Genomic DNA, 115,343 nt, shown 5'->3' on the forward strand with positions numbered 1-115,343 from the left:
CGTCCGGGCCTCCGGGCGCGGCAGCCGGCGGCGATCCCGCCCCGATTCCTGTTGCGGCCTATTTCAGCGGCAACGGACAATCACGGAAATGTCGGCCGCCTGGGTCACAATACGGCTTTCTCCGTCAGTGCCGGAACCGTATCCCATGTCCGATAGCCGTCCCGTTTCGTCGCCTTCCCGCTGGACCCGCCGCAGAATCATCGGGTTGGCGGTGCTTTTGCTGGTGGTCGCCGGCATCGCCTGGCTGGCGCTGCGGCCGGCCGCCAAGCCGGGAGGCGCGGGCGGCGGGCGTCCGGGCGCGGCCGGACGGCCCAACATGGCCGCGGCCATGGCCAACCTGGCCGTGCCGGTGCGGGTGGCCAGCGCCGTCACGCAGGACATCGACATCTTCCTCAAGTCCCTGGGCACCGTCACGGCCTACAACACTGTCACCGTGCGCAGCCGCGTCAGCGGCGAGCTGGTCGACGTGCCGTTCAAGGAAGGCCAGCAGGTCAAGGCCGGCGACCTGCTGGCGCAGGTCGACCCGCGCGCCTTCCAGGTGGCCCTGGACCAGGCCCGCGGCACCCAGATGCAGAACCTGGCGCTGCTGGAGAACGCGCGCCGCGACCTGCAGCGCTATCAGGCCCTGTTCAAGCAGGACTCCATCGCCAAGCAGCAGGTCGACACCCAGGCGGCGCTGGTGCGGCAATACGAAGGCACCATCAAGAGCGACCAGGCGAATGTCGACAATGCCCGCCTGCAGCTGGACTACGCCCGCATCACGGCGCCGATCAGCGGCCGCCTCGGCCTGCGCCAGGTCGACCGGGGCAACCTGGTGTCCAGCTCGGACACCAATGGCCTGGTGGTGATCACGCAGACCCAGCCGATCTCGGTGGTGTTCACGCTGCCCGAGACGCAATTGCCGGAAGTGCGCGCCGAACTGGCCCAGGGCCGCACCCTGGCGGTGGAGGCCTATGACCGCGCCGACACCCGCCGCATCGCGTCCGGCACGCTGGAGACGCTGGACAACCAGATCGACGTCACCACCGGCACCCTCAAGCTCAAGGCCAGGTTCGACAACCAGGACGACGCGCTGTTTCCCAACCAGTTCGTCAACGTGCGCCTGCACGTGCTGACGCGCAAGGGCGTGACCGCGATTCCAACGGCGGCGGTGCAGCAGGGCTCGGCCGGCGCCTTCGTGTTCCTGGTGCAGCCGGACAATACCGTGCAGGTCAGGCAGGTCAAGCTGGGCGCTATCAACAATGGCATGGTGGCCGTGAACGAGGGCCTGCAGCCGGGCGACCGCGTCGTCACCGAGGGCACCGACCGCCTGCGCGCCGGCGCCAAGGTCGAGGTGGTGGGCGGCGACGAGGTGATCCCCGCCGCCAAGGACAAGTCGCTGGGCGGGGGCGCGCCGGCGGGCACCACGCCCGCCACGCGCTGATCGGGGGGCCGCGCCGTGAGCCCGTCGCGCCTGTTCATCCTGCGGCCCGTGGCCACCACGCTGTCGATGGTGGCCATCCTGATCGCCGGCTTCATCGCCTACCGCCTGCTGCCGGTCTCGGCGCTGCCCGAAGTCGACTACCCCACCATCCAGGTGACCACGCTGTACCCGGGCGCCAGCCCGGACGTGATGACCTCGCTGGTGACCTCGCCGCTGGAGCGGCAGTTTGGCCAGATGCCGGGCCTGAACCAGATGTCGTCGACCAGTTCGGGCGGCGCCTCGGTCATCACCATGCAGTTCAACCTGACGCTGCCGCTGGACGTGGCCGAGCAGCAGGTGCAGGCCGCCATCAACGCGGCGTCGAACCTGCTGCCCAGCGACCTGCCGGTGCCGCCGACCTACAACAAGGTCAACCCGGCCGACGCGGCGGTGCTGACGCTGGCCATCACCTCGCCCACCATGCCCTTGCCGCAGGTGCGCGACCTGGTCGATACGCGGGTGGCGCAGAAGCTGTCGCAGATTCCGGGCGTGGGCCTGGTGAGCGTGGCGGGCGGGCAGCGCCCGGCCGTGCGGGTGCAGGTCAATCCGCAGGCGCTGGCGGCCAACGGCCTGGGGCTGACCGACCTGCGCACCGCGGTGGTGGGCGCCAACGTCAATCAGCCCAAGGGCAACCTGGACGGGCCGCTGCGCTCGACCACCATCAACGCCAATGACCAGCTCAAGTCGCCCACCGACTACAACGACCTGATCATCGCCTACAAGAACAACGCGCCGCTGCGCCTGTCGGACGTGGCGCGCGCGGTCGAGGGCGCCGAGGATACGCGCCAGGCCGCCTGGGCCGGCGACAAGCCGGCCATCCTGCTGAACATCCAGCGCCAGCCCGGCGCCAACGTCATCGACGTGGTCAACCGCATCCAGGCGCTGCTGCCGCAATTGCGCGCCGCGCTGCCGGCCACGCTGGACGTGGCGGTGGTGTCGGACCGCACCCAGACCATCCGCGATTCGGTGGCCGACGTGCAGTTCGAGATGCTGCTGGCGGTGGCGCTGGTGGTGATGGTGACCTTCGTGTTCCTGCGCAGCCTCACCGCGACGCTGATTCCCAGCGTGGTGGTGCCGCTGTCGCTGGTGGGCACCTTCGGCATCATGTACCTGGCCGGCTTCTCCATCAACAACCTGACGCTGATGGCGCTGACCATCGCCACCGGCTTCGTGGTGGACGACGCCATCGTCATGATCGAGAACATCGCCCGCCACATCGAAGAGGGCGAGACGCCGCTGCAGGCCGCGCTCAAGGGCGCGCAGCAGATCGGTTTCACGCTGATCTCGCTGACCTTCTCGCTGATCGCGGTGCTGATTCCGCTGCTGTTCATGACCGAGGTGGTGGGGCGGCTGTTCCGCGAGTTCGCCATCACGCTGGCGGTGTCGATCCTGATTTCGCTGGTGGTGTCGCTGACGCTGACGCCGATGATGTGCGCGCGACTGCTGCGCGCCGAGTCCGAGCAGAAGCACGGGCGCTTTCACCAGGTCACCGGCGCCTTTATCGACCGCACCATCGCCGCCTACGACCGCATGCTGCAGAAGGTGCTGCGGCACCAGCCGTTGACGCTGCTGGTGGCCCTGGCCACCTTCGCGCTGACGGTGCTGCTGTACATCCTGGTTCCCAAGGGCTTTTTCCCGCAGCAGGACACCGGACTGATCCAGGCCATCACACAGGCGCCGCAGTCCATTTCGTTCACCGCCATGGCCGAGCGCCAGCAGGCGGCGGCGCGGCTGGCGCTGGAGGATCCGGACGTGCAGGCGGTGTCGTCATTCATTGGCGTGGACGGCAGCAACGCCACCCTCAGCGCCGGGCGCATGCAGATCGCGCTCAAGCCGCAGGCCGAGCGCAACGGCGACCTGCGCACGGTCATGGCGCGGCTGCAGGAAGCCTTTGGCAAGCAGGACGGCCTGACCGTCTACATGCAGCCGGTGCAGGACCTGACCATCGAGGACCGCGTCAGCCGCACGCAGTACCAGATGACCCTGTCCAATCCGGACCTGAAGGTGCTGAGCGAATGGACGCCCAAGCTGATCGACCGGCTGCGCCAGGTGCCGGGCCTGAAGGACGTGACCGATGATCTGCAGGACGACGGCCTGCAGACCTGGGTCGAGATCGACCGCGACGCGGCCTCGCGCCTGGGCATCACGGCGGCGGTGGTGGACGAGGCGCTGTACGACGCTTTCGGCCAGCGCCTGATCTCGACCATCTTCACCCAGTCCAACCAGTACCGCGTGGTGCTGGAGGTGCAGCCGCAGTTCCAGATGAACCCGGCCTCGCTCGGCCAGATCCACGTGCCGACCTCGACCGGCGCGCAGGTGCCGCTGTCGTCGATTGCCCGCATCACCGAGGGCAAGACGGTGCTGGCGGTGAACCGGCTGGACCAGTTCCCGATGGTCACGGTGTCGTTCAATCTGGCGCCGGGCGCATCGCTGTCGGCCGCGGTCGAGGCAATCACCGCGGCCGAGGCCGAGATCGGCATGCCGGCCAGCGTCGAGACGCGCTTCCAGGGCGCGGCGCTGGCGTTCCAGAATTCGCTATCGAGCACGCTATGGCTGATCCTGGCGGCCATCGTCACCATGTACATTGTGCTGGGCGTGCTGTACGAAAGCTACATCCACCCGATCACCATTCTGTCGACGCTGCCGTCGGCCGGCGTGGGGGCGCTGCTGGCGCTGCTGATCAGCGGCACCGAGCTCGACATGATCGGCATCATCGGCATCATTCTGCTGATCGGCATCGTCAAGAAGAACGCCATCATGATGATCGACTTCGCGCTCGACGCCGAGCGCAAGCGCGGTCTGTCGCCGCGCGCGGCGATCCATGAGGCGGCGCTGCTGCGTTTCCGGCCGATCCTGATGACCACGCTGGCGGCGTTGTTCGGCGCGCTGCCGCTGATGCTGTCCACGGGCACGGGCGCCGAGGTGCGCCAGCCGCTGGGCCTGGTGATGGTGGGCGGCCTGCTGCTGAGCCAGGTGCTGACGCTGTTCACCACGCCGGTGATCTACCTGATGTTCGACCGCATGTCGCGGCGCTGGCGCGGCATGCGCGAGGCGCGCGCCGGGAGCGCGCCGTGATCCTGTCGGCGCCCTTCATCGTCCGGCCGGTGGCTACCACGCTGCTGTCGCTGGCGGTCGTGCTGGCGGGCATGCTGTCGTTCTTCCTGTTGCCGGTGGCGCCGCTGCCGCAGATGGACATTCCCACCATCTCGGTGTCGGCCAGCCTGCCCGGCGCCAGCCCGGAGACCATGGCGTCCAGTGTCGCCACGCCGCTGGAGCGCTCGCTGGGCAGCATCGCCGGCGTGACGGAGATGACTTCCAGCAGCACGCAGGGCTCGACGCGGGTGACCTTGCAGTTCGACCTGTCGCGCGACATCAACGGCGCCGCGCGCGACGTGCAGGCGGCCATCAACGCCGCCCGCTCGCTGCTGCCGACCAGCCTGCGCAGCAACCCCACGTACCACAAGTCCAATCCCTCGGACGCGCCCATCATGACGCTGGCGATGACGTCCGACACCCTGAGCCAGGGCCAGATGTACGACCTGGCCTCGACCATCGTGGCGCAGAAGCTGTCGCAGGTCGATGGCGTGGGCGAGGTCACGGTGGGCGGCAGTTCGCTGCCGGCGGTGCGCGTGACGGTGCTGCCGGGCGCGCTGGCCAATCGCGGGGTGTCGCTGGACGAAGTGCGCACGGCGCTGGCCAATGCCAACGCCAACCGGCCCAAGGGCGTGCTGGAAAACGACCAGTACCACTGGCAGATCATGGTCAACGATCAGCTCAGCCGCGCCGAACAGTACCGGCCGCTGATCGTGGCCTGGCGCGACGGCGCGCCGGTGCGGGTGTCGGACGTGGCCAGGGTCGAGGATTCGGTCGAGGACCTGTACCAGACCGGCTTCTACAACCAGCGCAACGCGATCCTGATGATCGTGCGGCGCCAGGCCGACGCCAACATCATCGAAACCGTGGACGCGGTGCGCGCGCAACTGCCGACGCTGCTGGCGCTGATGCCGGCCGACGTGCAGCTGACCGTGGCGCAGGACCGCACCCCCAGCATCCGCGCCTCGCTGCACGAGGCCGAGCTGACGCTGATCATCGCGGTGGGCCTGGTGGTGCTGGTGGTGCTGCTGTTCCTGCGGCGCTGGCGCGCGGCCATCATTCCCAGCGTCGCGGTGCCGGTGTCGCTGATCGGCACCTTCTGCGTCATGTATCTGTGCGGCTTCACGCTCAACACCATCTCGCTGATGGCGTTGATCGTGGCCACCGGCTTCGTGGTGGACGATGCCATCGTGGTGCTGGAGAACATCATGCGCCACGTCGAGAACGGCATGTCGCCGATGCGGGCGGCGCTGCGCGGCTCGCGCGAGGTGGGCTTCACGGTGCTGTCGATGAGCCTGTCGCTGGTGGCGGTGTTCATCCCGATCCTGCTGATGGGCGGGGTGGCGGGGCGCCTGTTCCGGGAGTTCGCGGTGACGCTGTCGGCCTCCATCATGGTGTCGCTGGTGGTGTCGCTGACGCTGACGCCGATGATGTGCGCGCGCCTGCTCAAGGCCGAGCCCAAGGAACCGAAGCCGCCCGGCCGGCTGGCGCGCTGGGCCGAGGACGGCTTTGCCTGGATGCAGGACGGCTACCGCCGCAGCCTGGCGTGGGCGCTGGCTCATAGCCGCCTGATGATGCTGGTCCTGGCGGCGGCGGTGGGCCTGAACGTGTACCTGTACACCGTCGTGCCCAAGGGCTTCTTCCCGCAGCAGGACACCGGCCAGTTGCTGGGCTTTTTCCGGGTGGACCAGGGCACGTCGTTCCAGGCCACGGTGCCCAAGCTGGAGGCCTTGCGCAAGGTGGTGCTGGCCGATCCGGCGGTGCAGAGCATGACCGGCTACGCCGGCGGGCGCGGCGGCAGCAACAGCAGCTTCATGCAGATCCAGCTCAAGCCGCTGGGCGAGCGCAATGTCTCGGCCGAGCAGGTCATCAACCGCCTGCGGGCGCGGCTGCAGAACATGCCGGGCGCGCGCATGTTCCTGGTGGCGCAGCAGGACATCCGCGTCGGCGGCCGCCAGAGCCAGGGTTCCTATGACTACACGCTGATGTCCGGCGACCTGCAATTGCTGCGTTCGTGGATGCCCAAGGTGCAGCAGGCCATGGCCAAGGTTCCGGAGATCACCGATGTCGATACCGACGTCGAGGACAAGGGCCGCGAAATCAACCTGGTGATCGACCGCGACGCCGCCACCCGGCTGGGCGTGAGCATGGCGACGATCTCGACCGTGCTGAACAACTCCTTCAGCCAGCGCCAGGTGTCGGTGATGTACGGGCCGCTGAACCAGTACCACGTGGTGCTGGGGGTGGACCCGAAGTTCGCGCAGGACATCGAGTCGCTCAAGCAGGTCGAGGTCATCACCGCCAGCGGGGCGCGGGTGCCGATGGCGGCCTTCGCCCGCTTCGAGAACGCCAATGCCCCGCTGAGCGTGCAGCACCAGGGCCTGTTCGTGGCCGATACGGTGTCGTTCAGCCTGGCGCCGGGCGTGTCGCTGGGCCAGGCCACCGCCGCCATCGATGCGGCGGTGGCGCGCATCGGCCTGCCGTCGGACCAGATACAGGCCGGTTTCCAGGGCACGGCGGCGGTGCTGCAGCAGACGCTGGCGCAGCAGCCCTGGCTGATCCTGGCGGCGCTGGTCACCATGTATATCGTGCTGGGCATCCTGTACGAGAGCTTCGTGCATCCGCTGACGATCCTGTCGACGCTGCCGTCGGCCGGGCTGGGCGCGTTGCTGGCGCTGCTGCTGGTGCGCACCGACTTCACGTTGATCGCGCTGATCGGGGTGTTCCTGCTGATCGGCATCGTCAAGAAGAACGCCATCATGATGGTGGATTTCGCGCTCGAGGCCGAGCGCAATCAGGGCATGGCGCCCAAGGAAGCCATCTTCCAGGCCTGCCTGACGCGCTTCCGGCCGATCATGATGACCACCATGGCCGCCATCTTCGGCGCGTTGCCGCTGGTGGTGGCCACGGGCGCCGGCGTCGAGATGCGCCAGCCGCTGGGCATTACCATCGTGGGCGGACTGGTGCTGAGCCAGGTCCTGACGCTGTACACCACGCCGGTGGTCTATCTCTACCTTGACCGTTTCCGCCTCTGGGCCGCGCGCGGGCGCGCCCGGCGTGGCGGGGCCGCTTCGATAGAACAACTATGATCCGCAACGCCAAGCCTTTTCCTTCCGCCTTCCTGCCGCGCGCCGGCATCACCCTGGCGCTATGCGCGGCACTGGCCGCCTGCGCCGTCGGTCCCGACTACCAGCGGCCGGCGCTGGACGTGGGCGCGGCCTACAAGGAAGGCCAGGACGAGGTGCCGGGCTGGAAGCGCGCCGAGCCGCGCGACGACGCCGACCGCGGCCAGTGGTGGCGCGTCTATGACGACGCCACGCTCAATGGCCTGGTGGACAACCTCAATGCCTCCAACCAGACCATTGCCCAGGCCGAGGCCAATTACCGCCAGGCGCTGGGCCTGGTGCGCGGCGCCCGCGCCGGCTTCTTCCCCACGGTGGGGGCGGGCGCCGGCCTGACCCGTTCGGGCAGTGGCGGCGGCAGCGGCGGTTCGTCGTCCGCCTCGTCGGGCGGCGGCGGCAACGTGTCCAACCAGTATTCGCTGACCGGCAGCGTCAGTTGGGAGCTGGATGTGTGGGGCCGGGTGCGCCGCAGCGTCGAGTCGTCCGAGGCCAGCGCCGCGGCCAGCCTGGCCGACCTGGCCGCGACCCGCCTGAGCGCGCAGGCCGCGCTGGTGCAGGCCTATCTGCAACTGCGCGTGCTGGACGAACAGAAGCGCCTGCTGGACGCCACCGTGGCGGCCTACGAGAAATCGCTGCAGTTGACGCAGAACCGCTACAACGTGGGCGTGGCGGGGCAGTCGGACGTGGCGGTGGCGCGCACCCAGGTCGAAAGCACGCGCGCGCAGTCGATCGACCTGGACTGGCAGCGCGGCCAGTACGAACATGCCATCGCGGTGCTGATGGGCCAGGCGCCGTCGCGCTTCAGCCTGCCGCCGGCGCCGTTCTCGCTGCAGTTGCCGCGGATTCCGGTGGGCCTGCCGTCCGAGCTGCTGGAGCGCCGTCCCGACGTGGCCGCCGCCGAGCGCCGCGCGGCCGCCGCCAATGCGCAGATCGGCGTGGCGCAGGCGGCCTGGTTCCCCAGCCTGACCCTGTCGGCCGACGGCGGCTTTCGCAACGGCCAGTTCGCCGAACTGCTGACCGCGCCGGCGCGCTTCTGGTCGCTGGGCCCGGCGTTGGCGTTGACGATTTTCGATGGCGGCGCGCGCCAGGCGCAGGTCGAGCAGGCGCGCGCCTCCTACGATGCGCAGGCGGCGGCCTACCGCCAGGCGGCGCTGACCGGGCTGCGCGAGGTCGAGGACTACCTGATCCAGCTGCGCGTGATGGAGAACGAACAGACCGTGCAGCGCCGCGCGCTGGAATCGGCGCGCGAATCGCTGCGGCTGATCCAGAACCAGTACAAGGCCGGACTGGTCGATTACCTGAGCGTAGCGGTGGTGGACGCCACCGCGCTCAGCAACGAACGCAGCGCGCTCAGCCTGTATGGCAACCGGCTGGTGGCCAGCGTCAACCTGATCGTCGCGCTGGGCGGCGGCTGGGATGGCCTGGCGCCGGCGCAAGGCGGCGCGGCGGCCAACGGCCAGGCCGGTGGCGGCCAGCCGGGCGCGGGTCAGGCCGTGGCGCCGGCCGGCGCGCAACCGGTCAACCAACCTTAGGGATAACGCCCGATTCCTCCTTCTCCCGATTGACAAGCCGGGGCCCCGGGTTCTTAATGCGGAAAAAGTGACCGTATGGTCACGTCGGGCGCCAGCCCGCGACGCGATGTCCTGCCCATGGCAAGGGCGCCCGTGTCGAACCGCGAAGTACCGATGCACCCGATTCCGTTTGATCAATCGAACACTTCACACGAAGGGGAAAGAGGATGGGCAGGTTGTTTCGTGCAGGGACAGGCGCCGCCGCGGTCTGCGTCGGCGTGGCCGCGATGGCGGGCGCAATGGCCGCGCCGGCGGCCGCGGCCACGTGGCCGGAACGGCCCATCACCCTGATCGTGCCGTTCCCGCCCGGGGGCACCACCGATATCTTCGCGCGCACCATCGCCGAGCACATGCGGCCGGCGCTGGGCCAGTCCATCGTGGTCGAGAACAAGCCCGGCGCCGCCGGCAACCTGGGCGTGGCCGCCGCCACGCGCGCCCAGCCGGACGGCTACACCATCGTGCTGGGTTCGGTCGGCACGCAGAGCGTCAATCAGTTCCTGTACGGCAACATCGGCTTCAATCCCGCCACCGACCTGGTGCCGCTGGGCATGATCGCGTCCACGCCCAATGTGATGGCGGTGGCGGCTGGCTCGCCATGGCGCACGTTGCAGGATGTCATGGCCGCGGTGAAGAAAGACCCGGGCAAGTATTCCTACGCCTCGCCGGGTATCGGCTCGTCGGTGCACCTGACGGGCGCCTACTTCGAATCGATGGCGGGTCTGCAGATGCTGCACGTGCCGTTCAAGGGCTCGTCGGCGGCGATCCCCGCGGTGATCGGCGGCCAGGTCGACATCCTGATGGACAACCTGCCCAGTTCGATGGCCGCGCTCAAGGCCGGTGACCGTCTGCGCGGCATCGCGGTCACGTCGGCCGAGCGCAGCCCCGCCGCGCCCGATCTGCCCACCATGGCCGAGGCCGGCCTGCCGGGCTTCGAAGTCACCGCGTGGTCGGGCCTGTATGCGCCGCGCGGCACGCCGGCGCCGGTGGTCGACAAGCTGATCGCCGCCATGAAGCAGGCGCTGCAATCGCCGGCCCTGAAACAGTCGCTGGCGCAAGGCGGCGCGACCCCGGGCAACCTGTTTGGCGCCGACCTGGCGGCCTTCGAGGTGAAGGAACGCGACAAGTGGGGCAAGCTGATCCAGAGCCGCGGCATCAAGGCGGATTGAGGCGGCGTGGGCGGCCGGGGGCCTGCCCGGCCGCGATCCTCCCGCCGGCGCCGGCCTGAAGCGCCGGCGGCGCGGGACCGGGCCGAGCCGTCAGGCGGCCAGCGCGAATGCCGCCGGGTCGACGGCGGGGCGGCGCCCGCGCATCAGGTCCACCAGCATCCGGGCGCTGCCCGCCGCCAGCGTGAAACCCAGGCCGCCGTGCCCGGCGTTCAACCACAGGTTGCGCCACGGCGTGGCGCCGATCAGCGGCTTGCCATCGGGACGCGCCGGACGCAAACCGGCCCAGGGCTGCGGCGCGCCGGCGGGGTTCAGGCGCGGGAAGAAGCGCGCCACATCCGCCGCCAGGCTGTCCGTGCGCAGCGGGTCGATGGCCGCATCGGCGGCGCCGATATCGACCATGCCCGCGACCCGCAGGCGCTGCCCCAGGCGCGCATAGACGACCTTGCGGCCGATGTCGCTGATGCTCGACACCGGCGCCACGCTGTCCGCTGTCAGGGTGTAGGTGAGGCTGTAGCCCTTGAGCGGATAGATGCGCAGGTCCAGCCCGAGACGGCGCGCCAGGGCCTGGGCGCCGATGCCGCCCGCCAGCACGTACTGGTCGGCTTGCAGTTCGCCTTGCGGCGTGGCCAGCGCCACGATGCGGCCGCCTTCGCCGCGCAGGGCCGTGACCGGGGTGTCGAAGTGAAAATCCACCGCGCCGGGCGCGGCGCGCAACAGGCGTTCGAGTTCGGTGCACAGCCGCTGGCAGTCGCCGGCGTCCTCGGTCGGCGTGTAGATGGCGCCGGCGATACTGGCGCCGATGTCGGCCAGCGCCGGTTCCAGGTCGAGGCAGGCCTGGCGGTCCAGGGCGCGCTGCGCGCAGCCGAGCGTCGCCTGATAATCCATCTGCGCCAGCGCGCGGCCATAGGCGGCGGCGTCCTGGTACACCAGCAGCTTGCCGCGCGAACTGAAATCGAAGTCGGGCCGTTCGCGCCCCACCAGTTCGTGCACGCACTGGCGGCTGTAGAGTCCCAGCGCCAGCAGTTCGCGGGTGGTGGCGCGGCTGCGGCCGCGGGTGCAGGCGCGCAGGAAATCCAGGCACCAGCGCCATTGCGCCGGATCCAGCCGCGGCCGCCAGCGCAGCGGCGTGTCGCGGCCCAGCAGCCAGGCAGGCAGCTTGGGCAGCACGGCGGGGTCGGCCAGCGGCGCGACGAAGCTGTAGCTGAGCTGGGCGCCGTTGGCCCGGCTGGTGGCCAGGCCCGGTCCCGGGCCGGCGTCGACCACGCTGACCCGATGGCCCTCGCGATGCAGGTAGTAGGCGGTGGCCATGCCGACCACGCCGGCGCCGATGACGACTGTGTGCATGATGCTCCGAAGGTGGGGCGTCGTGCGCCGACGACGCCGGATGGCGGGATTCAGGCGGCCCAGGCGGGCGTCTCGAAGCCGGGCGCGGCGCGGTCCGCGCCGCGCAGCAGGCGGCCGGGGCGGGCGCCGGTGGCGGCGCCGCGCTCCTCCACCAGCTGGCCGTTGACCAGCACCGCCTGGATGCCGGCGGACGGTTGCAGCGGCTCGGCGAAGGTGGCCAGGTCGGCCACCACGGCGGGGTCGAACACCACCACGTCGGCGTAGCAACCGGCGCGCAGCACGCCGCGGTCGCGCAGGCCGAACTGGGCCGCCGTCAGGCTGGTCATGCGGCGGATCGCCTCTTCCATGCCCAGCACGCGCATCTCGCGCACGTATCGCCCCAGCACCCGCGAAAACGCGCCCCACAGGCGCGGGTGCGGCCGCTGGTCGTGCGGCAGGCCGTCGGAACCGATCATCACGCTGCCGTGGCCGATGACGCGCTTGACGTCGTCCTCGTCCATCGAGAAATAGATGGCGCCGCCGGGCGACAGTTCCTCGGCCAGCCGCTGCGGATCCTTGCCCTCGCGCGCCGCCAGTTCGCGCAGGTCCACGCCCTGGATCTCGGGCCGCGTCTGCGACCACGTGACGATGATCTTCTCGCCGGCCGGCACGCGACGCGGTTCCAGGATGGTGGACGAGGCGGCGTAGGGATAGACGTCCATGCCCAGCGGCTGGTCGGCGCGGGCGCGGTCGAACAGCGCCAGCGTTTCGGCGGTGCGGCCGTGGTTGTGCTTGCCGGTGACCTTGTGGTGCGACAGGATCGCCGGCACGTCGGCGGCGCGGCCGATCAGGAAGGCTTCTTCCATGGCGTCGCAGACGTGGTCGGCCTCGTCGCGCAGATGGGTGGTGTACAGGCCCTGCCACGACGCCAGCGGTTCGGCCACGCCGATCACCTCCTCGGTGCTGGCGTGCATGGCGGTGGGGTAATACAGGCCGGTGGACAGGCCCGCCGCGCCGGCGGCCATGGCCTGGTCCAGCGCTTGCCGCATGGCGGCGATCTCGCGCTTGTCGGCGGGCCGGTCCAGGCGTTCCATGGCCGACACTCGCAGGCTGGAATGCCCCACCAGCGCCAGGCTGTTGACCGCGGCCGGGCTGGCGTCGAGGGCGGCGGCGTAGTCCTGCATGCGGGCGTACAGTTCGCCGGTGTGCTGCGCCAGCAGATTAAGGGGCGGCGGCACGGTGTCGCCGGGCGCGTGCACCGGCGCCAGGCTGATGCCGCAGTTGCCGGTGACCACGGTGGTGACCCCCTGGCTGACCTTGGGCCGCATCAGCGGCGAACCGAGCAGGGCGCGGTCGTCGTGGGTGTGGCAGTCGATGAAGCCCGGCGCCACCACCTGGCCGCTCGCGTCGATGCGGCGCCGCGCCCGCCAGCCCGAGCCGTCGCCGATGGCGGCGATGCGTTCGCCGTTGATCGCCACGTCGGCGCGGCGAGCCGGGCCGCCCAGGCCGTCGGCGACCAGGCCGCCGCTGATGATGAGGTCGTATTCCTGCGGGTCGGGTTGCGCGGGCATGGCGGGCGTCAGGTCTCGGTGTCGGCGGGCGGCCGCGGCTTCTTGCGGCGCGCCTCCAGGTTGGCCAGGGATTCGTGGTTGAGCGCGTCGGGAAAGCCGCGCTTGACCAGGTGTTCGAGCGCGCCGTTGATCCGGTCCCAGCCTTCCTGGGTGCGCAGCGGCACGCCCAGGAAGTGGCTCTCGGTCTTGGCGCGCAGCATCAGGTACAGCACGCCCGCCAGCATCACGCTGACCACGGCGGGCGCGTCCATGTCGTCGGTCAGGCCGTCGACGCGGTCGATGAAGCCGCGCGCGGCGCGTTCGCGGCGCTCGGCCAGCGGCGCGGACACCTCGTTGCGTTCGATCAGCTCCCAGCGGCGCACTTCGCGCAGCGTCTCGTTGCCGGCCAGCGCGTCCAGTTGCGCGCGCAGCATCGACAGCACCAGTTCGCCGGGGCTGCGCTGGCTGGATTCGTCGGCCGCCAGCAGGCCGGGGTTGCGGGTCCAGAAGTCCTGTTCCTGCATCCAGGCCAGCATCAGGCCGGGCATACCGTCGAAGTAGCGGTAGATCAGTTCCTTGCTGACGCCGGCGCGCTTGGCGATGGCGTTGATGCCCACGCCGCCCATGCCGGTTTCCTTGATCTGGTCTTCCAGGGCCTGCAGTATCTGGCGCTCGGTATTCTCACGTCGGGACATTGGCCGGTTCCTTCATGATGATGAGGGAGCGGGCGGGGTCCGGCAGACCGAACACCCGGCCGTCGGCCATGTCCACAACCAGTTCGCTGACGGTATGGCCGATATGCCTGCCATCTTGCCAGACTTCGCTGCCCAGGTAGATGGCGCTGGCGCGTCGCCGGGTGGTCGGCAGCGACGGATCGGCCTGCTCGATGCCGGTGACGCGCAGGCGGTCGTCCACCCGCACGCGGTCGCGCGGGCCGGCGCTGATGGCCACGGGCGCGCGCAGGCTCAGGGCGCGGTAGGCCCCGACGCCGCCGGTCAGCGCGTGCCAGGCCAGGTCGGCCATGGCCTCGGCCAGGGGCGGGCAGGGGAATATCGAGTTGTGCAGGATCGCCAGATGGCAGGCGCCGTTGTCGCGCCAGGCCTGGCCCTGGTCGGGCCGGCGCGCCACGCGGTCGCTGTTGCCCCAGGCTAGTTGGCCCGACGCGGACAGCGCGATCAGGCCGGCGTCGACTTCCGGATGGGCCTGCAGCACCTCGGCCACGGCGTCGGCGGGGGCCTGGCCGGCGGCCAGGCGCCGCAGCACCGCCTGGTTTATCGGCACGCCATCGACGCCGGGGCGGTTGGGCAGGCGGTGGCCGGTCACCAGGCCGACGCCGTCGGCGCCGGGCAGGAACTGCGCCAGCGGCTCGGGGCGGTCGGGGCCGCTTTCGATCAGGGCGGCATGGCGCGTCCGCAGCCAATCCGGCGGCAGGTCCAGCGCGGTCACGCCGCCGCGCTGGACGGTCGCGTGGCGGGCGCGGCCCTGTTCGTCCAGCACCGCGAACACGGCAAAGCCGCCGATGGCGCCGTGCCCCAGCAGTTCGGCGCCCAGGGCGGCGGCGCGTACCGCCGCGCCGGCGTTGGGTCCGTAAGCCGCGATGCCGATGGTCATGCGTGCTTCTTCCTAGTCCGTGTTGCTCGTCACGGGATCGACGATGTTCAGGTTGGTGATGAAGCGCTGGAACAGCATGGCCAGCGCCAGCGGCGGCAGGGCGGCGAGCATGCTGGCCGCGGCGAACAGCCCCAGGTCGGCGCGAAAGCCGGGCATCAGCGGCGACAGGCCCAGCAGCGCCGCCGACAGCGTCTGCGCCGAGGTGCCGCCGGTCAGCACGATGGCGAACAGCAGGTCGTTCCAGCCCACCAGGAAGGCGATGATGAAAGCCGCAGCGATGCCGGGCAACGCCATCGGCAGGGTCACGTGGCGCAGCATCTGCCAGCGGGTGCAGCCGTCCATGCGCGCGGCGCGCTCGATTTCGACCGGCAGCGAGGCGAAATAGCCCATCAGTACCCACGACAGCAGCGGGATCACCGCCGTCAGGTAGACGATCCACAGGCCGAACAGGCTGCCGGCCAGGCCGATGGCGGCGAAGAACACGTAATACGGGATCAGCAGCGCGATCGGCGGCAGGGTGCGCGAGGCCAGCAGCACGTACAGCAGCGGTCCCTTGAACGGGAACTCGAAGCGCCCCAGCACGTAGCCGGCCAGCGTCGCGATGGCCGTGCCGGCGGCGGCGGCCGGCAGCGCCACCAGCGCGCTGTTGACGAAGCCGGCCATGATGGCGCGGGTCTGGCCGCCGAAGATGGAATCGGAACTGGACAGGCCCAGCACCCGCAGGTAGTTCTCGAAGGTGTAGCCCCCGGCATGGTGCGCCACGCCCATGATGATGGCCGACTCGTCCATGAACGAGGCCTTCAGCGTCCAGTACAGCGGGAACAGGCACCAGAACGCCACCAGGGCCACGCCCGCGCCCACCAGCCAGGGGCGCCAGCCTTCGCCGGCCACGCGGGCCGCGTCATTGCGCATGGTTGACTCCTTGCGGGCGCTTCTTGCGGATCAGCATGAAGTAGGCAGTGGCCAGCAGCAGCGACAGCACCGTCAGCAGGAACGCGGCGGCCGAGGCCAGGCCATACTTCGAGAACTCGAAGTTGTAGCGGAAGATCAGCAGCGGCAGGATCTGCGTGGACGTGCCGGGCCCGCCGCGGGTCAGCGAGAACAGCAGGTCGAACTGGCGCACGGCTTCCACCGTCATCACCACCAGCACGATCAGCGTGGTGTGCTTCAGGTGCGGCAGCGTGATGTGCCGCAAGCGCGCCAGCGGGCCGGCGCCGTCGACCCGCGCGGCCCGGTACAGGTCACGCGGAATGGTCTGCAGCGCCGCCAGGTAGAAGAAGCTGCCCAGCGGCGCGACGTGCCAGACGAAGGCCAGCGCCACCCAGAACAGGGCCCAGTCGCTGCTCAGCCACACCGTGCCCGGCCCTGCCAGCCCGAGCGGCGCCAGCAGTCCCGTGAGCGCGCCGAAGCTGGGATTGAGCAGGAACGAGAACACGGTTGCCGTCACCACCTGCGACATGGCCCATGGCAGCAATGCCAGGCCGCGCACCAGGCCGCGCAGCGGCATCTCCTCGTTCAGCACCAGGGCAATGCCCAGCGCCGCCACGAACGAGCCGGCCACGCACATCGCCACGAAGCCCAGGCTGCGCCAGATGGCATCGGTGACGGCGCTGTCGGACAGCACTTCGCCATACAGGTCGGCGCCCACGAACTCCTGGGTCCGCAGGATCGCGTTGGTGTCGTGCAGGCTGAGCCAGAACGAATAGCCCAGCGGGACGCCGATGATGAGGGTGTTGAGCGCGTAGACCGCGATGATCACCGTCATCGCGAAACCCAAGTCCGACATCTCCTTGCCGCCGCGCGCGGGCAACGGCAGGGACGCGCGTGGCAGGCTGGCGGCGCTCATGCGCGCGGCTCCTCGCCGCCATGGACCCGCAGGCCGGCGGCGTCGAACAGGTACAGGCGGGCGGCCGGCAGCGCCAGCGCGATCGGCGCGCCGACTTCGTAGCGCCGTTCCGGCGACAGCCTGGCGCGCAGGCGCGGGCCGTCCTCGCCGGCGGTGATGACGTCGACGAACTGGTCCGATCCGACCGGTTCCACCGCCCACACCTGGCCTTGCAGCAGCAGGCCGTCGCCGGCCAGCGGCGCCGGCGCCATGGCTTCGGGGCGGATGCCGATCGCCGCCTCGCTGCCCGCCGGCAGCCCGCGCGCGGCGGCCGCCAGCGCGGCGGGCAGCGGATAGGCGCCACCCGCGGTGCGCAGCGCCGGTGCGCCGTCGTGCGTCTCCAGCGTGCCGCGCAGGAAGTTCATGCCGGGGTTGCCGATGAAGTCCGCCACTTCCATGGTCGCGGGGCGACGGTAGATGGTGTCCGGGTCGGCGAATTGCAGCAGGTTGCCGCCCGACATGACGGCGATGCGGTCCGCCAGCGTCATGGCCTCGACCTGGTCGTGGGTGACGTAGATGAAGGTCGCGTTCAGGCTGCGATGCAGGCGCTTGAGCTCGACCCGCATGTCGGTGCGCAGCTTGGCGTCCAGGCTGGACAGCGGCTCGTCGAACAGGAACAGGTCGGGGTCGCGCACCACCGCGCGGCCGATCGCCACGCGCTGGCGCTGGCCGCCGGACAGCTGGTAGGGCTTGCGGTCCAGCATCGATTCGACCCGCAGCAGCGCGGCCGCGCGCTCGACCTTGCCGCGCACTTCGGCGGCGGGCAGCTTCTGCATCCGCAGCGGAAAGCCGATGTTCTCGCGCACCGTCATGTGCGGATACAGCGCGATGCTCTGGAACACCATGGCCACGTTACGCCGGTGCGGCGGCACCTGGTCCACGCGCCGGTCGTCGATGCGGATCTGGCCGCCGGTGGGCGTGTCCAGGCCGGCGATCATGTTCAGCGTGGTGGTCTTGCCGCAGCCCGACGGCCCCAGCAGCACCACGAATTCGCCGTCGCGGATGTCCAGGTCGAGCGAGCGCACCGCCTGGAAGTGGGTGTATGACTTCTCGATGCCTTGCAGGGAGACGCTGGCCATGTCATCAGCTCCGCTTGAGGATCTTGGCGTACTTCTTGTACAGGCCGTCCCAGCGCGCGCGCAGCTCGGTGGCCACCTGCGCGGGCGTGCGGGTGCCCTTGATCAGCATGTCCTGGGCGATCATCTCGTGCATGCCGGTGTCCCATTCCTGGTACCACGGCGCCTTCAGGATGTTGGCGGCCACGGCCTTCTCGCGCCCCTCGAACAGCCATTGGTAGACCTGTTCCCGATGGGCCGGGTACATCCACTTCATGATGGCGGCGCGGCTGTCGGGATCGCGGTACAGCTCGGGGAAGGGCACTTCCAGGTTGGCCTTGGCGATCCAGTTCTTGTGCGTGGTCAGCTGGCCGGCGCGGTCGCGGTAGCCGAAATACTTGACCAGCTCCCACAGCGCGGCCTGCTCGGCGTCGCTGCGCTTGCGCGTCGACATGCACAGCAGCGCGTGCCCCACCAGCACGGTGTCGTGGGTGGCGCCGGGCACCACCGGGTTATAGCTGGAGTATTCGGCGATCTGGCTCTTGGCGGGATCGTTGTAGTTGAAGCTGTAGTAATCGATGTTCAGGTGGAAGGCGTGCTGGCCTTTCATCCACGAGCTGGAGGTCTCGGTGCCCGACCACGTCAGCACGGCGCGCTGCACCAGTTCATCGTCCCACCAGCGCTTCCAGTCGCTCAGCACCTTGGTCAGCGGCGTGTCGGGTCCGAAGGTGGCGCGCAGCTCGCCGTCGACGAAGCGCTCGCCCTCGGCGAAGCATTGCGCGATCAGGGCCCATGGCAGGCCGGTCCAGGCGTTGTACCAGGGCATCAGCATCGGATGCTGCGTCAACCCCTTCTTCTTGATCTCGCGCGCCTGTTTTTCGACCGTGGCCCAGTCCCGCGGGTAGTCGGCGGCGTTGGCAGTGCCGCCGTAGCCCGCTTCGCCCAGGATTTTCTCGTTGCGGAACAGCGCGTAGGGACCGCCGTTGTAATAGGTCAGGCCGAGGTAGCGGCCGTCGGTGGCCTTGGCGTCCTCGACGATGCCGGGGAACATCTGCTTCTGGATGTCGGCCAGGCCGGGCATGTCGTCGATCGGGCGGATCCAGCCGGCCGCGTACCAGCGCGAGGCCTGGCCGCGCTGGGCGTAGAACATGTCCAGCGGCGCCTTGGCGGCCAGTTGCGTTTCCAGCACGGCGGCGTAGTCGCCGGGGATCGGCGACAGGTTCACCGGCACGCCGCTTTCCTGCGTGAAGCGGGCCGCGCCCTGTTGCACGATCTCGCTGCCCCAGGGCCAGAAGGCGAAGGTCAGCGGCGAGGCGGCCTGTGCCAGCGCCCGCAGGGGCCAGCCGCCTGCCGCCAGCCCGGCCGCGGCGGCCAGGCCCGCGGCGCCGCGCAGGATGAAGTCGCGACGCTGGGCGTCGGCCGGGAACGGGCCGGGTCGGCCATCGGGATGCAGGGACAGGGGCATGCTGGACTTCCTTGTTGTGGGAACGACGACAAAGAAACGGTGCAGCAAAAGCGGTGTGGCGGGACGGCGGCGCGATGGCGCCCGCGAGCGGGCGCCGGCGTGTGGAACGCGTTGCGTGGCCGCGTGTCCGTCGCGCCGACAACCAGAAGTGACCATACGGTCACATCAAGAGCGAAGATAGGACCTGGCCACCTTGCGCGGCAAGGGGGGAGTTTCCCTAGGACAAAAAAAACCGGCGCGGCGCGCCGATCGGGAGGGCGGGTGTCGGGCCGGCGATCCTGCCCCGACCCGCTCGCGTCAGATCAGGCCGCGGATGCCGGCGATGCCGTGCGCGCCGTGGCGCAGGGCCTGCGAGACGGTCTGGGTGGATTGCCCGCCGAGCGCGAAGACCGGGATGCCGGCGTCGCGGTTGCCTTCGACGAAGCCGTCCCAGCCCAGCGTCGGCGCGCCGGGGTGGCTGGGCGTGTCCAGCACCGGGCCCAGCACGGCGAAGTCCGCGCCCAGCTCGCGCGCGTGCACCACCTGGGCGTTGTCGTGCGCCGAGACGCCAACCAGCGCGCCGGCCGGCAGGTCGGGCCGGGCGCTCAGACGCGCGGCGTCGGCGCCGCGCAGGTGCACGCCGTCGGCCTCGCGCCACCAGGCGGCCGGATGGGCGCTGTTGACCAGCACTTTCGCGCCAGCGGCGTGGCAGCGCTTGACGATCTGCTGCAGCGCTTCATGCAGCGAGGTCGAGGCCGGGCCGTCGGGCCACTGCGGTTCACGCAGTTGCACCAGCCTGATGCCGCGCGCCAGCGCCGCGTCCAGCCGGCCCAGGAACGCCGACAGGCCGGCGCGCGAGCCGATCGAACTGATGCCATAGGCGGTCGGCAGCTGCAGCCAGCGCAGCGGCGGCAGGGTGGCGGGCAGCAAGTCGCCGACGGACGCGGCGTTGGCCGGGTCGACCCATTCCAGGCGCTGGTTCTCCAGGCTGCGCGGTTCGCCTTCCCAGCCGGTGACGTGGCAGAACGCCAGGCGCACCGTGGTGTGGGGGTAGGCGTGCACGTAGGTCACCCACGGCCGCGACTGCGTCACGCGGATGCCGATCTCTTCCTGCAGTTCGCGCGCCAGCGCCTGCAGCACGGTCTCGCCGGGTTCGAGCTTGCCGCCGGGCAGCTCCCACCAGCCCGACCAGGGCTTGCCTTCGGGGCGTTGCCCCAGCAACAGCATGCCGTCCGGACGCAGGATCAGGCCGGCGGCGACATCGATGATTTTGTCAGACATGGCGGGCAGCCCAGTCACGGGCGAATTGGTAGGCGACGCGGCCCGAGCGCGAACCGCGCTCGATGGTCCATTGCAGCGCCTCGGTGCGGGACGGTTCGATCTGGTCTTCCGGGCAGCCCAGCTCGCGCAGCCAGTGGTAGACGATGTCGAGGTAGTCGTCCTGCTTGAAGGGATAGAACGACAGCCACAGGCCGAAGCGCTCGGACAGCGAGATCTTTTCCTCGACGGTTTCGCCGGGGTGGATCTCGCCGTCGGGCTGGTGCTTGGCCTGCAGGTTCTCGCTCATGTATTCCGGCATCAGGTGGCGCCGGTTGGAGGTGGCGTAGATCAGCACGTTGTCGCCCGAGGCGGCCACCGAGCCGTCCAGCACGGACTTGAGCGCCTTGTAGCCAGCCTCGCCTTCCTCGAACGACAGGTCGTCGCAGAACACGATGAAGCGCTCGGGGCGCGCGGCCACCAGTTCGACGATGTCGGCCAGGTCGCCCAGGTCGGATTTGTCGACTTCGATCAGGCGCAGCCCGCGGTCGCCGTAGGCGGCCAGCATGGCCTTGACCAGCGAGCTCTTGCCGGTGCCGCGGGCGCCGGTCATGAGCACGTTGTTGGCGGGCTTCTTCTCGATGAACTGCACGGTGTTGCGGTCGATGATGCCTTTCTGGCGCTCGATGTGCTGCAGGTCTTCGAGGTCGATGCGGGCCACGTGGCGCACGGCGTCGAGCCAGCCGCGCGAGCCGCGTTTGCGCCAGCGGAACGCGTGGGCGTTCCAGTCGATATCGGGGGGCGCGGGGGGCAGCCAGGCTTCGAGCTGGGCCAGGACGCGCTCGGCGCGCTGGATGAGGGTGGTGAATTCGTTCGCGGTCACGGTGTGATCCTGGAAGAGCGAACGGGCGGGCCCGGCACCGGGCCCGCGTCGCGTTCGCGGGCATCGTCGGAAGAAGAGGGCGCGTGTCCCGCCGCAAAGGCGTCGTGGGGACGCGCGCCGCTCAACGGCTGTCACCTGCCGGGGACCGCGGTGATGCCACGGATTCCCCGGGGGGCAGTGACCGGCGATGGGTAAGGCGCAGCCACTGGATTTCATTGCTGCCGCCATCCCGCGAGGCCCGGCGCGCAACAGAACGCCGTCGCTTCGCGCCCGGGGTCAGCCGGGCGGATGGCGGGTCTTGATCAGGAACGGTAATCGGCGTTGATCGACACGTACTCGTGCGAGAAATCGCAGGTGTAGACGGTGTCGCTGACCTGGCCGCGGCCCAGCGCGATGCGCACGGCGATCTCGGCCTGCTTCATCACGCGCTGGCCATCGGTTTCCTGGTAGGCCGGGTTGCGGCCGCCGTCCTTGGCCACCAGCACGTCGTCGAGCCACAGGCGGATCTTCGACACGTCCAGGTCATCGATGCCGGCATAGCCGACGGCGGCCAGGATGCGGCCCAGGTTGGGGTCCGAGGCGAAGAAGGCGGTCTTTACCAGCGGCGAGTGGGCCACGGCGTAGGCCACCTTGAGGGCTTCCTCGGTGGTGCCGGCTTCCTCGACGCGGATGGTCATGAACTTGGTGGCGCCTTCGGCGTCGCGCACGATCTTCTGCGCCAGCTCCAGCGCGGCGGCGGTCAGGGCCTCGCGCACGGCGGCGTAGGCGGCGTCCGATTCGGCGTTGACCTCGACGCCCGACTTGCCGGTGGCGACGATGATGAACGAGTCATTGGTGGAGGTGTCGCCGTCCACGGTGATGCGGTTGAACGAGGCGTCGGCGATCTCGACCGCCAGCTTGCGCAAGAGCGGCTGGGCGATGCCGGCGTCGGTGGCCAGGAAGCTCAGCATGGTCGCCATGTTGGGGCGGATCATGCCGGCGCCCTTGCTGATGCCGGTGAAGGTGACGGTCTTGCCGCCGATCTGGACGCGGCGCGACGAGATCTTGGGCAGCGTGTCGGTGGTCATGATGCCGTGCGCGGCGCTGGACCAATGGTCGGCGCCCAGGTTGGCGATGGCGCCCGGCAGGCCGGCGAACAGACGGTCCAGCGGCAACGGCTCCAGGATCACGCCGGTCGAGAACGGCAGCACCTGGGCGGCGGGCACGCCGAGCAGGCGGCCGAGTTCGGCGCAGGTGTCCTGGGCTTTCTTCAGGCCTTCGGCGCCGGTGCCGGCGTTGGCGTTGCCAGTGTTGATGACCAGCGCGCGGATCGGGCCGCCGTCGGCCAGATGGGCCTGGCACACCTGCACGGGCGCGGCGCAGAAGCGGTTGCGGGTGAACACGCCGGCCACGCTGCTGCCTTCGGCCAGGCGGAATACCGTCAGGTCGCGTCGGTTGGCTTTGCGGATGCCGGCCTCGGTGACGCCGATTTCAACGCCGGCAACAGGGAAAATTTCGGACTCGGAGGGGATCTGCAGGTTAACGGCCATGACTTCGTCTCATGAATGAGCAGGACGGAAATCGCCGCCAGGGCAAGGCGGCGCGCGGGGGAAAGCTTCGTATTATCCCACTGCTTTGCGACAGCCGGCGGCGGTGGCCTGAAAGCCGGCTGTCAGGGGGCGGTGCGCATGGCGGCCACGTCCAGCACGCCGGCTTCGCGGTTGGACAGGATGGCGCGCACATTGCCGTCCGGCGCCTGCAACACCGACATGCCGGCCGCGATTTCCTTGCCGTCGGCCTGGCGCGCCGAGCGGCCGCGCGAGGGCGAGAACAGCAGGTCGCCGGGTTGCACGCCGGGCACCCGCGGGCCGGCGGTCAGCAGGCGGGTGCCGGTGGGATAGGTGATGCCGCCCAGCGTGCTTTCACGGCCCAGCAGGCCCTCGAACGCCAGCAGGCGGCGCTGGGCGTCCAGCGTCATGTCCACTTTCAGCAGCGGCATGCCGGCCACGGTCAGGGGCTCGCTGCCTTCGGCGCGCAGCAGCCAGCGGGGCGCCGGGCTGGCCGGGTCGGGCGCGCTGGCGCGGGCCGCGTCGTCGACCTTGAGCCAGGCGCCAGGGGGGATGGGCTGCTGGTTCAGGGTGTTGCCGATGGCCAGGTGGCAGCTGGCAAAGCGGGGCTGGCCGCCCAGCAGGACGAATTCGACCCGGTGGCCGTGGGCGCAGAGCCAGCCGTCCTGGGCCTGGTCGCGGGCGATCTCGGCCGACAGTGTTTCGGGCTGCCGGCTGGTGGCCGGATAGTGGAACAGGCGCGTGGCGCTGATGCCCTGCACGGTGGCTGGATGGCCGTCCGGGAAGGTGGCGCGGTCGAACGAGGCCGGGTCGCCGGCGGTGGCCAGGCGCAGCACCGTGCCGGCCGGCATGTCGACCCCGGCCAGCCGCGTGGGCTGGTCCAGCACCCGGTCAAGGCTGGCGCCCAGGCGCGCGTCGCGCTGGGCTTCCAGCCATTGGCTCAGTTGCTGGTAGGGAAAGATGCCGCCGACCAGGGCCAGCAGCGCCATCAGGATCGTGCCGCGGCGGCGATGGTCGACCAGCCACAGCCGGGCGCCGCGGCTGGTGGCCAGGACGGCCAGCCAGGTCAGCAGCGTGGAGAGGCAGGCCAGCGACACTGCCATCAACACATAGTAATTACCGCCAGGAAGGGATACCGGAATCATGGCGGCAATTATGCGCCAAACCGCCGTCGTTTTTGGTGGCGCCCGATCGGCTTCGGACGGGTGCCGGCACGCTGGGGCGCGCCATCGGCGCAAGCGGCGGGCCGGCGCCGCGGCCGCCTCAGTCCTTGGCGCCGGCCGAGCGGGTGGCCACCACCTGCAGCTTCAGTTCGCCCAGGGCCTGGAACAGCGCGTTGCGGCTGCCTTCGGGCAGTTCGCCGAACATCGACTTGACCCACGACTCGTGCGCCCGCGCCATCCTGGCGAAGCTCTTCCTGCCCTGCGGGGTCAGCTTGATGAGCGAACTGCGGCGGTCGGACTCGACCTTGGTGCGCACCACCAGGCCTTCTTTTTCGAGTTGGTCGGTGATACCGGTAATATTGCCGTTGGTCACCATCATGTGGCGCGACAATTCACCCATCTTCATGCCCTTGGGGGCGCGCTGCAATTGCGCCATCAGGTCGAAACGGGGCAGGGTGGTGTCGAATTCGTTGCGCAGCCGGCTGCGGATCTCGCCTTCGATGAGATTGGCGCAGGTCAGCATGCGCAGCCACAGACGCAGCGCATGGTGATCATCGGGGGCGGCGCGGGATTCCAGGTCGGGGGCGTCTGTCATGGTCGGCAGGTTACCGGGAATGCGTGGATCGGTCTGTATTCATGAGTCACTGGTAAAAACCCTAGACTTGTTTTGCCGGATACTTTAAACCTAAACTATGAACCACGCCAGTTCTCCCCTTGCCGCACCACGGGATCGGCTGCTGCGGGCGCCGGTCTGACGCGCCGCCTGAACGGGTCGGCAGGCCGGGCATAGAAGTCCTTCGAATCGCAATCCCAGAAAAACACCCTCTGCGCGGCTCGCGCACGGAGCACACCACCATGCGTTTCATCACTTCCCTCGTTGCCGCCGCCGCGTTGGTTCCGGCACTGGCGCACGCCGATCCGGTCAAGGTCGGCATCGCGAATGACATTTCCGGCCCGTTCTCGGCCCTGGGCGCCGAGGCCCGCGACGGCTTCAACCTGGCCATCAAGCAACTGGGCAGCAAGCTGGGCGGCCAGCCCGCCGAGTTCCTGCAGACCGACATGGGCGGCAACCCCGATCAGGCGCGCCAGCTGGTGACGCGCTACATCCAGCGCGACAAGGTCGATTTCTTCACCGGCCCGATCGGCTCGAACGTGGCGCTGGCCGTCGGCCCCGCGCTGTTCGCCGCCAAGGTGCCGTACCTGTCGAACAACCCGGGCCCCAGCCAGTTCGCCGGCGCCCAATGCAATAACTACTGGTTCGGTTCGTCCTACCAGAACGACGCCTTCCACGAAGCCGCCGGCAAGGTCGCGGCCGACCGCGGCTTCAAGAAGATGTTCATCATGGCCCCGGACTACCCGGCCGGCAAGGATGCGCTGGCCGGCTTCAAGCGCGGCTACAAGACCGCCCCGGGCGACGAGGTCTACACCAAGCTGGGCCAGATCGACTACGCCGCCGAAATCGCCCAGATCCGCGCCGCCAAGCCGGACGCGGTCTATATCTTCCTGCCGGGCGGCATGGGCATCAACTTCGTCAAGCAGTTCGTGTCGGCCGGCCTGTCGCAGAGCGTCAAGCTGATCGGCCCGGGCTTCTCGGCCGACGAGGACGTGATCCAGGCCGTGGGAGAGCCGATGCTGGGCATGTACAACACGGCGCAGTGGGCGCATGACCTGGACGTGCCGCAGAACAAGGCCTTCGTCGAGGCCTTCCGCAAGGAATACAACGGCCGCTACCCGTCGGTGTATGCCGCCCAGGCCTACGACGTCATCATGGCCATGGACGCCGCCGTCAAGCAGGCCGGCGGCAAGGCCTCCGACCGCGAGGCCATCGTCCAGGCGCTGGCCAAGGCCGACTATCCCTCGGTGCGCGGCAGCTACACCTACGGCAAGAACCACTACCCGATCCAGGCCTACTACCTGCGCGTGGTCGACAAGGACGCCAGCGGCCGCATCACCAACAAGCTGGTGGGCAAGGTGTTCGACAAGTACCAGGACGTCTACGTCGGCGACTGCAAACTATAAAAGGCGGCGGGACGCGTAAAGCGTCGCGGCTACACAATGTAGCCTGGCCCCGCGGGGTCGCGCGGATCCGGCTTCGCCGGTCCGTCGCGACGCCCCCTTGAGGGGGAAGCGCGCAGCGCTCCGGGGGTGGGCCCACCAGGGGATTTATTCATGACGTTCACGCTCATCGTCGAGCAATTGCTGAACGGTCTGCAGTTTGGGTTGATGTTGTTTCTGATCGCGGCCGGGCTGACCCTGGTGTTCGGCATCATGGACATCATGAATCTGGCGCACGGCTCGCTCTATATGGCAGGCGCCTATGTCGCCGCCGAAACCATGCAGCGCACGGGTTCCTTCACCGCCGCCGTGCTGGTGGCCGCCGTCGCCACCGGCCTGGTCGGGGTGGCGCTGGAACTGACGCTGATCCGCCGCCTGGCGCTGCGCGACCATCTGGCACAGGTGCTGGGCACCTACGCCGTCATCCTCATCGCCAATGACCTGGTCAAGATGATCTGGGGGCCGGCCCCGGTCATGCTGAACATGCCGGCGCTGCTGTCCGGGCCGGTGCGCCTGCTGCCCGACCTGCTGTATCCGGCCTACCGCCTGATGATCATCGTCTTCGGCGTGGCCTCGGCCGTCGGGCTGTACTGGTTCGTGACGCGCACCCGCGCCGGCGTGCTGGTGCGGGCCGGCGCCTCGAACCGGCAGATGGCCACCCTGATGGGCGTGCGCGTGCCGCTGCTGTTCCTGGGCGTGTTCGTGCTGGGCGCCATGCTGGCGGCCGTGGCCGGCGCGCTGCTGGGCCCGATCACCTCGGTGCAGGTCGGCATGGGCGAGGAAATCCTGATCCTGGTGCTGGTGTGCATCGTCATCGGCGGCATCGGCTCGATCCGCGGCGCCTTCGTCGGCGCGCTGCTGGTGGGCATGGTCGATACCGCCGGGCGGGCCTTCCTGCCGATGCTGCTGCGCCAGGTGTTCTCGCCGGCCGTTGCGTCCAGCGTCGGCCCGACGCTGGCGGCCATTGCCATCTACGTACTGATGGCGGCGGTCCTGGTGTTCCGGCCTTCCGGCCTGTTTCCGGCGCGAGGCTGATGATGCGGACCTCTTCGATGCTCTGGACCCTGGCCCTTTTGGCCGCGCTGGCGGCGTTCCCGCTGGTGGCGCCCGCGCTGGGCCTGGATTTCTATATCTCCTTCGTGCGGCGCGTGCTGATCTACGCGCTGGCCGCCACCAGCCTGAACCTGATCCTGGGCTACGGCGGCATGGTGGCGCTGGGCCACGCGGCTTTCTTCGGCGCCGGCGCTTACGCGGTCGGCATCCTGGCGATGTCGGGCGTGAGTTCGGCGCTGGTGTCGTGGCCGGTGGCGATGCTGCTGGCGGCGCTGCTGGCCTTCATCACCGGCGCGATCTCGCTGCGCACGCGCGGCGTGTACTTCATCATGATCACGCTGGCGTTCGCGCAGATGCTGTTCTACATCTTCATCTCGCTGCGCCAGTACGGCGGCGAGGACGGCCTGAACCTGCCGGGCTACTCCACGCTGCCGGGCATCGACCTGGCCAACGACGTGGCGTTCTATTATCTGGTGCTGGCCATCTTCGCCGTGATGATGTGGCTGTTCGGGCGGGTGACGCTGTCGCGCTTCGGCACCGCGCTGCAGGGCATCCGCGAAAACGAGTCGCGCATGGAATCCATGGGCTACCCGGTCTACCGCATCAAGCTCACCGCCTTCACGCTGAGCGGCGCGGCGGCGGGGCTGGCCGGCGCGCTGCTGGCCAACCATAACCTGTTCATCTCGCCCAGCCTGATGCACTGGACCCAGTCGGCCAACCTGCTGATCATGGTGCTGGTGGGCGGCATCGGCCTGCGCTATGGCGGCGTGGCCGGCGCGGTGGTGATGCTGGTGCTGGAAGAAGTGCTGCGCCAGTGGACCGAATACTGGCACCTGCCCCTGGGCGTGCTGCTGCTGGGCGTGGTGTTCGGCGCGCCGCGCGGCCTGGTGGGCCTGTTCGGCCCGCTGTTCGGCGGCCGTGCCGCGCAAAGCGGCAAGGCGGGATCATGAACCAGACCCATACCCCCACGCAGGCCCCCGCGCTGCAGGCCAGCAACCTGGTGCGCCGCTTTGGCGCGCTGGTGGCCACCGACAATGTCTCGATCTCGCTGAACCCGGGCGAGATCCACGCCTTGATCGGCCCCAACGGCGCCGGCAAATCCACCCTGATCCACCTGCTGTCCGGCACGCTGGCGGCCGATTCCGGTTCGCTGGCCGTGGATGGCCGCGACGTCACCGCCATGAACGCGCACCAGCGCGTGGCGGCGGGCCTGTCGCGTTCGTACCAGATCACCAACATCTTCAAGCAGTCCAGCGTGCTGGACAACCTGGTGCTGGCGGTGCAGGCCCACGCCGGCAGCAGCTTCCGCTTCTGGCGGCCGCGCGCCGCCGAGTCGGCCCTGTACGAGCAGGCCCGCGAGCTGGCGCGCGAATGCGCCATCGACGCCAGCCTGCTGGACCGCGCCGCGGGCACCTTGCCGCACGGCGAACAGCGCAAGGTGGAGTTCGCGCTGGCCCTGGCCGCGCGGCCGCGCGTGCTGCTGCTGGACGAACCCATGGCCGGCATGGGGCCCGACGAGACCCTGCGCCTGACCGACCTGATCGAATCCCTGCGCGGCCGCGCCGCCATGCTGCTGGTCGAGCACGACATGCAGGCGGTGTTCCGGCTGGCCGACCGCATCTCGGTGCTGGTCTACGGCCGCGTGATCGCCACCGGCACGCCGGACGAGATCCGCGCCAACCCGGATGTGCGCCAGGCCTACCTCGGCGATGACGAAACGGCGCCCGCGCGCCAGGAGCTTGCCTGATGCTCAGCATTGAATCGGCCCAGAGCGGCTACGGCGCCAGCCAGGTGCTGTTCGGCGTGGACCTGCAGATCGGCGCGGGCCAGGTGGTGACACTGCTGGGCCGCAACGGCATGGGCAAGACCACGCTGCTGCGCACCCTGTTCGGCCAACTGCCGCTGCGCGGCGGCAGGATCCATTTCGCCGACCAGGACATCAGCGGCTGGAGTCCGGACCGCATCGCCCGCACCGGCATGGCCATCGTGCCCGAGGGGCGCCAGTGCTTTCCCAACCTGACGGTGCGCGAGCACCTGACCGCCTTCGTGGCCGCGCGCAATCCCGCCATCGGCGAGCCGTGGACGCCCGAACGCGTGTTCGAGCTGTTCCCGCGCCTGGGCGAACGCGCCCGCAACATGGGCAACCAGTTGTCCGGCGGCGAGCAGCAGATGCTGGCCATCGGCCGCGCGCTGGTCACCAACCCGCGCCTCTTGATTCTGGATGAGGCCACCGAGGGCCTGGCGCCCAAGATCCGCGAGGAGATCTGGAACTGCCTGGCGCGCCTGCGCCAGGCCGGCCAGACCATCCTGGTGATCGACAAGTACGTCGAGCGCCTGCTGAGCCTGGCCGACCGCCACGTCATCCTGGAACGCGGCAAGGTGGTCTGGACGGGCGACTCCGCCGCGCTCGATGCCGATCGCGGATTGTGGGAACGCTACCTGGGCGTGTAGCGCGAAAGCCGCAATCCCGGCGCGGGCGGTGGCTTTTCTTTCGATATAAAGCGCAATAAAGACGAGGTTTGCCGCGGTCGGCCCGAAATAGGCTGACCTTTGGCAAATCCGCGCGTTTACGCCTGTTTTCATTCATCCCGTGGTTCTCTACACTTAGCGCGCCGTGCGTACCGCGTGGATGCGTCACGTCTTAACAAGCTGTCAGGGAAGACTTCGCATGGCGAAATGGGGTTTGCGCAAAAAATCATTGATGGCGCTGTTGCTGGCATGCCTGGTCGCGCTGGCGCCGGCCGCGCTGATCGGCTGGCAGGTGCTGGACGGCGTGCGCGATCACTTCGGCCGCGCCTTCGCCGATAACTTCACGCAACTGAACCGGCAGCGCATCCTGGCGCCGGTGTCGCGCGAGCTGGCGCTGTCGCAGCGGCTGGCCGACAGCGAGGTCACGCGCCGCTGGCTGCGTAACGAAAGCGATCCGGCCGCGCGCGAACTGTTCTTCCGCGAGGCCGACGGCTACCGGCGCGACCTGCTGGGCCGCGCCTATTTCATCGCCAGCGCCGCCACCGGCCACTATTACTTCAATGACGACCAGCCGCTGTCGGAGGCGCCGCGCTACACGCTCAGCCGCGACGCGGCCGACGATGGCTGGTTCTACAACTCGCTCAAGGCGAGCGCGCGCTACAACATCAACGTCAATCCGGACCTCAAGCTCAAGACCACCCGGGTCTGGATCAACGTGCAGGTGCGCGACGGCGACAAGGTCATCGGCCTGACCGGCGCCGGCCTGGACGTGGGCGGTTTCCTGCGCGACTTCGTCAACAGCGGCCAGCCCGGCGTGACGCCCATCATCGTTGACGAGGAGGGCGCGATCCAGGCGCACATGGATCCCACGCTGATCGCCTACAACTCAGGGGCCGGCGGCGCGGAAGGCGCCAGTGGCCGCGGCAGGGTGTTCAACCTGCTCGACGCAGGCAACGGCCGCGACGAGCTGCGCTCGGCGATGCACGCGGCCCAGGCCGATCCGCAATCGGTGCAGTCGGCCTGGGTCACCATCGACGGCGTGCGCCAGCTGGTGTCGGTGGCCTACATGCCCGAACTGCACTGGCACGTGCTGACGGTGGTCGACCTGGGCGCGGCCCGCGTGCTGGACACCGACTGGCTGTGGCCGGCCGCCATCGGCCTGGTGCTGCTGTTCGCGGCCCTGCTGCTGTGCTTCGGCTATGCCATCGAGCGCCTGATGCTGCGGCCGCTGCGCCGCCTGCAGCAATCGGCCCGCGCCATCGCCAACGGCAGCTACGACGTGCGCCTGCCGCCGGGCGGCCAGGACGAGATCGGCGACCTGAGCCGCGCCTTCGGTGTCATGGCCGACAAGGTGCGCCAGCACACCGCTGAACTGGAAAGCAAGGTGCGCGAGCGCACCTCCGAGCTGGAGGACGCCAACCGCGCCATGGCGGCCGCGCACAAGAAGATTGGCGATTCCATCGACTACGCCAGCCTGATCCAGCGCGCCATCCTGCCCGATCGCCAGCTGACCCAGTCGCTCGGCGCCCACCATTTCGTGTTGTGGAAGCCGCGCGACGTGGTCGGCGGCGACTTCTACGTATTCCGCTCGGACGGCGCCAACTGCCTGCTGGGCATCATGGACTGCGCCGGCCATGGCGTGCCGGGCGCGCTGATGACCATGTTGGCGCGCGCGGCCATCGACCTGGCCATCACCGAGGCCGGCCCGGCCGACCCGGCCGGCATCCTGGCGCGCACCGACAGCGCCATCCGCGCCATGCTCGCGGACGCGCAATTGCCACGGGCCCTGGCCACCAATACCGACGCGGGGCTGGTATATATTGACCGCCAATCCGGCAGCTTGCGGTATGCCGGCGCCAAGATCAGCCTGTACGCCAGCGACGGCGAGACCCTGCGCGAAGTGCCGGGGGGCAAGCGCGCGCTGGGCGACAAGCGGACCGGGACCTACCAGAACATCGAGTTGCGCATGGAGCCGGGCTGGACGTACTACCTGGCGACCGACGGCTTCCTGGACCAGGCCGGCGGCGAGCATGGCTTCGGCTTCGGCAACACGCGTTTCGCCGAAATGCTCAAGAGACACGCGCGGCAGCCGTTAACCGACCAGGCGGCGGCCTTTACCGAGGCCCTGGCCCGGTACCAGGGCGGAAGGCCGCAGCGCGACGACATTACCTTGCTGTCTTTCCGTTTCGAATAATCGTTATCAGGGCGGTAACTCCCATGAATGCCTCCGATCTCTACGCATTGGGCGAGCGGTTCGACCAGAACCGCACGCTGTTGTGCTTCAACGGGCCCATCTCCCGCAGCCTGATCGAGGAAATCGGCAATGCGCTGAAGAATTACCTGAACGCCGAGCACGCGCGGCCCGCCGAAGCCATGGACGTGTTTTCGGTCTACATCGAGATGATCCAGAACATCCGCCAGTATGCCGCGCAGAACGGCGACACGGACGCCGCCGCCACCGTGGTCATCGGGCGCCGCGACGAGAGCCGCTACGTGGTGTCGGCCGGCAACCTGGTCAAGGCCGAGGATGGCCGCAGCCTGGTGGCCCGCATCCAGCAGTTGGCCGCGCTGGACAAGGCCGCCCTCAAGGCGGAATACAAGGCCCAGTTGCACAAGCCGCGCACGCCCGGCGTGGCCTCGGGCGCGGGGCTGGGCCTGATCGATATCGCCCGCCGGGCCGGGGCGCCGCTGGAAGCCAGCCTGACGCCCGCGGCGGGCGAGGGCCGGGCATTCTTCAGCCTGAGCGTCGTGATCTGACCGCGCCCCTGAGCCATAGACCTTTTCGGAGTTACTGATGAAAGACCTGAATATTCCGGGGACCCAGTCCACGCCCGCCATCACCGCCGACGCCGCCGCCGGCGTGCTGGCGATGCGCGGCGACTCCTACCCCGAGAATTCCTTCGAGCTGTTCGGCCCGGTGATCGAATGGGTGGAGGCCTATCTGCTCAGTGGCGACGCGCCGCTCAACCTGGAACTGGAACTGCTGTACCTGAACACCAGCAGCATCAAGTCCGTGATGGACATCTTCGATCTGCTGGAAGCCGCCCACGCCAAGGGCCGCGGCGTCAGCGTGACCTGGTTCTACGACATGCGCAACGAGCGCGTCGGCGAGCTGGCCGAGGAATTCAAGGAAGACTGCACCTTCCCGTTCTCGGTCGTCGGCCGCCAATGAAGCCCGGCAACGCCGAGCTGGACGAACGCATCGCCGCCCTGCTGGCGGATCCGGCCTATGCCGGCCATCCGCTGCGCGAGGCCCTGCAGGACCTGTGGCGGCACACCGCCGAGCAGATGGCGCGGATCGAGCGGGTCACCCACCTGTCGGATGCCTACCAGTCGATGGCGCACCAGCGCGAGATGGGGCTGTGCGAACAGTTCGACCGGCAACTGCGGCGGCTGGCGCGCATCGCGCGCATCTCCGACCACTACCAGAGCATGATGCGCGACCTGAACGCGACGCTGGAAGAGACCTCGCGCCGCGATCCGCTGACCGGGCTGCTGAACCGCCGCGCCCTGACGGAGATGATCAAGCAGGAAGTGCAGCGCGCCGCGCGCGGCGGCCAGGCCTTCGTGGTCGCCATGCTCGACGTCGACCATTTCAAGGCCGTCAATGACCGCCACGGCCACGAGGTCGGCGACCGCGCCCTGGTCGAGCTGGCCGGCGCCATGCGCGCCAGCGTGCGCGAATACGACCTGTGCGGCCGCTGGGGCGGCGAGGAATTCCTGGTATTGCTGCCCGCCACGCCGCCCGGGACGGCGCAAGGCGTGATGGACCGGCTGGTTGGCGCGGTGCGCGCCCTGGCCATCGACGTCGGCGCCGAGGTGCTGCGCCTGACCGTGAGTATCGGCATGGCCTACCACCAGCTCGGTGAAACCTTTTCAGAAACGCTCAGCCGGGCGGACCAGGCCTTGTACCTGGCCAAGCAGGATGGACGCGACCGCGTCGCGCTTGGCTTTCCCCGGCCCTGAATGAACCCGGAATCGCTGTCTTCCGGTATGGAGCCCCTTATGCTTGATTCTCATCCAGGCGGTTCGAGCGTGGCCCCGCAGGGCGCCGCGTGGCAGGTGAGCAACTATCTGGCGACGATGGACCGGGCGCTGCTGCTGTTCGACTTCGACGCCGCCGGTTCGCTGCTGAGCGCGAACGACAACTTCCTGGCCGCGCTGGACTATGCCCGCGCCGATATCGCCGGCCTGCGCCACGACCTGCTGTGCGACAGCATGGACGAAGGCAAGGGCATCGCCAGCGCCGAACAGATCTGGGCCCGCCTGCGTCGCGGCGAATTCTTCTCCGGCACCTGCCGCTACCGCACGCGCGGCGGCGCGTCGCTGTGGATCGAGGCCACCTATCTGCCGATGCGCGACGAGAGCGGCGAAGTGCGCCGCATTGCGATCATCTCGCGCAAGTCCATCGCCGATGCGGAACGCCAGGAAGAGATCCGCCTGCTGCTGCTGGGGATCAACGAAACCGGCAATGCCGTGGCCGTGTCCGGGCGCGACGGCCGAATCGTCTACGTCAACGATGGCTTCCAGCGCATGCTGGGCTTTTCGCGCGCCGATGCGCTCGGGCAGGAAATGGGCGAGCTGCTGGCCGGCGGCCGCCCCGACGGTGGCACCCGCGAGGAACTGGACCGCCGCATCGCCTGCCGCGAGGGCTATCACAAGGACGTGCTGGTCTATGACCGCGCCGGCAAGCCCCTGTGGGTATCGATGATGGCCAACTCGGTGTTCGACGAGCGCGGCTCGCTGGTCAACATCGTCGATGTGCTGACCGACATCACGCCCACCAAGGTGCACGAGGTGCTGCAACGCCGCGTGCTGCAGGCGATGGTCAATGAGGCCTCGGTGGTCGAGGTGATGAACATGGTCTGCCGCGAGGTCGAGCGCCTGGCGCCCGAAGTCGCGGCCACCGTGCTGCGGGTGGACGAGGCCGGCAAGCTGCGGCCCCTGGCCGCGCCAAGCATGCCTTCGGCCTACTCCGACGCGCTGGAGGGCGAGGCCATCGGCCCCCGGTCCGGCGCCTGCGGCACCGCGGCCTTCCTGGGACGGCCGGTGATCGTGCCCGATATCGCCACCGACCCGCTGTGGGACGACTATCGCCACCTGCCGCTGCCGGAAGACATCAAGGCCTGCTGGTCCTCGCCCATCAAGTCGAGCGACGGCCGCGTGATCGGCACGTTCGGGTTCTATTTCCGCGAACGCCGCCTGCCGGACGACTTCCATCATCGCCTGGTGGACGTGTGCGTGTACCTGTGCGCCCTGGCGCTGGAGCGCGAAGAGGCCCGCGCCCGCATCCGCCAGCTGGCGTTCTACGACGAACTGACCGGCCTGCCGAACCGCAACCTGCTGCTGGCCCAGGCCGAGCAGGCCATCGCCCGCGCCGAGCCCGAGCGCAAGCGGGTGGCGGTGCTGTTCCTGGACCTGGACCGCTTCAAGCAGGTCAACGACACGCTCGGCCACCCCATCGGCGACGCCCTGCTGCGCGACATCGCCCAACGCCTGCGCCGCCTGGCGCGCGCCACGGATATCGTCGGCCGCCTGTCGGGCGACGAGTTCGTGATGCTGATGCCCGATTTCGAGCATGGCCGCCTGACGGCGGCGGCCGAGCACATCCTTGTGTCGCTGTCGCACCCGTTCGTGGTGGGCGGCATTACGCTCAATCCGTCGGTGAGCATCGGCATCAGCGTGTTCCCGGAAAATGGCCGCGACATGGATACGCTGCTGCGTCATGCCGACATGGCGATGTACCAGGCCAAGACGGCGGGACGCAACCGTATTTCGTTCTTCAGCGCGGAGATGAACCGCCAGGCCCAGGAGCGCCTGGCGCTGGAAGCGGCGCTGCGCGATGCGCTGGAGGGCCGCGCGCTGCGGCTGCACTACCAACCCCAGGTGGGCCTGAAGAACGGCAGCCTGTACGGGGTGGAGGCGCTGGCCCGCTGGCGCCATCCGACGCTGGGCGAGATCTCGCCGGCCCGCTTCGTGCCCTTGGCCGAGGAGTGCGGGTTGATCGGCGATCTGGGCGACTGGGCGGTGCGCGAGGCATGCTCGCAATTGTCGATCTGGCGCCACAACGGGCTGCGGGTGCCGTCGGTGTCGGTGAATCTTTCGGCCACCAATTTCCACAACCTGAACCTGCCGCGCATGATCGCCGCGACGCTGGCGGAGTTCGGGCTGGCGGCGTCGGATCTGATGCTGGAGATCACCGAGGGGGTGGTGCTGGACGCGACGGCGGGCACGCTGCGAACGATCGCGGAGCTGCACCGCCTGGGCGTGCGGCTGTCGATGGACGATTTCGGCACGGGCTATTCCAGCCTGGGGCATTTGCGGCGCTTGATCGTGGACGAACTGAAGCTGGACCGCAGTTTCGTCCAGGGGCTGGAGAGCGATGACGCGGCCCGGGCGCTGACGAGCGCGGTGATCCGCATCGGGGAGAGCCTCAGCCTGCCGGTGGTGGCTGAAGGGATCGAGAATGAAGAGCAGCGGCGCTTTCTGATCGAGCAGGGGTGCGCGGCGGGGCAGGGGTTTCTGTTCTCGCCGCCGTTGCCGGCGGGGGATCTCGAGGAGTGGTTGCGGGCTAGGGGGTGAGCGGTTTGCTCTTTCCGCGGGGGTAGGTTCTTAAGGCGCGCGTGTCGGGGTCGGTGGGGGATGGCGGGGCTACGATTGCGGTCCGGAGCGTTCGCTCCGGACTTCCCCGGGCTCAACCTCGTTGCCGCCTGGCGGCGGCTGCCTTCGGTTTCCGCCGGGCGCATCTACACGCCCCGCCGTCCCCCACCGACCCCGCCACGCGCTCGCGATGAGACGTAATGACGGTCTCAGGGGCGGGAGGTGTGCTTGGCATGCTGGTGACCGTCACTGTGAGAGGGGAAGGTCTTGCGGGGCCCGCCGCAAGCCGGCCGCGCGGGCGGCCTTTTGCGGCTTACGTGGTGTCTTGCGTCGGGATGATGACGCTCTCTTCAGGGCGTCACTGCCCCCTCTCGCTGCGATAGCATCAACAGGCCTGATCTAAACGACGATCAGGCTTTTAATGCCTTAAACACAAAAATACTGACATTCCCCTCGCGGGTGGAAAGGGCCCATCCGACGCGATTGCACGGCTATCGGCACCAGGAAAAGGGCGCTATCCGGTGCGATTGCGTGGCTGCGGGCACCACGATTGTTGTCGGCGGCGCACGCGCTCGTCACGCGCAAGCCAGCCCCCACCGCGCCGCCATTACCCCCTCCCCCTTCGGAGCGGAACCACCAGAAAACCGCTCGCCACCCGCGCGCAGCGCACCCGCCTCACTTTCAAATGCACAGACGCCCATCGTGGCCGCCCGCGCGGCCGCGATGGGCAGCCCCGCAAATTCCCTTCCCCGCACCCGGCTCTAGCAGCGCGACAAGCCCAGACGCTCGTAGCCCCTCGGTCGGGCGGACCCGATGGCGGGCAACCTCGATGCGCCCGACGGAATCCGAAGGAGTCGCCGAAGGCGAGGACGAGGATGAGGCAGGGGCAGTCCGGAGCGAACGCTCCGGACCGCAATCGCGGGCGCCCGCCATCGGGTCCGCCCGACCGAGGGGCGACCTACGAAGCTCGATCCGGCAACAACCCACCCCAACGGCACCATCAAGCCCGTCCCCAGAATTCAACCCCCACGTTTCCCCCATTTGCGATCCTCCCATTCCAGGTATATATTTCAAGCCTAAACTATCAAGGCCTAAAAATAGCAGCGACCCGCCCCAAGCTTCCGGGCCGCACTTCTTGGAGCGTTACGGCAATGAAAATCGTATGCATTGGTGGTGGTCCCGCCGGCCTGTATTTCGGTCTGCTCATGAAGCTGCAAGACCCGGCCAACGAAGTCACGGTGATCGAGCGCAACCGCCCCTACGACACCTTCGGCTGGGGCGTGGTGTTCTCGGACGCCACCATGCAGAACCTGCGCGAAGCCGATCCGGTTTCCGCCCAGACCATCGGTGACGCCTTCAATCACTGGGACGACATCGACATCCACTTCAAGGGCCGCAGCATCCGCAGTGGCGGCCATGGCTTCATCGGCATCGGCCGCAAGAAGCTGCTCAACATCCTGCAGGCGCGTTGCGAAGATGTTGGCGTCAAACTGGTGTTCGAGAATTTCGTCCAGGACGACCAGGCCATCGCCCGCGAATACGACGCCGACCTGGTCATCGCCTCCGACGGCATCAACAGCCAGGTCCGCACCCGCTACGCCGACACCTTCCACCCCGACATCGACCAGCGCCGCTGCCGCTTCGTCTGGCTCGGCACCAAGAAGGTCTTCGACGCCTTCACCTTCGCCTTCGTCCAGACCGAGCACGGCTGGTTCCAGGCGCACGCCTACCGTTACGAAGACGGCATGTCGACCTTCATCGTCGAAACGCCCGAAGAGACTTGGCAGGCCGCCGGCATCGAGCAGATGAGCCAGGAAGAGGGCATCGCCTACTGCGAAAAACTGTTTGCGCCCTGGCTGGACGGCAATCCCCTGGTCAGCAACGCGTCGCACCTGCGCGGCTCGGCCATCTGGATCCGCTTCCCGCGCGTCATCTGCAACACCTGGGTCCACTGGAACCAGCTGGAAACCCGCCGCGGCAAGCGCGCCGTGCCGGTGGTGCTGATGGGCGACGCGGCCCATACCGCGCATTTCTCCATTGGCTCGGGCACCAAGCTGGCGCTGGAAGACGCCATCGAACTGGCGCGCTGCCTGAGCGGCGCCGAAGGCAGCGTCGAGCGCGGCCTGAAGCACTACGAGGAAGTGCGCAGCGTCGAAGTGCTGAAGATCCAGAATGCCGCCCGCAACTCCACCGAGTGGTTCGAGAACGTGGCGCGCTACGCCGAACTCGAACCCGAACAATTCGCCTATTCGCTGTTGACCCGCTCGCAGCGCATTTCGCACGAAAACCTGCGGCTGCGCGACCCGGCCTGGCTGGAAGGCTTCGAGCGCTGGATCGCCGAGCACGCCGGCGCGCAGGCGCCGGCCGGCCAGCGGCCGCCGCTGCCCATGCTGACGCCGTACCAGGCGCGCGGCGTCAAGCTCAAGAACCGCATCCTGGTGTCGCCGATGGCCATGTATTCCTGCACCGAGGGCGTGCCGGGCGACTTCCACCTGGTGCACCTGGGCGCCCGCGCCATGGGCGGCGCCGGGCTGGTGATGGTGGAAATGACCTGCGTCTCGCCCGACGGCCGCATCACCCCGGGGTGCCCGGGCCTGTGGAACGACGAACAGCAGCAGGCCTTTGCCCGTATCGTCGGCTTCGTGCACGGCAACAGCGACGCCCGCATCGGCGTGCAGTTGGGCCATGCCGGCCGCAAGGGTTCGACGCAGCTGGGCTGGCAGAAGATCGACCATCCGCTGCCCGAAGGCAACTGGCCGCTGCTGTCGGCCTCGGCCCTGCCGTACATCGAGGGCGTGTCGCAGACGCCGCGCGCCATGACGCGCGCCGACATGGACGACGTGCGCGACAACTTCGTGGCCGCGGCCCGCCGCGCCCAGGCCGCCGGCTTCGACTGGCTCGAACTGCACTGCGCCCACGGCTATCTGCTGTCCAGCTTCATCTCGCCGCTGACCAACCGCCGCGACGACGAATACGGCGGCAGCCTGGAAAACCGCCTGCGCTTCCCGCTGGAAGTGTTCCGCGCGGTGCGCGCCGTCTGGCCCGAGGACAAGCCGATGTCGGTGCGGATCTCGGCCAGCGACTGGGTCGAGGGCGGCATCACCCCCGATGACGCCGTCGAGATCGCGCGCCATTTCAAGGCCGCCGGCGCCGACATGATCGACTGCTCGTCGGGCCAGGTCAGCAAGGAAGAAAAGCCGGTCTACGGCCGCATGTTCCAGACGCCGTTCGCCGACCGCGTGCGCAACGAGGCAGGCATCCCCACCATCGCGGTGGGCGCCATCTTCGAGGCCGACCACGCCAACGGCATCATCGCCTCGGGCCGCGCCGATCTCTGCGCGCTGGCGCGTCCCCATCTGGCGGACGCCTCCTGGACGCTGCGCGAAGCGGCCCGCGTGGGCTATCGTGATGTGGCCTGGCCGAGCCAGTACTTCGCCGGCAAGCGCCAGCTGGAAACCAATTTCGAACGCGCCGCCGCCATGGCGCAACTGGACATCAAATGAGCACGTCCTCCCTTCCCCTGGCCGGCCGCCACGCGCTGGTGACGGGCGGCGCCCGCGGCATCGGCCTGGCCAGCGCCCGCGCGCTGCTGGAACGCGGCGCGCGGGTCACGCTGCTGGGCCGCGACGGCGGCGCGCTGGAGGCGGCCGTCGACAGCCTGGCCAGCCTGGGCCAGGTGCAGGCGGTCAGCGCCGACATCGCCGACGAGGCCTCGGTGCGCCAGGCCTTCGCCCAGGCGGAGGCCGAACTGGGCCCGGTGCTGGTGCTGGTCAACAACGCCGGCCAGGCCGTCAGCCAGCGCTTTGACCGCACCGACGCGGCGCTGTGGCAGTCGATGCTGGCGGTCAACCTGACCGGCACTTTCCATTGCATCCAGGCCGCCCTGCCCGGCATGCTGGCGGCCAAGTGGGGCCGCGTCATCAACGTGGCCAGCACCGCCGGCCTGATCGGCTACGCCTACGTCAGCGCCTACTGCGCGGCCAAGCACGGCGTGATCGGCCTGACCCGCTCGCTGGCGCTGGAAACGGCGCAGAAGGGCGTCACCGTCAACGCCGTGTGCCCGGGCTACACCGAGACCGACATCGTGCGCGGCGCGGTCGCCAATATCGTCGAGAAGACCGGCATGACGCCGGAAGCCGCCCGCGCCAAGCTGGCCGAGCGCAACCCGCAGGGCCGCCTGGTGCAGCCCGAGGAAGTGGCCGAGACGGTCGCCTGGCTGGCGCTGCCGGCCTCGTCGTCCATCAACGGCCAGGCCATCGCCGTCGACGGCGGCGAAGTGATGACCGGCTGAGCCGGCGCCCACCCCTACGATTCCAGAACGGAGACACCATGAGCACGCAGCCCGAAGAGCACACCATGAAGCACCACAAGCGCCCGCTGGCCGGCTACCAGGCCCGGACGTTCCTGTGGCAGGTGTCGGCCGACGGCAAGGTCGCCACCATCACGCTCAACCGCCCCGAGCGCAAGAATCCGCTGACCTTCGATTCCTACGCCGAGCTGCGCGACCTGTTCCGCGCGCTGGTGTACGCGACCGACATCAAGGTGGTGGTGGTGACAGGCGCCGGCGGCAACTTCTGCTCCGGCGGCGACGTGCATGAAATCATCGGGCCGCTGACCAAGATGAGCATGCCCGAACTGCTGGACTTCACCCGCATGACGGGCGACCTGGTCAAGGCCATGCGCGCCTGCCCGCAGCCGATCGTGGCGGCGGTGGACGGCGTCTGCGCCGGCGCCGGCGCGATGGTGGCGCTGGCCTCCGACATGCGCCTGGGCACGCCGGCCGCGCGCACCGCCTTCCTGTTCACGCGGGTGGGCCTGGCGGGGGCCGACATGGGCGCCTGCACGCTGCTGCCGCGCATGATCGGCCAGGGCCGCGCCTCCGAACTGCTGTACACCGGCCGCGCCATGACGGCCGAGGAGGGCGCAAGCTGGGGTTTCTTCAACGCGCTGCACGAGTCGGACGCCCTGATGGACGCGGCGGCCAAGCTGGCCGCGCAGTTGGCCGCGGGTCCCACCTTCGCCCACGGCGTGACCAAGAAACTGCTGCACCAGGAATGGAACATGGGCGTGGACGAGGCCATCGAGGCCGAAGCCGAGGCCCAGGCCATCTGCATGCAGACGCGCGATTTCCATCGCGCCTACGAGGCCTTCGTGGCCAAACAGAAGCCGGTCTTCGAGGGGAACTGATGATGCGCGACGCAAGCTGGCTGGACTGGCCGTTCTTCGACGACGCCCATCGCAAACTGGCGCATGAGGTGGACGGCTGGTGCGAGAGCGCCCTGGGCCATGTCGACCATCACGACGCCGACGCGGCCTGCCGCAAGCTGGTCAAGGCCATGGGCCAGGCAGGCTGGCTGCGCTACGCGGTCGCGGGCGGCCCCGGTGGCGCCTGGGGCGGCGCGCTGCCCGAGGTGGATTCGCGTTCGGTCTGCATCCTGCGCGAAACGTTCGCGCGCCACGAGGGCCTGGCGGACTTCGCCTTCGCCATGCAGGGCCTGGGCAGCGGCGCGATCTCGCTAATGGGTTCGGACGCGCTGCGCCAGCGCTACCTGCCGCGCGTGGCCAGCGGCGAGGCCATCGCGGCGTTCGCGCTGTCCGAGCCGGATGCCGGCTCGGATGTAGCGGCGCTGGCCTGCGAGGCCCGGCTGGAGGGCGACCACTACGTGCTCAACGGCGCCAAGACCTGGATTTCCAACGGCGGCATCGCCGACTTCTATTGCGTGTTCGCCCGCACCGGCGAGGCGCCGGGCGCGCGCGGCATCAGCGCCTTCGTGGTGGATGCCGACACCCCGGGCTTCGAGATCTCGGAGCGCATCGAGCTGATCGCGCCGCACCCGCTGGCCACCATCACCTTCGACAACTGCCGCATCCCGGTGTCGCAGCGGCTGGGCGAGGCGGGGCAGGGCTTCAAGCTGGCGATGATGACGCTGGACATCTTCCGCGCCTCGGTGGCGGCCGCCGCGCTGGGCTTTGCGCGCCGCGCGCTGGACGAAGGCCTGGCGCGCGCCAGGTCGCGCCGCATGTTCGGCCAGACCCTGGCCGACCTGCAACTGACGCAGGCCGCGCTGGGCGACATGGCCACGGCCATCGACGCCTCGGCGCTGTTGACCTATCGCGCCGCGTGGATGCGCGACGTGCAGAAACAACGCACCACGCGCGAAGCGGCCATGGCCAAGATGACGGCCACCGAATCGGCGCAGACCGTGATCGACCGCGCGCTGCAGATGTTCGGCGGCGCGGGCGTGGTGTCGGGGATGCCGGTGGAGAAGCTTTACAGGGAAATCAGAGCGCTGCGTATCTACGAAGGCGCCACCGAAGTGCAGAAGTTGATCATCGCCCGGGAACTGCTGAAGGCCTGAAGAAACCATCGAGTTTCCGCTTTCGGCAGTCAACTACACCGCATCAGCAAGGGGAATTTCATGGAAGTATCCGCCCACATCGACACTTTCGCCCGGGACAATCTGCCCCCGGGCGAACAATGGCCCGAGTTCCTGCTGGACGGCCCCGACGTGGCCTATCCCAAGCGCTTCAATTGCGCGGTTGAGCTGGTGGACGCCATGGTCGACCGTGGCCACGGCGAGCGCGTCGCGCTGCGCTGGGCGCAGGACGGCAAGCCGGCCACCATGACCTACCGCGAACTGGCGGCGCTGACCAACCGCATCGCGCGCGTGCTGGTCGAGGACATGAAGCTGGTGCCGGGCAACCGCCTGCTGCTGCGCGGTCCCAACAATCCGATGATGGCGGCGTCCTGGCTGGCCGCCATCAAGGCGGGCCTGGTGACGGTGCCGACCATGCCGCTGCTGCGCGCCAAGGAGCTCAAGCAGATCATCGACAAGGCGCGGATACAGGCGGTGCTGTGCGACGTGCGCCTGAAGGACGAGGCGCAGTTCTGCGCCCAACCGGATCACGAACACCATTGCCCGGGGCTGGCGCAGATCGTGTATTTCAACGACACGGCGCCCGAGGCGCTGGACACGCTGGCAGCGGCCAAGCCGGATGATTTCACGGCCTGCGATACCGCCGCCGACGACGTCTGCCTGATCGCCTTCACCAGCGGCACCACCGGCGCGCCCAAGGGCTGCATGCATTTCCATCGCGATGTGCTGGCGATGTGCGACCTGTTTCCCAAGCATGTCATCAAGCCGGGTCCGGACGATATTTTCTGCGGCACGCCGCCGCTGGCGTTCACCTTCGGCCTGGGCGGCCTGCTGTGCTTCCCGCTGCGGGTCGGCGCCAGCACCGTGCTGGCCGAGCGCCTGACGCCGGAAAGCCTGCTGCAGCTGATCCAGGACTTCCGCGCCACCATCGTTTTCACCGCGCCCACGTTCTACCGCCAGATGGCGGCGCTGGTGGGCAAGTTCGACCTGTCCTCGCTCAAGAAGAGCGTGTCGGCCGGCGAGGCGCTGCCCGACGCGACCCGTCAGTTGTGGAAAGAGGCCAGCGGCATCGAGATGATCGACGGCATCGGCGGCACGGAGATGATCCACGTGTTCGTGTCCAGCCCGCCCGAGTCGGTGCGGCGCGGCGCCATCGGCCGCGTGGTGCCCGGCTACATCGCGCAGATCGTGGACGACGACATGAACCCGGTGCCCAATGGTACGGTGGGCCGCCTGGCGATCAAGGGGCCGACCGGCTGCCGCTACCTGGCCGACGAGCGCCAGCGCCGCTTCGTGCAGAAGGGCTGGAACCTGCCTGGCGATACGTTCGTGCAGGACGACGACGGCTATCTGTTCTACCAGGCGCGCAATGACGACATGATCGTCTCGGCCGGCTACAACATCGCCGGCCCGGAGGTCGAGGACGCGCTGCTGCGCCACGAAGCGGTGGCCGAATGCGGCGTGGTCGGCGCGCCCGATGACGAGCGCGGCCAATTGGTCAAGGCCTTCGTGGTGCTCAAGCCCGGCTTCGCGCCGAGCGAGGCGCTGGTGGCGGCCATGCAGCAATTCGTCAAGGCCACGATCGCGCCCTACAAGTATCCCCGCGCCATCGAGTTCGTGTCCGCGCTGCCGCGCACCGAGACGGGCAAGCTGCAGCGATTCGCGCTGCGCAAGATGGCGTGATTTTTTTGCATCAAGGAAATGCCATGGCAGCACCATTCATCAGTCAGGTAGAGGTCCGCTTCCGTCATTGCGATCCGGCGGGCATCGTTTTCTATCCGCGCTATTTCGAGATGATCAATGACTTTGTCGAGGAGTGGTTCGACAAGGGCATGGGGCTGCCATTCCACGCGCTGCACGTGGAGCGTCACATCGGCACGCCGATGGCGTCGGTGACGTGCGATTTCAGCGCGCCGAGCCGCTGGCACGAGAAACTGCGGCAGACGCTGCAGGTGCAGCGCATCGGCGGCGCGTCGTTCAAGGCGCTGGTGCGGTTCGAGGGGCCGGACGGGCAGTTGCGGCTGTCGGCGACGCTGACGATCGTGACGGTGGATCTGCGCACGATGAAGTCGATGCCGCTGCCGGCGGATCTGCGCGAGCGCATGCAGGATTATCTGGTTGCCGCCGAGTGAGTTCGGCGGGGGCCGCCCTGGTGTTTGTTTTTTGAAAATAGGATGAGACGTTATGAAGATTCTGCAACCGCCGGATTGGATGGCGCCGAGGGGCTATTCGAATGGGATCCTGACCGAGATGACGGTGGGGAGCAAGCTGGTGTTCGTGGGCGGGCAGGTGGGCTGGAACGGGCAGCAGCAGTTCGAGTCGGATGATCTGGCCGATCAGGTGCGGCAGACGTTGGCCAACATCGTGGCGATTCTCGCCGAGGGCGGGGCCAGGCCTGAGCATATCGTGCGGATGACGTGGTATGTGACGGACAAGGATGCCTATGTGGCGGCTTATCCGGAGATCGGGAAGCACTATCGTGAATTGATCGGGAGGCATTTTCCGGCGATGACGGCGGTGGAGGTGGCGGATCTGGTGGAGGATCGGGCCAAGGTGGAGATTGAAGTTACGGCGGTGGTGCCGGCTTGATGGTGGGCCGGCCTTGACGTGTTGATGCGCGGCGAGGTGGGTTCTTGAGCCGCGGGTGAGGGGGCAGGCGGGGGGATGGCGGGGCTACGATTGCGGTCCGGAGCCTTCGCTCCGGACTGCCCCTTCGTCATCCTCGTCCTCGCCTTCGGCGACTCCTTCGGATTCCCTCGGGCGCATCTACACGCCCCGCCATCCCCCCGCCTGCCCCCTCACCCGCTCACGATAAGAATTAATGGCGGGTGCTGGGGCGATTGAGGTTCTTGGCGTTTTGATGGTCGGCAACGCGGGTTCAGAGCGATTTGCGGGGCCCGCTTCAAGGCGGCCGCGCGGGCGGCCTTTTGAAGCTTACGTGGTGTCTTGCGGGGGCGGATGACGCTGCGCGCTTGCGGGCGGATTTATCACTTATGTGTGGTTTTAACTACGTTAGTGATTTTGTGCCTGTGGCTGTGGGGTTGGCGCATGGCGCCAGGATTTGGGGGTTACTTGTTGGCCTGGAAAGTTTCGCGCGGGAGTTCGCCGAAGCGGTCGCGGTAGTACTCGGAGAAGCGGCCCAGGTGGCTGATGCCTACGGAGACGGCCACCTCGGTCACGCTTTCGCAGGCGCCTTGTTGCAGCTTTTCGCGGGCGGCGTCCAGGCGCAGGACGCGTAGCGCCTGCATGGGGGTGGTCTCGCGGTGTTGCTGGAACAGGCGGGTGAGGGCGCTGGGGCTGGCGCCGGCGCCGCGGGCGATGTCGGTGAGGGTCAGGGGGGCGGCCAGGTGGGCGCGCATGTAGGCTTCGGCCTGGGCGACGCGGCGCGGCAGGGCGGGGGGCAGGCCGGCGTGGCGTTGCCAGGTGTTGGGCTGGTTGTAGAGCAGGTGCAGGACGAGCGTGTCTTCCAGGTGTTCGAGCCAGGCGGCGGGGGGTCTTGGGGCGCCGTCGTCCAGGGTGGGCAACAGGTGGATCAGGCTGGTCATCATGCTGCGCCAGGCGGCGCCGACGGGGGTATCCAGGCGTAGCGCGGGGCTGAAGTCCAGGGGGCGGGCGGCGGCGTCGCCGAAAATGCGGTGGCCGATGGCTTCGAGCTTGCCGCGCGGAATCTTCAGCAGCAGTTGTTCGCAGCCGGCTTCCCAGTGCAGTTTCAGGGCGCGGTTGGGGGCGATGACGGCGGCGCAGTCGGGGTGGGCGTCGACGCAGTCGGTGCCGCATTCGATGCGGGCGCGGCCGCGCAGCGGCACTTGCACCAGCATGAAGTCCTGCAGGCGGTCGGGTTCGATGTGGACTTCGGCGCCGTAGCGCAGCGTACAGACGCTCAAGGCGCCGAAGCGGGCGCGGTTCAGTTCGGCGTCGACGCGGCCGCCTTTCCAGGTCAGGCGGTGGTCCTTGAGCGCTTCGGAGACGCGCTCGCGGGTTTCGGCCGGCTGGGTGGAACTGAAGACGCGTCGTTTGAGCAATGGCGCCAGCTCGATGCGGGACCAGCCGTGCATGAATGCCTCCGGGACGGGAACGCTCCCGTATCGCCGTCGAGCGTAATGCAATCGTCAAGCCTTGGGAATTAAGTGAATCCCGGATAAGCGTGGGCCGATTCGGATAGAGCCGCGCGCCCGGCCGTCCTAAGCTGGGGGTTGTTGGAAGGCGGCGCCGTGGCGCGTAAGCTGGCAGTTTTCATCGTTGGCAGGGTGTACCGACGGCAGACGGATTCTGTCAGCATTGCGCCGGCGGCGCCGGCGGACACGAACGGGGTGGCTCATGAAGGGAAAGCTATGGGGCCGGCGCGCGCTGGCGATGCTGGTGTCGGTGGGCTGTATGACGGCCGCGGCCGGGGCATCGGCGGCGGACAAGATCAAGGTAGGCCTGCTGACCACGCTGTCGGGGCCGGGCGCGGCGCTGGGCAACGAGATCCGCGACGGTTTCAATCTCGCGCTGCAGCATACCGGCGGCAAGCTGGGCGGGCTGCCTGCCGAGGTGGTGGTGGCCGATGACCAGCAGAAGGCCGATGCCGGACGCCAGGCGGTCGAGCGCCTGCTCAAGCGCGACAAGGTCGACGTCATGACGGGGATCGTGTTCTCGAATGTGCTGCTGCCGGTGATGCCGGCCATCCTGCAGTCGGGCACGATCTACCTCAGCACCAATACCGGGCCCGAGAACTATGCGGGCGCGGGTTGCAATCCGAATTTCTTCGCGGTGGCCTGGCAGAACGAGGACATCCCGGCGGCGATGGGCAAATACGCCGCTGACCAGGGCTTCAAGCGGGTGGCGCTGATCGCGCCCGATTATCCCGGCGGGCGCGAATCGCTCAACGGCTTCAAGCGCCTGTACAAGGGCGGGCTGTCGGAAGAGATCTATACCCAGCTCGGCCAGCTCGACTACGGCGTCGAGATCACGCGGCTGCGCGCCAGCAAGCCGGACGCGGTGTTCTTCTTCCTGCCGGGCGGCATGGGCGTGAACTTCATCAAGCAGTTCAACGGCGCCGGCCTGGGCAAGGAGATCGCGCTGCTGGCGCCGGGCTTCTCGGGCGACGAGGATACGATCGCGGCGGTGGGCGCGCCGATCGAAGGCCTGCACAACTCGTCGCAATGGGCGGCCGACCTGGATAACCCGGCCAACCGCAAGTTCGTCGAGGACTTCAGGAAGACCTACAACCGCACCCCCACGCTCTACGCCTCGCAAGGCTACGACGCCGCCATGCTGCTGGACAGCGCGGTCAGGCAGACCGGCGGCAAGCTGGGCGCCGACGCGTTGCGCCCGGCCCTGCGCCGCGCCGATTTCAAGTCGGTGCGCGGCGACTTCACCTTCAACCGCAACCAGTACCCGATCCAGAACTACTACCTGCGCACCATCGTCAAGGGCGCGGACGGCAAGCTGGCCAACAAGCTGTCGGGCACGGTGCTGACGCAGTATCACGACCCGTTCGCCGCCGCCTGCCAGATGAAGTAAGGCAGGCGACGCACGCATCAAGGAGAGACGCATGACCGCAACCATCACGACGCGCGAGGTGACCATCGCCTCGCACGACGGCCAATCATTCAGCGCCTACCTGGCCGTGCCCGCCGCGGGCCACGGGCCGGGGCTGGTGCTGTGCCAGGAGATCTTCGGCATCAATGACTTCATGCGGCGCACCGCGCAGGCGTTGGCCGAGGAAGGCTACGTGGTGCTGGCGCCGGACCTGTTCTGGCGCCAGCAGCCCGGCATCCAGCTGACCGACGGCCCGGCCGACATGCCGCGCGCCTTCGAGCTGTATCAGCGTTTCGACGTTGAGCTGGGCGTCAAGGACATCGCCTCGACCCTGGCCGCGCTGCGCGCGCTGCCCGAGCAGCAGGGCGGCGCCGGCGTGCTGGGCTATTGCCTGGGTGGCAAGCTGGCCTATCTGGCCGCCTGCCGCACGGATGCCGACGTGGCCATCGGCTACTACGGCGTGGGCATCGAGGACAGCCTGGAAGAAGCCGCCAACCTGCGCGGCCGGCTGGTGCTGCACATCGCCGAGCAGGACGGCTTCTGTCCGCCGCCGGCGCGCCAGCGCATCCTGGAGGCGCTGGGCGGCAAGGCCAACGTCGAGCTGTATGTGTACCCCGGCATGGACCACGCCTTTGCCCGCACCGGCGGCGCGCACTACGACAAGCCGTCGGCGCTGATGGCGCACCAGCGCAGCATGGCCGCGCTGCAACGCGTGATCGGTCCGCAGTTCGACTATTCGGCCCTCTGGGACAAGCACTGCGAGTACGAATTCGGCACGCGCGATGTGGCCGCGACCATGGCCACGATGGTGGCCGAGCCCTATGTCAATCACATCCCCACCATGACCGGCGGCGTCGGCTACCGCGAGCTGTCGCGCTTCTACCAGCACCACTTCGTCAATAGCAATCCGCCCGACACCAGACTGGTGCCGCTGTCGCGCACCGTGGGCGCGACCCAGATCGTCGACGAGCTGCTGTTCTGCTTCACCCACACCACCGAGATCGACTGGCTGCTGCCCGGCGTCGCGCCTACCGGAAAATACGTCGAGATTCCGCTGGTGGCCATCGTCAAGTTCCGCGGCGACAAGCTCTGCCACGAACACATCTATTGGGACCAGGCCAGCGTGCTGGTGCAGATCGGCGTGCTCGACCCCAAGGGCCTGCCGGTGGCCGGCCGCGAGACCGCGCGGAAGCTGCTGGACGAGACCCTGCCTTCCAACACCCTGATGGCGCGCTGGAAAGACAGCGAGAACAAGTAGGAGACCGCCATGCCGTATAGCGATCAACAATTGGGCGAGATGGTGCGCGGCGACAGCGTGCACCGCGCCCTGTACACCGACCCGGCGATTTTCGAGCTGGAGATGCAGCGCATCTATGGCCGCGCCTGGGTCTACGTCGGCCACGAAAGCCAGGTGCCCAAGACCGGCGACTATCACACCACGCGCCTGGGCGACCAGGACGTGCTGATGGTGCGCGCCAGCGACGGCCGCGTGCACGTGCTTTACAACCGCTGCCCGCACAAGGGCGCCAAGGTGGTGGCGGATGGCGACGGCTGTGTCGGCAAGTTCTTCCGCTGCCCGTACCACGCCTGGACCTTCAAGCTCGACGGCAGCCACCTCGGCGTGCCGCTCAAGCAGGGATTGGAGGGCACCTCGTACGATCCGACCGACCCCAGCTTCTCGATGCGGCGCCTGCCGCGCGTGGAAAGCTATCGCGGCTTCGTCTTCGCCAGCCAGGCCCGCGACGGCCAGGGCCTGGAGGAATTCCTGGGCGGCGTGCGTTCGTCCATCGACAACCTGTGCGACCGCTCGCCGGTGGGCGAGGTCGAGGTGGCCGGCGGCATCTTCCGCGTGATGCAGCGTTCCAACTGGAAGGTGTTCTACGAGAACCTGCACGACACCATGCATGCCCGCGTGACGCACGAATCGTCCTTCGCCGCCGCGCGCGACGAGGCCAAGGAAATCGGCGAGATGCCGTTCGAGCTGCATATCATGGACGGCAACGGCGAGCCCTACGAGTTCTGGGAAAAGCTGGAGCTGCGCGCCTACGACAACGGCCACGGCTACATGGAAGGCATCTTCAACCCGGGCGCGGCCGAACGCGATCCGGTGTCGCGTGCGCATTTCGAGGCGCTGACAGCGGCCTACGGCGCCGACCGCGCCCGCGAGATCCTCGGCATGAACCGCCACAACACCGTCATCTACGGCAGCGGTTCGCCGCACACAGTGTTCCAGCAGTTCCGCGTGATCCGCCCGATCGCCGTCGACCGCACGCTGATCGAGATCCAGACCTTCCGCTGCAAGGGCGCGCCGGACGGCGTGTTCAAGCGCGCCATGCTGTACGCCAACGTGATCAACTCGCCGTCGTCCAACGTCATGCCGGACGACATCGAGCTCTACAACCGCTGCCAGGAAGGCAACGCCACCCGTGGCGGCGAATGGGTCAGCATGCACCGCTACCATGGCACCGACCGCAGCGACGCGGACGGCATGGTGTCGATCAACGGCACCAGCGAGCTGCCGATGCGCAACCAGTTCCGCGCCTGGAAGCACTATATGGAGGCCGGTCCCGTGGCGTCCGCCCATGGCCAAGGAGAAGGCGCATGTTGCTAGACCTGGAATTCGACGTATCCACCGCCGACCTGGCGCCGGCCGACGTGCCGGCCGAGGCCTATCACCGCATCGCCCAGTTCCTGTACCGCGAGGCGCGGCTGCTGGACGAGCGCCGTTACGACGAGTGGCAGTCGCTGTGGACCGACGACGGCATGTACTGGATGCCGCGCGAGCCGGGTCAGTCCAGCCCCTACGACCACATCTCGCTGTTCTGGGAAGACCGCATGCTGCGCGACGTGCGCATCCGCCGGCTGGAACATCCGCGCAACTGGTCGCAGCAGCCGCCCACGCGCAGCGCGCGGCTGGTGGGCGGGGTGCAGGTCGAGGGCATGGACGCCGGCGGCAACCTGGTGGTGCACTCGGCGTTCCAGATGACCGAGTGGCGCAAGCGCCAGCCGCGCCAACTGGCGGGCCGCTACACCCATAAGCTGGCCGCCGACGGCGACAGCTGGCGCATCCGCATGAAGCGGGTGGACCTGGTGAACTGCGACGACGCGCACGATGTGTTCGAGGTGTTCGTGTGAGTGCCGCCGACGCCGCGGTGCTGGCGCTGCACTACCAGAACGACGTGCTGCATCCCGAGGGCAAGATCCGCGTCGGGCTGGACGCCGCCGGCGCGGAGCGCCAGCGCCTGCTGCGCGGCGCCGCCGACCTGCTCGACGGCGCGCGCCATCACGGCCTGCCGATCGTGCACGTGCGCATCGCTTTCCGCCCCGACTATGCCGACCTGCTGCCCAATTGCGATATCTTCCGCAACGTCGCCCGCATCGGCGCCGTGGCCGAGGGGCAATGGGGCAGTGCCTTCTACGAAGGCTTGCAACCGTTGACCGGCAGCGCGCGCGAGTTCGTCGTCAAGCACACCCGCATCAGCGCCTTCTACGGCACGCCGCTGGAAGAGACGCTGCGGCTGCTGGGCGCGCGTCGCCTGGTGGTGGCGGGCGTGGCGACCCATTCGGTGGTCGAGGGCACGGTGCGGCACGCGGCGGATATCGGTTTCAATGTCATGGTGGCCGAAGACGCCTGCGCCTCGGCCGATCCGGCGGTGCATGACGCCTCGCTGGCCAGCATGCGCCTGATCGCGCAGACCGGCTCGGTGGCGCAGGCGGTACGCTGGGCCGCCACCTCCCACTGATCGAAAGGACTCATCATGGATTTTTCCGGCTTTCCCGGCCTGGCCGGCAAGACGGCCATCGTCACCGGCAGCACCCAGGGGCTGGGCGCGGACATCGCGCGCGGGCTGGCGGCGGCCGGGGCCAACGTGGTGCTGGTGGGGCGCAACGCCGCGGCCGGCCTGGCGCTGGCGGGCGAGATGGGCGACCGCGCGCTGTTCCACGAGACCGATATCGGCCAGGACGACCAGATCCGGCAATGCCTGGATGCCGCGCGGGCGCGCTTCGGCCGGGTCGATATCCTGGTGAATAACGCCTGCCAGTACAACGATCGCGGCCTGGCCTCCAGCCGCGAGGAATGGCACGCCACGCTCGACACCAACCTGGTGTCGGCCGCCATCTTCACGCAGATGGCGGCGCCGCTGCTGCCGCGCGGTGGCGTGGTGATCAACCTGGGCAGCACCGGCGGCAAGTTCGGCGCCGCCGGACGCGCGCTGTATCCGGCGTCCAAGGCCGCCTTGCTGCAGATCACCAAGAACTTCGCGGTGGAATTGGCGCCGGCCGGCATTCGCGTGCTGGCGGTGTCGCCGGCCTGGACCTGGTCGCCGTCGGTCGAACAATTGGCGGGCGGCTCGCGCGAAGCCGCCGACGCGGTGGGCGCGCACTTTCATCCGCTGGGCCGGGTCGGCTCGGGCGAGGAGATCGCGGCGGCGGTGTGTTTCGCCTGCTCCGACGCGGCTTCGTGGATGACGGGCGTGGATATCCCGGTGGACGGCGGTTTCTCGATCCTGGGTCCGGACCGCGGCATTTCGCCGCGCGCGTGGTTCAAGCAACTGGCGCCCTGAGGCGGACTGCCGGCCACGGCGGCGGCGGGGCCGCGTGGCGCGGGCCAGGGCGGCATCGCGCCTCCCCCCTGGCGCGGACCGGGCGGCGGGCCATCCCGGTCCCCGGGGCGCGCGTCAGCGGATGACGATCTCGCCTTCTTCCAGGGCCGCCTTGCCGCCGACCTGGTCTTCCAGGAATTCCTGCACCCGGTTGCCCACCTGGATCTTGGTGCCGCCGCAAAAGCGCCGCGCGGCGATGATGGTGGCGGTATGCAGCGGCTGCAGGTCGCGGATCAGCTGGGCCTCTTCCTCGTCCAGCTCGATCAGGTCGCGGCCCAGTTTGGTGTGGGTGTTGCGGGCGCGTTCGACCACGTCGCCGGCCGCGCGCCCCGGATTGGCGTGCAGGAACAGCAGCAGTTGCTCCAGCTTGGCCTTTTCCTCGTTCATCTTCAGGCGCTTGCGCGTCAGGGCCGAACGCTTGATGTCGGCATGCGGGTCCAGGCCGGCCTGCACCAGCGTGGGCACGCCGGCGGGCGAGCCGATGGTGCCGGCGCGCACCGATTGCAGGGCGCGGGTCTGGCCGCCGGTGATGGCGGTCTGCTGGGTGTTGGGTGCGCCCACATTGACGCTGCCGCCGGCGGCGATGCTGCTCTGGCGGATCTCGCGTTCCACTTCGACGTTCTGCCCGGCGCTGATGATGGCGTTGGTGATGAAGCGGGCCCGCACTTCGCCGCCACAGACGATATGGGCGGTGCGCGCGGCGGCGTTGGCGGCGCCGCCGCCGGCGTCCGGCACGGCCTCGGCCATGCCGATGATGCCGCCCTTGACCGTGACGTTGCCGCCGGCCTCGACCAGCGCGGCTTCCATGGTGCCGTTGACGACCACGTCGCCGGTCACGCGCACTTCCATGGTGGCGCTGATGTCGCCGCGCACCTGCAGCGAACCCTGGAAATTGATGTTGCCGGTGGACAGGTCGACGGCGTCGACCTCGACCACCGGATTGACCTGCGCGCCCTGGTGGATCAGCTTGGGCGAGCCGGCGATGGCGGCGCGCAGCAGGTTCGGGTCTTCCGGATCGATCTCGACGCCGGACATCTCGGCGTTGAACGGCGTGTCCGGCAGCTCCTCGGGCAGCACCGGCTGGCCCAGCACGTTGCAGCCGTCGATGCCGGGCAGCGGCGGGATGCGGCGCATCAGCGGCATGCCCGGCGTTACCAGCAGCAGGCTGCCCAGGTCGCGGTAATCGATCTGGGCCAGCTCATCGATCTCCTGGGCGCGCGGCTTCAGGCGGTCCAGCAGGCTCTCGAAGCGGGTCGGGGTGCCGCGCGTGGGCGGCGTGCCCTGCGCGATCAGCACGGTCTGCGCGCCGCCGCGCTCGACGGCCTCGGCCAGTTCCTTTTCCAGCACGCCATGGACGATGCCCTGGTCGGCGATGGCCTGGCGCAGCACGGCCAGGGTCACCGGCCTGCCGCCCTTGGGCGGGTGCAGCGTGACCAGGGCCGACATGCAGGTGGCGTCCACTTCCAGGTCGAACGAGCCGTCGACCAGCTTGCCCACCGGCACCTGGACGGGCTCGGTGGCCTGACGGCACAGGTCGATGAAGGCGATGACGGCATGGTTGTCCAGCGCTTCGGTTGCCCAGCCCTGGGCGGTGGCCAGGGCGGCCAGGGAATCCCAGGTGGGCAGGGGGGGCGCCGGGGGCGTGGCGGAAGCGGCGTCCGCCTCTTCTTCCCCGGCCGGCACGTCCGGGGCCGAGGCGGCGCTCTCCACGGCGGGTGGCGGCGTGTATAGCGCCGTCAGGACGTTGGTATTGGCATCCAGCACCAGCTGGAGCGTGTTGTCTGCGCCCATCTCCGCCTCCCGCCCGGCAGTCTCCGCCGGGTTCCATTCATTTAGTAATTAAACGAAATATTGCGACATATGTTAACCCATGAACCAGGGGCTACTGCGCAGTAGGAGGGGGTGGTCAACCATAAAAAGATGTAGGTCCGGCCCTTATTTCAGACCGATGGCCACGGGGACCGCGCGGGGGCCGGGCGCGCGTGCGGACGGTAACGGCGACGTGCCCTAGTCCATCGGCAGGAGCGACAAAGCGCGCGCGCCGGCTCAGCATAGGCGTTCGATCCCGCGTCCGCGGACGCCGCCGGAGCCTCGATGCTATGTCCCGACCTCTTTCCCTCCCGCCGGCCGTGCCGCGCCGCCGCCACGCGCGCGTGGCCGGCCTGGTGATCGCGGCCCTGGTTGCCGGGGCCGCGGCGCTGGCGCCGGTCGGCGGCGCCGGCGCCACCGAGATCTACCGTTACAAGGATCCGTTCGGCGTCTGGCGCGCCATGAAGGTGCCCAATGGCTACGCCAAGTATTACAAGCGCGCCCAGGCCCGCGTCGCGCTGCGCGGCGCCCGCATCAAGGTCTGCCTGGACTGTGAGCCGCGCGCCGGTGACGGCGCCAGCCTGCTGACCCTGGGCGACCGGGCCGCGCGCTGGGGGCCCGCGCCACCGTCCACGGCGCATGACGAACTGATCGCGCAGGCGGCCAGGGATTCGGGGGTGGACCGGGCGCTGCTGACGGCGGTGATCGCGGTGGAGTCGGGATTCCGCAGCGACGCGCGCTCGCCCAAGGGGGCGCTGGGCCTGATGCAGCTGATGCCGGCGACGGCGGCGACCCTGCTGGTGTCGGATGACATCGAGCGGGCGCTGGTGGACCCGGCCACCAACGTGAAGGCCGGATCGAGCCTGCTGCGCCGCCTGATCGACCAGTATCCCAACCGCCTGGACCTGGCGCTGGCCGCCTACAACGCGGGCGAGGGCGCGGTGCGCAAGTACGACGCGGTGCCGCCCTATGCCGAGACCCAGCAGTACGTGCGCAACGTCACGGCGCTATACCAGCAATACAAGACCCCCTAGGGGCGGATGCCACAACGCCCTGGCAGCCGCTGTCGGGCCGCCAGGGCGTTGTGGGGCGAGCGCGCGCCGGCAGCCTCGCGCCGGCGCTCAGATCGCCGCGAAGACCTTCTCGGCGATATCCAGCGTGGACTGGATCACCGCGTCGTCGTGGGTGGCCGAGACGAAGCCGGCCTCGAACGCCGACGGTGCGAAATGCACGCCGTGGTCCAGCATGGCGTGGAAGAAGCGGTTGAAGCGCGCCGTGTCGCAGGCCGAGACCTCGGCGAACGTGGCCGGCACCTTGTCGCTGAAATAGATGCCGAACATGCCGCCGACCGAGTCTGCCGAGAACGCCAGGCCGGCGGCGCGGGCGCGTTCCTGCAGGCCCTGGGCCAGCTTGGCGGTCTGCGCCGCCAGCTTGTCGTAGAAACCGGGGGCGGCGATCAGGCGAAGCGTGGCCAGGCCGGCGGCCACGGCCACCGGGTTGCCCGACAGCGTGCCCGCCTGGTAGACACCGCCCAGCGGCGCGATGTGCTTCATGATCTCGGCGCTGCCGCCGAAGGCGCCCACCGGCATGCCGCCGCCGATCACCTTGGCCAGCGTGGTCAGGTCGGGCTTGACGCCCGACAGACCCTGCACGCCCTGCGGGCCGACGCGGAAGCCGGTCATGACCTCGTCGAAGATCAGCAGCGCACCGTGCTGCGTGCAGACCTCGCGCAGCCCTTCCAGGAAGCCGGCAGCCGGCTTGATCAGGTTCATGTTGCCGGCGATCGGCTCGACGATGATGCAGGCGATGTCGGCGCCGTGCTGGGCGAAGGCCTCGCGCACCGCGTCCAGGTTGTTGTATTCCAGGGTCAGCGTGTGCGAGACGAATTCGGGCGGCACGCCGGCCGAGCTGGGGTTGCCGAAGGTCAGGAGGCCCGAGCCGGCCTTGACCAGCAGGCTGTCGGAATGGCCGTGGTAGCAGCCTTCGAACTTGACGATCTTGTTGCGGCCGGTGGCGCCGCGCGCCAGGCGGATGGCCGTCATGGTGGCTTCGGTGCCGGAGCTGACCAGGCGCACCTGTTCCAGCGACGGCAGGCGCGCGATCAGCACTTCGGCCAGTTCGATCTCGGCCTCGGTGGGAGCGCCGAACGACAGGCCGTTGACGGCCGCCTCCTGCACCGCGCGCACCACCTCGGGATGCGAGTGGCCCAGGATGGCCGGGCCCCACGAACCGACGTAGTCGATGTACTGCTTGTCTTCCGCATCCCACACGTACGGCCCCTGCGCGCGCTTGATGAAGCGCGGCGTGCCGCCCACGGAGCGGAAGGCGCGCACGGGCGAGTTGACGCCGCCGGGGATGCTGCGGCTGGCGCGTTCGAAAAGCTGGGCGTTACGGGACATGGCGGTCAGGGCTTCAGGTTGCGGTTGATGGAGTAGGGCGCGGCGCAGGCCGCGGCGGCGGCGCGGATGGCGGGCGCCTCGAACAGGCCGGTGATGACGGCGACCGAATCGGCGCCGGCGGCGGCCACCGACGCCACGTTCCCGGGCGTGATGCCGCCGATGGCGACCACGGCGGGGCGCGGCGCGTCGCGTTGCTCGACCAGGGCGCGAGCCTCGGTCAGCACCGACAGCGGCGCGCGCACGGTGTCCGGCTTGACGCGCGAGGGGAACATGGCGCCGAAGGCGATGTAGTCGGCGCCGGCGTCCAGCAGCTCGCGGGCGCGGCCCAGGTCGTCGTAGCTGGAGCCGCCCAGGATCAGGTCGGGGCCGGCTTCGGCGCGGATGCGGGCCAGGCTGTCGTCGTCGCGGCCGACGTGGGCGCCGTCGGCGCCGACCTCCAGCGCCAGGCGCCAGTCGTCATTGATGAGGAACACCACGCCCAGCTCGCGGCACAGCGGCGCCAGGGCGCGCGCCTGCTCGGCGCGCACCGCGTCGGGCACGTCCTTGCGGCGCAGCTGCAGCGCGCGCATGCCGCCCTCGGCGGCCTGGCGCACCGCGCGCAACAGCCGCTCGGTGTCGTCCCATTCAGGGGTGACGCCGTACAGGCCGGCGGGAAAACGCAGGGCTTTCATTGCGGTTGGATCCGGTTGGGAATGCGCCGGCCCATGCCCGGCAGGAAGCTGGCGGCGACCGCCGCGTCGGCGTGGGCCAGGCCCTGGCGCACGGCCTCGGGCATCTCCAGGCCGCGCGCCAGCAGGGCGGTGATGGCGGTGGCGGCCAGCCCGCCGGCGTCGCCGTTGCGATCCGGGGGCGCCTGCCACGGCAGGGTGGTGGTCTGGCCGTTGGGGCCGAGCAGCACGTTGGCGTGGTGGCCGGGCCGCTGCGGGCTGCCCAGCACCAGCACCCATTCGGCGCCGGCGGCCACCAGGGCGTGCATCGGCGATGGTGCGTCCCCGATATCGATGTCGCCATCGGCATGCCATTGCGCCAGCCGCAGGTGCTCGACGATCAGCAGGTCGGTCTGCGGCAGCACCAGCTCGAGGATCGCGGCCAGCAGGTCGTCGGCATCGTCCTCGTCGGCGGCGTCGGCCGGCACCTGGGCGCGCTGGCCCAGGTGCAGCACCAGCGGCACCTGGCTGTAATCGGCGGCTACCTGGGCGGCTACGCTTGCCGTTTCGGCGGTGTATAGTCCGCCCACCTTGATCGCCTGCACCGACATGTCTTCGAGCAGGCAGCGGGCCTGGTCGTCGAGCAGGTCGGGCGACACAGGATGGATTTCTTCGATGCCGGCGGTATCCTGCACGGTCAGCGCCGTGACGGCCGCCAAGCCATGGCAGCCCAGGCGGGCGCAGGTGACGGCGTCCGCGGGCAAGCCGTCGGCGCCCGACGGATCGAGCGGGCCGAAGACCAAAACGAGAGGGGGAGTAACGGGGGCCACGTGGACAGCGCTAGAGTAAGGGTGCCCGGACTCATTTGCGGAGAATCAGGGGAACCCCTATTGGGTTTCGGTAAGATTGTCCCCATTCTAATGGAAGCCTCCCGCCTTTGCCCCGCAGCGGGGACGACGGCAGGGAATTGATGTAAGAGAGAACTATGCGTACTTGGATGTGTCTGATTTGTGGCTGGGTCTACGACGAAGAGGCCGGCCTGCCCGACGAAGGCATCGCGCCCGGCACCCGCTGGGAAGACGTGCCGCCGAACTGGGTCTGTCCTGAATGCGGCGCCCGCAAAGAGGACTTCGAACTGATGGAAATCTGAATCCGCAGCGCCGACGTATTCCGCCAAGGCTTGCAACGAGGGGAGACCATGCCTGCCCCGCGCTCCCGACGGGCCACGCCAGCGTGGCGGGCCCCCGGTTCTATCAGACTACCCACAGAGGGGTTGCCATGACGGAAAAACACCACGAAGACGCCTCCACGCAGGCCGCCAACTTCGCCAACCAGTTCCTCATCGCCATGCCGGGCATGGTCGAAGGCAGCCTGGCTGGCTCGGTCATCTACATCTGCGAGCACACCGAACGCGGCGCATTGGGACTGGTCATCAACCGCCCCACCGACCTGACGCTCGGCACCCTGTTCGAACGCATCGACCTGGCGCTCGAGATCGGCCCGGTCAAGGACACGCTGGTGTTCTTCGGCGGTCCGGTTCAGACCGACCGCGGTTTCGTGCTGCACGCGCCCGCTGGCGACTACAGCTCCAGCATCAAGCTGGGCGACATGGCCTTGACCACCTCGCGCGACGTGCTCCAGGCCGTGGCCGACGGCAACGGCCCCGCCCGCATGCTGGTTACGCTGGGCTACGCTGGCTGGGGCGCCGGCCAGCTCGAAAGCGAGATGGGCCAGAACGCCTGGCTGTCGGTCGGCGCCGATGCCCACATCATCTTCGACGTGCCGCCCGAGGACCGCTACCCCGCCGCGCTCAAGCTGCTGGGCATCGATCCCGTGATGCTGGCCGGCGACGCGGGCCATGCCTGAAGAAACCCTGCTGGCCTTCGACTTCGGCGAAAAGAAAATCGGCGTGGCCATCGGCAATACGCTGACGCGCCACGCGCGGCCGCTCGAAATCATCTTCAGCGAAGTGCGCGACGTGCGCTTCGCGCGCATCGAGGCGCTGCTGCGCGAATGGCAGCCGCACCGCGTCGTGGTCGGCCTGGCGCTCGACAGCGACGGCGGCGAACAGCCCGCCACCGCGCGCTGCCGCCGCTTCGCCAACCAACTGCACGGCCGCTTCGGCGTCGCGGTGGAGCTGGTCGACGAGCGCGGCTCCAGCATGGAGGCGCAACGCCTGCTCGGCACGCACGCGGCCGACGACGCCATGGCCGCCGCCGTCATCCTGCAACGCTACCTGGACAAGCCGCCGGCGGCTTGACGCCGACGCCGGCCCGCTCATGCTCAACCCGCAACTCGACCGCCGTGGCGAACTGATTCATCTGCTGACCACGGAAGGCTTGCCGCGCCGCCATGTCGAGCGCCTGCTCGACGCGGCGGCCGGTTTTGCCGCTGGCCAGGCGCCCGCCGTGGCCGCTACCGGCCTGCCCGTGTTTCTGGGCCTGCCCGCCGGCGACACCGATCTGCGGCAGGGGTTCGAGGCCGCGGCCGCGCGCCTGGGCCTGCGGCCCGTGGCGCTGGCGGATGGCACGGGCCCGGGCGCCGACGCCGGCGTGGATCGCGGTCATGGCGTGGGCGCCGGCGACCCGCCCGCGGCGGAAAGTGCCGCGGCGCTGTCTCCAGCCGCCGTTGCCGCCGGCCTGCCCGCCGGCATCCTGGCATTGCGGCACCCGGCCAGCGGCGCCGCCGTCTGCGCCGCCGCCGCCGCCGCGCCCGGCTTGCGCATCCTCAACGCCGGCGACGGCGCGCACGCCGATCCGCTGCCGGCGCTGGCGCGCGTGCAGGCGATGCTGCGAGCCGGACGCGACCTGACCAACCTGGCCGTGGCGCTGGTGGGTGACATCCGCCACAGCGCCGTGGCGCGCAGCCTGATCCATGTAATGACCACCCTGGGCGTGCCGGAAGTGCGCGCCGCCGCGCCGCGCCCCTTGTTGCCCGACGGCCTGCCGCAACTGGGCGTGCGCGCCTGCGCCACGCTGCATGAATGCCTGGCCGGCGCCGATGTCGTGATCGTGCTGCCCCTGCGGGCCGAACGCATGAGCGGCGCGCTGCTGCCGTCGGCGCGTGAGTATGCCGCCGGCCATGGCCTGACGACGGCGCGGCTGGCCGTGGCCCGTCCCGGCGCCCTGTTGCTGCCCGCCGCCCCGCTGACGCCGGGTATCGAGGTCGATGGCGACATCGCCGCCGGTCTGGTCGATGCCGAGGCCGGACTGGCGCGGTTCGAACGTGATTTGCGCGTCGCCGCCCTGAGTGTCCTGGCGGGAGGCGCCGCATGAGACTGCATATCGCCCACGGCCGGCTGATCGACCCGGCGCACGGCCGCGACGGCCGCCACGACCTGTTCATTGCCGACGGCCGCGTGGTGGCGATCGATCAGGCGCCCGACGGCTTCCAGGCCGACCGACGTATCGAGGCCGCCGGCCTGGCCGTGCTGCCGGGCCTGGTGGACCTGTCGGCGCGCGTGCTGCGCCCGGACGCCGGCGCGCCGACGCAGGCGCGCCTGTCCGCCGCCGAGCTGCGCGCCGCCCTGGCCGGCGGCGTGACCACGCTGGCCGTGCCGCCGGACGCCGACACGCCGCTGGACGAACCGGCCAAGGTCGAGGCGCTGTTGCGCGAGGCCCCGCCCGGCCAGGGCCGGGTGTTGCCGATCGGCGCCCTGACGGTGGGCCTGCGCGGCGCAACCTTGGCCGAAATGGCCCTGCTGGCGCAGGCGGGCTGCCTGGCGTTCTCGCCGGGCGAATCCGGCATCGTCGACACCCGGGTGCTGTGGGGCGCCATGCGCTACGCCGCCGGGCAGGGCCTGGCGCTGTGGCTGCGGCCGCAGGATCCGTGGCTGGGGCAGGGCGCGGTGGTCGCCGCTGGCGCCTACGCCGACCGCCTCGGCCTGGAGGGCCTGCCGCCGCAGGCCGAAGTGCTGGCCCTGCAAACAATTTTCGAACTGCAACGCGCCACCGGCGTGCGCGTGCACCTGTCGCGCCTGTCCACCGCCAGCGGCCTGGAATTGCTGCGGGCCGCGCGCCGCGAAGGCCTGCCGGTCAGCGCGGACGTCTCTGCCAATAGCCTGCACCTGACCGACGTCGACATCGGGTATTTCAATACCGCGTTCCATCTGCGTCCGCCGCTGCGCGGCCAGCGTGACCGCGATGCGATCCAGGCGGCGCTGCGCGAGGGGCTGGTGGATGCGCTGTGTTCGGATCACGCGCTGGTGGACGACGCAGGCAAGTCCGTTCCGTTCCCGCATTCGCAGCCTGGCGCCACGGGCCTGGAGCTGCTGTTGTCGCTGGCGCTGAAATGGGCCCGCGACAGCCGCCTGCCGCTGCCGCAGGCGCTGGCGCGGGTGACGTCGGGGCCGGCCACGGTGCTGCGTGGCCTGTCGCCGACGCTGTCCGGCCTGGGTGAGCTGGGGGTGGGCGCGCCCGCGGATCTGTGCCTGGTGGACCTGGAGGCGGAATGGCTGGTGGCGCCGGGCGTGCTGCAAAGCCACAGCCGTCATACGCCGTTCGCGGGTATGATGCTGCCCGGTCGAGTCCGCGCCACCCTGGTGGGTGGCCGCCCGGCCTGGGAGACCCCTGTTTGAAGCTGCTGCGCTTTGTCCTTCGCCTGATGCTGGTGGTGCCGTTGATCGTCTTCGGCCTGCTGTGCGTGGGGCTGGTGTATCCGCTGCTGCGCCCGAAGTCGCGGGCCTGGCTCAATCGAACCTGGTCACGCTGCCTGATGGCGGCCTGTGGCCTGCGGGTCGTCTTCAAGGGCGAGCCGCGCATGAGCGGGCCGGTGCTGCTGGTGGCGAACCACGTGTCCTGGATCGACATCTTCGTGCTGAATTCGGCGCGCGCCACGTCGTTCGTGGCCAAGAGCGAGATCCGCAGCTGGCCGGTGATCGGCTGGCTGGTGGCGGGGGCGGGCACGCTGTTCATCGAACGCGGCCAACGGCACGCGGTGCATGCGATGGGCGAGTCGATGCTGGCGCGCTTCAAGCAGGGCGATGCGGTGGGCCTGTTTCCGGAGGGCACGACCAGCGATGGTTTCGAGCTGCGCCCTTTCCACGCCAGCCTGTTCGAGCCGGCGCGCGCGGCGGCTGTGGAAATCCAGCCGGTGGCCTTGCGTTTCCTGCAGCACGGCAAACGCAGCGGTTTCGCGGCGTTCGTGGGCGAGGAAACGCTGGTGGCGAACCTGTGGCGGGTGATGGGGACGACGGGGCTGTCGGTGGAGGTGGTGTTCTTGCCGGTATTGGCGACGAAACATGCGGATGGGACGTTGCCGACGCGGTTGGAATTGTCGCATCAGGCTCGGGATGCGATTCAGGCGGTGCTTTGAGGTGCTGCTGCTGCTGCTGACAGCTTGAACGGTTGCTTCTGGCTGGTTTTTTGCTTCGTTGGGCGGCTTCGTAGGTCGCCCCTCGGTCGGGCGGACCCGATGGCGGGCGCCCGCGATTGCGGTCCGGAGCGTTCGCTCCGGACGTCCCCTGCCTCATCCTCGTCCTCGCCTTCGGCGACTCCTTCGGATTCCGTCGGGCGCATCGAGGTTGCCCGCCATCGGGTCCGCCCGCCCGAGGGGCTACGTGCGTCTGGGCTTGTCGCGTTGCTAGAGCCGGGGGCGGGGAAGGGAATTTGCGGGGCTGCCCATCGCGGCCGCGCGGGCGGCCACGATGGGCGTCTGTGCATTTGAAAGTGGGGCGGGTGCGCTGCGCGCGGGTGGCGAGCGGTTTTCTGGTGGTTCCGCTCCGAAGGAGAGGGGGGTAATGGCGGCGCGGTGGGGGCTGGCTTGCGCGTGACGAGCGCGTGCGCCGCCCACAACAGTCGTGGTGCCGGCAACCGCGCAATCGCACCGGATAGCGCCCTTTTCCTGGTGCCGATAGCCGTGCAATCGCGTCGGATGGGGGCCTTTCCACCCGCGAGGGGAGTGTCAGTATTTTTGTGCTTAAGGCATTAAAAGCCTGATCGTCGTTTAGATCAGGTCTGTTGATGCTATCGCAGCGAGAGGGGTCAGTGAGGCGCCCTGCAGGAAGCGTCATCATTCCGACGCAAGACACCACGTAAGCCGCAAAAGGCCGCCCGCGCGGCCGGCTTGCGGCGGGCCCCGCAAGACCTTCCCCTCTCACAGTGACGGTCACCAGCATGCCAAGCACACCGCCCGCCCCAGCGACCGTCATTACGTCTCATCGCGACCCCGTCACGCGCGCCTTAAGAACCTACCCTCAAGCGCAAAACACCCAATTCACCCCCGGATCTCGGCCAGGAACTTCCGTGCCCGCTCCGTCTCCGGCCGACCAAAAAACGCCTCCGGCCCGGCCACCTCCACAATCCGCCCAGCATCCATGAACCACACGGTATCGGCCACCTCCCGCGCGAACCCCATCTCGTGCGTCACGCACACCATGGTCATGCCGTCGCGCGCCAGGCCCTTCATCACCTGCAGCACCTCGCCCACCATCTCGGGGTCCAGGGCGCTGGTCGGCTCGTCGAACAGCATCACCGGCGGATTCATCGCCAGCGCCCGCGCGATTGCCACTCGCTGCTGCTGACCGCCGGACAACTGCGCCGGATACGCGTCGGCCTTGTGCGCCAGGCCGACGCGTTCCAGCAACTGCATGGCGCGTTCGCGCGCCTCGGGGCGGCGGGCGCGCTTGAGTTGCAGCGGCGCCAGCATCAGGTTCTCCAGCACCGACAGGTGCGGAAACAGGTTGAACTGCTGGAACACGAAACCGATGTGGCTGCGCAGCGTGTCCAGATGGACCTTGGCGCCATAGATGTCCTGGCCGTCGACCTCGATCACGCCCTTCTGGATCGGCTCCAGCCGGTTCACCGTGCGGATCAGGGTCGACTTGCCGGAGCCCGACGGTCCGCACACCACGACCACCTCGCCGCGCCGCACCTGCGCGGTCACGTCGGTCAGCGCCTGATAGTCGCCGTACCACTTCTGCACTTCGGAAAAACGGATCATGTCGGTATCGCCTTGGGAACGGGGGCCCGGCCGGCGCGGCGGCTGCCGATGCGTCTCTCGGTCAGGTGCACCAGGGCGCTCAGGCCGAAATTCAGGATGAAATAGGTCAGCGCCAACAGCGCGAACACCTCGAACGGCTTGGTCAGCAGCACGCTGTTGATCTGGTTGGCGGCATAGGTCAGCTCCTGCACGCTGATCACGTAGGCCAGCGACGTTTCCTTCACGGTCGAAACGAACTGGCTCAGCATGCTCGGCAGCATGTTGTAGAGCGCTTGCGGCAGGATCACCCGGCGCATGGTCTGCAGGTACGACAGTCCCAAGGCGCGCCCGGCTTCCTGCTGGCCGGGCGGCAGCGCCTGGATGCCGGCGCGGATGATCTCGGCCAGGTAGGCGCTTTCGTAGCAGACCAGCGCCACCACCATCGTCGTGGTGCCCGCCACCGGCCGGCCGATGACGAGCGGCACGAAGAAGTAGGCCCAGAAGATGAACATCAGCAGCGGCAGGCCGCGCACCAGGTACACCACGGTCGAGGCCGGCCAGCGCAGCACGCGGAACGGGCTGATACGGCCCAGCGCCAGCAGGACGCCGCAGGGCAGGGCCAGCGCCAGGCTGATCGCGGCCAGGCCCAGCGTGGCGGCCAGTCCGCCGATCGGGCCGTGCGGATACTGGCCGATGAGCAGCAGCAGCCAGTTGTCTTTGAGTATGTCCCACATGATCAATGGCCTCCCAGGGGCCGGTAGCGCCGCTGCAGCAGCGCGCCGCCGCCCATGATCAGGAACGACAGCGCCAGGTAGATCGCCGTCACCACCGCATAGGCCTCGAAGGTGCGGAACGTGTAGTTCTCGATCTCGCGGCCGGCGGCGGTCAGTTCCGCCACGCCGATGGCCATGGCCAGGCTGGTGTTCTTGACCAGCAGCAGCGTCTGGTTCAGAAGCGGCGGGATGGCGATGCGGAAGGCCTGCGGCAGCACCACGCACCGCATGGTGCGCAGAAAGCCCAGGCCCAGCGCGCGCGCCGCCTCGACCTGCCCGGCCGGGATGCCGCGCACGGCGCTGCGCAGGTCTTCGCAGACGTAGGCCGACATCACCAGGCCGATGGCGATGCACGACAGGATGAACTCGCTGCCATGATTATTGAGCCAGTCGGTGGCCGCCTGCGGCAGCAGCGCCGGCACGCCGAAATACCAGAACAGGATGTGCACCAGCATGGGCACGTTGCGGTGGAAGGCCACGTACAGCGCGATCAGCGCATTGGCCACGGGCGAGCCGGTCAGGCGGATGACCGCCAGCAGGCTGCCCACCAGGAAGGCCAGCATCCAGGCCAGCCCGGCCAGCGCCAGGGTGGTGACGAACCCCCTGAGCAGCCAGGCCGGATACTCCCCCTGGAAGATGGCGGAGAAGTCGAAGACGTAATGCATCGCAGGCTCCGGCGCGCGTGGCGCGTCAACCCTTGATCGCTTCGATGCGGAAGTCGCGCTTCATGTTGAACGGGGTGCCGGCGCCGAACCACTTGTCGAAGATCTGCGCGGCCTTGCCAGACGCTTCCAGGCCGTCCAGCACCTGGTTGACCTGGCTAAGCATCGCCGTGTCCCCGCGCCGCACGCCCATGCCCCAGGGTTCCACGAACAGCGCGGGTTCGAGGATCTTGGCAGGCACCGCGCTGGTCGCGGCCTGTTGCTTGAGCTTGACCAGCATCAGCTCGGAGCCGACGAAGCCGCTGACCTTGCCTTGTTGCAACGCCAGGAAGGCGCCGCTGGGGTCCTTGAAGGTCACGGGTTCGACGTTGGGGATGAACTTGCGCGCGCCTTGCTCCGACGACGAGCCGCGCACCGCGCTGACGCGCTTGCCGGCCAGGTCGGCGGGCGCCTTCAGGTCCTTGTCCGATTCGCGCGCCAGCACTTTCTGCAGGCTGACGAAATGCTGGTGCGAATAGTCGATCTGCTGCGCCCGCTCGGGACTCCATCCCAGATTGGCCGCGACCACGTCGACGCGGCCGGCGATCAGTTCGGGGATGCGGGCCTCGACCGCGATCAGCTTGAGTTCCAGCGGCACGCCCAGGCTGTCGGCCACCGCCTGGCACATGTCGACCTCGTAGCCGACGATGGCGCGGGTCTTGGGGTCCTGGAAGCTGAACGGCTCGGCCGTGCCCATGGTGCCGCAGATGAACTTGCCGCGCGTCTTGATGTCCTGCAGCGTGTCGGCGTGGGCCGCGGGCGCCAGGGTGGCGGCCAGGCCGATGGCGGCCGCGCAGGTGATGATCCAGTGCTTCATGTCGATTCCCTTGAAATATAGGTATGGGTACTGCCAACGGCGGCGGCCCCGGCGCGGGGCCGCCAGATTCAAGCCAGCCGGCCGCAGGCTTCGGCGATGCGGCGGCAGCCTTCCTCGATGTGGTCCATCGAAGTCGCGAAACTCAAGCGCAGATAGGGCGACAGCCCGTAGGCGGCGCCGTCCAGCACCGCCACGCCGGCCTCGTCCAGCAGGTACATGACCACGTCCAGGTCGCTGCGCAAGGTCGCGCCTGCCGGCGTGCGCCGGCCCAGCAGGCCTTCCACATTGGGATAGACGTAGAACGCGCCCTGCGGCCGCGGGCAGCGGATGCCCGGCGCCGCGTCCAGCAGCGCCACGATGCGGTCGCGGCGCGCGTGAAACACGGCGGCGGCCTCGCCGACGCAGGCCTGGTCGGCGCTCAGCGCCACGCGCGCCGCCGCCTGGCTGATGGCGCTGACGCAACTGGTGCTTTGCGAGATCAGCGTGGCCATGGCCTTGATCAGCGCCTTGGGGCCGCCGGCGTAACCCAGGCGCCAGCCCGTCATGGCGTAGGCCTTGGAAACGCCGTTGACCGTCAGCGTGCGGCCCGCCAGTTCCGGCGCGGCGGCGGCCGGCGAGGCATGGCGCTCGTCGCCATAGGCCAGGTGTTCATAAATCTCGTCCGTCATCAGCCAGACGTGCGGATGGCGCGCCAGCACGTCGGCCAGCGCGCGCAGTTCCGCCGCGCTGTACATCGCGCCGGTCGGATTGGAGGGCGTGTTCAGCAACAGCCATCGGGTGCGCGGCGTGATGGCGCGCGCCAGCGCCTCGGGCGTGAGCTTGAAGCCGTCGGCCTCGGGGCAGGCCACCACCACCGGCGTGCCGTCATTGACCAGCACCATGTCGGGATACGAGACCCAGTACGGCGCGGGAATGATGACTTCGTCGCCGGCCTGCACGGTGGCGGCCAGCGCGGTGTAGAGCAGCTGCTTGGCGCCCACGCCGACGATCAGCTCATCGAGCGCGTAGTCCAGCCCGTTCTCGCGCTGGAACTTGGCGCGCGCCGCTTCCAGCAATGGCCGCCAGCCGGCCGACGCGGTGTAGCGGATGTCGCCGCTGTTGAGGGCGTCGATGCCGGCCTGCACGATGTGCGCCGGCGTCGCCAGGTCGGGCTCGCCGACGGTGAAGTCGATGATGTCGCGCCCTTGCGCCCGCAACTGGTCGACGCGGGTCTTGGCCGCCATGCTGGGCGAGGGCTTGATGGCGCGGGCGCGCGCCGCCAGCCGCAAGGTGTCGGCGCCGCTCATGCCAGCCCCTTGGCGGCAAAGGCCGCCTGCATCCAGCTCTGGGTGCGGGCGCCGCCATCGATCTCGGCCATGATGCGCGCTTCCTTGTCGGCATGCGCGCGCGCCGCCGCGATCAGCGCCGGCGCTTCCTCGACCGCGAAGCTCACCAGGCCGTCCTCGTCGCCCACGACGATGTCGCCGGGCTGGATCACCTGGCCGCCGATGGACACCGGCACGTTGACCTCGCCGGGGCCGTCCTTGTACGGGCCACGGTGAATGTGGCCGCGCGCATAGCAGGGAAACGCGTCGGCCTCGAACGCGCCCACGTCGCGGATGGCGCCGTCCACCACCACGCCGGCGCAGCCGTGCGCCTGCAGGTAGCGCTTCATGATCTCGCCCAGCACGGCGTTGGACAGGTCGCCGCCGGCATCCACCACCAGCACGTGGCCAGGCTGCACCTGCATCATGGCCTTGTAGATCATCAGGTTGTCGCCGGGACGGGTCTTGACGGTGAGCGCCGTGCCGACCAGTTTGCCGGCGCGGTTGTAGCGATGCAGCCCGGCGATGCCTTCGCGGCGCGCCAGATTGTCGCTGAGATGCGGCGTGACGATGCCGGCCAGCGCCTGCAGGATGGATTCCGGGGCAACGGGGGCGGCAGGCAATATGCGCGTGCCGGTGATGAGAGTGGCCATGGCGGTCTGTGTAGTCCTGAAACGAATGAGTCAGACTGCATGGTCGGCGCTTTCGGCGATCCGAAAAAGGGATTAAATTTCCACGAACTTGATCCCTTTTAGGAATATAAGGGTTAGCCCTTAACGGAAATTTCGGAATGAATCAGACCCTCCACCGGAGCGCTGTATGCTGACCTTCAAGCAGATCGAGGCGCTCTACTGGACCGTGCGCCTGGGCACGTTCTCGGCCTCGGCGCAGAAGCTGCACACCACCCAGTCGGCCATCACCAAGCGCATCCAGGAACTGGAGGCGGATTTCGACGTGGCCCTGTTCGACCGCTCCGGCCACCGCGCCGAACTGACCGCGCGCGGACACGAGGTCTTTGCGCTGGCCGAGGAAATGCTGGGCCACCGCGACCGGCTGCTGGTGCGCCTGAAGGGCCAGCACACGCTGACCGGCACGTTCCGTTTCGGCATCACCGAGATCACCGCGATGACCTGGCTGCCGGCCCTGATCCGCCTGTTGCGCGCGCACTATCCGCGCATCACGCTGGAGCCGCACATCGATCTGGGCGCGGACCTGCAGAAGCGGTTGCAGGCCGGGCAACTGGACATGGCGTTTCTGCATGGCGAATTCGCCGAGCCGGGCCTGCAGGTGGTGGCGCTGCAGCGGCTGGAGTTCGCCTGGATGGGCAGCCCCGACATGATCGACCCGAGCCGCGTCTATACCCCCGCCGACATCGCCGCCCTGCCGCTGCTGCGCCAGAGCCGGGAGTCAGGGCTGAACATGATCTACGACGGCTGGCTCAAGCCGCACACGCCGGCCAGCAACATGTTCACCATCAACAGCCTGATCGCCATGGCGGGCCTGACCGCGGCGGGTTTCGGAGTGAGTTGCCTGCCGCGGGATTATTTCGCGGAGATGGTTAGCGCCAGACAACTGGTGATCGCGCGGACCAGCACCGCGGCGCCGCAATCGGTGTATTGCGCGATGTACCGCAAGGGGGCTGATGATGCGTTTTGTGAGAGTGTTGCCGAGTTGGCGCGGAGTTGTTGTGATTTTTCTTCTAGCGGGCGGCATTGAGGGGAGGGGGTTTGTGGCGCGGGGGTGAGTTCTTGAGGCGCGCGTGTCGGGGTCGGTGGGGGATGGCGGGGCTACGATTGCGGTCCGGAGCGTTCGCTCCGGACTTCCCCTTCGTCATCCTCGTCCGCCTTCGGCTCCCTACGGATTCCCTCGGGCGCATCTACACGCCCCGCCATCCCCCACCGACCCCGCCACGCGCTCGCGATGAGACGTAATGACGGTCTCAGGGGCGGGCGGTGTGCTTGGCGTTCTGGCGCACAGCGGGGAGTAGGGAAAGGTCTTGCGGGGCCCGCCGCAAGCCGGCCGCGCGGGCGGCCTTTTGCGGCTTACGTGGTGTCTTGCGTCGGGATGATGACGCTCTCTTCAGGGCGTCACTGCCCCCTCTCGCTGCGATAGCACCAACGGACCTGATCTAAACGACGGTCAGGCTTTTAATGCCTTAAGCACAAAAATACTGACACTCCCCTCGCGGGTGGAAAGGCCCCCATCCGATGCTATTGCACGGCTATCGGCACCACGAAAAGGGCGCTATCCGGTGCGATTGCGTGGCTGCCGGCACCACGACTGTTGTTGGCGGCGCACGCGCTCTTCACGCGCAAACCAGCCCCCACCGCGCCGCCATTACCCCCTCCCCCTTCGGAGCGGATCCCCTAGAAAACCGCTCGCCACCCGCGCGCAGCGCACCCGCTTAAATTTCAGATGCACAGACGCCCATCGTGGCCGCCCGCGCGGCCGCGATGGGCAGCCCCGCAAATTCCCTTCCCCGCACCCGGCTCTAGCAGCGCGACAAGCCCAGACGCTCGTAGCCCCTCGGTCGGGCGGACCCGATGGCGGGCAACCTCGATGCGCCCGACGGAATCCGAAGGAGTCGCCGAAGGCGAGGACGAGGATGAGGCAGGGGCAGTCCGGAGCGAACGCTCCGGACCGCAATCGCGGGCGCCCGCCATCGGGTCCGCCCGACCGAGGGGCGACCTACGAAGCCGCCCAACGAGGCCCCCCCCAAGGTCCCAGCAACCAGCGCCCCGCAAGCGCCTTCACTCAGACAACGGATCCTGAAACTGCGAACACTTAACCTGCACCAGCTTCCGATCCTGCAACCGCAACGCCGTCAACGCCCCGCCCCACACGCATCCCGTGTCCAGGCAGATCACATCGGGCCGCATCATCAGGCCCAGCGTCGACCAGTGGCCGAATACCGTCGTCACGTTGCGTGTCGCGCGGTTCGGCACGTCGAACCAGGGCACCAGGCCCGGCGGCCACGCGCCCGGCGTCACCTTGGTGGCGAACTCCATGTGGCCGTTCGGCGTGCACAGGCGGATGCGCGTCAGTGCATTGATGATCACCCGCATCCGCTTGCCGCCCTTGTGGTCTTCCTTCCAGGTGGCCGGCTCGTTGCCGTACATCTTCTGCAACGCCTTCTGCCAGTTCGGGCCGCGCAGCGCCTCCTGCACCTCGGCCGCCAGCGACAGCGTCTTGGCCACGTCCCACTTGGCCAGCGTGCCCGCGTGCACCATCAGGTGGTCCTGCTCGAAATGCGCCAGCGGGCGCGAGCGCAGCCAGTCGATCAGGTCGGCCGAATCCGGCGCCCGCAGGATCTCGTCGAGCGTGTCGGACTTGGACGGCTTGCGCACCCCGGCGGCGGCGGCCAGCAGGTGCAGGTCATGGTTGCCCAGCACCACCGTGGCGCGCTCGCCCAGGTCGATGATGCGGCGCAGCGTCGCGAGCGACTGCGGGCCGCGATTGACCAGATCCCCGGCGAACCAGAAGCGCGATTGCGGGTCGCCGACCAGTTCGGGATGGGACAGCAAGCGATCCAGCGGCGAGCAGCAACCTTGCACGTCGCCGATCATCCAGATACTGCCGTTCATGCGGGACTCTTGCTCCAGGGCCAACGTTGTTGGACGATTCGGGTGATGGTGTGGCGGTACTCCATGTAGCTCATGGCGCCCAGCGCCAGGGCCATGGCGCCGATGTTCGGCCCCAGGGCGGTGAGCCAGGGCGGCCACTTACCCAGCATGCCGACGTTCAGCGCCAACTGGTTGAGCATGAAGAAGCCCACGCCCAGCAGGATGCCGATGAACACCTTGGCGCCCACGCCGCCGCGGCGCGTCTGCATCAGGCCGATGGGGGCGGCGATGGTGATCATCACCAGCAACGTGAACGGATATGCCAGTTTGCGCCACAAGGCGACAACCTGTCGACCATATTGCAGCTGGTTGTTGCGCAAATAATCCACATAGTCGAGCAGCGTCACGATCGACATGCGTTCGGGCGTCAGGACCCGGGCCAGCAGGCGTTCGGCGCTCAAGGTGGTATCGACGGTGCGCTCGGGCACCTTGACCACCACCGCGGGGGGATTCTTCGGCGGGCGGGCGTCGGCCAGCGCCTCGGCGGCGTTATCGTCCAGGCGCGTCTCGGCCACATCCTTGAGCACCAGGTCGCCATGGGCGAACAGGCCGGTCGGGGCGGTCGACAGGACGGACAGGGTCAGGTCCTTCTTGAATTCGTACAGGGTGACGTCGGTGACCTGGCCGTCGCCCTTGAGTTCGCCGATGTTGATGATGCGGGTGCCGCCGTTGGCCGTGGGTTCCTTGAACCAGTAGCCGCTGTTCAGGCGGTCGCCGCCGGCCTTGCCGCGGAACATCAGGTTGGCCTCGCCGGACTTCATCTCGGCCCAGGGGGTGACGTACTCGGACAGCAGGGCCGCGCCGATCATCAGCGGAATGGTGACGATCCAGAGCATGCGCAGCAGGCGCATGCCGCTGACGCCCGAGACCCGCAGGATCACCAGTTCGTTGCGCTGGGCCAGGCCGGCCAGCGCCAGGATGGCGCCGATCAGCAGGCCGATGGGCAGCAGGTCGTACAGACGGGTGGGGATGGCCAGCGCCTGCATGTACAGCAGGGCCATCATGGAGAACTTGTCGCCCACGTTGTCCAGGTCGTCCACCAGCGCGAAGAACGTGAAAAGGCCCAGCAGGGCCATGAGGACCACTGCACAAGAGCGATAGATCTCGCGGGCCAGGTAGCGACGTGCGGTACGCATGAAAAAGGGCGAAGTAGCGCTAAACGTGAAAGCTTAACAAATCCGGCCGTCCAGGGTGGGCCGTGACCTGTCGAAGCCGCCGGTTTCCGTGTCAGGGAATGTCAACCATCTGCATGCGCCGGGTCAGGGTGTAGACGCGGGAGTTCAGGTAATTCGAGTTGCGGTGGCTGTCATAGAAGCGCGGATTGGGCAGCATGGCCGCCAGCCGGGCCGACTGGGCGGCCCCCAGGCTGGCCGCCGGCACGTTGAAATAGTGCCGGGCCGCCGCCTGGGCGCCGAACACCCCGACGCCCCATTCCGCCACATTCAGGTACAGCTCCAGGATGCGCTCCTTGCTCATGACGTGTTCGATCATGTAGGTCAGCACCAGTTCCTGGCCTTTGCGCAGGTAGCTGCGGGAACTGGACAGGAACAGGTTCTTGGCCAGCTGCTGGGTGATGGTCGAGCCGCCGCGCATCTTGCTGCGCCCGGCCGCCTCCTGTTTCTGGTTGTATTCCCAGGCCTTGCGGATGGCGTCCCATTCGACGCCATCGTGTTCGGTGAAGTTGGAATCCTCGGACGCGACCACCGCCAGCTTCAGGCTGCGGTTGATCTTGTCATAGGGCACCCACTCGTATTTCAGCTGGAAATCGGGATTGCCGTCGCGCAGACGCGATAGTTCCTCGCGCATCACCGCGCTGCTGCCCGGGTTCTGGTAGTTGTACCAGACCACCAGGCCGAACAGCCAGAACTGGTACAGCAGCACCGCGCACACCAGCGCCATCAGCGTGCCGGTGAGGATCCGGAACCAGGAGCGGCGCTTGCCGCTCTTGCCGCGGGCGGCCATTGGCTCAGTTCCCGGCCATGAGCGCCTCGCGCAGCGCGGCCAGCACCGGGGCGGGGTCGGGCCGCACGCCGTGCCAGATGAAGAAGCTCTCGGCCGCCTGGCCCACCAGCATGCCCAGGCCGTCGGCGGTCAAGGCGGCGCCGTCCTGGCGGGCCTGGCGCATGAACGCCGTCGGCTGGGCGCCGTACATCATGTCGTAGGCGGCCGCGCCCTCGGCGTACAGGCCGGCGGGCAGGTCCGGGGCGGCGTCCTGCAGCCCGCTGGCGGTGGCATTGACCACCAGGTTCCAGCCGCCGGGCTGGGCGGCGTCGGCCAGCCCGCCTGCGCTGACCCGGGTCTGCGGCTCGGCGCCGGTCTCGCGCCAGCCCTCGGCCAGCTCCAGCGCGCGGGCGGCGGTGCGGTTGACGATATGGATGCGGGCGCAACCGGCCTGCGCCAAGGGCTGCAGCACGCCGCGGGCGGCGCCGCCGGCGCCCACCAGCAGCACCGAGGCGCCCGTCAGGCGCACGCCCAGGCGCAGCAGATCGGAAACCAGGCCCACGCCGTCGGTGTTGCAGCCATGCCAGGCGCCGTCGCGCCAGGACAGGGTGTTGACCGCGCCGGCCAGCCGGGCGCGGCTCGACAGGCGGCCCGCGGCCAGCGCGTAGGCGTCCTGCTTGAACGGCACCGTCACATTCAGGCCCAGGCCGCCCTCGGCGGCAAAGGCGGCCACGGCTGCCGTGAAGCCGTCCACCGGCGCCAGCAGGCGCTCGTAGCTGAGCGGCTTGCCGGTCTGGCGGGAAAACAGGGCGTGGATCTGCGGCGAGCGGCTGTGCGCGATGGGGTTGCCGATCACGGCATAGCGGGCAAGAGGGGACGCCTCGGTCATGGGGCTTCGGTTTCCAGGGTGTCGTTGACGAAATGCCAGGTGCGGGTAATGACCAGCACGTCGGTATCGCGCGCGATGTCGGGCGGGAAAGGCGGGAAGGGCGCGGCCAGTTGCACGATGCGGCGCGCGGCCTGGTTCAGCACGGCGTGCGGCGAGGGCTGGTCGATCTCGACGTTGGCGATGCTGCCGTCGGCGCGCACCGACACGGTGATGCGCAGCGAACCATAGATGCGGCCGCGCGCCTCGTCCGGGTAGTGCTGGGTGCCGACCGTCTCGATGCGGGTGCGCCAGGCGTCCAGGTAGGCGGCATAGCGCGAGGCTTCGGCCGAGGGCGCCACGAACTGCTTGCGCGGTTCCGCGCTGTATTGCTGGACCTTGGCCGCCAGGGCGGCGACCTGGGCGTTCTGGATGACGCTGGCCTGGTCCTCGGCGTCCTTGCCGCGATCGTTGCCGTCGGGCCAGGGGTTGACGGCCTGGCGCTCGGCGCCGGCCTTGTCGGCCGCCCGCAACTGGGTCATCAGGCGGGTCTGCTCGGCCTCCAGCTGGACCTGGCGCTTGCGCATGGCTTCGAGCACGATGGTCTCGGCCGAGGCGCCGGTCTGGGGCAGCGGAGTGGTGGACAGGCCGCGTTCGGCGTTGCCGCCGCCGCTCATCTGGTTCTGCGCCTGGGCCCGTGGCGCGTCGGGCGGGGTTTCGCTGCGCGCATTGAGCAGCACGATTTCCAGACTGGCCGCCGGCGGCCGCGACAGGGCGGGCGCGCCGAAGCGCCACGCCAGGGCGCCGGCGTGCACCAACAGCGAAATCGCGAGGCCGATGCGCAGGTAATGCTGGGCGGGCGCGCCCAGCCACCGCAGCGGACGGCTCAGCGGGGGAGGGGAGTCAGCGACGTGTTGCACGCACGCATTGTAGAGCCACTCCGCCCGCCGCCGTCACCTTACTTGGCCGGGCGCGGGAACACCCAGACCTTGTCCGCCGGCAGGGCCAGGCGGCAGGGGCCGGGCTCGCGGCCCTCGGGGCCGTAGGCGCGCAGCGCCAGCGTGTTGGCCGGGTCCGCATCGGGGGTGCGGAACAGGTATTCCCAGCGGTCGCCCAGGTACATGCTGGTCAGCAGCGGCATGTCGATGTGGTTGCCGTCGGGGTCGTCCGACAGGCGGACCTGTTCGACCCGGATCACGGCGGTGGCGTCCTGGCCCGCGGCCACGCCTTCGCCGGCCTTGCCCCACAGCGCCCAGCCGCGGCCCTCGATGCGGGCGCGGCCATCGCGCACTTCAGTGACCTTGCCGTCCAGGCGGTTGTTGCTGCCCATGAATTCGGCGGTGAACAGCGTCGACGGCGCGCCGTACATCTCCTGCGGCGTGCCCTGCTGCTCGATCTTGCCGTTGTTCAGCAGCAGGATGCGGTCGGAAATGGCCATGGCTTCGCTCTGGTCATGCGTCACCATCAACGCCGACAGGCCCAGGCGGATGATCAGCTCGCGCAGGAAGGCGCGGGCCTCCTCGCGCAGCTTGGCGTCCAGGTTGGACAGCGGCTCGTCCAGCAGGATCACGGGCGGGCTGTACACCAGCGCGCGGCCGATGGCCACGCGCTGCTGCTGGCCGCCGGACAGCGCGTGCGGATGGCGCTGGCCGAGCTTGCCCAGGCCGAGCTGGTCCAGCACTGCCTGTACGCGTTCGCGCACTTCGCCCGAAGGCACCTTGCGCAGCTTGAGCGGGTAGGCGACGTTGTCGAACACGGTCTTGTGCGGCCACAGGGCATACGACTGGAACACCAGGCCGAGGTTGCGCTCCTCGGCCGGGATCTCCTGGCGCGCGGCGCCGTCGTAGACGGTGCGATCGCCGATGGTGATGCGGCCGCGCTTGGGGCCTTCCAGGCCGGCCACGGCGCGCAGCAGGGTGGTCTTGCCGCTGCCCGAGGGGCCCAGCAGCGATACCACTTCGCCCTGGCGCAGTTGCATCGACACGCCCTTGAGCACCGGGTTGTCGCCGTAATCCAGGTGCAGGTCTTCTACAGAAAGCTCAATCATGAAGTTTGACTCCGAATCGCAGGGCGATGCCCAGGCCGATCACGACCAGAACGATATTGATGAAGGAAAGCGCGGCCACGATGTCGATGGCGCCCGAGGCCCACAGCGACACCAGCATGGAGCCGATGGTCTCGGTGCCGGGCGACAGCAGATAGACGCCGGTGGAGTATTCGCGCTCGAAAATCAGGAACATCAGCAGCCACGAACCGATCAGGCCGTACTTGGCCAGCGGCACGGTGACGTGGCGCGTGACCTGGCCGCGGCGCGCGCCGGCGCTGCGGGCGGCTTCTTCCAGTTCGGGGCCGACCTGCAACAGCGTCGACGAGATCAGCCGCAGGCCATAGGCCATCCAGACCACCGTGTAGGCCAGCCACACGCTGAAAATGGTGCTGCGCATCGAACGCAGCCATTCGACGAAGTTCTCGCGCGCCCACTCGGCGAACGGCAGGCCCGACAGCCAACCGCCCAGGTCGGCGTCGAGCGCGTTGTCCAGCCACATCGGCACGAACAGGAACACCCACAGGAACGCCAGGCCCGCCAGCAGGCCGGGCACGGCGCGCGGCACCAGCACGCTGTAGTCCATGAAGCGGGTGACGTTGTCCGGCTTGCGGTGCATCGCCAGGCCGACGAAGGTGTAGCAGATCACCGCCAGCGCGCCGCCGAAGACGCCGATGGCCACCGAGTTGACGATCGCGCGCATCAGGTTGGGTTGCGAGAACACCGTGCGGAACGCGTCCAGCGACAGCACGTCGAACAGCGACACGCCCATGCCCCAGTTGGACACGAAGGCGCGCAGCAACACGCCCAGCAGCGGCACCACGATGGTGACCAGCAGCCAGAACGCCACCACGCCGCCGGCCACCCAGCGCCACTTGCCCAGCGGCAGCGGACGGGCGCGCGAGGCCTTGCCCTTGACGGTGACGAAGCGGTTGGCGGTGCGCATCAGGCGGCGCTGCAGCATGACCAGCGGGATCGTCATGCAGATCAGCACCACGGCCACCGCGGCCATCAGGTGGTACGAGGGGATGCCGAGCTTGTTGGTCAGCTTGTACAGGTACGTCGCCAGCACCAGGTTGCCTTCGGGGTCACCCAGCACCAGCACCAGGCCGAACACTTCCAGGCCCAGGAAGAACAGCAGCACGGTGGCGTACAGCATGGCCGGGCGCACCATCGGCAGGCTCACCGACACCATCACGCGCAGGGGCGAAGCGCCACTGACGCGGGCCGCTTCCTCGACGTCCGAGCCCATGCTGCGCAGCGCCGACGAGATGTACAGGTAGGCGTGCGGCACGTGCGTCAGGCCGGCGATGATGACGATGCTGGTCAGCGAATACACATTCCAGGGCACGAAGCCCAGGATGTTCTGCGCCCAGGTCGAGAAGAAGCCGACCGGGCCCGCCGCCACCACGTAGCCGAAGCCCAGCACCATCGGCGACACGAAGATCGGCACCAGGATCAGCGGTTCGATCCAGCGCCGGCCCGGCAGGTCGGTGCGGATCATCAGGAACGCCAGCATGCCGCCCAGCGGGATGGCGATGATGGCCAGCCCGAACGCCAGGATGAAGCCGCTTTTCAGCGCCTTGTAGAAATCGGGGTCCGCGAAGATGAAGCGGAACGCATCCAGGCTGAAGACCTTGGACGGCGAAAAGAAGGGCGCGGATAGAAAGCTCTGGATGATGATGAACGACAGCGGCACGTAGATGGCCAAGGCTGTGATCAGCACCACCACGCCGCGTGGCAGGGACTGCCATTTTCTGCGCAATGACTGCATGGGGAAAATCCTGTTATCTCGATAGACGCGGGTCGCGCCCACTGGCCATGAACACCCGGGCCACGGGCGGCCTGGCGGGCGGCGGTGCTACGCCCTCCCGCGTGCTTGCGGCCGGGGGCGCGCGGCCCCCGGCGGTACCGGCGACAGCCTTACTTGCCGGCGGCGGCGCGCCAGTCCTTGATGAACTGCAGGCGCTTGTTCTGCTCCAGGTAGTCCAGCAGCGTCTCGTTGACCGGGATCGGCTTGAGCGAGGCGCCCAGCTTCTTGGTCATGCCGTCGACGTCGTTGTCGCCTTCGATGTCGTCGCGGACCGAGGCCAGGTCGGCCTGGTTGGCCATGATTTCCTGGCCCTTCTGCGACAGCAGGTAGTCCATCCACAGCTTGGCGGCGTTACGGTTCTTGGCCTTCTTGCTGATGAACGCCACGCGCGACAGCACCAGCGCGTAGTCGGTCGGGTAGGCCACGCCCAGCGACGGGTCGGTCTTGGCGCGGGTCTCGGCGTACGAACCCAGGATGTTGTAGCCGATCAGGTTCTCGCCCGACGACACGCGTTCCATCATGGTGCCGGTGGACGACTGCACGATCAGGCCGCCCTTGGCGATGTCCTTGAGCGTCTCGAAGTACTTGGGATCGTTGGCCTTGTCCTGCACGGCCAGCATGAAGCCCACGGCCGACTTCTCGATGTCGTAGGTGGTGACCTTGTTCTTGAACTTGTCCGGCTGGCTGGCGATCAGCTTGGCCAGGGCGCCGTGCGTGGTCGGCACTTCGTTGGCCGGGATCAGGCGCTTGTTATAGATGAACACCGCCGGTTCGTAGGTGGTGCCATAGGCCGAATCCTTCCACACCGCCCAGGCCGGCAGCTTGGCGATTTCCGGCGACTTGTACTGCAGCGCGTAGTCGGTGGCCAGCTTGAGGGCCGAGTCCATCGACGAGCTCCAGACGATGTCGCCGCTGCTGCCGCCCGCCGCCTGCTCGCTGATGTAGCGGTTGTACAGCTCGGTGCTGTTCATGTCGTTGTATTCGACCTTGATGCCCGGGTACAGCGCTTCGAAGCCCTTGATGATGGGGCCGGCGGCCTTGGTGTCGGTGGTCGAATAGATCACGACCTTGCCTTCCTTCTTGGCGCCGTCGAGGATCTTCTGATAATCGGCCGGGTAGCCCGCGGGAACCGTTTGGGCGTAGGCGCTGCCGGCGGCGATGGCGAATGCAGCGGCGCAGGCGGCCGCCAGTCTGGACTTGGCAAGCATGTCTTGTCTCCGTTTGGATTTGGTATCGACAGGCGCAAGGGCCTGCTTGGCGTCCATCTTAGGTTTCGGCGTCTGTCGTCGTCCTGTCATGGCGCGACAGCCGGGATAGGGGTAATCCCGGTGTCCGCGGCGGGCGGCGGGACCGATGGCCCGCTCGCGGACGCGGCGGGAGGAGCGGTCGCCGCGCCCTAGGGCCGTTCAGGCGTGTCGGTGACCAGCCGGATCCAGTTCTGCACGAAGCGCGAATGGCGCCGCTGGTCCAGCCCTACCAGCAGCGCGGGCGACAGCACCACCGGCTGCACGATGCCCTGTGAGCGCGCCAGCACCGCTTCCGAGGTCCAGCGGCCGGGGGTGTCTTCCATGATCGACCCCAGCGCCGCGTGGCTGGAGGCCACCTGCTGGCCGGCCGGCGACAACAGCCAGTCGACCAGCGCGCGGCCCAGGTCCGGGTTGGGCGCGCGCCGCGCGATCAGCACCGAGCGCGCCAGCACCAGCACGTAGTCCTGCGGGAACACCACGCCGATCTTGCTGCCCGCCGCCTGGCGCGACAGGGCGTAGGAACCGAGGATGTTGTAGCCCAGGTCCATCTCGTCGTTCTCGATGGCGTCGAGCAGTTCGGCGCTGGTGGCCGACAGCCGCACGCCGACCTGGCCGAAGGCGTTGGCCAGGCCCCAGAAGTTCGACGACACCAGCTCGTCCTGCTCGGCCATCAGGTAGCCCACGCTGCTGCGCGAGATGTCGTAGGTGCCGACGCGGCCATGCAGCCGAGCACGGTCGTGCTCCAGCGTGCGCAGCAGGTCCTGGCGCGAGCGCGGCACCGTGGCCTCGGTGTAGCGCTTGGGGTTGTAGACGATCACGGCCGGCTCGAAGGTGAAGCCGTAGACCTCGTTGCGCCACACCGCCCACGAGGGCAGCTTGGCGGCGTAGGGCGAGGCGTAGCGCTGGGCATAGCCGTCGTTGGCCAGGCGGATCTGCAGGTCCGAGGCGGAGCTCATCAGCACGTCCACGTCCTTGAGCCGGTCCTCGATGGCGGCTTCGTACAGCTCGCGGCTGCCCATCTCGCGGTAAACCACCGTGACGTCGGGCCGCTGCGCCTGGAAGCCAAGGATCAGCGGCGCCACCACCGGCGTGTCGGTGGGACCGGCGATGGTCAGCACGCGCGACGACGGCTGCGGCGCGGGATAACGGGTGACGACCTCGGGGATCCCGGCGGCGCGCACGTCCGCGGGCGCGGCGGCCAGCAGCAACAGCGTTGTGCCGATGGCCCCGAGCAATCCGGCCAGGGCGCGGCCCGCGCGCTGCCGCGCCAGCGGCAGGATGACGCGCGCCGACAGGCCGCCGCCGGGGCGGTCCTGCAGCCACAGCGAGCCGCCGTGCGCCATGGCCACCGAGCGCACGATGGCCAGGCCCAGGCCCGAGCCCGGCTGCGATCCGCCGGCGCGGCCGCGCGTGAAGCGTTGCTGCACGGCGTCCTTTTCGTCGTCGGCGATGCCCGGGCCGCGGTCGGACACGGTCAGCGCGACCCGGTAGCCCGCCACCGGCGTCGCCTGGATATCGACGGTGCCCTCGGGCGCATAACGCAGCGCGTTGTCGACCAGATTGCGCAGCATTTCCCGCAGCGCCACGCGGTCGCCGGCGATGCGGGCGCGCCGCACCTGCGGCGCGATTTCGATGCGTAGCCGCTGCGCCTCCAGCGGACCGATGCGGCGGCGTGTTTCGTTGATGGTCTCGGCCACGCCCACTGGCGCGCGCGCGCCCTTGCCCAGCCGGTGCGTGATGGTGGCGTCCATCAGCAATTGGTTGATCAACTGGCTGGCGTGGGTGGCGTTCAGGTGGATGCGGCCCAGCCGTTCGCGCAGGCGCTTGGGATCGGTTTCATCCAGCGCCACCTCGGCCTGGGCGCGCAGCGAGGCCAGCGGGGTGCGCACCTGGTGCGCGGCGTCGGCGACCAGGGTGTTGAGGGTGTCCATGATGCCCGACAGGCGTTGCATGAAGGCGTTCAGGGCCTCGACCAGCCGCCGCACCTCGGTCGGCACCGGCGTCACCAGCGGCGCCAGGTCGTCCGGCGCCCGTTGCCGCAGTTCGCGTTCGATCACCGCCAGCGGCGCGAAGGCGCGCTGCACGCCGAACCACAGCAGGCCCAGCGCCACCAGCGACACCACCACCAGCGGCAGCACGCTGCGGCCCAGGATCTCGTCGGCCAGCTCCTCGCGCGATCCCAGCGTCTCGGCCACCCGCACGGTGACCCAGCCGGCATGCTGGCTGGCAGACACCAGCCGTCCCACCGTGGCCACGCGCACCGGCTCGTCGTGGTAGCTGAGGTAAGTGAAGACCGGGGTGGCCGACTGCGCCAGCGGCAAGCCCGGCGCCAGGTCGGCGTAGCCGGTGATGAGGCGGCCGTTGGACGCGCGGGCTTCGTAGAACACCCGTTCGCTGCCCGACAGCATGGCCAGCGACGATACCGGCGGCTCGACGGTGACGCCGTTGTCCTCGATCTGCACGGAGCCGGCAATCGTCAGCGCCGACGCCGCCAGCAACCGGTCGAAGGCCTGCTCGGCGGCGCGCTGGGCGTAGTCGCGCAGGAAGAACACCAGCCCGATCAGCGCGCAGGCCAGCAGCACCGCGCCCAGTGTGAAGACGCGGCGGCGGATGGAGGCGCTTTCAGGCAGGCTCATGGCTGCGGGCCTGGTAGCCGACGCCGCGCACGGTGACGATATCGATGGAAGCGCCGGCCAGCTTCTTGCGCAGGCGCGAGATCAGCAGTTCCAGCGCGTTCAAAGATCCATCATCCAGGTCGAACAGCTGGTTCATCAGCCGTTCCTTGGCGACGGTCTGCCCCAACTTGCCCAGCAGGATCTCCAGCAGCCGGAACTCGCGCCGGCCCAGCTCCAGCGGCGCGCCGGCCAGCGTGACGTGGCGATTGGCCAGGTCCAGGCTCAGGTTGCCGTAGGCGGTGACGCTGCTGGTCTGCCCGGCCGGGCGCCGCAGCAGGGCGCGCAGCCGGGCTTCGAGTTCGCGCAGGTCGAAGGGTTTGACGAGGTAGTCGTCGGCGCCCAGGTCGAGCATGTCGATCTTGTCTTCGATTTCGGAACGCGCGGTGACGACGAGCACGGGCGCTTCGAGCCCGGCGGCGCGCAGTTCGCGGATGACGCTGAAGCCGTCCTTGCCGGGCAGGTTGATGTCCAGCACCAGCGCATCCCAGGTTTCGTCCAGCCCCCAGCGCAGCGCGGCGACGCCATCATGCACCCATTGCACGCTATGGCCCGCCGAGCGCAGTTTGCTCTCCACGGCATCGCCCAGGTCGAGGTTGTCCTCGACCAGCAGAATGCGCATGTCCGTCCTCCGATATCGATTGTGATTTTTTCGGGAGTTTAACGGGAGGCTTTGATGCTGTCGCTGTCGGGGGGGCTGTGGTGTTCCTTTGGCCGCCCGTGGCGTCGGCGGCCGGCGGGGCGCGGGGCTACGATTGCGGTCCGGAGCGTTCGCTCCGGACTTCCCCGTTGTCAACCTCGTACGCCTTCGGCTCCCTACGGTTTCCCTCGGGCGCATCTACACGCCCCGCGCCCCACCGGCCGCCGACGCCACGGGCTACGGCGTGATCACTTCACCGGCGCGGGGGCGAATCGTGTGCTTGGCGTTCTGGCGGCAGACCGGGTCGGGACGGAAGATTTGGCGGGGCCGCCAAAACCGGCCGCGCGGGCGGCCTTCTTTGGCATTTGGGGAGAGGTCGGGCGAGATGCGGAGGAATCGGAGAGGCAATGCCGGCGGTACTACGTTTGGAAGAATCCGGGATGCATCGGCCGTTTTCTTCCGTGGAAAGGATTCGCGATACATCGGGCGTTCTTCTCCCTTGGAAGGATCCGCGATGCATCGCCAGACCTCTTCCCTATCAGCCGTTCTTCTCCAGTATCAGGCGCGCCAAGCTCGTCACGCGCAAGCCACCCTCCATCGCGCGCCGCCACTCTCTTCCCCCCGACCGGACGGCACCCCAAACAAGCAACCCGCCACCCGCGCGCAGCGCCAACACGCCAAGCCAAGACACCGCGTAAGTTGCGGGCGGCCGCCCGCGCGGCCACCCGCAACGGGCATCAGCAATCTCGTGAAGTTTCCTCGCTCTTGCAGCGCCACAGGCCAAGAAAAACGTAGCTCGTCTGGCAGGCGGCCCGGGCGGCGGCCGCCCACGATTGCGGTCCGGAGCGTTCGCTCCGGACTTCCCCTGCCTCATCCTCGTGGCCGCCTGCCGGCGGCTGCCTTCGGATTCCGTCGGGCGCATCGAGGTTGCCCGCCGCCCGGGCCGCCTGCCAGACGAGCGGCCTAAGAAAGCCCCCCGCCGTCAGCAGAAACAACCCAGCGACAAGCCAAATGCCGCCTCAGGCAGCAGCCTCTTCAGCCGCCGGCCCCACCTGCCCCACATACCGGCAATCCAGCTCCAGCGACAACTCATCCATCCCCAGGATCTCCACCTCCACCGCCGTCCCGCGCTCCAGCTCGGGCATCCCCCCGATGCGGGTCACGAGCGGGCAGTTGGCGAAGCGCACCAGGTCTTCGCGCAGCACGTGGGCCACCGTGCGGGTGATGTTGTGCTGCTTGAGCCAGCGCAGGCACCAGTAGCGCTCCATCGCGCTCTGGAACTCGGCCCAGGCCGCGTACTGCGCGTCGAATGCGCCGATGATCGCGAACAGATCCGCGTCGCGCGGCTTGAAGGGAGCCACCAGGCGCGCCGAGACGCCGTGCTCGACCGCGGCGATCAACTGCCACTGGTTCACCAGGTCGACGTAGCGGCGCAGCGGCGACGTGCTCCAGGCGTACTGCGGCACGCCGATGGCTTCGTGCGGCAGCGCCTGCGTGCTCATGCGCACGCGGCCGGCCTGTTGCGAGCGGTAGATGCCGGGCACGCCGTGCTGGTTCAGCAGGCCGCCCCACAGGTTATTGGCCAGGATCATGTACTCGGCCACCATCCGGTCCAGCGGCGCGTTGCGCTGGCGCGGCACCAGGCGCACCGGGGTGTCGGGATCGTCGGGGTCGCCGTCCAGGTAGAAGCTGTACTCCACCCGCGAATTGTTCTCGGGCTTGCCGCGCACGTTTTCGCGCTGCGCCGACAGCGCCTGCGCCAGCTTCCACAGCGGGCGCAGCCAGTGGCCGTAGGGCAGGTCAGTGGAAGTGTCGTTCAGGCTCTCTTCGGTGACCTGGGCGTCGAGCATGTTGTGGCGCAGGTTCTCGCGCACCACCACGCGCTCCAGGCGCGTGTCGGATTCGATGACCTCGCCGGTTTCCGGATTGGCCGTCACGTACAGCGACAGCGCCGGCACCTCGCGGCCGGCGTCCAGCGAGAATGCCTTGATGACGTTGTCGGGCTGCATCGGGATCTTGTCGCCCGGCATGTAGACGGTCGACAGGCGCGCGCGCGCCAGCTTGTCGAACTCGCTGTCGCGCGTCACGGTCAGGCCGGGCGCGGCCACGTGGATGCCCACGCGCAGATTGCCGTCGGGCAGGGTAGAGACCGACAGCGCGTCGTCGATTTCGGTGGTGGTGACGTCGTCGACCGAATAGATTTCGGCGTCCGACAGCGGCAGGTCGCGGTCGATTGGCGGCAGTTCCAGCTCGGGGAAGGCCAGGCCACGGGGGAAGTTCACCGCCAGGAAGCGGCGCTTGTGCAGCGCCAGCGCGTGCGGCCAGGCGCCCAATTCCAGCAGCAGGCGGTCGGGGCTCTTGCCGAGCCTGGCGCAGGCGGCGTCCAGCGCCTTCCATTGCTGCGAATTCTTGTCGGGCCGGATCAGCAGCGATTCGGCCACCTGGGCGATGGGCTCGGGCAGGCGGCCGGCGGCCATCTCGTCCACCCATTCCTGTTGCTGCTCGGCCTGGCGCTGTTTCTTTTCGAGCGCGGCCAGGGCGGCGGCCAGGATGTCGGGCGGGGCGGGGCGGTAGCTGCCCTTGCCGCGGCGGTGGAAATAGGCGGGCGCGCCGTGCAGGCGCATCAGCAGCGCGGCTTGTTCCACCGGGGTGGGGGCGTGACCGAAGTAGTCGGCCGCCAGCGCGGGCGAATCGAATTCTTCCTGGGGCGCGCATTCCCACAGGAATTGCAGATCCAGGGTTTCGGCCAGCGCCGCCGCCTGGGCCATCAGCGCGGTCGGTTCGGGCGCGGCGAAATTGAACAGCGTGTTGGCGCGCTTGATCTTGCTGCGCTTGCCCGACTCCGACTCCACCTGCAGGCTGGCGTCGGTTTCGGACAGGATATGGCCGGCCTTGAAGCTGCCGTCGTCTTCGTAAAACACATACATGGTGAGGGTCGTCCTGGGCGGCGCGCACGCGCCGCCTTGCGCAGCTATATATAAGCGTGTTGATGTCAGAGTTATCGGGGGCCGTCCGGGGCGGCGCCAAGGGCGAATTCCAGCACCTCGGGCATCCAGTCGGCGAAATCGGACAGGCCGTGGTCGCTGCCCTGCACGATACGCTGGCGGCAACCCGCGTAGCGATCGCGCATTTCGCGCCAGTCCAGCACCTCGTCGCCCGTCGCCGCCACCAGGAAATACCGTTCCGGCTGGGTGACGCGGCCGACGTGCAAGGCGGCCAGTTCCGCCACATATTCCGGCAGGAACTGGAACGGCGCGTCGGAATGATACATGCGGTGCTCGCCCACCTGGGTCGCCAGATCGCGCGCGGCCTCGACCGCGGGGTTGAGCAGCACCGCCTTGCAGCCGAGCTGTTCGGCCAGCCAGGTGGCGTAGAAACCGCCCAGCGACGAGCCGATCACGGTCAGCGCGCGCGGGTCGGCGGCGCCGGCCAGCTGCCGGCGGGCGATACCCAGCGCCAGGTCAATGGCCTCGCGCGGGCTGGCCGGCAGTTGCGGGCAGGCCCAATCGCGTTCCAGGCCGCGGGCGGCCATGGCGTCGGCCATCATGCGGGCCTTGAACGAGGTCGGCGAGGAACGAAAGCCGTGCAGGTAAAGGATCATTTCGCGCCTTTCCGGTCTGTCAGCCTGGATCGCGGGCGGCCGGCCTCAGCCGCGCGCCTCCAGGGCGGCCAGCAGCTTGCCATGGATGCCGCCGAAGCCGCCGTTGCTCATCACCAGCACCTGGTCGCCCGGTCGGGCAGCCTGGGTCACGGCGGCCACCAGGGCGTCGATATCATCGTAACTGGAAGCGCGCTCGCCCAGGGGCGCCAGCACCTCGGCCGGATTCCAGCCCAGGGCATGCTTGCCGGCGCGGGCGCCAAAGCAGAACACCAGGTCGGCGTCGCGTAGCGAATCCGGCAGACGCGCCGCCATGGCGCCCAGCTTCATGGTGTTCGAGCGCGGCTCCAGCACCGCCAGGATGCGCGCCGCGCCCACTTGGCGCCGCAGGCCTTCCAGGGTGGTGGCGATGGCGGTGGGGTGATGGGCGAAATCGTCGTAGACCTTGACGCCATTGACCGTGCCGCGCAGTTCCATGCGGCGCTTCACGCCACCGAAACGGCTCAAGGCCTCGACGCCCTCGGCGGCCGGCACGCCGGCGTGGTCGGCGGCGGCCAGCGCCGCCAGCGCATTCAGGCGGTTGTGCTCACCGCCCAGCGACCAGCGCACCGTGCCCACGGCGATGCCTTCGCGCCACACCTCGAAGGCGCCGTCGGCGTCGGGCGCGCCGGCACGCCAGGCGCCATTGGCGCCGAACGTGACGGTTTCAGACCAGCATCCGCGCGCAATCACGCGGTCCAGCGCGTCGGAGTGCGTCGGGCGGATGATGCGGCCCGATCCCGGAATGGTGCGCACCAGGTGATGAAATTGGGTTTCGATGGCGGCCAGATCGGGGAAGATGTCGGCGTGATCGTATTCCAGGTTATTCAGGATGGCGGTGCGGGGGCGGTAGTGCAGAAACTTCGAACGCTTGTCGAAGAACGCGGTGTCGTATTCGTCCGCCTCGATCACGAAGGGGCGCCGCGCCGGGTCGTAGCGCGCCGACACCTGCAGGTCCGTGGCCACGCCGCCGATCAGGAAGTTGGGCGCCAGGCCCGCGGCCTCCAGGATCCAGGCCAGCATCGAACTGGTGGTGGTCTTGCCATGGGTGCCGGCCACCGCCAGCACGTGGGCCCCGGGCAGGATGTTATCGCCCAGCCATTGCGGCCCTGACACGTAGCGGGCGCCCGACTCCAGGATGGCTTCCATCAGGGGATTGCCACGGCTGACGACGTTGCCGATCACGTACAGGTCCGGCTTGAGGGCCATCTGCTCGGGGCCGAAGCCCTCGATCAGCTCGATTCCCTGTTCGGATAGCTGGGTGCTCATGGGCGGGTAGACGCCCGCGTCGCAACCGGTGACCTTGTGGCCGGCGGCGCGCGCGATCAGCGCCAGCCCGCCCATGAACGTACCGCAGATGCCAAGAATGTGCAGGTGCATTGAAAACTCTCCTGTCCTGCATTGTATATATAGGCGGCCGTCATGCCGGCGCGCCGGCGGTTGCGGCGCAAACCGGCCGCAGCGGTTATGATCGCGCCATGAATCGACGCCTACTCCTTTCCGCCGCCGTGGCCGTTGCCGCCACGGTCGCGGGTGGCTACACCCTGCTGGGCCGCAACAAGCCCCAGCCCGCGGCGCCCGCCGCCGAGGATCCCGTCGCCGCCCTGATGCAATTGCAGCTGCCTGACCTGAACGGCGCGACCCAGTCGCTGGCCGCCTGGAAGGGCCAGCCCATCGTGGTCAATTTCTGGGCGACCTGGTGCGCGCCCTGCGTCAAGGAAATGCCCGAACTCGACGCGTTGCAGAAAAAATATCCGCAAATCAAGTTTGTCGGTATCGGCGTGGATTCTGCCGCCAACATGCAAAAATTTGTCGAGAAAGTACAGGTTTCCTATCCGCTATGGGTCATTGGCGCTGGGGCCATCGATACGCTTCGCAAGCTCGGAAATCCCAGTGGAGGCCTGCCATTTACCATTGTTTTCAATGCAGATGGCAGCATTAACCGGAAGATACTGGGTGAAATCCAGCCCGACGACCTGAATCAAACGCTCTCCGGTTTGAAGGCGTAAGTCTGTTGGACAAATAGTAGGAATTGGCGTAAAAAGCTGGTTTATCGGCTGTTTTGCCAACAATTGGCAATCCACTCATTGGCAAGCGCATGGCGCAAAACATACTGGTATTGCATGGCCCGAATCTGAACCTGCTCGGCACCCGGGAACCTCACATCTACGGCAGCCTCACGCTGTCCCAGATCAACGAGGGCCTGGAGCGGCTGGCCGGTGAATTGGGCGCCACGCTGACCGCGTGGCAAGGCAATCATGAAGGCGCGCTGGTTGACCGCATTCAGGCGGCCCGGCAAGACGGCACCGATTTCATCATCATCAACGCGGCGGCATATACGCACACCAGCGTCGCGATTCGCGATGCGCTGGCCGGGGTCGCGATCCCATTTATTGAAGTACATTTGTCCAACCTGTATAAGCGAGAGCCCTTCAGGCATCACTCATACCTGTCCGACTTGGCGGTAGGCCTCATCAGCGGCCTGGGCGCGGATGGCTACGAAGCGGCTCTGCGTTACGCAGTGCGGCACTGATCTCGCACCAACTCTCAGCTTTTACATCTTATATGGCGCGGACCCGACGACCGGGACGTTGCCGACACTATCTCGGGAAGCAGCTTCTATGGACCTTCGAAAACTCAAAACCCTGATCGACCTGGTGGCTGAATCGGGCATCGCCGAGCTGGAAATCACCGAAGGCGAAGGCAAGGTTCGCATCGTCAAGTTCTCGCAGACCCTGCAGCCGGTGGCCTATCACCAGCCGGAAGCCGGTGTCGCCGTCGCCCCGGCGGCCCCCGCGGCCCCCGCCGCGCCCGCCGCGCCCGCGGCCGAGGCCGCCCCGGTGATCCAGGGCCACGTGGTCAAGGCGCCCATGGTCGGCACCTTCTACCGTTCGCCGAACCCGGGCGCCGCGCCGTTCATCGATGTGGGCGCCACGGTCAAGGAAGGCGATCCGCTGTGCATCATTGAAGCCATGAAGCTGCTCAATGAAATCGAAGCCGACAAGTCCGGCGTCATCAAAGAAATCCTGGTCGAAAACGGCGAGCCCGTCGAGTACGGTCAACCCCTGTTCGTCATTGGCTGATAGCTGAAAATGTTCGAAAAAATCCTGATCGCCAACCGGGGCGAAATCGCCCTGCGCATTCAGCGCGCCTGCCGCGAGCTGGGCATCAAGACCGTGGTGGTGCACTCCGAGGCCGACCGCGAAGCCAAGTACGTGCGTCTGGCCGACGAATCCGTGTGCATCGGGCCTGCGCCGTCGCGTGAAAGCTACCTCAACATGCCGGCCATCATTTCGGCGGCCGAAGTCACGGATTCCGAGGCAATCCACCCGGGTTACGGGTTCTTGTCCGAAAATGCCGACTTCGCCGATCGCGTCGAAAAGAGCGGCTTCGTGTTCATCGGCCCGCGTCCCGACACCATCCGCCTGATGGGCGACAAGGTCAGCGCCAAGCGCGCCATGATCGAAGCCGGCGTGCCGGTGGTGCCCGGTTCCGAAGGCGCGTTGCCCGACGATCCGCAGGAAATCATCCGCGTTGCGCGCGAAGTCGGCTATCCGGTCATCATCAAGGCCGCTGGCGGCGGCGGTGGCCGTGGCATGCGCGTGGTGTACACCGAGGCCGCGCTGTTGAACGCCGTCACAATGACGCGTTCGGAAGCGGGCGCCGCGTTCAACAACCCGGAAGTCTATATGGAGAAGTTCCTCGAGAACCCGCGCCATGTGGAAATCCAGGTGCTGGCCGACGGCGGTCGCAACGCCGTGTGGCTGGGCGAACGCGACTGCTCCATGCAGCGCCGCCACCAGAAGGTCATCGAGGAAGCGCCGGCCCCCGGCATCGCGCGCCGCCTGATCGAGCGCATCGGCGACCGCTGCGCCGACGCCTGCCGCAAGATGGGCTACCGTGGCGCCGGCACGTTCGAGTTCCTGTATGAAAACGGCGAGTTCTATTTCATCGAAATGAACACCCGTATCCAGGTCGAACACCCGGTCACCGAGCTGATCACCGGCGTCGACCTGGTGCAGCAGCAGATCCTGATCGCCGCCGGCGAGAAGTTCACGCTGCGCCAGCGCGACATCACCTTCAAGGGCCACGCGATCGAGTGCCGCATCAACGCCGAGGACCCGTTCCGCTTCGTGCCCAGCCCTGGCCGCATCACCAACTGGCACACGCCGGGCGGTCCGGGCGTGCGTATCGATTCGCACGCGTTCAACGGCTATTTCGTGCCGCCGAACTATGATTCGATGATCGCCAAGGTCATCACCTACGGCGACACGCGCGACCAGGCCCTGGCGCGCATGCGCACCGCGCTGTCGGAAATGGTGGTGGAAGGCATTTCCACCAACATCCCGCTGCATCGTGAACTGCTGCAGGATGCCCGCTTCGTCGAAGGCGGCACCAGCATCCACTATCTGGAAAACAAGCTGGCCCAGCGTCCCTGACCAGCGCATAGCAGGGGGCCTTGGCCCCCTTTTTACTGCCTTAACCGGCTGACCGGGCCGCGGCGCATGCCGCGGCCCGTTGGCCAGATGGAAGAATCATCATGCGTGAACTCGTGCTCCACTGCCAGGAGGCCCAGGCCGAAGCGTTGTCCGACGCGCTGCTGGAAGCGGGCGTGCTGTCGGTGTCCGTCGAGGACGCCGACCTGGGCACCGACGACGAGCGCCCGCTGTTCGGCGAGCCGGGCACCGAGCCCGACGTGCAGGCCTGGGAACGCAACCGCGTCGTGGCCCTGCTGCCGGACGGAGCCGATCCCGCGCAGATCATGGAAGAAGCCGCCGCCGCGGGCGAGCTGGACCCGGCGCTGTTTGCCGGCTGGAGTCTGCGCGACGTGCCCGACGCCGACTGGGTGCGCCTGACGCAATCGCAGTTCGGGCCCATCCACATCGCCGAACGCCTCTGGATCGTGCCCAGCTGGCACCGCGACAGCCCGGACGTGCCGGGCCTGGAAGCGGCAGCGGCCGAGGACGGCGCCATCCATATCGAACTGGATCCGGGCCTGGCCTTTGGCACCGGCAGCCATCCGACCACGCACCTGTGCCTGGCCTGGCTGGAGGCTGAATTGCCCAAGGGCGCGACCCTGCTGGACTACGGCTGCGGCTCGGGCATCCTGGCCATCGCCGCGCGCAAGCTGGGCGCCGGTCCGACCCAGGCGGTCGACATCGACGCCCAGGCGGTGCAGAGCACCGTCTTCAACGCCGAGGTCAACCACGTCGAACTGCAGGCCATGTTGCCCGACGGCCTGGCCGACGGCACCTTCGAAGTGGTGGTGGCCAACATCCTGTCCAACCCGTTGAAGGTGCTGGCCCCGATGCTGGCCGGCCGCGTGGCCGCCGGCGGCCACCTGGTGCTGTCCGGCGTGCTGGAGCGGCAGGCCGAGGAAGTCGCCGCGGCCTACGCGCCCTGGATCGCCATGTCGGTCTGGCGCGCCCGCGACGGCTGGGTCTGCCTGCACGGCCAGAAGGCCTGAGTCCGTTTTCACCGGATCGCGCCATGGCCCTGACCACCCGCTGCCCGCAATGCGGCACGTCATTCAAGGTGGTGCCCGACCAGCTTCGGGTCCGCAACGGCCTGGTGCGCTGCGGCGCCTGCGCCACCGTATTCGACGGCCGCGCCTGCCTGCTGCCCGAGCGGGATGCCGGCATGCCGGCCACGGGCGCCAACCCGACCGTTCCCGCCGCGAACACGCCGCCCGCGCCCGTCGCGCCGCAGACGATCGCCGCGCCGGTCCTGGGGACGCCGCCGGCGCCGCCCGTCGACGACGAGGCGCCGCCGCCGGTGCGCCGTCCCTCCATCGAGCCGCGCTCGGTCGCGCCCTGGGACGACCTGCCCGCTGCGCCCGCCTCGCCGGGCGTTTACCCGGGAGCCATCGGCGCGTCCCCGCCCTCCGCTCCGTCTGTCGCGCCGAGCGATGAACCGTCGCCTCGGCCTCCCGCGCCCGCCGTGCCGCCTGCCGTGCTGCGCGGCCGCGACGACATCCGCCGCCGCATCGAACCCGACGCCGCGCTGGCGGAAGAGGGCGACGATGATGAAGACGAAAACGAAGACCTGGATCGCTACGACGACGAGCCGCGCCTGGGCCATGCGCCGCGCTGGCCGGAGCCGGTGGCGCCGCGCGACGAACCCATCGTGGCGGTACGCGACAGCGCGAGCCGCGAGGCGCCGCGCCCTGTCCGGCCCGCCGAACCGGTATTCGTGGTGCGCAACGACGCGCGCCCCACGCCGCCCGGCGATGAGGATGACGATGACATCGACCAGCGCCATCACGACGACGAGGATGCCGACGACCGGCGCGGCCTCGACGACGCCGCCGAACCGATCCTGGGAGACACGCGCACGCGCTATTCCAGCGCCACGGATGTCGGCCGCGCCCCGCCCGAGTTCCTCGATGAGGACCGCCAGCAACGCCGCGGCCTGCTGCGCAAGGTCTGGGGCTATGCCTGCCTGATCGGCCTGCTCGCGCTGGGCCTGCAACTGCTGTACGTGTACCGCATCGACATCGCCAATTCGGTGCCGGTGCTGCGCCCGGCACTCGAAGCCGCCTGCAAACCGCTGGGCTGCACGGTGGGCTATGCGCGCCGCCTGGAACGCATTGCCATTTCCTCATCGTCGCTGCAGCCGCCCACGGGCGCGGCCGCCATCGACGACGGCCGCACCCGGCTGGTGTTGAACCTGGTGCTGCGCAACCGCTACGACAAACCGCAGCATTGGCCGGCGTTGGTGCTGGACCTGACTGATTTGTCGGATACCGTGGTGGTGCGCCGCGTGCTGATGCCCGAGAATTACCTGACGCCCGAGCAGTTGCGCGGCCCCTTCGGGCCGGCGGGCGAACTGAAGATTTCCGTGCCGATTGAAGTGACGGGTGTTCAAGTCAACGGCTACCAACTCGACAAATTCTTTCCCTGAAGGATGACATTCATGGCGACCCCTGTCCTGGTCTGCGGTTCGATGGCGTTCGACACCATCGCGGTGTTCGAAGGCCGCTTCAAGGAGCACATCCTGGCCGACCGCATCCAATCCCTGAGCGTGTCGTTCCTGGTGCCCAGCATGCGCAAGGAATACGGCGGCTGCTCGGGCAACATCGCCTACAACATGAACCTTCTGGGCGGCAAGCCGGTGCCCGTGGCCACCGTGGGCGAGGACGCCGGCGAATACCTGGAGCGCCTGACCGGCCTGGGCATCGACGTCAGCCGCGTCAAGGTGGTGCCGGGCACGTTCACCGCGCAATGCTTCATCACCACCGACCTGGACGACAACCAGATCACCGCCTTCCACCCGGGCGCCATGTCGTTCTCGGCCAGCAACGACCTGAGCGATGCCAAGGCCAGCTGGGGCATCGTCGCTCCGGACGCCAAGGAAGGCATGTTCGCCCACGCCGAACGCCTGCACCGCAGCGGCATCCCCTTCATCTTCGACCTGGGCCAGGCCATGCCGCTGTTCGACGGCGCTGACCTTGAACGCATGCTCGGCCTGGCGCAGGCCCTGACGGTCAACGACTACGAAGCCGGGGTGGTCGAGCAGCGCACGGGCCGCAGCATGGCGGACATCGCCACCGGGCTGCGGGCCGTGGTCGTCACCCGCGGCGCCGAAGGCGCCACGCTGCTGACCGAAGGCAAGAGCATCCAGATCGAACCGGTGCGCGCCACGCAGGTGGTCGATCCCACCGGTTGTGGCGATGCCCAGCGCGGCGGCCTGCTGTACGGCCTGACCAGCGGCTGGAACTGGGAAGACAGCTGCCGCCTGGGCAACGTCATGGGCGCCATCAAGATCGCCTCGCGCGGCCCGCAGAACCACGCCCCGTCGCGCGCCGAGATCGACGCCGTGCTGCACGCCACCTACGGCATCCATCTGCCGGCCTGATCCCGCTCCGGATTGGCGGGCTGGCCTCGCGGGGAACCCGGGCGCGTCGACACGGTCAAACCGCCGGAAAAAACAGGCCGCGGCGGCACACCGCCGCAGCCGTTTCGCAAACGGGTTTTCCGCCCGTGGCGGTGCGTTTCAGTGTGTTGCACGTTAGGCTACCGTCCCCGTTGGGCGGAGTATGATCAGATCGTCGGCTGTGCCCGATCGAGGAGTCCAAATGAACCAAAGCAAAACCTTTTCCTTGTTGACGCCGCGTACCGGTCGGTGGGTGGCCGTGGCTGCCATCGTGACCTCGATGGCTGTCCTGGGCGGTTGCGCCAATCGCAGCGCGTCCAGCGGTGTGTATAGCTATGATCAAGCCCAGCGCGAGCAGATCGTTCGCACGGGCACCGTGACGGGGGTGCGTCCCATCGTCATCCAGAACGACAGGTCCAGCGGCGTCGGCATGCTGGCGGGTGGCGCGCTGGGCGGCGTGGCCGGCAACGCCGTCGGCGGCGGCACGGGCCGCACCATTGCCACCGTGGGCGGCGCCATCCTGGGCGCCCTGGCGGGCAACGCCGTGGAAAACCAGGTGGGCAAGAATTCCGGCTACGAAATCACGGTGCGCCTGGACAACGGCGAAACCCGCGTCGTGGCGCAGGAAGCCGATGTGCCGATCAGCGTCGGCCAGCGCGTGCAGGTCATCAGCGGCTCCGGCCCGACCCGCGTCACGCCGATGTAATCCGCTGACTGCTCCAGCCAGCGAAAAGCCCGCGCGAGCGGGCTTTTTTTCGTCCGGCGGCGCGCCAGCGGCGGGCGAGCCGGCATCACACAGGGCGGGGGAGACGGGCCTCCGCCGCCCGGAATCTGTCGTTCCGCCGCAACGCGGCACCCGGGATTTACCCGCAGGCGTTACCTTTACCAGCTATTTATAGCGATTTGGTCTGTAAGTTTCATGGCGATTCGACGTTCGTAGTGCCATGATTGCACCCGTGAACGAAGTCGCCGCGCGAAATTGATGTAACCAACTGCATCGGCGCCTCGCTCTGGAAGACTGGAATTGTCAGTCGACTTTCAGCTGTTTTCTATATACTCGCCGTCCAGAAACTCGGGGCGGGGATGATTTTGCCGACGAGGCAATGTAACGCCGTACTAGCTATGCATACCGAGCAAGAACTCCACACCAAGATCGGCGCGATCGTCGAGTCGATCGTCATGAAGAAAGTCACTCCCGATACCCAACTGATTGCCACCGGCCTGGTCGATTCGCTCGCCGCGGTGGACATCACGCTGGCGGTCGAGGCTGAGTACGGCTGCAGCATCCCGGCTCCCGAGATCGCCGAGCATCTGCAGTCGGTACGCACGCTCGCCGGCTATGTCGCTGCCAATCTTTCGTAATTCCCGCCTGCTGTCCCACGTCGCGGCCGCCACCACGGCGGTGGCGGTGGCGTATGGGGCGTACTGTGGCGCCGATGATGTGCTGTCGCGCGTCGTCAGCCCGGTTTCGACCGTGGCGGCGTCCAGCAGCAACTATCTGCCGAACCTGGGGCCGGACTGGGGGACTCAGCACGTCAACCTGACCCGCCTGGGCAATGCGCTCAGCGACGGCACCCTGGTGGTGTTGGGCTCTTCCGAGTTGTCCAGCCACGACCTGCGCTTCGTGCCCTATCGCTTCTTCCCCGAAGAACTGAAAGTGCCGACGCTGGCCTACGGCCACGCGATGTTCCAGTCGTACGGCATCGTCAGCGTGCTGGAATCGGTCGCGGATTCCCTGACCCCCAACACACGCCTGGTGATCATGGTGTCGCCGGCCTGGTTCGCCTCGGGCGGCCAACTGCCGCGCAGTGCGTTCGCCGAACACGTCACCGGACCTGTCTGGGATCGCCTCTGGGACAAACCCAACACGCGCGAACAGATGCAGAACTGGATCAGCGACAACGCCAACTGGGGGCTGCTCTGGCTGATCGCCAATGGCCAGGTCGCCGAGCTCAAGGACAAGCTGTCGCTGTGGTGGAACGCGCGCAAGGAACCCGCGCCCGATCGTCCGCGCAGCAAGCTGTCGGTGCCCGCGCATCGTTTCGTGACGTGGCCGTCGTCGGCGAAGCTCAACGCTGGCCAGTGGTCGCGCCTGACGCACGAGGCGCGCGAAGTCGAGCACCAATTGGGGGGCAACAACCCCTATGACGTGCGCGACGACTACTACAAGCAGTACCTGGCCCCGCTGTACTCGCCGGCGCGCAACGAGTTCGCCGACGTCGACCCGCTCACCCGCACCGAGCTGGGCGACCTGTCGCGTGTCATGGCCTTGCTGCAACGGCGCAAGGTCAAGGCCTACTTCGTGATCCAGCCGTTCAATCCCAAGCTCATCCTGGATGTCGAGCGCTTCGATCCGGTGGTGGCCGCCATTACCGGCATGTGCCAGCGCTACCAGATGGGGTGCCTGGACATGTACAGCATTCCCTTCGAACCGGGCATGGTGCGTGACGACATGCATCTGGCCGAGCTCGGTTGGGCGATGGCGGACCAAGGCATTGCGGAGTATTTTTCCCGATGAAACTCTTTCAGAAAGACGATGCGGCGCAGGACGACGCCGGCCAGGCCCCGGACGCGCGCAAGTCGGCCAAGGCCTGGGGACGCCGCTTCTTCTGGCATCTTTGCCTGTATATCGGGGTGATCCTGGTGTTCGTGCTGCAGGCGCAGCCCACCACGGGTAGCGGCGGACCTATCAAGGTCGAATTCCAATATCAACAGTTCTGACCGCAGCATGGAATTGTTCGCAAGTTTGAGCTTTTTCGGCGGCGCCCTGTTCGGCGGCCTGGGGCTGTTGGCATACCGTTCTTTCGGCATGCCGCTGCGCATCGGCTATCGCCACATCATCGGCGTGATCTGCCTGGGCGTGTGGATGGCGGTGTTCTGGGCGCGTCCCTACCAGCCCATCGCGTTGCTGGCCATCTCGGGCAGCGCGCTGTGGGCCATGCGCCGCAACTACATTCCGACCTGGCTGGCCGTCGTCATCACCATGACGCCGCTGCTGCTGGTCAAGACCGGCGTCTCGCACCTGGGCGCGATGCTGGGCCTGTCGTTCGCCACCTTCCGCGCCATCGACGTGCTGCTGTTCGCGCCGCGCAACGAGCGCGTGTCGCCGCTGGACTACTTCATCTACCTGTTCTTCCCGCTGACGCTGCTGGCCGGCCCGATGTACCGCTGGCGCAGTTTCCAGGCCGACCTCAAGCGCGGCTATGAAGGCGTCAACCTGAACACCTGGCTGACCGGCCTGGAACTGATCATGCTGGGCGTGATCCAGAAGTTCGGCCTGGCCGAACTGATCTGGCGCTACGGCCTGTCGACCCTGGACGCGCACGACTACTCGTTCACCGGCGTGGCGCTGAACGCCTCGCTCTACAGCGCCTACCTGTTCTTCGATTTCGCCGGCTATTCCACCATGGCCATCGGCATCGGCATGTTGTTCGGCTTCACCTTGCCGATCAACTTCCGCAACCCGCTGGCGACGCTCAATCCGCAGGACTTCTGGCGCCGTTGGCACATCAGCCTGTCCGAATGGCTGCGCGACGTGGTGTTCATGCCGATCTACAAGGCGCTGAGCAAGACCGCGTTCTTCGCGCGTCACCGGATGGCGGCGCAGAACATCGGCATCTTCGCCACGCTGCTGGCGATGGGCGTGTGGAACGGGCTGTCGTTGCACTACATCGTCAGCGGCCTGATGTTCGGCGCGTACTCGGTGGGCCATAACCTGCTGATCAACGCGGCGCGCACCCGGCCGGCGCTGCAGGCCACGCTGGCGCGGCCCGTCATGCGTTTCCTCGGACGCGTGCTCACCCTGATCCTGGCTGCCCTGGCGCTCTACGTGTTCAGCGGTCGCAGCCCCATCTGATGCCCGGAGTTTCGGCATGCGTTTCGACCTGAAGACTTTCCAGTTCGTTGATTCCGCGCGCGCGCCCGACGCGCTCGCGGTGGTCGGCGCCGACCGCAGCCTGACCTGGGCGCAACTGCGCGACGAGGCCATGGCGTGGGCCGACGAGGCGCGTGCGCACGGCGCGGCGCCGGACGTGCCGGTGGCCATCTATGGCCATAAAGAGGCCTCGTTCTTCGTCGCCATGGTCGGCGCGCTGCTGATCGGCGCGCCGTTCGTGCCCGTCGACACCATCTACCCGCCGGAACGCCTGCGCCGCATCGTCGAGATCGTGCGCGCCGCCGCCGTCTACGATGCCGCGGCCCGGGGCTTCGAGCCGGGCGAGGGCGCCGAACTGGCCGAGCGCGGCCTGGCTTACGTCATGTTCACCTCCGGCAGCACCGGCGATCCCAAGGGCGTGCAGATTGGCCGCGAAAGCGTCGGCCTGCTGGGCGACTGGATGCTGGGCAGCTTCGGTCTGGGCGATGCGCCGGTGTTCATGAACCAGGCGCCTTTCAGCTTCGACCTGTCGATGTACGAGGTGTTCGCCACGCTGGCCGCCGGCGGCACCTGCGTGCTGAACTCGCGCGAGCAGATCGGCGCGGCCGCGACCTGGATGAGCCGGCTGGCGCGGCACGGCGTGACCGTGTGGGTGTCGACGCCGTCGTTCGCGCACCAGCAGCTGGCCAACCGCGATTTCTCGCCGGCCACGCTGCCGACGCTGCGCACCTTCCTGTTCTGCGGCGAGCCCCTGCCGGCGGCGTTGGCGAAAAAGCTGCGCCAGCGTTTCCCGGACGCGGTGATCCTGAACACCTATGGCCCGACCGAGGCCACCGTTGCCACCACCTGGATCGCCATCACCGATGCGGTGCTGGCGGCGCATGATCCGCTGCCGGTCGGCCACGCCAAGCCCGATTGCGAGCTGCGCATCCAGGAGGGCGAGATCTGCATCATCGGCGATCACGTCATGCGGGGCTACCTGAACCGCCCGGATCTGAACGAGGCCAAGCTGTTCGTGACCGAGGATGGCCGCCGCGGTTTTCGCACCGGCGACCTGGGTGAACTGGGCACGGACGGGCTGCTGTTCTGCCGCGGTCGCATGGACGACCAGATCAAGCTGAACGGTTATCGCATCGAACTGGCCGAGATCGACGAGGCCCTGCACGGGTTGCCGGGCGTGGAGGGCGGCGCCTGCGCGGTGCTGCGCCGGCCGGATGGCACGGCGGTGCGCCTGATCGGCTTTGTCGCCGGACTGGCGCAGGCGGATGCCAGTCTGCTTGAGCTCGATGCGCTATCGGGATGGAAGGAGCGGCTGGGCCAGCGCCTGCCGCCCTACATGGTGCCGTCCGAGCTGGTTTCGTGCGCGGCGCTGCCGATGTCGAACAACCACAAGATCGATCGCAAGAAGCTGCTCGACATCTACGCCGCGATTCCGGCGTAAGGGATGAGGCAGGCGCGCGCCGCGACCGCCGCGCCATGGAAACGGCCCGGGCAAGGCTTGCCGGGCCGTCGTCGTTTTCAGACGCCCATCAGGCCGTAGCTCAGGCGGGCAAGGACCATCAACAGCACCTGGGCCACGATCAGCAGCACCAGCGGCGAGAAGTCGATCGAGGTGCGCGGCAGCAGCCGGCGGATGGGATCGAGCATGGGCGCGGTCAGCGCCTGCAGCAGCGGCATCATCGGCGCCATCGGATTGACCCACGACAGCACCGCCTGGATCAGCGTCAGCCACACCACCAGGTTCAGCGCCCACTTGAGCGCCATCAGCAGCGCCGACAGCATGGCCGAGGGCAGCAGCACGGCGGGGATCAGGGCGCCGATGGCGACCAGCCAGATCAGCACCAGGTACACCAGCGCGGCCAGCCAGGTGGCCACCAGGCTGGTCCAGTCGATCTTGTTGCCCGCCGGAATGATCTTGCGCAGCGGCAGCACCAGCCAGTTGGTGGCCTGGTAGATGACGCGCGCCAGCGGATTGAACGGATGCAACCGGATCGCGTGCATCCAGGCGCGGGCGATCAGGGCGGCGCCGAACAGCGTGAACGCGATTTCGAGCAGGAAGCGGAGGATTTCACCGAGCATGGACGCGATCTACCTAATGAAGACAACATTTATTGTCTCACGCCAAGGCGTCAACGGCGCTGTCCGGATGGCCGCGGCGAAATGAGATTGACGCGGCTGGCGCCCGAATAAAAACCGCCTGGCCAGGGCCAGGCGGTTTGAGGTACTGCTACCGTTATGACCGGTCCGATTACGGACGGCCACCCGTCGGGAACGGCCACGACGCGGCGGGGTTCAGCGCGGTCTTCGCGCCCGGGGCAGCGGCCGTGGACGGCGGCGTGGCGGGCTTCTTCGGAGCGGCTTTCTTCGCAGCGGGCTTCTTGGCAGCGGCGGGCTTGGCAGCCGGCTTGGCAGCGGGCTTCTTGGCGGCCGGCGCCTTCTTGGCTACGACCTTCTTGGCAACCGCCTTCTTGGCCGGGGCCTTCTTGGCAACCGCCTTCTTGGCGACGGCCTTCTTGGCAACCGCCTTCTTGGCGACGACCTTCTTGGCTACCGCTTTCTTGGCGACGGCCTTTTTGGCGACGGCCTTCTTGGCAACCGCCTTCTTGGCGACGACCTTCTTGGCCGCTGCCTTCTTGGCTACCGGCTTCTTGGCCGCGACTTTCTTGGCGACGGCCTTCTTGGCTACCGCTTTCTTCGCGACCTTCTTGGCGGCCGGCTTCTTGGCGGCAACCTTCTTCACCGCCGGCTTCTTGGCGGCGACCTTCTTGACGGCTACCTTCTTGACGGCAGCTTTCTTGGCCGGGGCGGCCTTCTTCGCTACTGCCTTCTTGGCGGCGGGCTTCTTCACCGCTTTCTTTACGGCTTTCTTGGCTGTTGCCATGGTCATGCTCCTTAGGTTCAGGGGTCCCAGAACTTAAACCCGTGCCCCGATCCGCCAACAAGGCGAACCGTGCCCGGGCTATTCATCGGCGCATGCCGCTGTTCTGTGCGAGCAACAGCTACTACGGTTTGCGCTAATGAATTCGGCACAGCCATTTGATATGGCCCCCGCTCCTTTGGCGCGAGCCATTTCAAATGGCGCCGGTGGGCAGTCTGATCACAGACCGCCTACCGCTTGTTCTACGTGTTCGAAAACACCCTGACCTGGGAGATCACCCTCAAGGCCTGGCGCGAACGCAACGCTCTTGCAAGAGCGTGCCCGCGCCGGGCCCGAAGGCGAACTGCGTTACTCCCAGCTCAGCGTGCCACCGGTTTGGTATTCGATCACGCGAGTTTCAAAAAAGTTGCGTTCCTTCTTAAGATCGATCATTTCCGCCATCCACGGGAAGGGATTCTCTTCCTGCGGGTACAGCGGTTCGATACCGATTTGCTGGCAACGACGGTTGGCGATGAAGCGCAGGTAGGATTTGAACATGGGAGCGTTCAAGCCCAACACGCCACGCGGCATCGTGTCTTCGGCGTAAGCGTATTCGAGTTCGACCGCTTTGCGGAAGAGTTCTCGAATTTCTTCGCGGAATTCCGGCGTCCACAGATGCGGATTTTCCAGTTTGACGGTGTTGATCAGGTCGATGCCGAAATTGCAGTGCATGGATTCATCGCGCAGGATGTACATGTACTGCTCGGCGGCGCCGGTCATCTTGTTCTGGCGACCCAGCGCCAGGATCTGCGTGAAGCCAACGTAGAAGAACAGGCCTTCCATCAGGCACGCGAAGACGATCAGCGACTTCAGCAGCGTCTGGTCGGCTTCGGGCGTGCCCGTCTTGAAGTTGGGGTCCGCGATCGCGTCGATGAACGGAATCAGGAACTCGTCCTTGGCGCGGATGGACGGCACTTCGTTGTAAGCGTTGAAGATCTCCGCTTCGTCCAGGTCCAGGCTTTCGACGATGTATTGATAGGCGTGCGTGTGGATGGCTTCCTCGAATGCCTGGCGCAGCAGGAACTGGCGGCATTCGGGCGCCGTGATGTGGCGGTAGGTGCCCAGCACGATGTTGTTCGCGGCCAGCGAGTCGGCCGTGACGAAGAAACCCAGGTTGCGCTTGACGATGCGGCGCTCGTCCTCGGTGAGCCCGTTCGGGTTCTTCCAGAGGGCGATGTCGCGCGACATGTTGATTTCTTGCGGCATCCAGTGGTTCGCGCACGTGGCCAGGTATTTCTCCCATGCCCACTTGTACTTGAACGGCACCAGCTGGTTGACGTCGGTCTGGCCGTTGATGATGCGCTTGTCGGCAACCTTCACGCGTTGCGAGGTGGCGCTGCCGCTGGCCGCCAGGCCGGCCGCATGCTGCGGCGCGGCTGGGGTCGGCATGGCGGTGTCACCGAACACGCCGGTCGCCGCCCGGACTTCGGGCACAGCCTGCCCGCCCGCCGCGGGCGCGGGGGCTTGTGCAGGTTGCGTGGCGAGGGTGTCGTCTTCCCAATTAATCATGATTCATTCTCCGGAGGCGGTTATTGGCAGGCTTCGCACTCTTCGAAGCCGGGGTCGCCCGGCCGCATGGTGCAAACCGCCCCGAGAACTTCGGGTTCCGGCAAAACAGGTGCAGCGGACACGGGGGCCGCGGTGGACTGGCCACCGGCGCTGACGGCGTTCAGTTCGCCGCCGCGTCCCGTCGACTTCTCGGCGCTGGTGGCGCCAAGGGTACGCAGGTAATAGGTCGTCTTCAGGCCACGCTTCCAGGCCAGCTTGTAGGTGTCGTCCAGCTTCTTGCCGGAAGCGCCGGCCATGTAGATGTTCAGCGACTGGGCTTGATCGATCCACTTCTGGCGACGCGAGGCGCATTCCACCAGCCAGCTCGGTTCGACTTCGAACGCGGTGGCGTAGAGTTCGCGGAGTTCGGAAGGTACGCGATCGATGCGGGACAGGCTGCCGTCGAAGTACTTGAGGTCGGCGACCATGACTTCGTCCCAGAGACCGAGTTTCTTCAGGTCACGCACGAGGTAATCGTTAACGACCGTGAACTCGCCGGAGAGATTCGATTTGACGTACAAGTTCTGGAAAGTGGGTTCGATGCACGCAGATACACCAATGATATTGGAAATAGTCGCGGTTGGGGCGATTGCGATGCAATTGGAGTTGCGCATGCCATGTTGTTTGATGCGCGCGCGCAACGCATCCCAATCGAGCGTGCTCGATTCATCGACCTCGACATGACCACCGCGTTCGTCACGCAGCATCTTCAACGTGTCTTGCGGCAGGATGCCACGCGACCACAGCGAGCCTTCGTACGATTGATAGCGGCCACGTTCTTCGGCCAGCAGGCTCGAGGCCCAGTAGGCGTGATAGCACACCGCTTCCATCGAACGATCGGCGAATTCGACGGCGGCTTGCGATGCGTACGGCACGCGCATCATCTGCAGGCAGTCCTGGAAACCCATGATGCCCATGCCCACCGGACGATGGCGCGCGTTGGAGTTGCGGGCCTTGTCGACGGCGTAATAGTTGATGTCGATGACGTTGTCGAGCATGCGCATGGCGATGCTGACGGTGCGCTTGATCTTGTCGTGGTCGAGTTCGAAACCGCCGCCAGCGGCCGGCTTCATGTGCGCGACCAGGTTCACCGAACCCAGGTTGCAAACCGCGATTTCCGATTCGTTGGTGTTCAGCGTGATCTCGGTGCACAGGTTCGAGCTGTGGACCACACCGACGTGCTGCTGCGGCGAACGGATGTTGCACGGATCCTTGAACGTGATCCACGGGTGGCCGGTTTCGAACAGCATCGACAGCATCTTGCGCCACAGGGTCAGCGCCGGCATCTTCTTGAACAGCTTCAGGTCGCCGCTGGCGACGCGCGCTTCATAGCCGACGTAGGCTTCTTCGAAGGCCTTGCCGTACTTGTCGTGCAGGTCGGGGCAGTCGGACGGCGAGAACAGGGTCCATTCGCCGCCTTCCATGACGCGCTTCATGAACAGGTCGGGAATCCAGTTCGCCGTGTTCATGTCGTGGGTGCGACGGCGCTCGTCGCCGGTGTTCTTGCGCAGTTCGAGGAATTCCTCGATGTCCAGGTGCCACGATTCCAGGTAGGTGCAGACCGCGCCCTTGCGCTTGCCGCCCTGGTTCACCGCCACGGCGGTGTCGTTGACGACCTTCAGGAACGGGACCACGCCCTGGCTTTCGCCGTTGGTGCCCTTGATGTGGCTGCGCAGCGCGCGCACCGGGGTCCAGTCGTTGCCCAGGCCGCCGGCGTACTTGGCCAGCAGCGCGTTTTCCTTGATGGCGTCGTAGATGCCTTCCAGGTCGTCGGAGACGGTGGTCAGGTAGCACGACGACAGTTGCGAGTGCAGGGTGCCCGAGTTGAACAGCGTCGGGGTCGAGCTCATGAAGTCGAACGACGACAGGATTTCGTAGAACTCGATGGCGCGGGCTTCGCGGTCGGTCTCGCGCAGCGCCAGGCCCATGGCCACGCGCATGAAGAACACCTGCGGCAGTTCGATGCGGGTGCCGCGGATGTGCAGGAAGTAGCGGTCGTACAGGGTCTGCAGGCCGAGGTAGCCGAACTGCAGGTCGCGCTTGGCGTTCAGGGCCTTGCCCAGCTTGGTCAGGTCATAGCTGGCCAGGTCGGGCGACAGCAGGCCGCCTTCGATGCCGCGGGCGATGAAGGTGGGGAAGTACTCGGCGTAGCGGGCGGCCATGCCGTCCTGCGAGACTTCCTCGCCCAGCACTTCCTTGCGGATCGTGTGCAGCAGCAGGCGGGCGGTGACCTGGCTGTAGGCCGGGTCCTTCTCGACCAGCGCGCGCGCCGACAGGATGGCGGACTTGAACACTTCGTCGACGGGGATGCCGTCGTACAGGTTCTTGACCGTTTCCTTCAGGATGGCTTCGGAGTCGATGAATTCGGCCAGGCCTTCACCGGCGGCGACGATGGTGGCGCGCAGTTCGGCGATGTCCAGCGGACGGCGGACACCCGCGTCCGTGACGTGCAGCACGTTTTCCTGCGGCGTCGTGTCGGCCTTCTGCTGGCCTTCGGCGGCCGCGGCGGCGGCGCGTTCCTGCGTGCGCTTTTCGCGATAGAGCACATAGGCGCGGGCGACGTCATGCTGGCCCGAGCGCATCAGGGCCAGTTCGACCTGGTCCTGCACGTCTTCGATATGGAAGGTGCCGCCGCCCGGGCGGTTGCGCACCAGCGCGTTGACGGCCTGGGTCGTCAGCTGTTCAACCAGCTCGCGCACGCGGGCCGAGGCCGCGCCCTGGCCGCCGTTCACGGCCAGGAAGGCCTTGGTCATGGCGATGGCGATCTTGCCGGGTTCGAACCCGACCACCGAGCCATTGCGGCGGATGATGTTGTAGCTGGCCCATTGCCCGCCGTTGGCGTCGGCCGGGGAATCGGTTTGAGAGGGCGGCACGGCCGAGGGCCGGGTCACAGAGGCGATCGTAGTCTGCATGGAAGCTCCTGTGCGAAAAGCGCGTAGATAGCGACATGACGACGTCATGTCAGGTACGAAATTTGGATCTTATTGAGGGGGTCGCAACGCTTGGACGGACGAATCCGCATGGCGTGGCCGACGAGTATCAGCGGTTAGGCGACCACAACATATAGTGTAGCACCCCTCGTTGGACACTAATTCTAGTGATCGAGTACGACAGCTACAAGAAGAAGATAGGATCAGGTTCCCAAAACATTGTTACTAAATGCACTGGGCGCGCCTAGCAAGGCGCGCCCAGGAGAATGCCGCTCAGCGCGAGTGTTTATGCGGTTTTCCGCAGGGGTACATCGCGCGGGGCAGGCGCCGTATAGCTTTGCATCAAGCGGGCCAGCTCCGTCCTGTACTTCTCGACGTTCGCAGCCTTCACGTGGCCGAAGCCGCGGATGGTTTCTGCAAGGGCGGCGATTGTAGCCGCTTGCGCCAGGTTGTCGCGATTCAACCCTGCGAGCAACTGGTCTATGGTCTGGCGGTATTCGACCACCAGGGCCCGCTCCATCTTGCGCTCGGCCGTGTGGCCGAACGGATCGAACCAGGTGCCGCGCAGGCGCTTGAAACGGGTCAGCAGCTTGAGCGCGGTCATGGTGCGCGGGCCCAGCGTCATTTTGCGCGGCACGCCGGTGCGCGGGTCCTTGCGCGCGAAGATCGGCGGCGCCATGTGGAAGCGCAGGCTGTAGTCGCCTTCGAACTGGCCCTTGAGCTGGGCCTGGAAGGCTTCGCCGGTATAGAGGCGGGCGACTTCGTATTCGTCCTTGTAGGCCATCAGCTTGAACAGGCCGCGCGCCACCGCCATGGCCAGGCGCGGCGTCCTGGCGTCGGGCGCCAGCTCGCGTTCGCGCGCGGCGACGCGCTCGACCACGTCGCGATAGGCCTGCGCGTAGGCGGCGTCCTGGTAAGCGGTCAGGTCCTCGACGCGGCGCGCCACGGCGCGCTCGAACGTTTCCGGCACATGCAGTTGCACCACCTGGGCGCGCGGGCGCAGCGCGCCGTCCAGCGCTTCGGGTTGGTGCGCGGCGAGGCGGCCGCTGTCGAACGCGGCGCGGTTGGCGGCCACGGCGACGCCGTTCAGTTCGATGGCGCGGTTGATGGCGGCCTGCGACAGCGGCACGCCGCCGCGCTGCCAGGCGTAGCCCAGCATGAACATGTTCGACAGGATGCTGTCGCCGAACAGCGCCAGCGCGGCCTCGTGCGCGTCGATGGCGGCGGTGTGGTCGTCGCCGGCGGCGTGGCGGATCTTGGCCAGCAGCGCTTCCGGCCGCATGGCGGCGTCCGGGTTGCGGGTGAAATCGGACACCGGCGCGACGTAGGTGTTGACGGTGACCTGGGTGTGGCCGCGGCGCAGCGCGCCGAGCGAGTCGGGCGCCACGGCGGCGACCGGATCGCACAGGATGGCGGCGTCGGCCTGCTGCCAGTCCAGGCGCACCGGGCCGGCGGCCGCGCCCGCGGGCGCCAGGCGGATGTGGCTGACGACCGTGCCGCCCTTCTGCGCCAGGCCGGTCAGGTCCAGCACCGCGGCCGACAGGCCTTCCAGGTGCGCGGCCATCGAGACGATGGCGCCGATGGTGATGACGCCGGTGCCGCCCATGCCCGCCACCAGCAGGCGGTAGGGGCGTTCCAGCGCCGGGGGGTGCGGCAGCGGCAGTTGCTGGATCAGGCGTTGCAGGCGTTCCTGGTCGGCCTTGGGCGCGGCGCTCTTTCTGGGCTTGCCGCCCATGACCGAGACGAAGCTGGGGCAGAAGCCTTCGGCGCAGGAGTAGTCCTTGTTGCAGCTGGACTGGTCGATGGCGCGCTTGCGGCCGTAGGGCGTTTCCAGCGGCACCACCGACAGGCAGTTCGATTTCACGCCGCAGTCGCCGCAGCCTTCGCACACGGCGCTGTTGATCAGCATGCGGCGGGCCGGATCGGGGAACTGGTTCTTCTTCCTGCGGCGGCGCTTTTCGGCGGCACAGGTCTGGTCGTGGATCAGCACGGTGACGCCGGGGATCTCGCGCAGCTCGCGCTGCAGGGCGTCGAGCTCGCGGCGGTGATGCACCTTGATGCCGGCGCCCAGGTCCACGCCCCGGTATTTCTCGGGCTCATCGCTGGTGACGACGATGCGGGCGACGTTCTCGCCGCGCAGCTGCTGGCAGATCTGCGGCACCGAGATCGGGCCATCCACCGGCTGGCCGCCGGTCATGGCTACGGCGTCGTTGAACAGGATCTTGTAGGTGATGTTGGCCTTGGCGGCCACGGCCTGGCGGATCGCCAGGTAGCCGGAGTGGTAGTAGGTGCCTTCCCCCATGTTCTGGAAGATATGCGGCATCCTGGTGTAGCGCGACAGGCCGATCCAGTCGACCCCTTCGCCGCCCATCTGGGTCAGGCCGCCGGTGTCGCGGTCCATCCAGGCGGCCATGTAGTGGCAGCCCACGCCCGACAGCGCCTGGCTGCCTTCCGGCACCTTGGTCGAGGTGCTGTGCGGACAGCCGGAACAGAAATAGGGGCGGCGGCGCATGCCGTCGGCGTCGTTGGACAGCATGTCCTGGCAGTCGAAGGTGGCCAGGTCGACGCCGGGCTGCAGGCCGGCGCTGCGCGACAGCCATTGGGCCAGCGGCCGCGCCAGCAACGACGGGCGCAACTGGCCGGCGGACGGCACCAGCGTCTCGCCGTCGAAACCCTTCTTGCCGACCACGGTGGCGCGCTCGGGCAGGTTGAACAGCAGGTCCTTGAGCTGGGTCTCGACCACGGCGCCTTTTTCCTCGATCACGAGGATGTGCGAGAGGCCGCGCGCGAACTCGAGCATGCGTTCGGCGTCCAGCGGCCAGGTCAGGCCCGGCTTGTAGATGCGCACCGGCGCATTGGCGGTGACGGTGTCCACGCCCAGGCGCGTCAGCGCTTCCATGGCGTCCAGGTGGGCCTTGCCGACGGTGACGATGCCGACGGTGGCCTTGGGCGCCGGACAGGTGAGGCGGTCGATGCTGTGGCGGCGGGCGAAGGCGGCGACCGCCTTCATGCGCAGGTTCATGCGGGTTTCGACCGCCAGCGACAGGAAGTCACGGGCGGAGTATTCCAGCGCTTCCGGCGGCAGGTCGGGATCGGCCGGCATGTCGTAGTGGCGCACCGGCGCGGGGGTGAACGAGTGACCGCTTTCGATGGTCTCGGACACGGCCTTGAAGGCGACCCAGGCGCCGGAATGGCGCGACAGGGCCCAGCCCCACAGCGCGAAGGTCTCGTATTCGTCGATCGAGGCCGGGTGCACGATGGGCATCTGCCAGCCGATCAGCGAGGCTTCGCTGGCGTGCGGGATCGAGGAGGAGACGGCGGTGTGGTCGTCGCCCACCACCACCAGCACGCCGCCGTGACGCGAGGCGCCGGCGGCGTTGCCGTGGTGCAGGGCGTCGCCGGCGCGATCCACGCCGGGGCCCTTGCCGTACCACATGGCGAAGACGCCATCGACATTGCGGTCGGCGCGCACGCCGGCCTGCTGGGTGCCCATGACGGCGGTGGCGGCCATGTCTTCGTTGATGCCGGGCAGGAACGAGATCTGGTTGGCGTCCAGCGCCTTCTGCGCCTTCCACATCGCCATGTCGACGCCGCCCAGGGGCGAGCCACGATAGCCGGAGACGAAGCCCGCGGTGTTCAGGCCGCGCTCGCGGTCGATGCGGCGCTGGGTCAGCATGATGCGCACCAGGGCCTGGGTGCCGGTCAGGAAGATGCGGCCGGTCTCACGGGTGAGGTTGTCGGCGAGCTGGTAGTCGAGGTCCAGCGTGGGCTCGGGGGCGGGGGTGCCGTCCATCATGAATGCTCCTGTAGTCGGCACCATGATAGGTTCGCGAGGCATCGGGTTTATTGCGTTTTCGGATCGTGCTATCCCTATAATTCGCAATGAATATTTCGTGTTCGCGGAATTTCGACCCAAACAGGAGACAAAGCAATGGACAAGACCGATATCGGCATCCTCAAGGCCCTGCAGGAGGATGGCCGGGCCTCGGCGCAGCAGCTTTCAGAAAAGGTGGGGCTATCGGCGGCGCCGGTGTGGCGGCGGGTGAAGGCGCTGGAGGCCAGCGGCGTGATCCAGGGCTACAGCGCGCAGGTGGATCGCAGCAAGGTGGGGCTGGGCTGTATGTTCGCGCAGATCAGTCTGGAGCGGCATTCGGCGAACACGGTGGAGAACTTCGAGCGGTCGGTGCGGGATGCGCCGGAGATTCTCGAGTGCTATGCGGTGACGGGGGATTCGGATTTTCTGCTCAAGATTCTTGTGGAGAGTCCGGAGGCTTATGACCGGTTCTTGCATCGGTTCTTGTTCAATATGCCTGGGATTCGGCAGACGCGGACGATTGTGGCGTTGCGGGAGATCAAGCATGAGTTGAAGTTGCCTTTGTAGGGGGGGCTTCTATGTGGGCTCTTGTGGCGGGTTGGGTTCTTTAGTCGCGGGAGCCGGGGCAGGCGGGGGATGGCGGGGCTACGATTGCGGTCCGGAGCGTTCGCTCCGGACTGCCCCGGGCTCAACCTCGTCCGCCTTCGGCTCCCTACGGTTTCCGCCGGGCGCATCTACACGCCCCGCCATCCCCCGCCTGCCCCGGCTCCCGCTTTTGATGAGACTTAACGGCCGGGCTTTGGGGCGAGTTGTGTGCTTGGCGTTTTTGCCGTCAATCTGGGGAGTAGGGAGGATCTTGCGGGGTCGCCAAAAAGCGGCCGCGCGGGCGGCCGCCTTTTGGCATTTGGGTGTCTTGCGTCGAGGCGGCGGACGCTGCGCGCTGCTGGAGAGAGGCGTTGCTCGAGGGGGCAATGGCGCGGCGCGATCGTGATGGGAGGGGCTGGTGAATCCTGCGTCATCGCGCTTGATTCGATGGGCGCAATCTTTTGATGGTCTCTATATTGCGACGCCCTCTATATATAGAGGGCGTTTCTTTATTTGCTGTGGGCGGTTACTGCGGCTGGATGCCGGAGATCTTGATCCATTCCTTCCAGCGGGCGGTGTCCTCCTTGACGAAGGTGTCGAAGCGGGCGGTGTCCATGGCTTCGGGGGTCAGGCCGAGGGCGCGGAGTTTGTCGGCGGTGGCGGGATCGTTGACGGCGGCCTGGGTGGCGGCGTTCATCCTGGCGACGATGTCGGGCGGGGTGCCGGCGGGGGCGGAGATGCCGAGCCAGCCGGCGACGATGAAGTCGGGGAAGTAGGTCGACATGGTGGGGACGTCGGGCCAGGCGGGGTGGCGCTGGGCGGCGGTGACGGCGAGAGGGGCGAGGCCCTTGCCGTCGATCTGGCCCATGGCGGTCAGGTAGTCGACGAAGGCGAAGCCGATCTGCTTGCCGCGCAGGTCGGTAATGATCTGGGTGATGTTCTTGTAGCCGGCGGCGCCGATGTTGATGCCGGCGCGTTGCTTGAACAGTTCGGACGGCACTTGCGAGGACGAGCTGTAGTAGCCGAAGAAGACTTCGCCGGGATGCTTCTTGGCGTAGTCGACCAGCTCGGGCACGGTGCGATAGGGGCTGTCGGGGGCGACGATGCCCACGGTGCCGAAGGTGCCGAGCATGCCGATCTGCACGAAGTCCTTTTGCGCGTCGTAGGGCAGGCGCTTGTAGAGGAACTGGTTGGCGGCGTGGGTGGAGTTGGTGGATAAGAGGAAGGTGTAGCCGTCGCCGGCGGCGTTCTTGGCGGCATTGGTGCCGACGATGCCGCCGGCGCCGGGGCGGTCCTCGACGATGACGGTCTGGCCGGTCTGCTTACCCAGGAACTGGGCGAAGGTGCGGGCGGTGAGGTCGGCGGCGCCGCCGGCGGCGGAGGGCACGATCAGCGTGATGGGTTTCTCGGGCCAGCCGGCGGCGTGCGTGGTGGCGGCCAGCAGCAGGCTGGCGGCGGCGAGCGCAGGGCGCAGGAAGGCGCGGGGCGCGAAGGCGGTGAGGGTCATGCTTGTCTCCTGGGGCGGCGCTGGCGCCGTCATGTTCTATGGCTTGCGGTGTGCTTCATGGCGCGCTGGACGCGGGCTGGGTGGATCTGTCTGGCGGTCGTTGGCGGATGTCGATGGTTGAGGATGTATCGGGCGTCAGGGGCGTCGCGGGTCAGCCGAACTGTTGGCGATACCAGCCGAGGATCGCGTCCGCGCTGGCCCGCCATGCGTCGCCGTACATCATGCAATGGGGCTGTCGGGCGAGGACGGCATGGGAAAAGCCGAACAGTCGCGCGATGGCGCGGTCCTGGCCGGGCGGATGGCGGTCGTGGGTGTCCAGGCCGGCTTCCAGGCACAGGCCGGGGGCGGTGATGGCGGCGGGGTCGACGGGCACGCGCAGCAGGTAACGGTCGTTGAGCACGCGCGGGCTTTCGGGATTCAGGCGTTGGGTGACGGCGCTGACGTCGCGCGTCGGCGAGGTGGCCAGGAAGCGGGCGCGGATCTCGCTGGCGGCGGGCGCGGCGCGCACGGCGTCAGCGGGCACCGGCGGCAGGCCCAGCGCGCCGGGCAGGTTGGCGGGCGGCGAGGGCGCCATCAGCACCACGCCGGCGACGGTGCGTTGGCTGGCGGCCAGCAGCGCGGGCAGGGCGCCCATGCTGTGGCCCACCACGACGGTGGGCGCGTCCAGCAGGTCGAGCGCGCTGACGACGTCGGCGGCCAGGTCGGCGATGCCCGTGTCGAGGAAGCCGGGCGGTTGCGGCAAGGGGCCGTGGCCGCGCAGGTCGATGGCGGCGCAGGCCAGGCCGGCTCGGGCGAAATAGTCCAGGTAGTGCGCGTAGCACCAGGCGCCGTGATAGGCGCCGGGCACGAGCAGCAGGCCGGGCCTGCCGTTGGGCGCGGCAGCGGTCAGCAGCCGGCCCTGGCCGGCAGCGCGGGCGGGCAGCCGGTCGGCGAGGCTGAAGTCGAGCGGATCGACGGCCTGGGCGCGGGCGGGGGAGAGAGTCGCGGTAGTCATTGCGGCCATGTTAAGTGCCGCCCTATGATGAGAAAACTTTATTTTTCCTATGATTTGATAAGTTCATCAAATCAGGTGTCACGATGCCCGCCTTGCCCGAACTTTCCATTGCGCACTACCGCCACTTCCTGCTGGTGGCCGAATTGCGCAGCTTCCGCGCCGCCGCCGCGCGCGCGTTCCGCTCGCAGCCGGCGCTGTCGCTGTCGATCCGCGAAATGGAGCAGCGCCTGGGCCAGCCGCTGTTCGAGCGCGGCAATGGCAACGCGCTGACGCGGTTCGGCCAGGACTGCCTGCCGCTGGCGCGCGAACTGGTCGAGCACCACGACCGCGTGGCCGGGACGCTGGCGGGGCTGGCCAGCAACGAGGCCGGCACCCTGACCATGGCATCGGTGGCGACGGTGGCGACCCATTGGCTGCCCGAACTGGTGGCAACCTATCGCGAGCGCTACCCGGCGGTGGCGCTGCGCCTGTTCGACGACAATTCCGAAGGCGTTGAGCGCATGGTGCTGGCGGGCGAGGTCGAGCTGGGGGTGTGCAGCCCGGTGCTGCGCGACCGGCGGCTGGCGTTCGAACCGCTGCTGCGCGATGCCTTCGGACTGGTCTGCCATCGCGGCCATCCCCTGGCGGGGCGCAAGTCCGTGACCTGGCGCGAGATCGCCGGGCTGCCGCTGGTGGGCACGGTGGCGCACCGGCAACTGGCGGACTATCCGCAGGCCGCCTTCATGATGGAACGCCAGGTGTTCGTGTCCAACATGATGTCGCTGCTGGCGATGCTGGAGCGCGGCGTGGGCGTGACGGTGCTGGCGCGGCTGGGCGTGCCGCCGGATTCGCCCGGTCTGGTTTTCGTGCCGTTGGCCCGGCCGCGTATCGAGCGCGAACTGGGCATCACGCGGCTGGCCGGCCGCAGCCTGTCGCCGGCCGCCGCGCGCATGGAGGAAATGCTGCGCGCCAAGGCCGCGCGCGGCGCCCGCAGTGTCGCTTGAAACCAACGCATTTTTGCGCGTTGAGCCCTTAAAACACGGGGTTTCCGGCAAGGACTGTTGCGCAATTGCACACGGCGCCGATCGTCGTTGATTCTTCACCTGGGCATCTTTAGAGTGCGTGATGTTTGCTGCGCGAGGGGCGTGCCGGTTTGAGCGGCGCGGCGCGTCGACAGACGTGTTGAGGAATTCATGAGCAGTGTGTATTTGCGTTCGGCGGGCGTGGCCTGCGCCCTTCTGATCCTGGCCGGCTGCGCCGCCAGGAAACCCGCCTCCATTACCGAGGCCCAGCCGGAAGCGGCGCCCAAGCCGGTGGCATGCGTGCCCGCCAAGAGCGGCGATCCCATGGTCGGCACCTGGTATTCGAATTCCAAGCCGAAAGGCGTCAGCGGCGATTTCCAGGCCCTCACGGTGCTGTATGCCGATGGCCGCATGGCCTATGAAACCCAGCTGAAGATCGGCCGCAAGACGCGTCCGGCGCTGCGCGAGACGGGTTGCTGGAGCGTGGTGGACGGCGTCTACACGATGCAGACCACGCAATCGAACGGCGAGATCGTCGACGCCGCCGATCCGATTTACATCAACCGCTACCGTGTCGAGAAGGTCGAGCAGGCCAAGCTGACGCTGCGCGAGCTCAAGAGCGGCGGCCAGATCGTGACCGCGCGCCGCATGCCGCAGGGCTATCGCCTGCCGTATTGATCCCTGGGGCAGCCGGCGATTCCGCGTTCCGTCGCGCGGACGGAATCCGGGCGCCGGCGTCGCCAAGCGGGCGCGGCTGCGGTAAGGTGCGGACTTCGTCCTTCATTGCGCCGCCGGCCCTCCATGCCCGCCCTGTCATCCGAAGCGCGCGCCATCGCGCTGCTTGCCCTGGCCGCCTTCGTCAGCGCCAGCGCCTTCCGTATCTGTGATCCCATGCTGCCCCAGCTGGCGGCTGAATTCGGCGCCAGCACCGGCCAGGCCGCGCGCGCCGTCACCGCTTTCGCGGTGGCCTACGGCGTGCTGCAGATGTTCTTCGGTCCGGTCGGCGACCGCTACGGCAAATACCGCGTCGTCAGCGTGGCGACGTTCGCCTGCGCACTGGGCAGCGCCGGCGCGTTCCTGGCCGAGACGCTGGACGTGCTGGTGTTCTGCCGCGCCCTGTCGGGGGCGGCGGGCGCCGGCATCGTGCCGCTGTCGATGGCCTGGATCGGCGACACCGTGCCTTACGAGCGTCGCCAGGCGACGCTGGCGCGCTTTCTGACCGGCACCATCCTGGGCATGGCGGCCGGGCAGCTGGCCGGCGGCCTGTTCGCCGATACCCTGGGCTGGCGCTGGGCCTTCGCGGCGCTGGTGGCCGGCTACCTGGTGGTGGGCACGCTGCTGCACCGGGAAGTGCGGCGCCAGCGCGCGCTGGGACTGGGCGTGGTCGATCCGAACGCGCCGCGCCAGGGCTTCGTGGCACAGGCGCGGCTGGTGCTGGGCACGCCATGGGCGCGCGTGGTGCTGGCCACGGTGTTCATCGAGGGCCTGCTGGTGTTCGGCGCTCTGGCGTTCGCGCCGTCCTACCTGCATGAGCGCTTCGACATCTCGCTGACGGCGGCCGGCGCGCTGGTGGCGGTGTACGCGGTGGGCGGGCTGCTCTATACGGTGGTGGCGGGCCGCATCCTCAAACGCCTG

97 protein-coding genes (1 of these 97 only partly in view) are annotated in these 115,343 nt (G+C 68.3%); 53 read left to right on the forward strand and 44 right to left on the reverse strand.

All coding sequences use genetic code 11. The features are described 5' to 3' along the window. Nucleotides 1–145 precede the first annotated feature (145 nt). The 5 genes from ABFG95_RS17525 (at nt 146) to ABFG95_RS17545 (ending at nt 10,414) form a co-directional block, all read left to right on the forward strand. Nucleotides 146–1,423 carry an MdtA/MuxA family multidrug efflux RND transporter periplasmic adaptor subunit gene (locus ABFG95_RS17525; protein WP_348994813.1) on the forward strand — a complete coding sequence of 426 codons (1,278 nt, stop codon included), beginning with the start codon at nt 146–148 and terminating at the stop codon, nt 1,421–1,423. Between the two features lie 15 nt (nt 1,424–1,438). Continuing rightward, nucleotides 1,439–4,537: an MdtB/MuxB family multidrug efflux RND transporter permease subunit gene (locus tag ABFG95_RS17530; RefSeq protein WP_348994814.1), complete on the forward strand. Its 3,099-nt coding sequence runs from the start codon at nt 1,439–1,441 to the stop codon at nt 4,535–4,537. After that, nucleotides 4,534–7,644, forward strand: coding sequence for a multidrug efflux RND transporter permease subunit (locus tag ABFG95_RS17535; RefSeq protein ID WP_049071012.1), 3,111 nt, complete (start codon nt 4,534–4,536; stop codon nt 7,642–7,644). Before ABFG95_RS17530 ends, ABFG95_RS17535 begins: the two co-directional genes overlap by 4 nt. Further along, nucleotides 7,641–9,209 carry an efflux transporter outer membrane subunit gene (locus ABFG95_RS17540; RefSeq protein ID WP_348994815.1) on the forward strand — a complete coding sequence of 523 codons (1,569 nt, stop codon included), beginning with the start codon at nt 7,641–7,643 and terminating at the stop codon, nt 9,207–9,209. Before ABFG95_RS17535 ends, ABFG95_RS17540 begins: the two co-directional genes overlap by 4 nt. A gap of 266 nt (nt 9,210–9,475) precedes the next feature. Next, complete coding sequence (locus ABFG95_RS17545; RefSeq protein WP_232734996.1) at nt 9,476–10,414, forward strand: tripartite tricarboxylate transporter substrate binding protein; 939 nt, start codon at nt 9,476–9,478, stop codon at nt 10,412–10,414. Nucleotides 10,415–10,504: 90 nt separating this feature from the next. Here ABFG95_RS17545 and ABFG95_RS17550 read toward each other — a convergent pair whose 3' ends face one another. The 13 genes from ABFG95_RS17550 to ABFG95_RS17610 all read right to left on the reverse strand — a co-directional run bounded on the left by ABFG95_RS17550 (nt 10,505) and on the right by ABFG95_RS17610 (nt 24,727). Beyond that, the gene (locus tag ABFG95_RS17550; RefSeq protein ID WP_348994816.1) at nt 10,505–11,758 is read right to left on the reverse strand and encodes a D-amino acid dehydrogenase; all 1,254 of its coding nucleotides are present in this window, start codon (nt 11,756–11,758) and stop codon (nt 10,505–10,507) included. A gap of 50 nt (nt 11,759–11,808) precedes the next feature. Continuing rightward, entirely contained in the window at nt 11,809–13,308 is a 1,500-nt protein-coding gene (locus ABFG95_RS17555; protein ID WP_263900773.1) for a D-aminoacylase, read from the reverse strand. 8 nt (nt 13,309–13,316) lie between these two features. Next, the gene (locus ABFG95_RS17560) at nt 13,317–13,982 is read right to left on the reverse strand and encodes a TetR/AcrR family transcriptional regulator (protein ID WP_049071023.1); all 666 of its coding nucleotides are present in this window, start codon (nt 13,980–13,982) and stop codon (nt 13,317–13,319) included. Further along, nucleotides 13,969–14,898: a hypothetical protein gene (locus ABFG95_RS17565; RefSeq protein ID WP_348994817.1), complete on the reverse strand. Its 930-nt coding sequence runs from the start codon at nt 14,896–14,898 to the stop codon at nt 13,969–13,971. The genes ABFG95_RS17560 and ABFG95_RS17565 overlap by 14 nt, the downstream gene beginning before the upstream one ends. Nucleotides 14,899–14,910: 12 nt before the next feature. Continuing rightward, nucleotides 14,911–15,810, reverse strand: a complete 900-nt coding sequence (locus ABFG95_RS17570; RefSeq protein WP_006388536.1) for a carbohydrate ABC transporter permease — start codon at nt 15,808–15,810, stop codon at nt 14,911–14,913. Further along, nucleotides 15,800–16,744, reverse strand: a complete 945-nt coding sequence (locus tag ABFG95_RS17575) for a sugar ABC transporter permease (protein ID WP_059269229.1) — start codon at nt 16,742–16,744, stop codon at nt 15,800–15,802. The genes ABFG95_RS17570 and ABFG95_RS17575 overlap by 11 nt, the downstream gene beginning before the upstream one ends. Continuing rightward, nucleotides 16,741–17,862: an ABC transporter ATP-binding protein gene (locus tag ABFG95_RS17580; protein WP_049071026.1), complete on the reverse strand. Its 1,122-nt coding sequence runs from the start codon at nt 17,860–17,862 to the stop codon at nt 16,741–16,743. Before ABFG95_RS17580 ends, ABFG95_RS17575 begins: the two co-directional genes overlap by 4 nt. 4 nt (nt 17,863–17,866) lie before the next feature. Further along, on the reverse strand, nt 17,867–19,303 hold the full coding sequence (locus ABFG95_RS17585) for an extracellular solute-binding protein (protein ID WP_238910158.1): 1,437 nt from the start codon (nt 19,301–19,303) through the stop codon (nt 17,867–17,869). Nucleotides 19,304–19,600: 297 nt separating this feature from the next. Then, nucleotides 19,601–20,563, reverse strand: a complete 963-nt coding sequence (locus ABFG95_RS17590; RefSeq protein ID WP_049071030.1) for a Nudix family hydrolase — start codon at nt 20,561–20,563, stop codon at nt 19,601–19,603. Beyond that, nucleotides 20,556–21,422 (reverse strand): ATP-binding protein, encoded by an 867-nt coding sequence (locus ABFG95_RS17595; RefSeq protein WP_054419174.1) that lies wholly within the window; start codon nt 21,420–21,422, stop codon nt 20,556–20,558. The genes ABFG95_RS17590 and ABFG95_RS17595 overlap by 8 nt, the downstream gene beginning before the upstream one ends. 302 nt (nt 21,423–21,724) lie before the next feature. Continuing rightward, complete coding sequence (argJ, locus tag ABFG95_RS17600) at nt 21,725–22,951, reverse strand: bifunctional glutamate N-acetyltransferase/amino-acid acetyltransferase ArgJ (protein WP_348994818.1); 1,227 nt, start codon at nt 22,949–22,951, stop codon at nt 21,725–21,727. A gap of 122 nt (nt 22,952–23,073) precedes the next feature. Further along, nucleotides 23,074–24,114, reverse strand: coding sequence for a hypothetical protein (locus ABFG95_RS17605; RefSeq protein ID WP_049071036.1), 1,041 nt, complete (start codon nt 24,112–24,114; stop codon nt 23,074–23,076). A 118-nt stretch (nt 24,115–24,232) separates the two neighbouring features. Then, nucleotides 24,233–24,727: a MarR family transcriptional regulator gene (locus tag ABFG95_RS17610; protein WP_054419178.1), complete on the reverse strand. Its 495-nt coding sequence runs from the start codon at nt 24,725–24,727 to the stop codon at nt 24,233–24,235. 260 nt (nt 24,728–24,987) lie between these two features. Here ABFG95_RS17610 and ABFG95_RS17615 point away from each other — a divergent pair, with 260 nt between their 5' ends. From ABFG95_RS17615 to ABFG95_RS17695, 17 genes are all read left to right on the forward strand, one after another. Beyond that, nucleotides 24,988–26,151, forward strand: coding sequence for an ABC transporter substrate-binding protein (locus tag ABFG95_RS17615; RefSeq protein ID WP_054419181.1), 1,164 nt, complete (start codon nt 24,988–24,990; stop codon nt 26,149–26,151). A 150-nt stretch (nt 26,152–26,301) separates the two neighbouring features. Beyond that, nucleotides 26,302–27,222, forward strand: a complete 921-nt coding sequence (locus tag ABFG95_RS17620; RefSeq protein WP_006388547.1) for a branched-chain amino acid ABC transporter permease — start codon at nt 26,302–26,304, stop codon at nt 27,220–27,222. Between the two features lie 2 nt (nt 27,223–27,224). Continuing rightward, nucleotides 27,225–28,190 (forward strand): branched-chain amino acid ABC transporter permease, encoded by a 966-nt coding sequence (locus tag ABFG95_RS17625; protein ID WP_336730308.1) that lies wholly within the window; start codon nt 27,225–27,227, stop codon nt 28,188–28,190. Beyond that, a complete protein-coding gene (locus ABFG95_RS17630; RefSeq protein ID WP_049071043.1) occupies nt 28,187–28,987 on the forward strand; it encodes an ABC transporter ATP-binding protein in 801 nt (266 codons plus the stop codon). Before ABFG95_RS17625 ends, ABFG95_RS17630 begins: the two co-directional genes overlap by 4 nt. Next, nucleotides 28,987–29,691 (forward strand): ABC transporter ATP-binding protein, encoded by a 705-nt coding sequence (locus ABFG95_RS17635; protein ID WP_006388550.1) that lies wholly within the window; start codon nt 28,987–28,989, stop codon nt 29,689–29,691. Before ABFG95_RS17630 ends, ABFG95_RS17635 begins: the two co-directional genes overlap by 1 nt. A gap of 217 nt (nt 29,692–29,908) precedes the next feature. Then, nucleotides 29,909–31,903 carry a biofilm regulation protein phosphatase SiaA gene (siaA, locus tag ABFG95_RS17640; RefSeq protein ID WP_200904295.1) on the forward strand — a complete coding sequence of 665 codons (1,995 nt, stop codon included), beginning with the start codon at nt 29,909–29,911 and terminating at the stop codon, nt 31,901–31,903. Between the two features lie 23 nt (nt 31,904–31,926). Next, nucleotides 31,927–32,466: a biofilm regulation protein kinase SiaB gene (siaB, locus tag ABFG95_RS17645; RefSeq protein ID WP_049071048.1), complete on the forward strand. Its 540-nt coding sequence runs from the start codon at nt 31,927–31,929 to the stop codon at nt 32,464–32,466. 37 nt (nt 32,467–32,503) lie between these two features. Further along, a complete protein-coding gene (gene siaC, locus ABFG95_RS17650; protein WP_049071049.1) occupies nt 32,504–32,881 on the forward strand; it encodes a biofilm regulation phosphoprotein SiaC in 378 nt (125 codons plus the stop codon). Next, a complete protein-coding gene (siaD, locus tag ABFG95_RS17655) occupies nt 32,878–33,675 on the forward strand; it encodes a biofilm regulation diguanylate cyclase SiaD (protein ID WP_063584174.1) in 798 nt (265 codons plus the stop codon). The genes siaC and siaD overlap by 4 nt, the downstream gene beginning before the upstream one ends. Before the next feature lie 39 nt (nt 33,676–33,714). Beyond that, entirely contained in the window at nt 33,715–36,291 is a 2,577-nt protein-coding gene (locus ABFG95_RS17660) for an EAL domain-containing protein (protein ID WP_312487625.1), read from the forward strand. A gap of 1,169 nt (nt 36,292–37,460) precedes the next feature. Next, nucleotides 37,461–39,812, forward strand: a complete 2,352-nt coding sequence (locus tag ABFG95_RS17665) for a bifunctional salicylyl-CoA 5-hydroxylase/oxidoreductase (protein ID WP_175147136.1) — start codon at nt 37,461–37,463, stop codon at nt 39,810–39,812. Continuing rightward, on the forward strand, nt 39,809–40,600 hold the full coding sequence (locus ABFG95_RS17670) for an SDR family NAD(P)-dependent oxidoreductase (RefSeq protein WP_049071057.1): 792 nt from the start codon (nt 39,809–39,811) through the stop codon (nt 40,598–40,600). The genes ABFG95_RS17665 and ABFG95_RS17670 overlap by 4 nt, the downstream gene beginning before the upstream one ends. A gap of 38 nt (nt 40,601–40,638) precedes the next feature. Further along, a complete protein-coding gene (locus ABFG95_RS17675) occupies nt 40,639–41,496 on the forward strand; it encodes an enoyl-CoA hydratase family protein (protein ID WP_006388558.1) in 858 nt (285 codons plus the stop codon). Between the two features lie 2 nt (nt 41,497–41,498). After that, complete coding sequence (locus ABFG95_RS17680; RefSeq protein WP_063587681.1) at nt 41,499–42,668, forward strand: acyl-CoA dehydrogenase family protein; 1,170 nt, start codon at nt 41,499–41,501, stop codon at nt 42,666–42,668. Between the two features lie 60 nt (nt 42,669–42,728). Next, nucleotides 42,729–44,369, forward strand: a complete 1,641-nt coding sequence (locus ABFG95_RS17685; RefSeq protein ID WP_063583145.1) for an AMP-binding protein — start codon at nt 42,729–42,731, stop codon at nt 44,367–44,369. Between the two features lie 23 nt (nt 44,370–44,392). Beyond that, entirely contained in the window at nt 44,393–44,818 is a 426-nt protein-coding gene (locus ABFG95_RS17690) for a thioesterase family protein (RefSeq protein ID WP_026384894.1), read from the forward strand. Nucleotides 44,819–44,870: 52 nt separating this feature from the next. Then, nucleotides 44,871–45,275 (forward strand): RidA family protein, encoded by a 405-nt coding sequence (locus tag ABFG95_RS17695; protein WP_006388562.1) that lies wholly within the window; start codon nt 44,871–44,873, stop codon nt 45,273–45,275. Between the two features lie 479 nt (nt 45,276–45,754). Here ABFG95_RS17695 and ABFG95_RS17700 read toward each other — a convergent pair whose 3' ends face one another. Then, complete coding sequence (locus ABFG95_RS17700; protein WP_100509612.1) at nt 45,755–46,741, reverse strand: AraC family transcriptional regulator; 987 nt, start codon at nt 46,739–46,741, stop codon at nt 45,755–45,757. Between the two features lie 262 nt (nt 46,742–47,003). On the opposite strand from ABFG95_RS17700, the gene ABFG95_RS17705 reads away from it, so the two are divergent. From ABFG95_RS17705 to ABFG95_RS17730, 6 genes are read left to right on the forward strand one after another with little or no spacing between them, the layout of a single operon-like run. After that, entirely contained in the window at nt 47,004–48,191 is a 1,188-nt protein-coding gene (locus ABFG95_RS17705) for an ABC transporter substrate-binding protein (RefSeq protein ID WP_053085987.1), read from the forward strand. 31 nt (nt 48,192–48,222) lie between these two features. Continuing rightward, nucleotides 48,223–49,467: a dienelactone hydrolase family protein gene (locus ABFG95_RS17710; protein WP_169537128.1), complete on the forward strand. Its 1,245-nt coding sequence runs from the start codon at nt 48,223–48,225 to the stop codon at nt 49,465–49,467. Between the two features lie 9 nt (nt 49,468–49,476). Next, on the forward strand, nt 49,477–50,820 hold the full coding sequence (locus tag ABFG95_RS17715) for an aromatic ring-hydroxylating dioxygenase subunit alpha (protein WP_049071070.1): 1,344 nt from the start codon (nt 49,477–49,479) through the stop codon (nt 50,818–50,820). Then, nucleotides 50,811–51,344 (forward strand): aromatic-ring-hydroxylating dioxygenase subunit beta, encoded by a 534-nt coding sequence (locus ABFG95_RS17720; RefSeq protein ID WP_059269243.1) that lies wholly within the window; start codon nt 50,811–50,813, stop codon nt 51,342–51,344. Before ABFG95_RS17715 ends, ABFG95_RS17720 begins: the two co-directional genes overlap by 10 nt. Next, nucleotides 51,341–51,952, forward strand: coding sequence for a cysteine hydrolase (locus ABFG95_RS17725; protein WP_049071072.1), 612 nt, complete (start codon nt 51,341–51,343; stop codon nt 51,950–51,952). The genes ABFG95_RS17720 and ABFG95_RS17725 overlap by 4 nt, the downstream gene beginning before the upstream one ends. Nucleotides 51,953–51,967: 15 nt before the next feature. Next, nucleotides 51,968–52,774: an SDR family oxidoreductase gene (locus ABFG95_RS17730; protein ID WP_348994819.1), complete on the forward strand. Its 807-nt coding sequence runs from the start codon at nt 51,968–51,970 to the stop codon at nt 52,772–52,774. 114 nt (nt 52,775–52,888) lie between these two features. Here ABFG95_RS17730 and ABFG95_RS17735 read toward each other — a convergent pair whose 3' ends face one another. After that, nucleotides 52,889–54,604 carry a FapA family protein gene (locus tag ABFG95_RS17735; protein WP_175147131.1) on the reverse strand — a complete coding sequence of 572 codons (1,716 nt, stop codon included), beginning with the start codon at nt 54,602–54,604 and terminating at the stop codon, nt 52,889–52,891. A 308-nt stretch (nt 54,605–54,912) separates the two neighbouring features. Between ABFG95_RS17735 and ABFG95_RS17740 the strand changes: the two genes are divergently transcribed. After that, nucleotides 54,913–55,656 (forward strand): lytic transglycosylase domain-containing protein, encoded by a 744-nt coding sequence (locus tag ABFG95_RS17740; RefSeq protein ID WP_348994820.1) that lies wholly within the window; start codon nt 54,913–54,915, stop codon nt 55,654–55,656. Between the two features lie 87 nt (nt 55,657–55,743). Here ABFG95_RS17740 and hemL read toward each other — a convergent pair whose 3' ends face one another. From hemL to ABFG95_RS17755, 3 genes are read right to left on the reverse strand one after another with little or no spacing between them, the layout of a single operon-like run. Beyond that, nucleotides 55,744–57,021 carry a glutamate-1-semialdehyde 2,1-aminomutase gene (hemL, locus tag ABFG95_RS17745; protein ID WP_049071076.1) on the reverse strand — a complete coding sequence of 426 codons (1,278 nt, stop codon included), beginning with the start codon at nt 57,019–57,021 and terminating at the stop codon, nt 55,744–55,746. A gap of 5 nt (nt 57,022–57,026) precedes the next feature. After that, nucleotides 57,027–57,692, reverse strand: coding sequence for a thiamine phosphate synthase (thiE, locus tag ABFG95_RS17750; RefSeq protein WP_054419377.1), 666 nt, complete (start codon nt 57,690–57,692; stop codon nt 57,027–57,029). Continuing rightward, nucleotides 57,689–58,498, reverse strand: a complete 810-nt coding sequence (locus ABFG95_RS17755) for a bifunctional hydroxymethylpyrimidine kinase/phosphomethylpyrimidine kinase (protein WP_100509616.1) — start codon at nt 58,496–58,498, stop codon at nt 57,689–57,691. The genes thiE and ABFG95_RS17755 overlap by 4 nt, the downstream gene beginning before the upstream one ends. 155 nt (nt 58,499–58,653) lie before the next feature. Between ABFG95_RS17755 and ABFG95_RS17760 the strand changes: the two genes are divergently transcribed. The 6 genes from ABFG95_RS17760 (at nt 58,654) to ABFG95_RS17785 (ending at nt 62,981) form a co-directional block, all read left to right on the forward strand. Beyond that, complete coding sequence (locus ABFG95_RS17760) at nt 58,654–58,818, forward strand: rubredoxin (protein ID WP_003814980.1); 165 nt, start codon at nt 58,654–58,656, stop codon at nt 58,816–58,818. 128 nt (nt 58,819–58,946) lie between these two features. Then, complete coding sequence (locus ABFG95_RS17765) at nt 58,947–59,534, forward strand: YqgE/AlgH family protein (RefSeq protein WP_049071082.1); 588 nt, start codon at nt 58,947–58,949, stop codon at nt 59,532–59,534. Then, a complete protein-coding gene (ruvX, locus tag ABFG95_RS17770; RefSeq protein ID WP_049071083.1) occupies nt 59,527–59,928 on the forward strand; it encodes a Holliday junction resolvase RuvX in 402 nt (133 codons plus the stop codon). Before ABFG95_RS17765 ends, ruvX begins: the two co-directional genes overlap by 8 nt. Nucleotides 59,929–59,947: 19 nt before the next feature. Beyond that, entirely contained in the window at nt 59,948–60,943 is a 996-nt protein-coding gene (locus ABFG95_RS17775; protein ID WP_059269246.1) for an aspartate carbamoyltransferase, read from the forward strand. Further along, on the forward strand, nt 60,940–62,244 hold the full coding sequence (locus ABFG95_RS17780) for a dihydroorotase (RefSeq protein ID WP_238910263.1): 1,305 nt from the start codon (nt 60,940–60,942) through the stop codon (nt 62,242–62,244). The genes ABFG95_RS17775 and ABFG95_RS17780 overlap by 4 nt, the downstream gene beginning before the upstream one ends. Then, nucleotides 62,241–62,981 (forward strand): 1-acyl-sn-glycerol-3-phosphate acyltransferase, encoded by a 741-nt coding sequence (locus tag ABFG95_RS17785; RefSeq protein ID WP_049071087.1) that lies wholly within the window; start codon nt 62,241–62,243, stop codon nt 62,979–62,981. The genes ABFG95_RS17780 and ABFG95_RS17785 overlap by 4 nt, the downstream gene beginning before the upstream one ends. 900 nt (nt 62,982–63,881) lie before the next feature. On the opposite strand, the gene ABFG95_RS17790 is transcribed toward ABFG95_RS17785, so the two are convergent. The 6 genes from ABFG95_RS17790 to ABFG95_RS17815 all read right to left on the reverse strand — a co-directional run bounded on the left by ABFG95_RS17790 (nt 63,882) and on the right by ABFG95_RS17815 (nt 68,834). Next, entirely contained in the window at nt 63,882–64,607 is a 726-nt protein-coding gene (locus ABFG95_RS17790; protein WP_063582958.1) for an amino acid ABC transporter ATP-binding protein, read from the reverse strand. Continuing rightward, nucleotides 64,604–65,320: an amino acid ABC transporter permease gene (locus ABFG95_RS17795; protein ID WP_049071090.1), complete on the reverse strand. Its 717-nt coding sequence runs from the start codon at nt 65,318–65,320 to the stop codon at nt 64,604–64,606. Before ABFG95_RS17795 ends, ABFG95_RS17790 begins: the two co-directional genes overlap by 4 nt. A 2-nt stretch (nt 65,321–65,322) precedes the next feature. Next, a complete protein-coding gene (locus ABFG95_RS17800; protein WP_059269249.1) occupies nt 65,323–66,024 on the reverse strand; it encodes an amino acid ABC transporter permease in 702 nt (233 codons plus the stop codon). A gap of 25 nt (nt 66,025–66,049) precedes the next feature. Continuing rightward, entirely contained in the window at nt 66,050–66,877 is an 828-nt protein-coding gene (locus tag ABFG95_RS17805; protein ID WP_336731830.1) for an ABC transporter substrate-binding protein, read from the reverse strand. Nucleotides 66,878–66,945: 68 nt separating this feature from the next. Continuing rightward, a complete protein-coding gene (locus tag ABFG95_RS17810; protein ID WP_238910302.1) occupies nt 66,946–68,163 on the reverse strand; it encodes an aminotransferase class I/II-fold pyridoxal phosphate-dependent enzyme in 1,218 nt (405 codons plus the stop codon). Continuing rightward, nucleotides 68,160–68,834, reverse strand: coding sequence for an RraA family protein (locus ABFG95_RS17815; protein WP_049071097.1), 675 nt, complete (start codon nt 68,832–68,834; stop codon nt 68,160–68,162). The genes ABFG95_RS17810 and ABFG95_RS17815 overlap by 4 nt, the downstream gene beginning before the upstream one ends. A 166-nt stretch (nt 68,835–69,000) precedes the next feature. On the opposite strand from ABFG95_RS17815, the gene ABFG95_RS17820 reads away from it, so the two are divergent. Continuing rightward, nucleotides 69,001–69,897 (forward strand): LysR family transcriptional regulator, encoded by an 897-nt coding sequence (locus ABFG95_RS17820; RefSeq protein WP_049071098.1) that lies wholly within the window; start codon nt 69,001–69,003, stop codon nt 69,895–69,897. A gap of 1,034 nt (nt 69,898–70,931) precedes the next feature. On the opposite strand, the gene ABFG95_RS17825 is transcribed toward ABFG95_RS17820, so the two are convergent. From ABFG95_RS17825 to mpl, 13 genes are all read right to left on the reverse strand, one after another. Further along, entirely contained in the window at nt 70,932–71,765 is an 834-nt protein-coding gene (locus ABFG95_RS17825; RefSeq protein ID WP_049071100.1) for a symmetrical bis(5'-nucleosyl)-tetraphosphatase, read from the reverse strand. Next, nucleotides 71,762–72,940: an LPS export ABC transporter permease LptG gene (lptG, locus tag ABFG95_RS17830; protein ID WP_049071102.1), complete on the reverse strand. Its 1,179-nt coding sequence runs from the start codon at nt 72,938–72,940 to the stop codon at nt 71,762–71,764. The genes ABFG95_RS17825 and lptG overlap by 4 nt, the downstream gene beginning before the upstream one ends. Nucleotides 72,941–73,031: 91 nt before the next feature. Continuing rightward, on the reverse strand, nt 73,032–73,766 hold the full coding sequence (gene mtgA, locus ABFG95_RS17835; protein WP_336731367.1) for a monofunctional biosynthetic peptidoglycan transglycosylase: 735 nt from the start codon (nt 73,764–73,766) through the stop codon (nt 73,032–73,034). 4 nt (nt 73,767–73,770) lie between these two features. Next, nucleotides 73,771–74,634, reverse strand: coding sequence for a shikimate dehydrogenase (aroE, locus tag ABFG95_RS17840; RefSeq protein ID WP_348994821.1), 864 nt, complete (start codon nt 74,632–74,634; stop codon nt 73,771–73,773). Continuing rightward, nucleotides 74,631–75,530 carry a TonB family protein gene (locus ABFG95_RS17845; protein WP_080977309.1) on the reverse strand — a complete coding sequence of 300 codons (900 nt, stop codon included), beginning with the start codon at nt 75,528–75,530 and terminating at the stop codon, nt 74,631–74,633. Before ABFG95_RS17845 ends, aroE begins: the two co-directional genes overlap by 4 nt. 38 nt (nt 75,531–75,568) lie before the next feature. Next, nucleotides 75,569–76,657 carry an ABC transporter ATP-binding protein gene (locus ABFG95_RS17850; protein ID WP_348994822.1) on the reverse strand — a complete coding sequence of 363 codons (1,089 nt, stop codon included), beginning with the start codon at nt 76,655–76,657 and terminating at the stop codon, nt 75,569–75,571. Continuing rightward, nucleotides 76,650–78,428 (reverse strand): iron ABC transporter permease, encoded by a 1,779-nt coding sequence (locus tag ABFG95_RS17855; protein ID WP_049071111.1) that lies wholly within the window; start codon nt 78,426–78,428, stop codon nt 76,650–76,652. Before ABFG95_RS17855 ends, ABFG95_RS17850 begins: the two co-directional genes overlap by 8 nt. Before the next feature lie 149 nt (nt 78,429–78,577). After that, nucleotides 78,578–79,675: an ABC transporter substrate-binding protein gene (locus ABFG95_RS17860; RefSeq protein ID WP_049071112.1), complete on the reverse strand. Its 1,098-nt coding sequence runs from the start codon at nt 79,673–79,675 to the stop codon at nt 78,578–78,580. 188 nt (nt 79,676–79,863) lie between these two features. Beyond that, entirely contained in the window at nt 79,864–82,350 is a 2,487-nt protein-coding gene (locus ABFG95_RS17865; protein ID WP_049071114.1) for an extracellular solute-binding protein, read from the reverse strand. After that, on the reverse strand, nt 82,337–83,008 hold the full coding sequence (locus ABFG95_RS17870) for a response regulator transcription factor (RefSeq protein ID WP_049071115.1): 672 nt from the start codon (nt 83,006–83,008) through the stop codon (nt 82,337–82,339). Before ABFG95_RS17870 ends, ABFG95_RS17865 begins: the two co-directional genes overlap by 14 nt. 1,037 nt (nt 83,009–84,045) lie before the next feature. After that, a complete protein-coding gene (locus ABFG95_RS17875; RefSeq protein WP_278992329.1) occupies nt 84,046–85,953 on the reverse strand; it encodes an RNB domain-containing ribonuclease in 1,908 nt (635 codons plus the stop codon). 71 nt (nt 85,954–86,024) lie between these two features. Then, nucleotides 86,025–86,627, reverse strand: a complete 603-nt coding sequence (locus ABFG95_RS17880; protein ID WP_063580484.1) for a YqiA/YcfP family alpha/beta fold hydrolase — start codon at nt 86,625–86,627, stop codon at nt 86,025–86,027. 45 nt (nt 86,628–86,672) lie between these two features. Beyond that, nucleotides 86,673–88,043, reverse strand: coding sequence for a UDP-N-acetylmuramate:L-alanyl-gamma-D-glutamyl-meso-diaminopimelate ligase (gene mpl, locus ABFG95_RS17885; RefSeq protein WP_278992327.1), 1,371 nt, complete (start codon nt 88,041–88,043; stop codon nt 86,673–86,675). A 98-nt stretch (nt 88,044–88,141) separates the two neighbouring features. On the opposite strand from mpl, the gene ABFG95_RS17890 reads away from it, so the two are divergent. From ABFG95_RS17890 to ABFG95_RS17950, 13 genes are all read left to right on the forward strand, one after another. Continuing rightward, nucleotides 88,142–88,672 (forward strand): TlpA disulfide reductase family protein, encoded by a 531-nt coding sequence (locus tag ABFG95_RS17890; RefSeq protein WP_059269257.1) that lies wholly within the window; start codon nt 88,142–88,144, stop codon nt 88,670–88,672. A gap of 89 nt (nt 88,673–88,761) precedes the next feature. Beyond that, complete coding sequence (gene aroQ, locus ABFG95_RS17895) at nt 88,762–89,196, forward strand: type II 3-dehydroquinate dehydratase (RefSeq protein WP_049071124.1); 435 nt, start codon at nt 88,762–88,764, stop codon at nt 89,194–89,196. 88 nt (nt 89,197–89,284) lie between these two features. Next, a complete protein-coding gene (gene accB / locus ABFG95_RS17900; RefSeq protein ID WP_049071125.1) occupies nt 89,285–89,746 on the forward strand; it encodes an acetyl-CoA carboxylase biotin carboxyl carrier protein in 462 nt (153 codons plus the stop codon). A gap of 9 nt (nt 89,747–89,755) precedes the next feature. Beyond that, entirely contained in the window at nt 89,756–91,102 is a 1,347-nt protein-coding gene (gene accC, locus ABFG95_RS17905) for an acetyl-CoA carboxylase biotin carboxylase subunit (protein WP_006388604.1), read from the forward strand. A 101-nt stretch (nt 91,103–91,203) separates the two neighbouring features. Next, nucleotides 91,204–92,130: a 50S ribosomal protein L11 methyltransferase gene (gene prmA / locus ABFG95_RS17910; RefSeq protein ID WP_049071128.1), complete on the forward strand. Its 927-nt coding sequence runs from the start codon at nt 91,204–91,206 to the stop codon at nt 92,128–92,130. A 23-nt stretch (nt 92,131–92,153) separates the two neighbouring features. Then, nucleotides 92,154–93,566, forward strand: coding sequence for a DUF3426 domain-containing protein (locus ABFG95_RS17915; protein ID WP_059269258.1), 1,413 nt, complete (start codon nt 92,154–92,156; stop codon nt 93,564–93,566). 12 nt (nt 93,567–93,578) lie between these two features. Further along, on the forward strand, nt 93,579–94,520 hold the full coding sequence (locus ABFG95_RS17920) for a carbohydrate kinase family protein (protein ID WP_049071131.1): 942 nt from the start codon (nt 93,579–93,581) through the stop codon (nt 94,518–94,520). Between the two features lie 220 nt (nt 94,521–94,740). Continuing rightward, complete coding sequence (locus ABFG95_RS17925; protein ID WP_063583338.1) at nt 94,741–95,244, forward strand: glycine zipper 2TM domain-containing protein; 504 nt, start codon at nt 94,741–94,743, stop codon at nt 95,242–95,244. Between the two features lie 416 nt (nt 95,245–95,660). Beyond that, complete coding sequence (locus tag ABFG95_RS17930; RefSeq protein ID WP_006388609.1) at nt 95,661–95,900, forward strand: acyl carrier protein; 240 nt, start codon at nt 95,661–95,663, stop codon at nt 95,898–95,900. After that, nucleotides 95,878–97,056 (forward strand): D-alanyl-lipoteichoic acid biosynthesis protein DltD, encoded by a 1,179-nt coding sequence (locus ABFG95_RS17935; protein WP_049071136.1) that lies wholly within the window; start codon nt 95,878–95,880, stop codon nt 97,054–97,056. Before ABFG95_RS17930 ends, ABFG95_RS17935 begins: the two co-directional genes overlap by 23 nt. Continuing rightward, nucleotides 97,053–97,259, forward strand: a complete 207-nt coding sequence (locus ABFG95_RS17940) for a hypothetical protein (protein ID WP_175145844.1) — start codon at nt 97,053–97,055, stop codon at nt 97,257–97,259. The genes ABFG95_RS17935 and ABFG95_RS17940 overlap by 4 nt, the downstream gene beginning before the upstream one ends. Before the next feature lie 7 nt (nt 97,260–97,266). Further along, nucleotides 97,267–98,394, forward strand: coding sequence for an MBOAT family O-acyltransferase (locus ABFG95_RS17945; RefSeq protein WP_054416258.1), 1,128 nt, complete (start codon nt 97,267–97,269; stop codon nt 98,392–98,394). A gap of 16 nt (nt 98,395–98,410) precedes the next feature. After that, complete coding sequence (locus ABFG95_RS17950; RefSeq protein WP_348994823.1) at nt 98,411–99,853, forward strand: D-alanine--poly(phosphoribitol) ligase; 1,443 nt, start codon at nt 98,411–98,413, stop codon at nt 99,851–99,853. A gap of 77 nt (nt 99,854–99,930) precedes the next feature. Here ABFG95_RS17950 and ABFG95_RS17955 read toward each other — a convergent pair whose 3' ends face one another. From ABFG95_RS17955 to ABFG95_RS17975, 5 genes are all read right to left on the reverse strand, one after another. After that, a complete protein-coding gene (locus ABFG95_RS17955; RefSeq protein ID WP_049071142.1) occupies nt 99,931–100,491 on the reverse strand; it encodes a YggT family protein in 561 nt (186 codons plus the stop codon). 169 nt (nt 100,492–100,660) lie between these two features. After that, on the reverse strand, nt 100,661–101,293 hold the full coding sequence (locus ABFG95_RS17960) for a histone H1-like DNA-binding protein (RefSeq protein WP_081330447.1): 633 nt from the start codon (nt 101,291–101,293) through the stop codon (nt 100,661–100,663). Nucleotides 101,294–101,638: 345 nt separating this feature from the next. Next, nucleotides 101,639–102,838 carry a ribonucleotide-diphosphate reductase subunit beta gene (locus ABFG95_RS17965; RefSeq protein ID WP_175145852.1) on the reverse strand — a complete coding sequence of 400 codons (1,200 nt, stop codon included), beginning with the start codon at nt 102,836–102,838 and terminating at the stop codon, nt 101,639–101,641. Between the two features lie 20 nt (nt 102,839–102,858). Then, nucleotides 102,859–105,789 (reverse strand): ribonucleoside-diphosphate reductase subunit alpha, encoded by a 2,931-nt coding sequence (locus ABFG95_RS17970; RefSeq protein WP_049071145.1) that lies wholly within the window; start codon nt 105,787–105,789, stop codon nt 102,859–102,861. A 304-nt stretch (nt 105,790–106,093) separates the two neighbouring features. After that, the gene (locus ABFG95_RS17975; RefSeq protein WP_278992332.1) at nt 106,094–109,600 is read right to left on the reverse strand and encodes an indolepyruvate ferredoxin oxidoreductase family protein; all 3,507 of its coding nucleotides are present in this window, start codon (nt 109,598–109,600) and stop codon (nt 106,094–106,096) included. Nucleotides 109,601–109,738: 138 nt separating this feature from the next. Here ABFG95_RS17975 and ABFG95_RS17980 point away from each other — a divergent pair, with 138 nt between their 5' ends. Next, complete coding sequence (locus ABFG95_RS17980) at nt 109,739–110,188, forward strand: Lrp/AsnC family transcriptional regulator (protein WP_049071146.1); 450 nt, start codon at nt 109,739–109,741, stop codon at nt 110,186–110,188. A gap of 544 nt (nt 110,189–110,732) precedes the next feature. Here ABFG95_RS17980 and ABFG95_RS17985 read toward each other — a convergent pair. Together ABFG95_RS17985 and ABFG95_RS17990 are read right to left on the reverse strand one after the other, a co-directional pair. Then, nucleotides 110,733–111,713, reverse strand: a complete 981-nt coding sequence (locus ABFG95_RS17985; RefSeq protein ID WP_059269261.1) for a tripartite tricarboxylate transporter substrate binding protein — start codon at nt 111,711–111,713, stop codon at nt 110,733–110,735. Nucleotides 111,714–111,864: 151 nt separating this feature from the next. Further along, the gene (locus tag ABFG95_RS17990) at nt 111,865–112,707 is read right to left on the reverse strand and encodes an alpha/beta fold hydrolase (protein ID WP_278993077.1); all 843 of its coding nucleotides are present in this window, start codon (nt 112,705–112,707) and stop codon (nt 111,865–111,867) included. An 83-nt stretch (nt 112,708–112,790) separates the two neighbouring features. Here ABFG95_RS17990 and ABFG95_RS17995 point away from each other — a divergent pair, with 83 nt between their 5' ends. The 3 genes from ABFG95_RS17995 to ABFG95_RS18005 all read left to right on the forward strand — a co-directional run. Continuing rightward, complete coding sequence (locus tag ABFG95_RS17995) at nt 112,791–113,690, forward strand: LysR family transcriptional regulator (RefSeq protein WP_049071150.1); 900 nt, start codon at nt 112,791–112,793, stop codon at nt 113,688–113,690. A gap of 189 nt (nt 113,691–113,879) precedes the next feature. Next, nucleotides 113,880–114,386, forward strand: coding sequence for a hypothetical protein (locus ABFG95_RS18000; RefSeq protein WP_049071152.1), 507 nt, complete (start codon nt 113,880–113,882; stop codon nt 114,384–114,386). A gap of 123 nt (nt 114,387–114,509) precedes the next feature. Further along, a protein-coding gene (locus tag ABFG95_RS18005) for an MFS transporter (RefSeq protein WP_278993074.1) crosses the window boundary here: on the forward strand, nt 114,510–115,343 show its 5' portion. The gene runs 360 nt beyond the window's last position; only the first 834 of its 1,194 coding nucleotides appear in the window; the start codon lies at nt 114,510–114,512; the stop codon falls past the right edge of the window.

It is taken from the genome of Achromobacter sp. HNDS-1 (assembly GCF_040084795.1).
Lineage (GTDB): Bacteria > Pseudomonadota > Gammaproteobacteria > Burkholderiales > Burkholderiaceae_B > Achromobacter > Achromobacter ruhlandii.

Coding starts and splice junctions, on each gene's coding strand:
- ABFG95_RS17525 (WP_348994813.1), top strand. CDS start 146: ATGTCCGATAGCCGTCCCGTTTCGTCGCCTTCCCGCTGGACCCGCCGC.
- ABFG95_RS17540 (WP_348994815.1), top strand. CDS start 7,641: ATGATCCGCAACGCCAAGCCTTTTCCTTCCGCCTTCCTGCCGCGCGCC.
- ABFG95_RS17545 (WP_232734996.1), top strand. CDS start 9,476: ATGGCGGGCGCAATGGCCGCGCCGGCGGCCGCGGCCACGTGGCCGGAA.
- ABFG95_RS17550 (WP_348994816.1), bottom strand. CDS start 11,758: ATGCACACAGTCGTCATCGGCGCCGGCGTGGTCGGCATGGCCACCGCC.
- ABFG95_RS17555 (WP_263900773.1), bottom strand. CDS start 13,308: ATGCCCGCGCAACCCGACCCGCAGGAATACGACCTCATCATCAGCGGC.
- ABFG95_RS17560 (WP_049071023.1), bottom strand. CDS start 13,982: ATGTCCCGACGTGAGAATACCGAGCGCCAGATACTGCAGGCCCTGGAA.
- ABFG95_RS17565 (WP_348994817.1), bottom strand. CDS start 14,898: ATGACCATCGGCATCGCGGCTTACGGACCCAACGCCGGCGCGGCGGTA.
- ABFG95_RS17570 (WP_006388536.1), bottom strand. CDS start 15,810: ATGCGCAATGACGCGGCCCGCGTGGCCGGCGAAGGCTGGCGCCCCTGG.
- ABFG95_RS17575 (WP_059269229.1), bottom strand. CDS start 16,744: ATGAGCGCCGCCAGCCTGCCACGCGCGTCCCTGCCGTTGCCCGCGCGC.
- ABFG95_RS17580 (WP_049071026.1), bottom strand. CDS start 17,862: ATGGCCAGCGTCTCCCTGCAAGGCATCGAGAAGTCATACACCCACTTC.
- ABFG95_RS17585 (WP_238910158.1), bottom strand. CDS start 19,303: ATGCCCCTGTCCCTGCATCCCGATGGCCGACCCGGCCCGTTCCCGGCC.
- ABFG95_RS17590 (WP_049071030.1), bottom strand. CDS start 20,563: ATGTCTGACAAAATCATCGATGTCGCCGCCGGCCTGATCCTGCGTCCG.
- argJ (WP_348994818.1), bottom strand. CDS start 22,951: ATGGCCGTTAACCTGCAGATCCCCTCCGAGTCCGAAATTTTCCCTGTT.
- ABFG95_RS17605 (WP_049071036.1), bottom strand. CDS start 24,114: ATGATTCCGGTATCCCTTCCTGGCGGTAATTACTATGTGTTGATGGCA.
- ABFG95_RS17610 (WP_054419178.1), bottom strand. CDS start 24,727: ATGACAGACGCCCCCGACCTGGAATCCCGCGCCGCCCCCGATGATCAC.
- ABFG95_RS17615 (WP_054419181.1), top strand. CDS start 24,988: ATGCGTTTCATCACTTCCCTCGTTGCCGCCGCCGCGTTGGTTCCGGCA.
- ABFG95_RS17620 (WP_006388547.1), top strand. CDS start 26,302: ATGACGTTCACGCTCATCGTCGAGCAATTGCTGAACGGTCTGCAGTTT.
- ABFG95_RS17625 (WP_336730308.1), top strand. CDS start 27,225: ATGCGGACCTCTTCGATGCTCTGGACCCTGGCCCTTTTGGCCGCGCTG.
- ABFG95_RS17630 (WP_049071043.1), top strand. CDS start 28,187: ATGAACCAGACCCATACCCCCACGCAGGCCCCCGCGCTGCAGGCCAGC.
- ABFG95_RS17635 (WP_006388550.1), top strand. CDS start 28,987: ATGCTCAGCATTGAATCGGCCCAGAGCGGCTACGGCGCCAGCCAGGTG.
- siaA (WP_200904295.1), top strand. CDS start 29,909: ATGGCGAAATGGGGTTTGCGCAAAAAATCATTGATGGCGCTGTTGCTG.
- siaB (WP_049071048.1), top strand. CDS start 31,927: ATGAATGCCTCCGATCTCTACGCATTGGGCGAGCGGTTCGACCAGAAC.
- siaC (WP_049071049.1), top strand. CDS start 32,504: ATGAAAGACCTGAATATTCCGGGGACCCAGTCCACGCCCGCCATCACC.
- siaD (WP_063584174.1), top strand. CDS start 32,878: ATGAAGCCCGGCAACGCCGAGCTGGACGAACGCATCGCCGCCCTGCTG.
- ABFG95_RS17660 (WP_312487625.1), top strand. CDS start 33,715: ATGCTTGATTCTCATCCAGGCGGTTCGAGCGTGGCCCCGCAGGGCGCC.
- ABFG95_RS17665 (WP_175147136.1), top strand. CDS start 37,461: ATGAAAATCGTATGCATTGGTGGTGGTCCCGCCGGCCTGTATTTCGGT.
- ABFG95_RS17670 (WP_049071057.1), top strand. CDS start 39,809: ATGAGCACGTCCTCCCTTCCCCTGGCCGGCCGCCACGCGCTGGTGACG.
- ABFG95_RS17675 (WP_006388558.1), top strand. CDS start 40,639: ATGAGCACGCAGCCCGAAGAGCACACCATGAAGCACCACAAGCGCCCG.
- ABFG95_RS17680 (WP_063587681.1), top strand. CDS start 41,499: ATGCGCGACGCAAGCTGGCTGGACTGGCCGTTCTTCGACGACGCCCAT.
- ABFG95_RS17685 (WP_063583145.1), top strand. CDS start 42,729: ATGGAAGTATCCGCCCACATCGACACTTTCGCCCGGGACAATCTGCCC.
- ABFG95_RS17690 (WP_026384894.1), top strand. CDS start 44,393: ATGGCAGCACCATTCATCAGTCAGGTAGAGGTCCGCTTCCGTCATTGC.
- ABFG95_RS17695 (WP_006388562.1), top strand. CDS start 44,871: ATGAAGATTCTGCAACCGCCGGATTGGATGGCGCCGAGGGGCTATTCG.
- ABFG95_RS17700 (WP_100509612.1), bottom strand. CDS start 46,741: ATGCACGGCTGGTCCCGCATCGAGCTGGCGCCATTGCTCAAACGACGC.
- ABFG95_RS17705 (WP_053085987.1), top strand. CDS start 47,004: ATGAAGGGAAAGCTATGGGGCCGGCGCGCGCTGGCGATGCTGGTGTCG.
- ABFG95_RS17710 (WP_169537128.1), top strand. CDS start 48,223: ATGACCGCAACCATCACGACGCGCGAGGTGACCATCGCCTCGCACGAC.
- ABFG95_RS17715 (WP_049071070.1), top strand. CDS start 49,477: ATGCCGTATAGCGATCAACAATTGGGCGAGATGGTGCGCGGCGACAGC.
- ABFG95_RS17720 (WP_059269243.1), top strand. CDS start 50,811: ATGTTGCTAGACCTGGAATTCGACGTATCCACCGCCGACCTGGCGCCG.
- ABFG95_RS17730 (WP_348994819.1), top strand. CDS start 51,968: ATGGATTTTTCCGGCTTTCCCGGCCTGGCCGGCAAGACGGCCATCGTC.
- ABFG95_RS17735 (WP_175147131.1), bottom strand. CDS start 54,604: ATGGGCGCAGACAACACGCTCCAGCTGGTGCTGGATGCCAATACCAAC.
- ABFG95_RS17740 (WP_348994820.1), top strand. CDS start 54,913: ATGTCCCGACCTCTTTCCCTCCCGCCGGCCGTGCCGCGCCGCCGCCAC.
- hemL (WP_049071076.1), bottom strand. CDS start 57,021: ATGTCCCGTAACGCCCAGCTTTTCGAACGCGCCAGCCGCAGCATCCCC.
- thiE (WP_054419377.1), bottom strand. CDS start 57,692: ATGAAAGCCCTGCGTTTTCCCGCCGGCCTGTACGGCGTCACCCCTGAA.
- ABFG95_RS17760 (WP_003814980.1), top strand. CDS start 58,654: ATGCGTACTTGGATGTGTCTGATTTGTGGCTGGGTCTACGACGAAGAG.
- ABFG95_RS17765 (WP_049071082.1), top strand. CDS start 58,947: ATGACGGAAAAACACCACGAAGACGCCTCCACGCAGGCCGCCAACTTC.
- ruvX (WP_049071083.1), top strand. CDS start 59,527: ATGCCTGAAGAAACCCTGCTGGCCTTCGACTTCGGCGAAAAGAAAATC.
- ABFG95_RS17775 (WP_059269246.1), top strand. CDS start 59,948: ATGCTCAACCCGCAACTCGACCGCCGTGGCGAACTGATTCATCTGCTG.
- ABFG95_RS17780 (WP_238910263.1), top strand. CDS start 60,940: ATGAGACTGCATATCGCCCACGGCCGGCTGATCGACCCGGCGCACGGC.
- ABFG95_RS17790 (WP_063582958.1), bottom strand. CDS start 64,607: ATGATCCGTTTTTCCGAAGTGCAGAAGTGGTACGGCGACTATCAGGCG.
- ABFG95_RS17795 (WP_049071090.1), bottom strand. CDS start 65,320: ATGTGGGACATACTCAAAGACAACTGGCTGCTGCTGCTCATCGGCCAG.
- ABFG95_RS17800 (WP_059269249.1), bottom strand. CDS start 66,024: ATGCATTACGTCTTCGACTTCTCCGCCATCTTCCAGGGGGAGTATCCG.
- ABFG95_RS17805 (WP_336731830.1), bottom strand. CDS start 66,877: ATGAAGCACTGGATCATCACCTGCGCGGCCGCCATCGGCCTGGCCGCC.
- ABFG95_RS17810 (WP_238910302.1), bottom strand. CDS start 68,163: ATGAGCGGCGCCGACACCTTGCGGCTGGCGGCGCGCGCCCGCGCCATC.
- ABFG95_RS17815 (WP_049071097.1), bottom strand. CDS start 68,834: ATGGCCACTCTCATCACCGGCACGCGCATATTGCCTGCCGCCCCCGTT.
- ABFG95_RS17820 (WP_049071098.1), top strand. CDS start 69,001: ATGCTGACCTTCAAGCAGATCGAGGCGCTCTACTGGACCGTGCGCCTG.
- ABFG95_RS17825 (WP_049071100.1), bottom strand. CDS start 71,765: ATGAACGGCAGTATCTGGATGATCGGCGACGTGCAAGGTTGCTGCTCG.
- lptG (WP_049071102.1), bottom strand. CDS start 72,940: ATGCGTACCGCACGTCGCTACCTGGCCCGCGAGATCTATCGCTCTTGT.
- mtgA (WP_336731367.1), bottom strand. CDS start 73,766: ATGGCCGCCCGCGGCAAGAGCGGCAAGCGCCGCTCCTGGTTCCGGATC.
- aroE (WP_348994821.1), bottom strand. CDS start 74,634: ATGACCGAGGCGTCCCCTCTTGCCCGCTATGCCGTGATCGGCAACCCC.
- ABFG95_RS17850 (WP_348994822.1), bottom strand. CDS start 76,657: ATGATTGAGCTTTCTGTAGAAGACCTGCACCTGGATTACGGCGACAAC.
- ABFG95_RS17855 (WP_049071111.1), bottom strand. CDS start 78,428: ATGCAGTCATTGCGCAGAAAATGGCAGTCCCTGCCACGCGGCGTGGTG.
- ABFG95_RS17860 (WP_049071112.1), bottom strand. CDS start 79,675: ATGCTTGCCAAGTCCAGACTGGCGGCCGCCTGCGCCGCTGCATTCGCC.
- ABFG95_RS17865 (WP_049071114.1), bottom strand. CDS start 82,350: ATGAGCCTGCCTGAAAGCGCCTCCATCCGCCGCCGCGTCTTCACACTG.
- ABFG95_RS17870 (WP_049071115.1), bottom strand. CDS start 83,008: ATGCGCATTCTGCTGGTCGAGGACAACCTCGACCTGGGCGATGCCGTG.
- ABFG95_RS17875 (WP_278992329.1), bottom strand. CDS start 85,953: ATGTATGTGTTTTACGAAGACGACGGCAGCTTCAAGGCCGGCCATATC.
- ABFG95_RS17880 (WP_063580484.1), bottom strand. CDS start 86,627: ATGATCCTTTACCTGCACGGCTTTCGTTCCTCGCCGACCTCGTTCAAG.
- mpl (WP_278992327.1), bottom strand. CDS start 88,043: ATGCACCTGCACATTCTTGGCATCTGCGGTACGTTCATGGGCGGGCTG.
- ABFG95_RS17890 (WP_059269257.1), top strand. CDS start 88,142: ATGAATCGACGCCTACTCCTTTCCGCCGCCGTGGCCGTTGCCGCCACG.
- aroQ (WP_049071124.1), top strand. CDS start 88,762: ATGGCGCAAAACATACTGGTATTGCATGGCCCGAATCTGAACCTGCTC.
- accB (WP_049071125.1), top strand. CDS start 89,285: ATGGACCTTCGAAAACTCAAAACCCTGATCGACCTGGTGGCTGAATCG.
- accC (WP_006388604.1), top strand. CDS start 89,756: ATGTTCGAAAAAATCCTGATCGCCAACCGGGGCGAAATCGCCCTGCGC.
- prmA (WP_049071128.1), top strand. CDS start 91,204: ATGCGTGAACTCGTGCTCCACTGCCAGGAGGCCCAGGCCGAAGCGTTG.
- ABFG95_RS17915 (WP_059269258.1), top strand. CDS start 92,154: ATGGCCCTGACCACCCGCTGCCCGCAATGCGGCACGTCATTCAAGGTG.
- ABFG95_RS17920 (WP_049071131.1), top strand. CDS start 93,579: ATGGCGACCCCTGTCCTGGTCTGCGGTTCGATGGCGTTCGACACCATC.
- ABFG95_RS17925 (WP_063583338.1), top strand. CDS start 94,741: ATGAACCAAAGCAAAACCTTTTCCTTGTTGACGCCGCGTACCGGTCGG.
- ABFG95_RS17930 (WP_006388609.1), top strand. CDS start 95,661: ATGCATACCGAGCAAGAACTCCACACCAAGATCGGCGCGATCGTCGAG.
- ABFG95_RS17935 (WP_049071136.1), top strand. CDS start 95,878: ATGTCGCTGCCAATCTTTCGTAATTCCCGCCTGCTGTCCCACGTCGCG.
- ABFG95_RS17940 (WP_175145844.1), top strand. CDS start 97,053: ATGAAACTCTTTCAGAAAGACGATGCGGCGCAGGACGACGCCGGCCAG.
- ABFG95_RS17945 (WP_054416258.1), top strand. CDS start 97,267: ATGGAATTGTTCGCAAGTTTGAGCTTTTTCGGCGGCGCCCTGTTCGGC.
- ABFG95_RS17950 (WP_348994823.1), top strand. CDS start 98,411: ATGCGTTTCGACCTGAAGACTTTCCAGTTCGTTGATTCCGCGCGCGCG.
- ABFG95_RS17955 (WP_049071142.1), bottom strand. CDS start 100,491: ATGCTCGGTGAAATCCTCCGCTTCCTGCTCGAAATCGCGTTCACGCTG.
- ABFG95_RS17960 (WP_081330447.1), bottom strand. CDS start 101,293: ATGGCAACAGCCAAGAAAGCCGTAAAGAAAGCGGTGAAGAAGCCCGCC.
- ABFG95_RS17965 (WP_175145852.1), bottom strand. CDS start 102,838: ATGATTAATTGGGAAGACGACACCCTCGCCACGCAACCTGCACAAGCC.
- ABFG95_RS17970 (WP_049071145.1), bottom strand. CDS start 105,789: ATGCAGACTACGATCGCCTCTGTGACCCGGCCCTCGGCCGTGCCGCCC.
- ABFG95_RS17975 (WP_278992332.1), bottom strand. CDS start 109,600: ATGGACGGCACCCCCGCCCCCGAGCCCACGCTGGACCTCGACTACCAG.
- ABFG95_RS17980 (WP_049071146.1), top strand. CDS start 109,739: ATGGACAAGACCGATATCGGCATCCTCAAGGCCCTGCAGGAGGATGGC.
- ABFG95_RS17985 (WP_059269261.1), bottom strand. CDS start 111,713: ATGACCCTCACCGCCTTCGCGCCCCGCGCCTTCCTGCGCCCTGCGCTC.
- ABFG95_RS17990 (WP_278993077.1), bottom strand. CDS start 112,707: ATGACTACCGCGACTCTCTCCCCCGCCCGCGCCCAGGCCGTCGATCCG.
- ABFG95_RS17995 (WP_049071150.1), top strand. CDS start 112,791: ATGCCCGCCTTGCCCGAACTTTCCATTGCGCACTACCGCCACTTCCTG.
- ABFG95_RS18000 (WP_049071152.1), top strand. CDS start 113,880: ATGAGCAGTGTGTATTTGCGTTCGGCGGGCGTGGCCTGCGCCCTTCTG.